At 59.1% G+C, this 115,343-nt stretch carries 99 protein-coding genes, 1 tRNA gene and 1 other RNA gene (1 of these 101 running past the window's edge); 70 read left to right on the top strand and 31 right to left on the bottom strand.

Annotated elements, in window-relative coordinates; all coding sequences use genetic code 11:
- Positions 1–295 precede the first annotated feature (295 nt).
- Complete coding sequence (locus ACTQV4_RS04065; protein WP_427728790.1) at positions 296–727, top strand: Hsp20 family protein; 432 nt, start codon at positions 296–298, stop codon at positions 725–727.
- Between the two features lie 101 nt (positions 728–828).
- On the opposite strand, the gene ACTQV4_RS04070 is transcribed toward ACTQV4_RS04065, so the two are convergent.
- Positions 829–1,638 carry an MBL fold metallo-hydrolase gene (locus tag ACTQV4_RS04070; protein ID WP_441546543.1) on the bottom strand — a complete coding sequence of 270 codons (810 nt, stop codon included), beginning with the start codon at positions 1,636–1,638 and terminating at the stop codon, positions 829–831.
- 48 nt (positions 1,639–1,686) lie between these two features.
- Here ACTQV4_RS04070 and tilS point away from each other — a divergent pair, with 48 nt between their 5' ends.
- The 5 genes from tilS (at position 1,687) to ACTQV4_RS04095 (ending at position 8,428) form a co-directional block, all read left to right on the top strand.
- Positions 1,687–3,225 carry a tRNA lysidine(34) synthetase TilS gene (tilS, locus tag ACTQV4_RS04075; RefSeq protein ID WP_441546544.1) on the top strand — a complete coding sequence of 513 codons (1,539 nt, stop codon included), beginning with the start codon at positions 1,687–1,689 and terminating at the stop codon, positions 3,223–3,225.
- 148 nt (positions 3,226–3,373) lie between these two features.
- On the top strand, positions 3,374–3,922 hold the full coding sequence (gene hpt / locus ACTQV4_RS04080; RefSeq protein WP_154517754.1) for a hypoxanthine phosphoribosyltransferase: 549 nt from the start codon (positions 3,374–3,376) through the stop codon (positions 3,920–3,922).
- Position 3,923: 1 nt separating this feature from the next.
- Positions 3,924–6,071 (top strand): ATP-dependent zinc metalloprotease FtsH, encoded by a 2,148-nt coding sequence (gene ftsH / locus ACTQV4_RS04085; RefSeq protein ID WP_441546545.1) that lies wholly within the window; start codon positions 3,924–3,926, stop codon positions 6,069–6,071.
- A gap of 185 nt (positions 6,072–6,256) precedes the next feature.
- Positions 6,257–7,441: a pyridoxal phosphate-dependent aminotransferase gene (locus ACTQV4_RS04090; RefSeq protein WP_441569376.1), complete on the top strand. Its 1,185-nt coding sequence runs from the start codon at positions 6,257–6,259 to the stop codon at positions 7,439–7,441.
- A gap of 165 nt (positions 7,442–7,606) precedes the next feature.
- Positions 7,607–8,428, top strand: coding sequence for a phosphatase (locus ACTQV4_RS04095; RefSeq protein WP_154517764.1), 822 nt, complete (start codon positions 7,607–7,609; stop codon positions 8,426–8,428).
- A 63-nt stretch (positions 8,429–8,491) separates the two neighbouring features.
- Here ACTQV4_RS04095 and rlmD read toward each other — a convergent pair whose 3' ends face one another.
- Positions 8,492–9,940, bottom strand: coding sequence for a 23S rRNA (uracil(1939)-C(5))-methyltransferase RlmD (gene rlmD, locus ACTQV4_RS04100; protein ID WP_441546547.1), 1,449 nt, complete (start codon positions 9,938–9,940; stop codon positions 8,492–8,494).
- A 338-nt stretch (positions 9,941–10,278) separates the two neighbouring features.
- On the opposite strand from rlmD, the gene ACTQV4_RS04105 reads away from it, so the two are divergent.
- From ACTQV4_RS04105 to ACTQV4_RS04120, 4 genes are all read left to right on the top strand, one after another.
- A complete protein-coding gene (locus tag ACTQV4_RS04105; RefSeq protein WP_441546548.1) occupies positions 10,279–11,139 on the top strand; it encodes a transporter substrate-binding domain-containing protein in 861 nt (286 codons plus the stop codon).
- 138 nt (positions 11,140–11,277) lie between these two features.
- Positions 11,278–11,931 (top strand): amino acid ABC transporter permease, encoded by a 654-nt coding sequence (locus ACTQV4_RS04110; protein WP_154517772.1) that lies wholly within the window; start codon positions 11,278–11,280, stop codon positions 11,929–11,931.
- Between the two features lie 52 nt (positions 11,932–11,983).
- Positions 11,984–12,733: an amino acid ABC transporter ATP-binding protein gene (locus tag ACTQV4_RS04115; RefSeq protein WP_195838601.1), complete on the top strand. Its 750-nt coding sequence runs from the start codon at positions 11,984–11,986 to the stop codon at positions 12,731–12,733.
- A gap of 297 nt (positions 12,734–13,030) precedes the next feature.
- On the top strand, positions 13,031–15,106 hold the full coding sequence (locus ACTQV4_RS04120) for an elongation factor G (protein WP_154517778.1): 2,076 nt from the start codon (positions 13,031–13,033) through the stop codon (positions 15,104–15,106).
- A gap of 128 nt (positions 15,107–15,234) precedes the next feature.
- On the opposite strand, the gene ACTQV4_RS04125 is transcribed toward ACTQV4_RS04120, so the two are convergent.
- Entirely contained in the window at positions 15,235–16,218 is a 984-nt protein-coding gene (locus ACTQV4_RS04125) for a DNA/RNA non-specific endonuclease (protein WP_295718219.1), read from the bottom strand.
- 119 nt (positions 16,219–16,337) lie between these two features.
- Complete coding sequence (locus ACTQV4_RS04130) at positions 16,338–17,348, bottom strand: LacI family DNA-binding transcriptional regulator (protein WP_441048885.1); 1,011 nt, start codon at positions 17,346–17,348, stop codon at positions 16,338–16,340.
- 411 nt (positions 17,349–17,759) lie between these two features.
- On the opposite strand from ACTQV4_RS04130, the gene ACTQV4_RS04135 reads away from it, so the two are divergent.
- The 7 genes from ACTQV4_RS04135 to ACTQV4_RS04165 all read left to right on the top strand — a co-directional run bounded on the left by ACTQV4_RS04135 (position 17,760) and on the right by ACTQV4_RS04165 (position 24,743).
- Positions 17,760–19,232, top strand: a complete 1,473-nt coding sequence (locus tag ACTQV4_RS04135; RefSeq protein WP_441016594.1) for a PTS fructose transporter subunit IIC — start codon at positions 17,760–17,762, stop codon at positions 19,230–19,232.
- A 144-nt stretch (positions 19,233–19,376) separates the two neighbouring features.
- On the top strand, positions 19,377–20,651 hold the full coding sequence (locus ACTQV4_RS04140; protein WP_427719788.1) for a class II D-tagatose-bisphosphate aldolase non-catalytic subunit: 1,275 nt from the start codon (positions 19,377–19,379) through the stop codon (positions 20,649–20,651).
- 218 nt (positions 20,652–20,869) lie between these two features.
- The gene (fsa, locus tag ACTQV4_RS04145; RefSeq protein WP_117757862.1) at positions 20,870–21,553 is read left to right on the top strand and encodes a fructose-6-phosphate aldolase; all 684 of its coding nucleotides are present in this window, start codon (positions 20,870–20,872) and stop codon (positions 21,551–21,553) included.
- 62 nt (positions 21,554–21,615) lie between these two features.
- Positions 21,616–22,446: a transketolase gene (locus tag ACTQV4_RS04150; protein ID WP_441563665.1), complete on the top strand. Its 831-nt coding sequence runs from the start codon at positions 21,616–21,618 to the stop codon at positions 22,444–22,446.
- On the top strand, positions 22,446–23,384 hold the full coding sequence (locus ACTQV4_RS04155) for a transketolase family protein (protein WP_427795278.1): 939 nt from the start codon (positions 22,446–22,448) through the stop codon (positions 23,382–23,384). The genes ACTQV4_RS04150 and ACTQV4_RS04155 overlap by 1 nt, the downstream gene beginning before the upstream one ends.
- Before the next feature lie 11 nt (positions 23,385–23,395).
- Positions 23,396–23,848 (top strand): PTS sugar transporter subunit IIA, encoded by a 453-nt coding sequence (locus ACTQV4_RS04160; protein WP_427795279.1) that lies wholly within the window; start codon positions 23,396–23,398, stop codon positions 23,846–23,848.
- Between the two features lie 244 nt (positions 23,849–24,092).
- Positions 24,093–24,743: an HAD family hydrolase gene (locus tag ACTQV4_RS04165; protein ID WP_427795280.1), complete on the top strand. Its 651-nt coding sequence runs from the start codon at positions 24,093–24,095 to the stop codon at positions 24,741–24,743.
- Here ACTQV4_RS04165 and ACTQV4_RS04170 read toward each other — a convergent pair.
- Positions 24,740–24,979, bottom strand: a complete 240-nt coding sequence (locus ACTQV4_RS04170) for a hypothetical protein (RefSeq protein ID WP_441054500.1) — start codon at positions 24,977–24,979, stop codon at positions 24,740–24,742. The genes ACTQV4_RS04165 and ACTQV4_RS04170 overlap by 4 nt on opposite strands.
- Positions 24,980–25,035: 56 nt before the next feature.
- Entirely contained in the window at positions 25,036–25,914 is an 879-nt protein-coding gene (locus ACTQV4_RS04175) for a hypothetical protein (protein WP_441540786.1), read from the bottom strand.
- Between the two features lie 167 nt (positions 25,915–26,081).
- Between ACTQV4_RS04175 and ACTQV4_RS04180 the strand changes: the two genes are divergently transcribed.
- A complete protein-coding gene (locus ACTQV4_RS04180) occupies positions 26,082–26,732 on the top strand; it encodes an HAD family hydrolase (protein ID WP_441555001.1) in 651 nt (216 codons plus the stop codon).
- A gap of 113 nt (positions 26,733–26,845) precedes the next feature.
- Here the strand turns inward: ACTQV4_RS04180 and ACTQV4_RS04185 are convergent, their stop codons facing one another.
- Positions 26,846–27,958: a LacI family DNA-binding transcriptional regulator gene (locus ACTQV4_RS04185; RefSeq protein WP_441560479.1), complete on the bottom strand. Its 1,113-nt coding sequence runs from the start codon at positions 27,956–27,958 to the stop codon at positions 26,846–26,848.
- A 329-nt stretch (positions 27,959–28,287) separates the two neighbouring features.
- On the opposite strand from ACTQV4_RS04185, the gene glmS reads away from it, so the two are divergent.
- The gene (gene glmS / locus ACTQV4_RS04190) at positions 28,288–30,135 is read left to right on the top strand and encodes a glutamine--fructose-6-phosphate transaminase (isomerizing) (RefSeq protein WP_427794357.1); all 1,848 of its coding nucleotides are present in this window, start codon (positions 28,288–28,290) and stop codon (positions 30,133–30,135) included.
- Between the two features lie 112 nt (positions 30,136–30,247).
- On the opposite strand, the gene ACTQV4_RS04195 is transcribed toward glmS, so the two are convergent.
- Positions 30,248–30,949, bottom strand: coding sequence for a GntR family transcriptional regulator (locus ACTQV4_RS04195; RefSeq protein ID WP_441016618.1), 702 nt, complete (start codon positions 30,947–30,949; stop codon positions 30,248–30,250).
- Positions 30,950–31,142: 193 nt separating this feature from the next.
- Between ACTQV4_RS04195 and ACTQV4_RS04200 the strand changes: the two genes are divergently transcribed.
- From ACTQV4_RS04200 to ACTQV4_RS04225, 6 genes are all read left to right on the top strand, one after another.
- Complete coding sequence (locus ACTQV4_RS04200; RefSeq protein ID WP_441560481.1) at positions 31,143–32,177, top strand: YeiH family protein; 1,035 nt, start codon at positions 31,143–31,145, stop codon at positions 32,175–32,177.
- Between the two features lie 266 nt (positions 32,178–32,443).
- Positions 32,444–33,661 (top strand): helix-turn-helix domain-containing protein, encoded by a 1,218-nt coding sequence (locus ACTQV4_RS04205; RefSeq protein ID WP_441560483.1) that lies wholly within the window; start codon positions 32,444–32,446, stop codon positions 33,659–33,661.
- A gap of 239 nt (positions 33,662–33,900) precedes the next feature.
- Positions 33,901–34,326, top strand: a complete 426-nt coding sequence (locus tag ACTQV4_RS04210) for a hypothetical protein (RefSeq protein ID WP_441569377.1) — start codon at positions 33,901–33,903, stop codon at positions 34,324–34,326.
- A 168-nt stretch (positions 34,327–34,494) separates the two neighbouring features.
- Positions 34,495–35,085 carry a hypothetical protein gene (locus tag ACTQV4_RS04215; protein ID WP_441560487.1) on the top strand — a complete coding sequence of 197 codons (591 nt, stop codon included), beginning with the start codon at positions 34,495–34,497 and terminating at the stop codon, positions 35,083–35,085.
- A gap of 86 nt (positions 35,086–35,171) precedes the next feature.
- Entirely contained in the window at positions 35,172–35,990 is an 819-nt protein-coding gene (locus ACTQV4_RS04220) for a class B sortase (protein WP_441560488.1), read from the top strand.
- 2 nt (positions 35,991–35,992) lie between these two features.
- Positions 35,993–37,273 carry an LCP family protein gene (locus ACTQV4_RS04225; protein WP_441560489.1) on the top strand — a complete coding sequence of 427 codons (1,281 nt, stop codon included), beginning with the start codon at positions 35,993–35,995 and terminating at the stop codon, positions 37,271–37,273.
- A 34-nt stretch (positions 37,274–37,307) separates the two neighbouring features.
- Here ACTQV4_RS04225 and ACTQV4_RS04230 read toward each other — a convergent pair whose 3' ends face one another.
- Complete coding sequence (locus ACTQV4_RS04230; RefSeq protein ID WP_427794362.1) at positions 37,308–37,829, bottom strand: nitroreductase family protein; 522 nt, start codon at positions 37,827–37,829, stop codon at positions 37,308–37,310.
- 293 nt (positions 37,830–38,122) lie between these two features.
- Between ACTQV4_RS04230 and ACTQV4_RS04235 the strand changes: the two genes are divergently transcribed.
- From ACTQV4_RS04235 to ACTQV4_RS04250, 4 genes are all read left to right on the top strand, one after another.
- Positions 38,123–38,413, top strand: a complete 291-nt coding sequence (locus ACTQV4_RS04235; protein ID WP_441560491.1) for a CDP-alcohol phosphatidyltransferase — start codon at positions 38,123–38,125, stop codon at positions 38,411–38,413.
- A 181-nt stretch (positions 38,414–38,594) separates the two neighbouring features.
- The gene (locus ACTQV4_RS04240; protein ID WP_441041392.1) at positions 38,595–39,083 is read left to right on the top strand and encodes a MarR family winged helix-turn-helix transcriptional regulator; all 489 of its coding nucleotides are present in this window, start codon (positions 38,595–38,597) and stop codon (positions 39,081–39,083) included.
- Entirely contained in the window at positions 39,083–40,807 is a 1,725-nt protein-coding gene (locus tag ACTQV4_RS04245; RefSeq protein ID WP_441560524.1) for an ABC transporter ATP-binding protein, read from the top strand. The genes ACTQV4_RS04240 and ACTQV4_RS04245 overlap by 1 nt, the downstream gene beginning before the upstream one ends.
- A gap of 1 nt (position 40,808) precedes the next feature.
- A complete protein-coding gene (locus tag ACTQV4_RS04250; protein ID WP_441560493.1) occupies positions 40,809–42,824 on the top strand; it encodes an ABC transporter ATP-binding protein in 2,016 nt (671 codons plus the stop codon).
- Between the two features lie 108 nt (positions 42,825–42,932).
- Here the strand turns inward: ACTQV4_RS04250 and cysE are convergent, their stop codons facing one another.
- A complete protein-coding gene (gene cysE / locus ACTQV4_RS04255) occupies positions 42,933–43,637 on the bottom strand; it encodes a serine O-acetyltransferase (protein ID WP_370450655.1) in 705 nt (234 codons plus the stop codon).
- 223 nt (positions 43,638–43,860) lie between these two features.
- On the opposite strand from cysE, the gene ACTQV4_RS04260 reads away from it, so the two are divergent.
- Positions 43,861–44,508, top strand: coding sequence for a VTT domain-containing protein (locus ACTQV4_RS04260; protein WP_154517831.1), 648 nt, complete (start codon positions 43,861–43,863; stop codon positions 44,506–44,508).
- 90 nt (positions 44,509–44,598) lie between these two features.
- On the opposite strand, the gene ACTQV4_RS04265 is transcribed toward ACTQV4_RS04260, so the two are convergent.
- Positions 44,599–45,411 carry a DUF6591 domain-containing protein gene (locus ACTQV4_RS04265; RefSeq protein WP_441560495.1) on the bottom strand — a complete coding sequence of 271 codons (813 nt, stop codon included), beginning with the start codon at positions 45,409–45,411 and terminating at the stop codon, positions 44,599–44,601.
- Between the two features lie 135 nt (positions 45,412–45,546).
- On the opposite strand from ACTQV4_RS04265, the gene ACTQV4_RS04270 reads away from it, so the two are divergent.
- Positions 45,547–46,002, top strand: a complete 456-nt coding sequence (locus ACTQV4_RS04270; RefSeq protein ID WP_441569378.1) for a hypothetical protein — start codon at positions 45,547–45,549, stop codon at positions 46,000–46,002.
- Between the two features lie 212 nt (positions 46,003–46,214).
- Positions 46,215–47,411: an SPFH domain-containing protein gene (locus ACTQV4_RS04275; RefSeq protein WP_441560498.1), complete on the top strand. Its 1,197-nt coding sequence runs from the start codon at positions 46,215–46,217 to the stop codon at positions 47,409–47,411.
- Between the two features lie 70 nt (positions 47,412–47,481).
- On the opposite strand, the gene ACTQV4_RS04280 is transcribed toward ACTQV4_RS04275, so the two are convergent.
- Both ACTQV4_RS04280 and ACTQV4_RS04285 read right to left on the bottom strand, forming a co-directional pair.
- Complete coding sequence (locus ACTQV4_RS04280) at positions 47,482–49,125, bottom strand: serine/threonine-protein kinase (protein WP_441560499.1); 1,644 nt, start codon at positions 49,123–49,125, stop codon at positions 47,482–47,484.
- Between the two features lie 131 nt (positions 49,126–49,256).
- Entirely contained in the window at positions 49,257–49,709 is a 453-nt protein-coding gene (locus tag ACTQV4_RS04285) for a helix-turn-helix domain-containing protein (RefSeq protein WP_138340479.1), read from the bottom strand.
- A 333-nt stretch (positions 49,710–50,042) separates the two neighbouring features.
- Between ACTQV4_RS04285 and ACTQV4_RS04290 the strand changes: the two genes are divergently transcribed.
- Positions 50,043–51,095, top strand: coding sequence for a branched-chain amino acid aminotransferase (locus ACTQV4_RS04290; RefSeq protein WP_427728837.1), 1,053 nt, complete (start codon positions 50,043–50,045; stop codon positions 51,093–51,095).
- Positions 51,096–51,653: 558 nt separating this feature from the next.
- Here ACTQV4_RS04290 and ACTQV4_RS04295 read toward each other — a convergent pair.
- On the bottom strand, positions 51,654–52,205 hold the full coding sequence (locus tag ACTQV4_RS04295) for a LemA family protein (RefSeq protein WP_441041402.1): 552 nt from the start codon (positions 52,203–52,205) through the stop codon (positions 51,654–51,656).
- 211 nt (positions 52,206–52,416) lie between these two features.
- Here ACTQV4_RS04295 and ACTQV4_RS04300 point away from each other — a divergent pair, with 211 nt between their 5' ends.
- The gene (locus ACTQV4_RS04300; RefSeq protein ID WP_441560501.1) at positions 52,417–53,001 is read left to right on the top strand and encodes a TetR/AcrR family transcriptional regulator; all 585 of its coding nucleotides are present in this window, start codon (positions 52,417–52,419) and stop codon (positions 52,999–53,001) included.
- A 2-nt stretch (positions 53,002–53,003) separates the two neighbouring features.
- On the opposite strand, the gene ACTQV4_RS04305 is transcribed toward ACTQV4_RS04300, so the two are convergent.
- Positions 53,004–53,093, bottom strand: a tRNA-Ser gene (locus ACTQV4_RS04305).
- Positions 53,094–53,144: 51 nt separating this feature from the next.
- On the opposite strand from ACTQV4_RS04305, the gene tadA reads away from it, so the two are divergent.
- From tadA to bilS, 6 genes are all read left to right on the top strand, one after another.
- Entirely contained in the window at positions 53,145–54,926 is a 1,782-nt protein-coding gene (gene tadA / locus ACTQV4_RS04310) for a tRNA adenosine(34) deaminase TadA (RefSeq protein ID WP_441560503.1), read from the top strand.
- Between the two features lie 148 nt (positions 54,927–55,074).
- Positions 55,075–56,808 (top strand): vWA domain-containing protein, encoded by a 1,734-nt coding sequence (locus ACTQV4_RS04315; protein WP_441569379.1) that lies wholly within the window; start codon positions 55,075–55,077, stop codon positions 56,806–56,808.
- 203 nt (positions 56,809–57,011) lie between these two features.
- Positions 57,012–57,107: signal recognition particle sRNA small type (gene ffs, locus ACTQV4_RS04320), an RNA gene on the top strand.
- 341 nt (positions 57,108–57,448) lie between these two features.
- On the top strand, positions 57,449–59,332 hold the full coding sequence (locus tag ACTQV4_RS04325; RefSeq protein WP_441569380.1) for an ABC transporter ATP-binding protein: 1,884 nt from the start codon (positions 57,449–57,451) through the stop codon (positions 59,330–59,332).
- Positions 59,333–61,192: an ABC transporter ATP-binding protein gene (locus tag ACTQV4_RS04330; RefSeq protein ID WP_441569381.1), complete on the top strand. Its 1,860-nt coding sequence runs from the start codon at positions 59,333–59,335 to the stop codon at positions 61,190–61,192. It abuts the gene before it with no gap.
- A 111-nt stretch (positions 61,193–61,303) separates the two neighbouring features.
- Entirely contained in the window at positions 61,304–61,855 is a 552-nt protein-coding gene (bilS, locus tag ACTQV4_RS04335; protein WP_441031952.1) for a flavodoxin family protein BilS, read from the top strand.
- A gap of 634 nt (positions 61,856–62,489) precedes the next feature.
- On the opposite strand, the gene ACTQV4_RS04340 is transcribed toward bilS, so the two are convergent.
- Positions 62,490–64,790, bottom strand: a complete 2,301-nt coding sequence (locus ACTQV4_RS04340) for an LTA synthase family protein (RefSeq protein ID WP_441569382.1) — start codon at positions 64,788–64,790, stop codon at positions 62,490–62,492.
- 213 nt (positions 64,791–65,003) lie between these two features.
- On the opposite strand from ACTQV4_RS04340, the gene ACTQV4_RS04345 reads away from it, so the two are divergent.
- From ACTQV4_RS04345 to ACTQV4_RS04360, 4 genes are all read left to right on the top strand, one after another.
- Complete coding sequence (locus tag ACTQV4_RS04345) at positions 65,004–65,873, top strand: nitroreductase family protein (RefSeq protein WP_441569383.1); 870 nt, start codon at positions 65,004–65,006, stop codon at positions 65,871–65,873.
- A 158-nt stretch (positions 65,874–66,031) separates the two neighbouring features.
- Positions 66,032–68,059, top strand: a complete 2,028-nt coding sequence (locus tag ACTQV4_RS04350; protein WP_427719648.1) for a KUP/HAK/KT family potassium transporter — start codon at positions 66,032–66,034, stop codon at positions 68,057–68,059.
- Between the two features lie 187 nt (positions 68,060–68,246).
- Positions 68,247–69,872, top strand: a complete 1,626-nt coding sequence (locus tag ACTQV4_RS04355) for a sensor histidine kinase (protein ID WP_441545528.1) — start codon at positions 68,247–68,249, stop codon at positions 69,870–69,872.
- A gap of 4 nt (positions 69,873–69,876) precedes the next feature.
- Positions 69,877–70,590, top strand: coding sequence for a response regulator (locus tag ACTQV4_RS04360; RefSeq protein ID WP_441031960.1), 714 nt, complete (start codon positions 69,877–69,879; stop codon positions 70,588–70,590).
- 95 nt (positions 70,591–70,685) lie between these two features.
- Here the strand turns inward: ACTQV4_RS04360 and rlmKL are convergent, their stop codons facing one another.
- Entirely contained in the window at positions 70,686–73,244 is a 2,559-nt protein-coding gene (gene rlmKL / locus ACTQV4_RS04365; RefSeq protein WP_441031962.1) for a bifunctional 23S rRNA (guanine(2069)-N(7))-methyltransferase RlmK/23S rRNA (guanine(2445)-N(2))-methyltransferase RlmL, read from the bottom strand.
- A 75-nt stretch (positions 73,245–73,319) separates the two neighbouring features.
- On the opposite strand from rlmKL, the gene ACTQV4_RS04370 reads away from it, so the two are divergent.
- On the top strand, positions 73,320–74,150 hold the full coding sequence (locus tag ACTQV4_RS04370) for an HAD-IIB family hydrolase (RefSeq protein ID WP_441031964.1): 831 nt from the start codon (positions 73,320–73,322) through the stop codon (positions 74,148–74,150).
- Between the two features lie 44 nt (positions 74,151–74,194).
- Here the strand turns inward: ACTQV4_RS04370 and ACTQV4_RS04375 are convergent, their stop codons facing one another.
- On the bottom strand, positions 74,195–74,986 hold the full coding sequence (locus tag ACTQV4_RS04375; protein ID WP_195838607.1) for a DeoR/GlpR family DNA-binding transcription regulator: 792 nt from the start codon (positions 74,984–74,986) through the stop codon (positions 74,195–74,197).
- Between the two features lie 348 nt (positions 74,987–75,334).
- On the opposite strand from ACTQV4_RS04375, the gene ACTQV4_RS04380 reads away from it, so the two are divergent.
- From ACTQV4_RS04380 to ACTQV4_RS04400, 5 genes are all read left to right on the top strand, one after another.
- Positions 75,335–76,045 (top strand): transaldolase, encoded by a 711-nt coding sequence (locus tag ACTQV4_RS04380; RefSeq protein ID WP_117564350.1) that lies wholly within the window; start codon positions 75,335–75,337, stop codon positions 76,043–76,045.
- A gap of 9 nt (positions 76,046–76,054) precedes the next feature.
- Positions 76,055–76,501, top strand: a complete 447-nt coding sequence (locus ACTQV4_RS04385) for a PTS sugar transporter subunit IIA (RefSeq protein WP_154517874.1) — start codon at positions 76,055–76,057, stop codon at positions 76,499–76,501.
- Positions 76,502–76,576: 75 nt separating this feature from the next.
- Positions 76,577–76,852: a PTS sugar transporter subunit IIB gene (locus ACTQV4_RS04390; RefSeq protein WP_022094539.1), complete on the top strand. Its 276-nt coding sequence runs from the start codon at positions 76,577–76,579 to the stop codon at positions 76,850–76,852.
- Between the two features lie 71 nt (positions 76,853–76,923).
- A complete protein-coding gene (locus ACTQV4_RS04395) occupies positions 76,924–78,315 on the top strand; it encodes a PTS ascorbate transporter subunit IIC (RefSeq protein WP_117635569.1) in 1,392 nt (463 codons plus the stop codon).
- Positions 78,316–78,639: 324 nt separating this feature from the next.
- A complete protein-coding gene (locus tag ACTQV4_RS04400) occupies positions 78,640–79,344 on the top strand; it encodes a transaldolase (RefSeq protein ID WP_441569384.1) in 705 nt (234 codons plus the stop codon).
- A 224-nt stretch (positions 79,345–79,568) separates the two neighbouring features.
- Here ACTQV4_RS04400 and ACTQV4_RS04405 read toward each other — a convergent pair whose 3' ends face one another.
- The 4 genes from ACTQV4_RS04405 to ACTQV4_RS04420 all read right to left on the bottom strand — a co-directional run bounded on the left by ACTQV4_RS04405 (position 79,569) and on the right by ACTQV4_RS04420 (position 86,286).
- A complete protein-coding gene (locus tag ACTQV4_RS04405) occupies positions 79,569–81,716 on the bottom strand; it encodes a Tex family protein (protein WP_441569385.1) in 2,148 nt (715 codons plus the stop codon).
- A gap of 344 nt (positions 81,717–82,060) precedes the next feature.
- Positions 82,061–83,980, bottom strand: a complete 1,920-nt coding sequence (locus ACTQV4_RS04410) for an ABC transporter ATP-binding protein (protein ID WP_441031972.1) — start codon at positions 83,978–83,980, stop codon at positions 82,061–82,063.
- Positions 83,973–85,787: an ABC transporter ATP-binding protein gene (locus tag ACTQV4_RS04415; RefSeq protein WP_441031974.1), complete on the bottom strand. Its 1,815-nt coding sequence runs from the start codon at positions 85,785–85,787 to the stop codon at positions 83,973–83,975. Before ACTQV4_RS04415 ends, ACTQV4_RS04410 begins: the two co-directional genes overlap by 8 nt.
- A complete protein-coding gene (locus ACTQV4_RS04420; protein WP_427727674.1) occupies positions 85,780–86,286 on the bottom strand; it encodes a MarR family winged helix-turn-helix transcriptional regulator in 507 nt (168 codons plus the stop codon). Before ACTQV4_RS04420 ends, ACTQV4_RS04415 begins: the two co-directional genes overlap by 8 nt.
- 486 nt (positions 86,287–86,772) lie before the next feature.
- On the opposite strand from ACTQV4_RS04420, the gene ACTQV4_RS04425 reads away from it, so the two are divergent.
- The gene (locus ACTQV4_RS04425) at positions 86,773–87,597 is read left to right on the top strand and encodes a PfkB family carbohydrate kinase (RefSeq protein WP_441031977.1); all 825 of its coding nucleotides are present in this window, start codon (positions 86,773–86,775) and stop codon (positions 87,595–87,597) included.
- Positions 87,590–87,919 carry a TIGR04076 family protein gene (locus ACTQV4_RS04430; protein ID WP_441017131.1) on the top strand — a complete coding sequence of 110 codons (330 nt, stop codon included), beginning with the start codon at positions 87,590–87,592 and terminating at the stop codon, positions 87,917–87,919. Before ACTQV4_RS04425 ends, ACTQV4_RS04430 begins: the two co-directional genes overlap by 8 nt.
- Positions 87,920–88,089: 170 nt before the next feature.
- On the opposite strand, the gene ACTQV4_RS04435 is transcribed toward ACTQV4_RS04430, so the two are convergent.
- From ACTQV4_RS04435 to ACTQV4_RS04475, 9 genes are all read right to left on the bottom strand, one after another.
- Positions 88,090–88,536 (bottom strand): low molecular weight protein-tyrosine-phosphatase, encoded by a 447-nt coding sequence (locus ACTQV4_RS04435; protein ID WP_117743459.1) that lies wholly within the window; start codon positions 88,534–88,536, stop codon positions 88,090–88,092.
- 161 nt (positions 88,537–88,697) lie between these two features.
- Positions 88,698–89,903 (bottom strand): site-specific integrase, encoded by a 1,206-nt coding sequence (locus ACTQV4_RS04440; protein ID WP_199407132.1) that lies wholly within the window; start codon positions 89,901–89,903, stop codon positions 88,698–88,700.
- 72 nt (positions 89,904–89,975) lie between these two features.
- Positions 89,976–90,581 (bottom strand): hypothetical protein, encoded by a 606-nt coding sequence (locus ACTQV4_RS04445; protein ID WP_117734894.1) that lies wholly within the window; start codon positions 90,579–90,581, stop codon positions 89,976–89,978.
- Between the two features lie 63 nt (positions 90,582–90,644).
- The gene (locus ACTQV4_RS04450; protein WP_117743461.1) at positions 90,645–91,166 is read right to left on the bottom strand and encodes a Rep family protein; all 522 of its coding nucleotides are present in this window, start codon (positions 91,164–91,166) and stop codon (positions 90,645–90,647) included.
- Positions 91,167–91,335: 169 nt separating this feature from the next.
- Positions 91,336–92,280 carry a hypothetical protein gene (locus ACTQV4_RS04455; RefSeq protein ID WP_441031981.1) on the bottom strand — a complete coding sequence of 315 codons (945 nt, stop codon included), beginning with the start codon at positions 92,278–92,280 and terminating at the stop codon, positions 91,336–91,338.
- Between the two features lie 447 nt (positions 92,281–92,727).
- A complete protein-coding gene (locus ACTQV4_RS04460) occupies positions 92,728–92,946 on the bottom strand; it encodes a hypothetical protein (protein ID WP_117734897.1) in 219 nt (72 codons plus the stop codon).
- 151 nt (positions 92,947–93,097) lie between these two features.
- The gene (locus ACTQV4_RS04465) at positions 93,098–93,421 is read right to left on the bottom strand and encodes a hypothetical protein (protein ID WP_117734898.1); all 324 of its coding nucleotides are present in this window, start codon (positions 93,419–93,421) and stop codon (positions 93,098–93,100) included.
- 361 nt (positions 93,422–93,782) lie between these two features.
- A complete protein-coding gene (locus ACTQV4_RS04470) occupies positions 93,783–95,321 on the bottom strand; it encodes an ATP-binding cassette domain-containing protein (protein WP_441016970.1) in 1,539 nt (512 codons plus the stop codon).
- A gap of 1,192 nt (positions 95,322–96,513) precedes the next feature.
- Positions 96,514–97,263, bottom strand: a complete 750-nt coding sequence (locus ACTQV4_RS04475; RefSeq protein ID WP_441569386.1) for a MurR/RpiR family transcriptional regulator — start codon at positions 97,261–97,263, stop codon at positions 96,514–96,516.
- Between the two features lie 298 nt (positions 97,264–97,561).
- Between ACTQV4_RS04475 and ACTQV4_RS04480 the strand changes: the two genes are divergently transcribed.
- The 18 genes from ACTQV4_RS04480 to atpA form a co-directional block, all read left to right on the top strand.
- Positions 97,562–98,887, top strand: a complete 1,326-nt coding sequence (locus tag ACTQV4_RS04480) for a 6-phospho-alpha-glucosidase (protein ID WP_089573127.1) — start codon at positions 97,562–97,564, stop codon at positions 98,885–98,887.
- Positions 98,888–98,969: 82 nt separating this feature from the next.
- On the top strand, positions 98,970–100,532 hold the full coding sequence (locus ACTQV4_RS04485; protein WP_427794056.1) for a PTS transporter subunit EIIC: 1,563 nt from the start codon (positions 98,970–98,972) through the stop codon (positions 100,530–100,532).
- 224 nt (positions 100,533–100,756) lie between these two features.
- The gene (locus ACTQV4_RS04490; protein ID WP_441031985.1) at positions 100,757–101,038 is read left to right on the top strand and encodes a hypothetical protein; all 282 of its coding nucleotides are present in this window, start codon (positions 100,757–100,759) and stop codon (positions 101,036–101,038) included.
- A 138-nt stretch (positions 101,039–101,176) separates the two neighbouring features.
- Positions 101,177–102,493, top strand: coding sequence for an ATP-binding protein (locus tag ACTQV4_RS04495; protein ID WP_441031987.1), 1,317 nt, complete (start codon positions 101,177–101,179; stop codon positions 102,491–102,493).
- A gap of 125 nt (positions 102,494–102,618) precedes the next feature.
- Positions 102,619–103,485 (top strand): hypothetical protein, encoded by an 867-nt coding sequence (locus tag ACTQV4_RS04500; RefSeq protein WP_441031989.1) that lies wholly within the window; start codon positions 102,619–102,621, stop codon positions 103,483–103,485.
- Between the two features lie 114 nt (positions 103,486–103,599).
- Positions 103,600–104,493 (top strand): aldose 1-epimerase family protein, encoded by an 894-nt coding sequence (locus tag ACTQV4_RS04505; RefSeq protein WP_427727722.1) that lies wholly within the window; start codon positions 103,600–103,602, stop codon positions 104,491–104,493.
- 21 nt (positions 104,494–104,514) lie between these two features.
- Positions 104,515–105,417: a peptidase dimerization domain-containing protein gene (locus ACTQV4_RS04510; RefSeq protein WP_441031991.1), complete on the top strand. Its 903-nt coding sequence runs from the start codon at positions 104,515–104,517 to the stop codon at positions 105,415–105,417.
- 299 nt (positions 105,418–105,716) lie between these two features.
- Complete coding sequence (gene prfA / locus ACTQV4_RS04515; RefSeq protein ID WP_154518366.1) at positions 105,717–106,784, top strand: peptide chain release factor 1; 1,068 nt, start codon at positions 105,717–105,719, stop codon at positions 106,782–106,784.
- 632 nt (positions 106,785–107,416) lie between these two features.
- Positions 107,417–108,667, top strand: coding sequence for a N5-glutamine methyltransferase family protein (locus ACTQV4_RS04520; RefSeq protein ID WP_441031993.1), 1,251 nt, complete (start codon positions 107,417–107,419; stop codon positions 108,665–108,667).
- Positions 108,668–108,876: 209 nt separating this feature from the next.
- Positions 108,877–109,680 (top strand): L-threonylcarbamoyladenylate synthase, encoded by an 804-nt coding sequence (locus tag ACTQV4_RS04525; RefSeq protein WP_427727732.1) that lies wholly within the window; start codon positions 108,877–108,879, stop codon positions 109,678–109,680.
- Positions 109,634–111,175, top strand: a complete 1,542-nt coding sequence (glpK, locus tag ACTQV4_RS04530; protein WP_441031995.1) for a glycerol kinase GlpK — start codon at positions 109,634–109,636, stop codon at positions 111,173–111,175. The genes ACTQV4_RS04525 and glpK overlap by 47 nt, the downstream gene beginning before the upstream one ends.
- Positions 111,176–111,298: 123 nt before the next feature.
- On the top strand, positions 111,299–111,946 hold the full coding sequence (gene upp, locus ACTQV4_RS04535) for a uracil phosphoribosyltransferase (protein WP_040359658.1): 648 nt from the start codon (positions 111,299–111,301) through the stop codon (positions 111,944–111,946).
- A gap of 468 nt (positions 111,947–112,414) precedes the next feature.
- Complete coding sequence (locus ACTQV4_RS04540; protein ID WP_441031998.1) at positions 112,415–112,708, top strand: hypothetical protein; 294 nt, start codon at positions 112,415–112,417, stop codon at positions 112,706–112,708.
- A gap of 45 nt (positions 112,709–112,753) precedes the next feature.
- Entirely contained in the window at positions 112,754–113,551 is a 798-nt protein-coding gene (gene atpB / locus ACTQV4_RS04545) for a F0F1 ATP synthase subunit A (protein ID WP_441032000.1), read from the top strand.
- Between the two features lie 98 nt (positions 113,552–113,649).
- The gene (locus ACTQV4_RS04550; protein WP_303941830.1) at positions 113,650–113,841 is read left to right on the top strand and encodes an ATP synthase F0 subunit C; all 192 of its coding nucleotides are present in this window, start codon (positions 113,650–113,652) and stop codon (positions 113,839–113,841) included.
- Positions 113,842–114,459: a F0F1 ATP synthase subunit B gene (atpF, locus tag ACTQV4_RS04555; protein ID WP_441569387.1), complete on the top strand. Its 618-nt coding sequence runs from the start codon at positions 113,842–113,844 to the stop codon at positions 114,457–114,459.
- Positions 114,452–114,928 carry a F0F1 ATP synthase subunit delta gene (locus tag ACTQV4_RS04560; RefSeq protein WP_427727743.1) on the top strand — a complete coding sequence of 159 codons (477 nt, stop codon included), beginning with the start codon at positions 114,452–114,454 and terminating at the stop codon, positions 114,926–114,928. The genes atpF and ACTQV4_RS04560 overlap by 8 nt, the downstream gene beginning before the upstream one ends.
- A 2-nt stretch (positions 114,929–114,930) precedes the next feature.
- Positions 114,931–115,343: the start of a F0F1 ATP synthase subunit alpha gene (gene atpA / locus ACTQV4_RS04565; RefSeq protein WP_427727745.1), read on the top strand. The gene runs 1,195 nt beyond the window's last position; the window shows 413 of its 1,608 coding nt (coding positions 1–413); its start codon is at positions 114,931–114,933; the stop codon falls past the right edge of the window.

A 115,343-nucleotide genomic window follows, 5' to 3' on the forward strand; every position in this document is an offset into this window, starting at 1 on the left:
TCAACTGGGAAAATGCCGCCCCCGGGTCCCGGATAGGACCTCGGGGGCGTTCGGTTGACTGCGGGAGCGTGCCATCAGCTCAATGTGTTCGGCTGAGATCGGAAATCAACCGTTCAAAGAAGCTTGACCTCATTAAACCTTAGTCACATAGACTTAGATATGCTTATAGATAGAGACTTAAAAAACTTTATATCAAAATGTATATATAAGAAATGGATGGGCATATATTAAAGCGTCAAAAGAAGTCCCTGCCACCTAGAAGATGGCTCGGCAGTCCCTTAAAGGAGTGGTAGTCATGGCAAGCATGGTTCCTTATCGTTCGGTTTTTGGTGTTCGTCCCTCTGCTAGCTCGTTGTTCGATCTGTTTGATGATATGACCGATCTGGCAAACAACTCGATCGCCTCCAAGGCGTTTCCCGTTGATGTTGAGGACAAGGGCGACGGTTACGAGGTCAAGGCTTATTTGACCGGCGTCGCGAAGGACGACATCGACGTTGAGCTCAATGAGGGTCGTCTTTCCATTAGCGTGAATGTTGAGGAGAGCGAAGAGAACAAGGACAAGAACTACCTGCAGAAGGAGTTTTGCTCTTACAGCGCGACGCGCGGTGTGTACCTGAAGGATGCTTCGAGCGAGGGACTTTCTGCAAAGTATGCTGACGGCATCCTTACCGTTACGGTTCCTAAGATTGTCGAAAAGAAGAACGTTACGAAGATTTTCATCGACTAACGTTATCGGCCATTAACATCGGTGCCTGAGCTAAGGGGGCTGGGAAGCGATTCCCGGCCCCCTTTTCTATTTGAGACAGCCTACTGAATATTTGAGAAGGCCTACTGAATGGTCATGGGCCGATATTGCCCAGCGGGACGTATTGTGAGTTTATGTGGCCCCTCAATGCGAGTGGCGGTGCTACCAAGCTCGTTGTCGAGTGTCGCCCCAAGTGAGCTTGCGTAGCTTTTGACGGTAAGGCTTGGGCGATTGTTGTCTTGGCTAATGTGCATCGCGATAAGCTGCTCGGTGCGATCGGTTACCAGCGCGCGTGCGGCATCGGCGGCCTGATCGTTGGAGAGATGCCCTTTTGCAGACAGGATGCGTTCCTGAAGAAAGCGAGGATAGTCTCCTTGACTCAGCATGGCTACATCGTGGTTGCTTTCGAGCGCAAGAATGCGACAGTCCCTGAGCGTATCGATGGCATGCTTAGACAACTCGCCGGTGTCGGTGGCAAAGCCAACCGAATCACCCTGGGTATCAAAACGGTAGCCGACAGGATTGACGACGTCGTGCGATGTCGAATACGTTTGAATGTGGACCCCGGCAATAGAGAGGGCGTCACCTGGGTCGAATTCCTCAACAGACAGATGTGCGAGGCTTTCCTTTGATGCGAGCGTGCCTCTGCTGGAAAAGACCGGTCCGTTCCAATGTTTACACCACACCTCAAGCCCCTTAATGTGGTCGCTGTGCTCATGGGTGACAACAAGGGCGGACACGTCGTCTGCCGAAAGGCCGAGCTCAGCCATGCGTTTGAGCGTTTCGCGGCGGGACAGTCCGTCATCGACCATAATGAGCCCCTGCGGGCCCTCGATGAGTGCGCAGTTGCCTTTAGAGCCGCTGCCGAGGATATGAAGGTGCAGGCGAGACATAAGATTCCAAAGGATACAATGAGTGCTGACGAATAGAGGAGGAAGCGAATGCCAACGGTATCACAGCATTACGGACACCATGCCGTACCCGGGGCAGTCGATGAGACCCGGACGAGGCAGCAGGCTGCTCCTGTGGTGCTCATGGTATCAGGCGGTGCGGACTCGACGGCACTGCTTCTTATGGCGTGCACATCAAAGCTGGATATCCAAGATGGACGCGGCGTTGCCCCCATTGCTCGCGAGCGCCTACATGTGCTTCATGTAAACCATCACCTGCGAGGCAAGGCGTCCGACGGCGACGAGGCCTTTGTGCGCGAGCTCTGCGCACAATATGGCTTGCCGCTGTGTGTGGAGCACGCCTATTTTGATGGGGAGTCGGGCAATATCGAGGCGGCTGCGCGCGAGGTGCGTTATGCCGCGGCGCGAAGGTATGTTCGCGAGCTTTGTGCCAAGATGGGGGCGCCGAGAACGGCGGCGCGCATCTGTACTGCCCATACCTCTTCAGACCGCGCGGAAACATTTTTGATGAACGCCATTAAGGGGTCGGGCCCTGCTGGGCTCTCGAGCATTCCCCGCCGAAGGAATATTGTGGTACGCCCCTTGCTCGACCTAACTCATGGCGAGCTTGTGGGCTATCTGCAGGTGCATGGTCAGCCGTGGCGCGAGGACGAGACCAACGAAGATATCTCGTATCTGCGAAACTACGTTCGCCACCGGGTAATGCCAGTGCTGGCGCAGCGTAATGCGAGCGTGTGCAAGACGATTGGTGCCGCCTGTGAGATCTTGGGTGATGAGGATGCGTTTCTATCCCAGTTGTCGGCACAGGCGTTTCGAAGCTGCCTGCGCAAAGAGGCAGCGGCCGCGCTGGTGCTCGATGCCAGACGCCTTGCTGCGGCCGAGGTGGTAATCGCGCGGCGCATCGTGCGACTGGCGATTAAACGCATCGATCCGGACGCTCGCCCAGAGATGCGCCATGTGGAGCGAGTCCTCTCCTGTGTTGCCGAGGGTGCGGGTTCGGTTACGCTTCCGGCGGGGATTGACGCACGTGTCGAGTTTGGCATGCTGGCGTTTAAGGCGCCGGCGGCTCGTGAGGGCTTGGTTGCGGACTGGATTACCATACCCGGCCGTATGTCGTTGGGCGGGGGACGTATGCTGGTCACAGAAGCGATAGCCGTTGAGCCGGGATGCGATATCGTGCGCCGCGCCCGTGAGTTTGCGGCTGCTGGGGAAGTGACAGCTTTGGTGGACGCGGCTGCCCTGGGTTTTGCCAACAGCGATAGCGAGCGGATCTTGGCTGGCTCGCGCGGCGAGGTTCCTGCCGAGGGGCGATTGGCGCGCCTGTGGGTGGACGGTCCCGCACCGGGAGACGTGATGTGCCCGTTAGGCATGAGTGGCCGAAGCAAGAAGGTATCCGACTTGTTGTGCGAGGCTCGTATTCCCGTTTCCGAGCGCACCGGCGTGCCCATGGTAAGGACGGCACCGGGGGGTGTCGTGGTGTGGGTCGCCGGAGTTCGCGCGGACGAACGCTTTAAGTGCACGGCGGCGACGCGTGTGGCCTATCTGCTTCGCGTGGTTGACGCGGATTAGCCCCTCGCACCAGTTTTTCTGTGCGGCGTTGACGGTATTCCCGCGCTGATGGTGCACGGGCTGGAAAATATACCCCGTGCGCTGCTAGAATGTGTAGTTCGCGTCCATACGGCGGTGTGTGGGCGATTAAGCACAAGAAAGGGTTGTCATGGCTTCTCAACATCCGGATATCGAGAAGGTTCTGTTTACGCAGGAGGATATCGACGGTATCGTCTCTCGCCTGGGCGAGGAGATTACGCGCGACTACGCGGGTAAGGATTTGGTGCTGATTGCGGTCTTGCGCGGCGCCGTGGTCTTTATGGGCGACCTGATGCGCAAGATCGAGCTGCCGACCAATATCGATTTCATGGCCGTTTCGAGCTATGGCGACGGTGTGAAGTCCTCGGGCATCGTGCGTATCATCAAAGACCTTGATATCGATATCCGCGGTCGTGACGTGCTGATCGTTGAAGACATTCTGGACTCGGGCCTGACGCTCAAGTATCTGATGAAGAACCTTGAGAGCCGCAAGCCCGCTTCTCTGGAGGTCGCCGCCTTCCTGTGGAAGGACGTTGAGGATCGCATCTCGGCCATTACGCCCAAGTATGTTGGAACCCATTGCCCCGATGCCTTTGTGGTGGGCTACGGCCTCGACTATGCCGAGCGCTATCGTAACCTTCCGTATCTGGGCATTTTGAAACCGGAGGTTTATTCGTAAGATGCCCGACGACCGTAACGACTACAATTCCCAGACACCCCGGGACCCTAAGATTCCGGGGATGCCCGGAGGCAAGAAACCCACACGTACGGGCTGGCTGTATTTTCTTTTGGCTTGCGCACTTCTGGGCTATGCCTTCTTTAATATGGGCTCCGGCTTTGCCAGCTCCAGCAATACCGTTAAGCTCGCGACGAGCGAGATGGTGAGCGCCATCAAGCAGGATCGCGTCGAAGATCTGACCTATACGGTTCAGGACGGAAGCGTGACGGGTCATTACTGGAAGGCGAAAAAGGACAAGGGCGACACGAGTGAGCTCAAGAGCTTTTCCTCGACCTATGTCGGCTCCGATTCGCTTGCCGAGCTCATGGCGGAGCATCCCGACACTAAGTACATCGTCAACACCAACGACCCCGATTTTTGGGGCGACTTGGCGATGAGCGTACTGCCGACGATTGCCCTGATCGCCATCATGTTCTACTTTATGCGCCAGATGATGGGCGCCAATAATAGGAACATGCAGTTTGGCAAGACCAACGCCAAGACCAACGAGGCTACACGTCCCAAGGTCAAGTTCGAAGACGTTGCCGGCGTGGACGAGGCTGTTGAGGAGCTCGAAGAGATTCGCGATTTCTTGAGCGATCCGGACCGTTATCGCAAGCTGGGTGCCAAGATCCCGCGCGGCGTTTTGCTGGTGGGCCCTCCGGGTACCGGTAAGACGTTACTGGCCAAGGCCGTTGCCGGAGAGGCCGGTGTCCCGTTCTTTAGCATCTCGGGCTCTGACTTTGTCGAGATGTTCGTGGGCGTCGGCGCCAGCCGCGTGCGCGACCTCTTTAAGGAGGCCAAGTCTCAGGCTCCGTCGATCATCTTCATTGACGAGATTGATGCCGTGGGACGTCAGCGCGGAGCCGGCCTGGGCGGCGGTCACGACGAGCGCGAGCAGACGCTCAACCAGCTGCTGGTCGAAATGGACGGTTTTGAGGAAAGCGAATCGGTCATCCTGATCGCCGCGACCAACCGCCCCGATATTCTGGATCCGGCATTGCTGCGCCCCGGTCGTTTTGACCGCCAGGTTACGGTCGACCGCCCGGATGTGAAGGGGCGCGAGCAGATCTTGCGCGTGCATGCCGAGAACAAGCCAATGGATGAGGACGTTAAGTTTGAGAAGCTCGCCCAGATGACCGTTGGCTTTACCGGTGCCGATCTGGCAAACCTGCTCAACGAGTCCGCACTGCTTGCCGCTCGCCGTCATCGCTCCGTGATCTCGATGGACGAGGTCGAAGAATCGATGGAGCGCGTGATTGCAGGACCGCAGCGCAAGGGGCGCGTGATGACCGAAGCCGAGCGCACCACGATTGCCTACCACGAGAGCGGTCATGCTCTGGTGGGTCACATCCTGGAGCACTCCGATCCGGTTCACAAGATTTCGATTGTCAGCCGCGGTCAGGCTCTGGGCTATACGCTGCAGCTTCCGCAGGAGGATCACTTCCTCAAGACCAAGAACGAGATGCTCGACGAGCTTGCCGTGTTCTTGGGCGGTCGCGTTGCCGAGGAGCTCATGTGCGATGACATTACATCGGGCGCGAGCAACGATCTGGAGCGCGCGACCAAGATGGCGCGCGAGATGGTTACGCGTTTGGGCATGAGCGAGGAGCTGGGCACGCAGGTGTTTGGCGAGGCACAGCATCAGGTGTTCCTTGGTCGCGATTATGCCGATCACCAGGATTACTCCGAGGAGACGGCGCGCCGCATCGATATCGAGGTTCAGCGCATCATGCGTGAGGCCCATCGCCGTGCTGTTGAGATTTTGGATGCCCGTCGCGATCAGCTCGATCTGATGGCGAAGGTGCTGCTTGAGCGCGAGACCGTCGAAGGCGACGCCGTGAACGCCCTGCTCGACAACGACTGGGATGCCTACCTTGAGCGCGAGGACGACATTCTGGCAGCCAAGGAGGAGCGCAATGCCAAGGCGGCCGGCGTGCCGACCAAAAAGCGCGCGCCTCGTATGAGCGAGGAGGAGCTGGCGGCTGATGCCGCAGCTTTTGCGCAGGCGGCCATGCAGGAGGATGCCGAAGTCGCATCCGATAGCGCTGACGATGTCGAGGCTGCTGACACAAAAAAGGCCGATGGCGACACCGAGGCTGACGAGTAATCTTTGTCGTGAGAGCCTCCGCGGGGAAACCTGCGGAGGCTTTTTTGAGCGATATGGGGCCATCTGTTGATTGGGGACAGACTTAAATGAGCGTTTTCACGCATTTAAGTCTGTCCCCAATTAACATTGCTGCGGTACTTTGCTTGACTAAAGCGTACAATACCGCCTATGCGAAAGGGGAACAGATGATCAACGAAACCATGTTTGCTCGCGGCGCGGAAAGCTCTATCATCCGCGAGATCTTTAGCTATGGACTTGAACGCAAGGCACAGATCGGTGCGGAGAACGTATTCGATTTTTCGCTGGGCAACCCGAGTGTTCCGGCGCCCGCTGCCGTGGCGGAGTCCATCAAAAAGGCCTTGGAGCTGCCGAGCGACCAACTGCACGGATACACGCCCGCACCAGGCCTGCCGCAATGTCGTGTCGCTGTGGCCGAGTCGCTCAACCGTCGTTTTGGCACGAGCTATGAGGGTAAAGATGTCTTTATGACCGTGGGTGCGGCGGCTTCGCTCACCTGCACGCTCAACGCTGTTACCAATCCCGGTGACGAGATCATTGTTATCGCCCCGTACTTTCCGGAGTATCGCGTGTGGATTGAGAAGGCCGGCTGTACGTGTGTCGAGGCACCCGCCGATGAAGGCACGTTCCAGCTGAGCGTGGGCAACGTGCTCAAGGCGATTACTGATAAGACGGCGGCCGTCATTATCGACTCGCCCAACAACCCGACCGGTGCCGTATATACGCGCGACACGCTGACGCGACTGGCCAATGTTCTGCGCGAGGTCAATGCCAAGCGTGATCCCGAGAATCCGATTATGCTCATCTCGGATGAGCCGTACCGCGAGATTGTGTACGGTGCCGAGGTGCCCTGGGTACCCTCAATCTACGAGAACACCGTCGTGTGCTATTCGTATTCCAAGTCGCTGTCGCTGCCGGGTGAGCGTGTGGGTTGGATTTTGGTTCCCAACACCAATCCTCAGGCTGCTCGCCTTATGCCGGCCGTCGCCGGTGCCGCCCGTACACTGGGTTTTGTGTGCGCACCGGCGCTCTTCCAGCGCGTGATTATCGATTGCATCGATGAGCCGAGTGATGTCGAAGCCTATGCTCGCAACCGAACGGCGCTCACCGACGCATTGGCGGAGTACGGCTACACCTACGTTGAACCGGACGGCGCTTTCTATCTGTGGGTGAAGGCGCTCGAGCCCGACGCAAACGCTTTTTGCGAGCGTGCAAAGAAGTACGAGTTGCTCGCGGTGCCTTCGGATAGCTTTGGCATGCCGGGTTGGTTCCGCTTGGGTTATTGCGTGAGTTACGAAACGATTATCAATTCGCTACCCGCTTGGAAACAGTTGGCGGACGAGTATCGTTAAAAGCAGAGCGCTCTGCCTACAATGTTTTACGTGAAACGGGGTTTGGTGTTAAACCGGACCCCGTTGTCATGGACGTTGTGTCTTTGGGATGGAGCGGTTTTACGACTATCGAAGGCTATGCGTACAATGAATATACGCGACGGCCATACCGGATAAGGAGACCTGATGCCCTACCTGCTTTCCTGTGACATTCATACCCATACGATGTTCTCTGCGCATGCATATTCGACCATTGAGGAGAATGTGTACTGGGCGGCAGAGCGTGGCCTGCAGGTGCTTGGATCTGCCGACCATCTGAGCTCTATGGTTACGGCTTGCCCCAATGACCTGCGCAGTTACCAGTTCTTTATCAACCAGGATATATGGCCGCGCATTTGGAGTGGCGTGTTGGTGCTGCGTGGCGCCGAGGCCGATATCGTTTCGCTGGACGGAAGTCTGTTTGGCGAGGACACTCCTGTCACGCTCGATATTGCCGGCGATTCGTACAGCCGTCAGCATTCGCTGTTCGATCGGGTTACGCGTAATTTGGATTATTTGGTTGCAAGCGTGCATAATCCGCAGTTCGCTGAAGGCGCGACGCTGGCCCAGACGACCGAGATGTATATCAATGCTCTGGAGCATCCCAAGGTGTTTATGCTGGGGCATACGGGTCGATCGGGCGTGCCGTTCGATATCGACGAGGTGTTGCTTGCTGCTAAGGCTAAGCACAAGATCATCGAGATCAACAATCACAGTCTTGAGCATGGCGCGGATGCCGAGCATTGGGACGTGTGCCGCAAGATTGCCGAGCGGTGCGCCGAGCTGGGCGTGGGAATTGGCGTCTCGACCGATGCGCACATTGGTATGGCAATTGGTAAGCTCGACCAAGCGCGCAAGATGCTCGACGAGATTCACTTTCCGCTGGATTTGATCGTGACGCGCGACCGCGAGACGCTACTGCGCGAGATGGCGGCAGCCGGCGTGTGTGACCTGCGCAAGAGGATGTAGCGGAGTGCATAAACCAAGTAAGGGGGCGGCCCAGACGGGTCGCCCCCTTCTTGTGCCGGTGGATTAGCGGCGCTCGAGGACCGCTACAGTTTCGGTGTGGTCGGTATGGGGGAACATGTCGACGGGCGTGATCTTGAGCAGGCGATAGCCACCGTCGAGGAGCTGGTGCAGGTCACGCTCTTGGGTCACGGGATTGCAGCTGATATAGGTGATGCGGCGAGGTCTAAGCGCGCAGGCGGCTTCGAGGAACTCGAGGGTAGAGCCGGCACGCGGCGGATCGATGGAAAGGACGTCGATGCGCTCGTTGTTGTCGGCGGCATCTAGGATGTAGTCGGTGGCATCGTCGGCCATAAACCAGGCGCTGCGGGTAAGACCGTTGAGCTCGGCGTTGCGGCGTGCGTCGGCAATGCCCGCCGGGTTGCGCTCTACGCCAAGTAACATGATGCCGATGCCCTTGTTCTGAGCTTCTTTAGCTGCGCAAAGACCGATGGTGCCGCTGCCGCAGTAGGCATCCATGAGAACATCGCCCTGGTGCAGATCCATACCGTCGATAGCGAGCTGGTAGAGCAGCTCGGTCTGCTGCGGGTTGGTCTGGTAGAACGCGGTGGGGGAGATATCAAACTCGCAGCCGAGTAGCTGGTCGCGCATGCATTCAGCGCCATACACGATGTGGGTTTCCTCACCCAGGATGGCGTTGCCAGGGCGTCCGTTGATGTTTTGGGCGACGGTGACGATACGCGGATCGAGTGCGGCGATGGCCTCAAAGAATTCCTGCGCATGCGGCAGGTCGCGCTGGGCGGTAACGAGGGTGATCATGATCTGGTCGGTGCGCCAGCCGCAGCGAACGACGGCATAGCGAAGCAGGCCCAGATGCTTGTCCTCGTTAAAGGCGGGAATGTGCAGGCGCTCGGCCTCACGCGCAATGCCGTTAAGAATCTGACGGGCTCCCGGTGCCTCGACGGGGCATTCGGGAACAGCGACGATTCTGTGCGTGCCGCGCTCAAAAAAGCCGCAGCGGACAGCGCCCCCTTTGCCGGGGGCAAAGGGAGTGGCGGCCTTATGGCGAAAACCACGCGGCGCAGGATATTTGCCCGGGTCGCCCAGGGTAACGTCCATACCGCGAATGGGGTCGACGGTTATGCCCTCACGCTCGCAAAGAGCAGCAAAAAGTTCATCCATAGCAGCCTGCTTGGTCGCCAGCTGCTTCTTATAAGGCCTGTTGAGCGCCGTGCATCCACCGCAAGCTTTCATGATGGAACAAGGCGACTTGGGATCAACGGCCTTATGAGCGGACCGGGACGACTCATTATGCGAGCGCTTGGAACGAGCTTGAGGTGCCTTACCCTCGCTCCGACGAGGGCTGGGACGCTTGGTCTTAGCCTTGCCCTTGGCCGACTTACCCTTCGTGTCCTGAGACGACTTGGATTTCTTAGAAGATTTTTTCTCTTCCGACCCCTCAGCCGCCTCGATCAAAGCACGACGAGCCTTACGCTCCGCACGAGATTCTGCCATCAATAACTCCACTAATTCATGAATTAAAGCTGCAAGTATTGTACCGTGCCAAGCAAGCAGACGATATGCAAGCGGTTTAATGGTGTCAGTGATAAGCCCAACGACGGTTGCCCGCCGCGTGAGGGGTGTGGGGGTTAAGTTTATCGCGAGTTCCGCACGAACAGGAGAGCACTTAATGTGCTCTCCGTCGTGAGCAGGACTGTAGAGCAGGAAACTTAACCCCCACACCCCTCACGCGGCGGGCAAACTCGCCTTGTGCTCTATCACGCTAAAGTGTATGATTCTGAACGTTACATGACTCACTTTACTTAGCTAAAGTGCCATCAAGGGGGAATACCATGAATACCGATATGTCTCGTCGTCAGTTTGTTGGTCTAGCCGGCTCGCTCGCCACGGTGCTTGGCCTTGGTCTTGTCGGCTGCGGCGGTGGTGCCGACAAGGGTTCCACTGCCGGCTCTGCCGCGGCAAAGGACGCCAAGGGCGCTGTGGAGTCTAAGAAGCTCGTGGTGGGCTTTGACAAGTCCTATCCTCCGTATGGCTTTGTGGGCGACGATGGCGAGTACACCGGCTTTGATCTCGATTTGGCCAAGGCAGTTGCCGATAAGCAGGGCTGGGAGGTCAAGTACGAGGCCATCGACTGGGACGCCAAGGATACGCTGCTCAACTCGGGCGCCATCAACTGCATCTGGAACGGCTTTACCATGGAGGGCCGCGAGGACGACTACACGTTCTCTGAGCCGTACATGCTCAATGAGCAGGTGCTGGTGGTCAAGAAGGATGCGGGCATCAAGAATTGGGACGACCTTGCCGGCAAGACCGTGATTACCCAGACCGATTCTGCCGCACAGGATGTGCTAGAGGGTGACCAGAAGGATCTGGCGGCGACGTTTGCCACGCTCGATACCATCGGCGAGTACAACACGGCTTTTATGCAGCTCGAGAGCGGCGCGGTCGATGCGGTGGCTTGCGACCTTTCGATCGCCCAGTATCAGCTTGCCGCCAAGCCCGATGCCTATACGCAACTTGACAAGCCGCTGTCCAGCGAGCACTACGCCGTTGGCTTTAAGAAGGGTGATACCAAGTCGGCCGACGCCGTGACCGAGTCGCTTAAGGCGCTCTATGAGGACGGTACAGTCAAGGACCTGTGCGACAAGTATGCGAGCTATGGTCTATCCTTCGACAACTGGGTTTTGAAATAGCCACAGCACCCAACCTTGCGGCTCCAACCCTCCTCGCGTACCAAAGTACGCTTCGTCGGGCTTGTCGCTCGCAATCTTGGGCACTGTGCCTATTTCAATTAACACCTGCTGTTCTGTTGCTGTGAAAGAGAGCTTGGGTTGTCTATTCAGGTCATGATGCAGATGCTTGGCCAGGGTTTCTTGGTCAGTTTGCAGTTGTTTGTGCTCACGCTGTTGGGCTCGATTCCCTTGGGAATTCCCGTGGCGTTTATGCGTATGAGCAGAATCGCGCCGCTGCGTTGGATTGCGCGCATCTACATTTCGGTCATGCGCGGTACGCCGCTCATGCTGCAGATGTTTGCCATCTACTTTGCTCCGTATTATGTCTTTGGTATTTCGCTCACGCCCGATTCCAAGTGGACAGCGTGCGTCGTGGCATTCATCATCAACTATGCCGGCTACTTTGCCGAGATCTATCGCTCGGGTTTGCAGTCTATCCCGCGTGGTCAATATGAGGCCGCCGAGGTGCTGGGCTATTCACGCCTGCAGACGTTTTTGTACATTGTGATGCCGCAGGTCGCCAAGCGCATTTTGCCGGCGATGGGCAACGAGATCATCACGCTGGTCAAGGACACGTCGCTGGCATTTGCCATTGGCGTGGGGGAGATGTTCTCGACGGCCAAGGCACTGGTTGCCTCTCAAGTGAGCATGGTGCCGTTTGCGATTGCGGCACTGATCTACTGGGTCTTTAACTTTGTGGTCGAGATGCTGCTGGGCGCCGCCGAAAAGCGACTTGACTACTACCACGACTAGCCTGTTCCGTCGTGCTTTTCAACACATGGAGGTTCCCGTGTCCGGAACGGTAATGAATATAACGAGCGCGCGCAAGGCGTTTGGTGGCAATGAGGTGCTCAAGGATATCTCGCTCGAGGTAAAGCGCGGCGAGGTCGTGGCGATTATCGGACCTTCGGGCGGCGGTAAGTCAACGCTGTTGCGCTGCGCCACGCTGCTCGAGACGCTTGACGGCGGCTCGCTTTCGTTTGGTGATCTAGCCGTTGCGACGGATGCGGGATCGGGCACGGTGTATGCGAAAGGCGATGTGCCCAAGCAGGCGCGCTCGCGCTTTGGCCTGGTGTTTCAGAACTACAATTTGTTCCCGCACTATACCGTGATGAAAAACATTACCGACGCTCCGATCCGCGTGCTCAAGCGCCCGCGCGAGCAGGTCGAAGCACGTGCGCGTGAGTTGATCGCGCAGATGGGGCTTACGGGCAACGAGAACAAGGTGCCATGCGAGCTTTCGGGCGGTCAGCAGCAACGTGTGAGTATTGCGCGCGCCTTGGCGCTCGATCCAGAGATCTTGTTCTTCGATGAGCCGACCTCGGCACTCGATCCCGAGCTAACGGCCGAGGTGCTGCGTGTCATTAAAGACCTTGCCGCGCAGAATATGACGATGGTGATCGTGACCCATGCGATGCAGTTTGCGCGCGATGTTGCCGATCGCGTGGTCTTTATGGACGGCGGTCGCATTGTAGAGGAGGGTCCTGCCGAGCAGGTTATCGGTCATCCGCGCGAACGGCGCACACGCGAGTTCCTGAGCCGTATCGAGGGATAGGCTCAAGCAGACATTGAGGCGAAACCGCTGCAGGTCTTATGGCCTGCGGCGGTTTTTATTTGCGCCGATGGGACTTAATAACCGCCTCAGGCGTTTGCCCCCTCCTCTCGCCGCCCGTATTTATACGTGCGCCGAAAGGTGTGCATGGACAGTCTCCCGCGAGGGTAGGGTGGTGGCATAGGACATTTGGAGGGTGAGCCGGATCGGCTGCCGACCATGCTGCTCCCGGGACGGCATCGACCGCGAACTCTCCCCGTTGGCGTCGCGCATTGCGCGCGGCCCTGCAAGGAGGTCATCATGGGTGCTCCCAAGACCGGTAACGTAAGGAACGTGGTGCTCGTAGGCCAAGGTGGGGTGGGCAAGACTTCACTCGCCGAGGCCATGCTCCACCTTTCCGGCAAGACCGCCCGCCTGGGCGGCCACGACGGCACCAAGCCCACGCTCGACTATGACCCAGAAGAGGTCAAGCGTGCGTTTTCCATCTCGACGACCATTGCGCCGATCGACTGGAAGGGTGCGCGCATCAATGTGCTCGATGCCCCGTGCTACCCCGATTTTATCGGCGACGCCTTTGCCGCGATGAGCGTCTGCGAGACGGCTCTGTTTGTGGTCGACGCCGAGGCCGGCCCGCAGCCTACGACGGTTAAGCTCTGGTATGCCGCCGAGGACCTGCGTCTGGCGCGTGCGGTGTTCGTAAACCGCCTGTCGCGCTCCGAGGCCAGCTTTGCGACCACGATGGACCTGCTGCAGGAGCGCTTTGGCACGCGCCTGGGCGCCGTGACCCTTCCCTGGGGCGAGGGCGAGGACTTTGACGGCATCATCGACCTGGTGCGCATGAAGGCGCGCCATTGCAACGGCGCCGAAGCCGTTGAGTCGGAGATTCCCGAGGAGTATCGTGCCCAGGCCGAGGAGGCCCATGACCATCTGTGCGAGCTGGTGTCCGAGGCTGACGACGAACTGATGATGAAGTACTTGGAAGGCGAGGAGACGCTGACGCAGGAGGAGCTTGAAGGCCTGCTGTCGAAGGCGATCGCCGAGCGCATCTTTGTGCCGGTCTTTGCGGGCGATTGCATCAAGGAGCAGGGCGTCAACTCGCTGATGGACGACATCGCCACGTACTTCCCGGCGCCGACGGACTACGGTGAGATGCCGCTCATCGACGGTGATTCGCTCAAGATTTCGAGCGATGATGACCGCCCGGTGGCGTTTGTGTTTAAGACCCTGGCCGATCCTCAGCAGGGTCGCATCAGCTTCATCAAGGTGCTGACGGGTACGCTTGAGCCGGGCCTTGAGCTGATCAACGCGCGCACCCGCAAGAGCGATCGTCTGGCTCACCTGTATGTGATGTGCGGCCGCGACATGACCGAGGTCGGTCACGCCTATGCCGGCGATATCATCGTGGCACCCAAGCTGGCGGCCGAGACGGGCGATACGCTCTCGATTACCGGCAAGGTCGAGGCTGCGGCGTTTAAGTTCCCCAACTCGCAGTACCGCATCGCCATCGAGGCCGAGAATCGCGGCGACGAAGAGAAGCTCTACACGTTTATCGAGAAGGCATGCAAGGCCGATCCGACCATGAGCATCGACCGCGACGAGGAGACCGGCCAGACCATCATTTCGGCGGTGGGCGAGGCGCAGGTTTCGGTCCTGCTCAATCGTCTTGAGGACCGTACCAAGGTCGCGGCCAAGAGCGTGCCGATTCGCATCCCGTATCGCGAGACCATTCGCCGCACGGCAACTGCCCAGGGCCGCCACAAGAAGCAGACCGGCGGCGCCGGCCAGTATGGTGACTGCTGGCTGCGCGTAGAGCCGCTCATTGGGCCCGACGGTACGAGCGACGGCTATGAGTTTGTGGACGAGGTCGTAGGCGGCCGCATTCCGCGCTCGCTGATCCCTGCCGTGGACAAGGGCGTTCAGGAGACCATGAAGGACGGCATCATTGCCGGCTACCCGCTTACGGGCATTCGCGTGGCTGTGTACGACGGCTCGTATCACAGCGTCGACTCCAACGAGATGGCGTTCCGCGCGGCGGCTCGCATCGGCCTGCGCAAGGCATGCGCCGACGCCGACCCGGTGGTGCTGGAGCCCATCGAGGAAATCACGGTGACTATTCCCGAGAGCTACGCCGGCGCCGTGATGGGCGACATCTCGGCCTCGCGCGGTCGCGTGACGGGTATGGAGACCGATGAGCGCGGAGACACCGTGGTCATCGCTCAGGCGCCTCTCGCCGAGCTGACGGATTACTCGACGCGTCTGCGCTCCATCACGCGCGGCACGGGCGACTTTACCATGAAGCCTGCGGGCTATGAGCAGGTGCCTTATGACGTTCAGGCCAAGCTGGTCGAGCGCTATGAGGAGGGCCGTGCCAAGTAGCGTTGGGCGTTGCCTGTAACATACATGCCGATGCAAGGGCCGCTCTGGGCAATCCAGGGCGGCCCTTTTTGATCCCTGGGGGATGGAGGAAAACGGTTCATTTAGGTTTTGGGGCAGCTTGGCCGGCCCTAGTCTCCCGAGGCCTGATTGCGGCCGGTAGCGTAGTCGATCTGCACATGCGGCTGCAGGTTGTAGCAGTACACGTGGAAGCACAGGGTCTTGCCGTGGTCCTCGACCGATTGCGCCTCAAGACGCACGCCACGGCAGACGAGTTCCTCTTCGTTGTACATGGGCGTGACACGGTAGAGCACATGGTTGCCCGTCTCGCGGATGTAGCCGAGAATCTGCTCCTCAAATGGCAGCATGCCCGTTTCGTTGAGATAACGCGTGCCGGTGAGGAGATTCTTGCGGTTGGCGTTTTCGCCGCAGAGCGACCAGGCGATGAGGTGACAGCGATTGTAGAGGCTCTGGCCCGGAATAAAGTCGTAGCGCTGCTGGCGCCATCCGGCGGGATGGATACGCGAGATATCGCCGCGCTCGCCTTGACCGAGCGATTCGGGGCCCACGCAAGCGAGCGCTTTGCGGGTGCGGCCCAGGCTGTCGAGCTTGGAGAACTTCTTAAAGCAGCCCTCTTCGGCGGCGTGCTCGTATTCATCGAGCGTGAATGATGGTGTGCCCAACGGGTGCGTGCTGTCGGCTCGCAGGGCAACATAGGGGTTGCCCGCGTAGTCAGGAATGCTGCTGAGGTATACGCCGCGGGCGCGGTCGAGATTGGGGTTTTCGACCTCGTCGATGGGGGTGGCGGCGCTGTCCGCGGAAGCGTCATCACCGGTGTCGGGTGCGGCGGAATGTGGCTTGTCGCCAGAGTTCGGGCTGTTTTGGGAGTTTGTGGAGTTTGCCGTTCCCGATTCGAGTCGGGCAACCAGGTCTGCCTCGTCGTCGGTGCGGCTGGGACTCTCGTCTTGCTTCTCGGCCAGAGCCGCCGCCTGTTCATCACTTTGCGGCGAGAGCAGTCTGGGCGCCCCGTCGAGCGATCCCGTAAACAGCGCAAACCCCAGCACCACAGCGGTGCCGATAGAAAGTGCTTGCTTGTAGGCGGACTTGCGCGACATGGTGACTCCTGGACGGACGGTTGGGAGTCTACCAGTCTAGCAGGAGCCGCCGAGGGCCGTTCTATCGAACAAATACTTAAGATTTGGGACAAACGCTACGGATTCATTTGTCCCGCGGTCTAGATCGAGGTAGAACCGAGCCAATTGAGTTTGCATTCGAGAATACGCTGCTCACCGGGCGTGCTGCTGCCATCGAGTAGCGCGAGGAGCATCTCGGCCGCCTCTCTGCCTTCCTGGTCGACGGGCTCGATGATGGTGGAGACGGTCGGCGTGGTGAGGTTGGTCCAGTCTTCGCAGTTGAGTCCCAAAAGGCCGATTTGCTGCGGAAGCAGATGGGCCATGGGCTGGAGGGCCTTGTAGACACGGGGAAGTGCCCACTGATTTTGCACGAAGATAAGGGTTCGCTTGGCGGGGTTGAGCTTGTATTTAAAGTACTCGGTAAGCTCACTGACCGACGGCTTGTTGTGGTCGATGGAAATCGCTTTGTAGAGCTGTCCGTTCGCTGCCAGCGCCTCGGCATACCCCTGAAAACGCTCCATGCGGGTGCGCATTTCGGTCATGTTGGCGGCAATGGAAAAGAAATCTTCGTAACCGGCGTCGAGGAGTACCTGCGTGGCGTTGTACACACCGTCGTAAAGGTTGGTCTTGATCCAGCTGGTACCTGGGCTATAGATGGCCGCATCGAAAAAGACGACCGGCTTGCCGGCGCGTCTAATGCGGTCGTGCACGGCTTTGAAGTTTGCCGTGGGCTGGATGATAAAGCCATCGACGCCCAGCGAGAGCATTTTGTCGACATACATGAGCTCGGTCTCGGGGTTAAAGTTGCTCGTGCAAACAACCGTCTGGTAGCCCGCGGGGAGCATGACCTGCTCCATGCCGTTGAGGACGAGGCCCGCCCATTTGTTGGTGTTATCCAAGATGATGATGGCGATGACGCGGGTCTGTTTGCCGGTGAGTGTTTGCGCCTGGGCGTTGGGGACGTATCCCAGCTCCTTTATAACGCGCGCGATCTTTGCCTGCGTTTTGTCGCTGAGCTTGTCTCGTTTGTCGTTGAGGTAATACGAGACGCTGGCTGTTGAAGTTCCCGCCTCGCGGGCGACGTCTGCGATCGTAACGCGCTGTTTGGTCACAGCGACTCCTTCCGACAAATTGCGTTGTTTGGCGCGGTGGTTCACGTTCGGGTTGCGGGCACACGATTCTGCCTGTCCTTTCGCCCTTTTATGAGTATGCAACAATACCGTATCCGTGGGGTCCGAAATTCGTGGCGGTTATGCAAGCCTGCCGTCTACCGAGAAATCTAAATACTTCTTGACTTTTAAAAAAGAGATCAAAAACGCAGGATTCATTTTTGGTTAAACGCATAACTAAATTGCATAACCAACGCTCTGACCTGCGCGTTTACCGAAATAAGCTGGTATTAAGAAAAATGAGCACCTATATTGGTCTTGTCGAAAAGACAGCAAGTCCAAACGGCAGGGGATGCTCCGGAGGCCTCCGCAAACGGTGTCTTGCGCACGCAACTCTATGAAAAGAGGGAAGCAATGAAGATCGTAGGCGTTGCCGCCTGTACCGTGGGTATCGCCCACACGTATATGGCCCAGAAGGCGATTCAGGATGAATGCGCCGCCCGTGGCATCGAGTGCAAGGTCGAGGCTCAGGGTGGCCTGGGTATCGAGAATGAGCTCACGCAGGAAGACGTGGACTCCGCCGACCTGGTCCTGGAGTCCGTCGACGTGGGTGTCGAGAACGAGGACCGTTTTGAGCAGAAGATGGCCGAGGGCAAGTTCCTCAAGGTCGGTACTTCCGATGTGATCGCCGATCCGGTCAAGATCATCGACCAGGCTGTTGAGATTATCAAGGCGACGGGTGGCGCCGTTGACGCGCCCAAGGCCGAGGCCAAGGCAGAGAAGAAGGCCGTCTCCGCTGCCCCGCAGGCCCCGACACCGGCGTCCAAGCAGTCTATCTTTGCCGATCCTGGCAAGACGCTGCTCAATGCATTCAATACCGGCGTTTCCTATTTTATCCCCATTGTCGTTATCGGTGGCGTGTTCCTCGCCTTCTCGTTGGCATCCGGTACCGCCGGTGCTAACGGCATGGAGGTCACCAACCCGTTGATGGTGAGCCTTAACACCATCGGTATGGCCGGCATCTCTATGATGATTCCGGTGCTTGCGGCATACATCGCTTACTCGATGGCCGGCAAGCCCGCGCTTGCCCCCGGTTTTGTCCTGGGCTACTTGGTCAACAACGCCGTCGTCACCCCGAGTGGCAACAGCGTTTCGACCGGCTTCTTGGGCGCCATGATTATGGCTGTCATCTGTGGTTACTTTGTCCGCTGGATGAAGACCTGGAAGGTCAACAACACCATCCAGACCATCATGCCGATCCTGATCATCCCGATTCTGACCTCGCTCGTCCTGGGCATGGCCTACATCTACATCCTGGCCACGCCGCTTGGCTTTGTGATGGATTGGCTCACCAGCGTGCTCGGTAGCCTGCAGGGCGGCTCCGCCGTCGTCCTGGGCCTGGTCATTGGCGTTATGACCGCCTTCGATATGGGTGGTCCCGTCAACAAGACCGCTTCGACCTTTACCATGGCCATCATGGCCTCCGGCATCTACGGCCCCAACGGTATGTTCCGCGTCGCTGTCGCCATTCCCCCGATTGCTTGCGGCCTCGCTGCGCTCATCGCCAAGAACAAGTTCGATGACGCTGACCGTCAGATGGGTATTTCCGCACTGTTTATGGGCTGCATCGGTATTACCGAGGGCGCTATCCCCTTCGCGGTCAAGGATCTCGGTCACACCCTTCCCGGCATCTGCATCGGTTCTGCCGTGGGTGCGGCGCTTGCCGCCTTCCAGGGTATCGACTGCTACGTCCCGCACGGTGGCTTTATCGTCGCCCTTGCCACCAACAACGTCGCGCTGTTCTGCCTGGACATCGTGATTGGCTCCGTGGTCGCCGCTGCAATCCTGATTGCCATGAAGCCCACGCTCGATAAGCAGGCCAAGTAACCCTTTAAGGACTCCGGTTGTGCGGAGGGATGGATTTGACTCCGCACAACCGCCCCTACACAACAAAATCCATCCGTACTGATAGGGCCCGCATCTGGGTCCCAGGGAACTTTTGTCAAAAATCCTCTGGAGAAGGAGAACAAAATGTCCAACCTCACCATCCGCCAGGCCGTTCAGGGCATGCTCAAGCTGCAGGATAGCGGCGATCACGCAACCATGGTCGGCATTGGCCCCATGAGCCCCAACCTGATTCAGGCCGTGTTCGAGCTTGCCAAGGACGAGGATTTCCCGCCCATGTTTATCGCCAGCCGCAACCAGGTCGATATGGACGAGATGGGCGCCGGCTACGTCAACGGTTGGGACCAGAAGCGCTTTGCCGCCGACATCAAGAAGGTTGCCGACGAGGTGGGTTACACCGGCCCGTACTACCTGTGCCGCGATCACGGCGGTCCGTGGCAGCGCGACGAGGAGCGTAACGCCCACCTGCCCGAGGACGAGGCCATGGAGCTCGCCCGCAAGTCCTTCGTCGCCGACATGGAGGCAGGCTTTGACCTGCTGATGGTCGACCCCACCAAGGACCCCTATCAGATCGGCAAGGTTATTCCGCTCGACGTGGTGCTTCGCCGCACGATCGATCTTATCGACTACCTTGAGCAGTACCGTCGCGAGCATAACCTGCCCGAGGTCGCCTATGAGGTCGGTACCGAGGAGACCAATGGCGGCTTGACCTCTACCGATAAGTACGAGGAGTTCATTTCTCAGCTGCAGCCCGAGCTCGAGAAGCGCGGCTGCCCCATGCCCACCTTTATCGTCGGCCAGACCGGTACGCTCACCCGTTGGACCGAGCAGGTTGGCCATTACAACTTTAAGAACGCCCGCGAGCTCGCCGACATGGCAAAGCGCTACGGCGTGGGCCTGAAGGAGCACAACGCCGACTACCTGGACGACGCGACGCTGCTCGAGCACATTCCGGCTCACGTGACGGCTTCCAATGTCGCCCCTCAGTACGGCACCGAGGAGACCCGCGCCTACCTCAAGCTCTGCGCTACCGAGCAGATTCTGGTCGACAACGGCCTGTGTGACGATCCCTCCGACCTGTATCACACGCTGCTGGTCAAGGCTATCAAGACCGAGCGCTGGCGCAAGTGGATGACCGGCGATGATGTCAACCTGCAGGTTGACGACATTCTGGCCGACGACGAGCTCAGCCTGAAGATTCTGGATGTCTCCGGCCACTACGCGTTCAACGATCCCGAGGTCAAGGAGCAGGTCGAGAAGCTCTATCGCAACCTCGCTGCCCAGGACATCGACGGCAAGCGCTTTGTGATCGAGCACATCAAGCGCCCGATTAAGCAGTACGTCGTCGGTCTTAACCTCAAGGGCGTCACGAGCCGCATCGAGAAGGCTCTCGAGGACTAAGTAGTTCCGGCGTTTTGACAAACGCCGGACCGGTCGACGCTGCGCGAGCATCTGCCGGGCAATCTGGCGCTCAAGCCGTCGCTCGCGTACCAAAGTACGCTTCGCTCCTCTTTCGCACCACCTTGCCACGGCAGCTGCCCGCTCGCTGACGTTGGGTCGACCAGTGATTGAGCCGTTGTCCTTAGATTGCTAGCTATTCATTCGAAGGAGTTTGTACCATGAAGTTCTTTATCGATACCGCCAACCTTGACGAGATCGCCGAGGCCAAGAGCTGGGGCTGCCTTGCCGGCGTCACCACCAATCCGTCCCTGTACGCCAAGACCGGCGGTAAGCTCGCCGACTTTGAGCCCCATATGCTCAAGATTGCCGAGCTCTGCGAGGGTCTGCCCGTGTCTGCCGAGTCCACCGCGACTACTGCCGAGGGCATGATCGAGGAGGGCAAGCGTCTTGCCGCCCTGGCTCCCAACATTGTGGTCAAGCTCCCCGTCTGCGAGGCCGGCCTCGCCGCCTGCCGCGCGCTGGCCGATGCGGGCGTGCGCGTCAACATGACGCTCGTCTTCTCGCCGACCCAGGCCTTGATGGCCGCCAACGCCGGCGCTCGCTACATCAGCCCGTTTGTGGGACGCTTCGATGACATCGCCGAGGACGGTATCTCGCAGCTCGACAACGTTGTGACCTGCATCAAGAACTATGACTGGACCGGTAAGAACGTCGACGACACCGTCGAGATCATCACTGCATCCGTCCGCACGCCCAATCACGTGACCCAGGCGGCGCTGCTCGGTGCCGATATTGCGACCGTCCCCATGGCCGCTCTTAAGAAATGCCTGCATCACCCGCTGACCGACCAGGGCCTTGCTTCGTTCGAGGCCGACTGGAAAAAGGTCGTCGAGGCACAGTAACGATGGTTCTGCCGGCCCAGCATTTGTTATGCCGGGCCGGCGTGCTCAAGAGAGGAAACTCCATGACCGATCAGGAACTGGCCAAGATTGCCAATGAGGTTCGCCGCGGTATTGTCGCGGGCGTCCATGCCGCCAAGTCGGGGCATCCGGGCGGGTCGCTTGGCGCCGCCGACATTATGACCTACCTCTACTTTGAGGAAATGGATGTCGACCCGGCAAATCCGAGCCGCGCCGACCGCGACCGCTTTGTGCTCTCCAAGGGCCATTGCGCTCCGGCACTCTATGCCGTGCTCGCCGAACGCGGGTTCTTTCCCAAGGAGGAGCTCGAGACGCTCCGTCATATCGGCAGCCGCCTGCAGGGCCATCCCAATATGAACGACACGCCGGGCGTCGACATGTCTACCGGATCGCTCGGTCAGGGTATCTCCGCCGCGGTTGGAATGGCGCTCGCCGCAAAGCACTGGGGTGACAGCTATCGCGTCTACACGCTGTTGGGCGACGGCGAGTGCGAGGAGGGGCAGGTATGGGAGGCGGCCATGTTCGCCGGCAACCACGACCTGGATAACCTCGTCGCTATCGTCGATCACAATGGCCTGCAAATTGACGGCAGTATCGACGAAGTTAACTCGGCTATGCCGCTTGCCGACAAGTTCCGTGCCTTTAAGTGGCATGTGATTGAGCTCGCCGACGGTAACGACATGGCGCAGATTGCCGCCGCCTTTGCCGAGGCCCGCAAAGTGAGCGACTCGCCTGTGGCCATTATCGCCGAGACGGTGAAGGGCAAGGGCGTTTCCTTTATGGAAAACCAGGTGGGCTGGCACGGCAAGGCACCCAACGATGAACAGTTTGAGCAGGCCATGGCCGAGCTCGCAGCAGCAGGGGAGGAGCTCTAATGGCAGACGTCAAGAAAGTCGCCACGCGCGTTAGCTATGGCGAGGCACTTGTCGAGCTGGGCAATGAGCACGATGACTTTGTGGTTCTCGATGCCGACCTGGCCGCCGCAACGCAGACCGGTAAGTTTAAGGCCGCGCACCCTGAGCGCTTCTACGACGCCGGCATTGCCGAGAGCAACTTGATGGGGCTTGCCGCCGGCATTGCAACCACGGGTCACGTCGCCTTTGCGAGCACCTTTGCCATGTTCGCCGCCGGCCGCGCGTACGAACAAGTGCGTAATTCCATCGGCTATCCGCACCTCAACGTCAAAATCGGCGCTACGCACGCGGGCATCTCGGTCGGTGAAGACGGCGCCACGCATCAGTGCTGCGAGGACATCGCGCTCATGCGCACGATCCCGGGTATGACGGTGATCGTTCCCGCCGATGACATCGAGGCTCGCGCTTGCGTGCGCGCCGCCTATGAGTTTGAGGGGCCGGTCTACATGCGTTTCGGCCGCCTGGCAACACCGGTCATCAACGACCGCGAGGACTATGAGTTCAAGATTGGTCGCGGCGTGGTCGTGCGCGAGGGGTCCGATGTGACCATCATCGCTTGTGGCCTCATGGTTGCCGAGGCGCTTGAAGCTGCCGAGGCCCTCGCTGTCGATGGTATCGATGCCGAGGTTATCAACATGCACACGATCAAGCCGCTTGATGAGCGCCTGGTAGTTGCCAGCGCCAAGAAGACTGGTCGCGTGGTCACTGCCGAGGAGCACTCGATTATCGGCGGTCTTGGCGAGGCCGTGGCCTCGGTGCTCGCGGAACAGCATCCGGTGCCGATGCGACGCGTCGGCGTGCGTGATGTGTACGGCGAGTCTGGCCCTGCGGTCGATTTGCTGCACGAGTTCGGTTTGGACGCCGACGGTATCGAAGCTGCGGTCAGGTCTGTGTTGTAAGGAAGGTTTCCATGGGATTTGTATCTGCCAACCAAGTGACGATCGGGTATACCGCCGCCTCGCGCGAGGACGCCCTGCATTATTTGTCCGAGCAGGCCATCGAGCTCGGTTTTGCCGATGACGCATCTGCCGTAGAGGCTGCCTTTATTGCTCGCGAGAACGAGGCCGAGACCGGCCTTGTCGCCGGTTTTGCCGTTCCGCATGCCAAAAGCGACGCGATTCACACGCCGGGCGTTGCCGTGCTTAAACTGGCCGAGCCCGTTGAATGGCCGAGCTTCGATGGGGTGCCCGTCGATGTTGCGCTCGCACTGTACGTGCCTGCCGGCGAGGCTGGAACCACGCACCTGCGCTTGCTCTCCAAGGCTGCCGTGATGCTGATGGACGCCGGCTTCCGTGACAAGGTGCGCGCGAGCAGCGATCCCATTGAGATTGCGGAGCTCATCAATAGCGGACTCGAAGACTAGAACGGTCATCCCGTTCAACCAATCGATCCTTCTCCAAGGAAAAGGGCCGCGACGCCATAGAGGTGTCGCGGCCCTGTTTGCGTTTCCCCAGATAAAACCTGCCAAAATAAACCTGTCCCTTTTTGGCAGGCTGCGTCATAAAGCTTCTGTCTATGTAATAAAAGTACAATATGATATATACGTTATATACAAGCTTATAACGCGCAGCAGATTTGCGGTAACGCAAGCCGATGAAGGGGTCGATATGATCAAGGCTGTTATTTTTGACATGGATGGAACGCTGATCGATACCGAGCGTTTGGACATGAGGGCATGGAAGGTGGGCGCGGCCGAGCTGGGGATCGCGATTGATGATGCGTTAATCCATCAGTTTATCGGCCGTTCGAATGCCGATGTTAAGGACATCCTTGAGGCGCATTACGGCAAGGGCGAAACCGCCGACGCGATTTTTGCCCGCAACATTGAGCTACACAGCGAGATGGCCAAGACCGACCTGGAGCTTAAGGCCGGCGCCGCCGAGTGCCTCGACGAGCTGCTGGCTGCGGGCTATCACGTGGGCCTTGCGACGTCGTCACGCCGCGTCGCGGCCGAGCGCAATCTTAAGACGGTCGGCCTTTTTGACAAGTTTGAGACGGTGACCTGCGGCGAGGACGTCGTGCACGGCAAGCCCGACCCCGAGATGTATCTGCTTGCCTGCGAGCGCGCGGGCTTTGCCCCCGAGGAATGCGCCGTGGTCGAGGATTCGCGCAACGGCTGCGTCTCTGGCATCACGGCCGGCTGCCATGTCTTTGCCGTCCCCGACATTGTGCCGCTGCCGCAGAATGTGGTGGATGGCTGCGAGGCCGTGCTCGATACGCTGTTCGACCTGACGGCGGCGGTCAAGGCCGTGCGCTAAAGGTATGCGCCGAGATCGATGACGGTGGCTTCGGAGTGGCCGCTTGCCTGGGTGCCGGCGCGCTCGGCGATCTGGGCGCCGATGCCGTGGCCGTCGGCTGCGGCATTCCGCTCTCCGGCGTCAATGATCTCAATTTTGATATCGGGATACAGGGCGAGGGCCTTGTGGATGCCAAGTATGCGCAGGGCGAGCTGCATGAATGCCTCCCTGTCCGTAACGGTGATTTGGCGTGGCACTCTTCGCGTTTCCCAAGATAAAACCTGCCAAAATAAACCTGTCCCTTTTTGGTAGGTTACTGGTTCATATTGCCGTGGATGTAGGGGGTGACTTCGGGGGAGATGTGGGCGCAGCCCAGCTCGCGCAGCGCGGACTCGATGGCGGCGGGCAATGGGGTCTTGCCCTCGGCATTGACGGTAGCACCGCCGAGGGCGGCAATTTTGGCGACATCTGCGTGAGCGGCCTCGATACGCATGCGGCCGCCGACCAAGCGCGCGCGTACCTGCGACAGACCAAGATCGTGCAGGTAGTCCTCGCAGGCGCGGATTAAATCGACCTTCTCGTGCGTAAGCTCCTCGCCTGTGGGGACGCGCGTGGCAAGACAGGCTCCCGCCGGCAGGTTCCAAACGGGATAGCCCCATGCGCGCAGCAGCTCGCGCTCTTCGTCCTTGGTAAAGCCGACCTCCATAAGAGGGGAGCGTACGCCGAGCTCTTTGGCAGCGCGCATGCCGGGACGGTAGTCACCGCGATCGCTTGCATTGCTGCCATCGATGACGGTGGGAAAGCCGAGCGACTTAGCGTGGTTGACGATGGCGGTAAAGCCGGCGTGCTTGCAGTGGTAGCAACGGTTGGCGTCGTTGCAGGCTACTTGGGGGAGCTGCAGCTGATCGACCGAAAGATTGAGCACGGGGAGCTTAAAATGCGGTCCCTCATTGGTTTGCCTGTCAACGGATCGCTCAAACGAGGTCTGTTCGGGCGTGCCGATGAGCGGCGTGGTGAGGTGAACGAGAAGCGTGCTGGCAGGCATGATGCGGGCGCAGACCGCGGCCAAAAAGCTGCTGTCGACGCCACCGGAAAAGCCGATGGCGACGCGTCCGTATGCCAAAAGCAGCTGTTCGAGCGCCGCGAGTTTGTCCTGAAGCTCCTTTGCAGGTGCGGTAGTGTCTGAAAGCATAAAACAATCCTTACCATTGAGTACTCGGTCGAAAACTATAATCCTATCGGACTGCTCGTCATATGACTTTTGCCTATGTAACGATAGTGCAATATGCTATATACGTTATATACAAGTTTGTAAAGTGCGCTAGAGTGGCCGTAATGCAATCCGGTTAGGGGACCGATATGATCAAGACTGTAATTTTTGACATGGACGGAACGCTGGTCGATACCGAGCGTTTGGGCATCAAGGCATGGAAGGCGGGCGCTGCCGAGCTGGGGGTCGCGATTGATGATGCGCTGATCCATCAGTTTATCGGCCGCACGCTGCCCGATGTCATGGACATCCTTGATAAGCATTACGGCAGCCATGAAACCACCGAGGCGATCTATGTTCGCCACAAGGAGATTCGCGACGAGATGGTCAAGACCGATTTGGAGCTTAAGGCCGGTGCCGCCGAGTGCATAGGCGAGCTGCTGGCTGCGGGCTATCACGTGGGTCTAGCGACGTCGTCGCGCCTCGCTACGGCCGAGCGCAACCTTAAGATGGTCGGCCTTTTTGACAAGTTTGAGACGGTGACCTGCGGCGAGGACGTCGTGCACGGCAAGCCCGACCCCGAGATGTATCTGCTTGCTTGCGAGCGCGCGGGCTTCGCCCCCGAGGAATGCGCCGTGGTCGAGGATTCACGCAACGGCTGCGTCTCGGGTATTACGGCCGGCTGCCATGTCTTTGCCGTCCCCGACATTGTGCCGCTGCCGCAGAATGTGGTGGATGGCTGCGAGGCCGTGCTCGATACGCTGTTCGACCTTGCGGCGGCGGTCAAGGCCGTGCGCTAGACAGCTGCGGCGTTGAAACGGGCAATTGCCCACATTTACGCTTAAGCATAAGGGGTCCGGCAATGGCCGGGCCTCTTTTGCTTAAGCTGCGTTTTGGCATACTGGTCGACGTGCTATAGATACGCGCCCAGGTTGATGGCGGTGGCTTCGGCTTGGCTGCCCGCCTGGGTACTGGCGCGCTCTAAGAGGAACGGCCGCACGAGTTCCTGACGGTTGATGTCCTCGGCGGCTGTGACCTCGGTGACGGTGCGTGCGGCGGAGCCGATACGGACGCGTTTGGTTTTTGTCGGCGCCGTGTTCTCGATCTGCTCCATGAGCAGCTGGACACCCTTGCGGCCAATCTCGTAGCCCGGGGGTGCTACGGTGGTGAGCGGTACTGCGCCGCTCCATGCAAGCGGGTTACCGTCGCAGCCGGCCACGCGAACTTGCTTGGGGACGGAGATGCCTTTGTCGATCAACGCTGAGATAACACCCGAGGCCAATACGTCGGTTAGGCCGATGACAAAATCCGGACGCTCGTCAGCAGAGCGCTCGGCAATCTGGGCGCCGATGCCGTAACCGTCGGCTGCGGTATTCCATTCTCCGGCGTCAATGACCTCAATTTTGATGTCGGGATGAAGGGCGAGGGCCTTGTGAATGCCAAGCACGCGCAGGGTGAGCTGCATAAATGCCGCTCTGCCCACAACGGTGATATGGCGTGCGCCGCGGGCAATGGCGAGCTCGGCGATAATGCGCCCCTGTGCCTCGTTATCGGCGGCCACGTAGTAACCGGGCTCGGAACAGTGGATGTCCAGATGGACAATCGGCACGGGCATCTTGGTCATGGCGGGGTGCCAATCGGGGGATGCCATGGGCTGAACCATGACGCCGGACATCTGCGTGCCCATAAAATAGCGCAGGTAGTGGTCTTCGAGGATGTCGTCGTTATCGGCGTTGGCGATAAGCAGGTCGTAACCGTGCTTGCGGGCCTCGTTATGGGCGCCGCTGGCAATTTGGAGCGAGAAGCCGTGGTCGAGACGGGGGAGGACCAGGCCAAAGGACTTGGTGGTGCCTCCTGCGAGCTGGCGGGCGCTTTGGTTGGGCAGGTAGCCAAGGCGATTGATGGTCTCGTTGATGAGTTTGAGGGTCTCGGGGCGCAGCTTTTCGGGATGGTTGAGCGCGTTGGATACCGTGCCCAGCGAGACCCCTGCCTCGCGCGCGACGTCGCTGATTTTTACCTTTGCCATAGCGGCCCCTTTGATGCGTTTCAAGTACAAGCCAGATTGTAGCATCGCCCGTCCCTAGGGTGTCAAAACCTGCCAATTAGGGACAGGTTTATTTTGACAGGTTTTATCTGGGGAAACGCTATTGCCAACGCGACTACCACGAAGGGGACAGGCACCTTTGTGGTGGTTTGGACCGGCTGAACGTGTGTGCATCGGGTGGTATCTAAGTTGAGATACCACTTCTGGTATATCAGCTTGCGCTTGCGTGAGTACAATACTCGAACGTTATACGTCTCAGCGCCCCTTGTGCGTGGACGTTTTGCAGTCACGCGAGCGAAGGGATTTATCCTATGTGCGGAATTGTCGGCTACACCGGCTCTGATATTGCAAAGAACATCCTTGTCACGGGCCTTAAGCGTATGGAATATCGCGGCTATGACTCCTCGGGCGTCGCGCTCGAGGTGGGCGAGGGCACGGCGGCTCACCTCGACGTCATTCGCCGCGTGGGCAAGGTCGCGGGCCTGGAGAGCGAACTTACCAATGTCGACAGCGACGCCACCTGCGGCATCGGCCACACCCGCTGGGCTACCCACGGCAAGCCCTCCGTTGTCAACGCCCATCCCCACACCAGCTGCGACGGTCGCATCGCCATCGTCCACAACGGCATCATCGAGAACTTTGCCGAGCTGCGTGAGGAGCTGGAGGGCCGCGGCCATCACTTTAAGAGCGAGACCGACACCGAGGTCTTTGCGCACTTGATCGAAGAGGCCTATGCCGAGACACACGACCTGATGGCTTCTGTGCGCGAGGCCTGCACCCACGTGGTGGGCGCCTATGGTTTGGCCGCCGTTTCTGCCGATGAGCCTGGCGTGATCGCCGTGGCCCGCAAGGACTCCCCGATTGTGGTCGGCGTCGGCGAAACCGGCTCCTACGTTGCCTCCGACGTGATCGCGCTTATCGATGCCACCCGCGATGTCGTGGTGCTCGAAGACGGTCAGTTTGCCAAGCTTACGCCCGCAGGCGTCGAGTATACCGACGAGGCTGGCAACGTGATTGAGCCCAAGCTTACCCATATCGACTGGGACCTGGATATGGCCGAAAAGGGCGGTTATCCCGACTTTATGCTTAAGGAGATCCATGAGCAGCCTCGCGTCGTGCGTGATACCCTGGTGGGCCGCATGACCCCCGCCGGTGAGCTCGATATCGACGAGCTGGGCCTTTCGCTCGAGGAGCTCAACGATATCGACCGCGTGTATGTGATTGCCTGCGGCACCAGCTACCATGCCGGACTTATCGCCAAGAACCTTATTGAGGGTTGGGCTCGTATTCCTACCGAGGTCGAGGCGGCAAGCGAGTTCCGCTATCGCAACCCCATCATCACGCCGACGACGCTTGTCGTGGCCGTGTCCCAGTCGGGCGAGACGGCCGACACCCTTGCCGCCATTCGCGATGCACGCATCAAGGGCGCCAAGGTCTTTGGCATCACCAACGTGCTGGGCAGCCCGGTGGCGCGCGAGAGCGACGGCGTTATCTACACCAAGGCCAACAAGGAGATTGCAGTTGCCTCGACCAAGAGCTTCATCGGTCAGGTCGTGAGCCTTACGCTTTTGGCCCTGCTGCTGGCGCAGGTTAAGTACCGTCTGACCACCAAGCAGGCGCGCATGCTGTTCCGCGAGCTTTCCGATACGGCCGAGCAGATCCAGTGGATCCTGGATACGCAGACCGAGGCCGTGCACGAGGCCGCGCTTGTCTGCAAGGACGCGCAGTCTGCACTGTTCGTGGGTCGCGGCATGGGCGCCGCCATTTCCTACGAGGGCGCGCTCAAGCTCAAGGAAGTCAGCTACCTGCATGCCGAGGCATATGCTGCCGGCGAGATGAAGCACGGCCCTATCGCGCTGATCGACCCGGGTTTCCCCGTTATCGCGGTTGCAACCAAAAGCGCAACATACGACAAGACGGTGTCGAACCTCATGGAGTGCAAGGCGCGCGGCGCCAAGGTCATCGTCGTTGCTACCGAGGGCGACGAGGAAATCAACAAGATCGCCGACTGCGTCATTCGCGTGCCGGCCGTCCGCGACGTATTCAGCCCCATCACGGCGAGCGTTCCGCTGCAGCTGCTCGCCCGCGAGGTTGCCATCCTGCGCGGTTGCGACGTTGACCAGCCCCGCAACCTGGCCAAGAGTGTCACGGTAGAGTAATCGAGTTCCTACGTCCTAACAACTAAGGCCCGGCTTCGTTGCAGCGGAGCTGGGCCTTGTTGCATTTGCCCAGATAAAACCTGCCAAAATAAACCTGTCCCTTTTTGGCAGGTTAGCGGAGCTTGCTGGTCTCGAAGTACTCGGGATATTGGTCCAGGACTTCGGTCTGGTTGCGGAACATCATATGCAGGTGCTTGCTGACCAAAAAGCTTGCCTCGATAGGATCGCGACCGGCGATGGCGCGGCGGATTTGCTTGTGCTCGTTAACAATCTCCTGATTGTCGAGCGCCTGCGTAGCGGCGCGCAGCCAGCGAAAGCGCTCCAGGTCGGCATTGGTCGCCTCGAGCCACGACCACACGGTGCTGCGGCACGCGATGCTAAAGATCATGCGGTGCATGAGGTTGTCGCTTAAAAAGAAGCCGATGCGGTCCTCTTCGGCCATGGCTTTTTCCTGCAGCGCGATGGCTCGGTCGAGCTGCTCGATGGCTACCGAGGTGGCACGGGCGCAGCACTCCACAATCACCTGCTTTTCCAGGTGTTCGCGAATGTAGCAGGCACTCTCGGCAAGGGTGAGGTTGATGGGCGAGACATAGGTGCCGCTTTGGGGCACGGTGCGCACTAAGCCCTCTTGCGCCAGACGCACCAGTGCCTCGCGCACAGGGGTGCGCCCCATATCTAGGTCGTCACAAAGCTGCTTGACGCCCAGCTTTTCGCCCGGCTTGTAGTCCAGGTAGACTATTTTGCGTCGAATGGTGTGGTAGGACTGGTCCTGTAGGCTCGTTTCCTGCTCGCCGACGTGCATCGATTCTTCCATAGTGCCTCGCAACTGTTCTATCACACTCATATGTCAGTTGTTAATTATGCCGCGAATCAGCTCTCCGCGCTGGGTAATTCGGTTGTTGCCCGAGAACTATTGCGGCATCTTAGTCTGTTTTTGCGTATGGCTGTGCTCGATGTTGCCGTATCATAAGCCGTCGCAAACGTGAAATAGAAAGAAGGAATCCCGTATGCAACTGGTAAATATCGTACGCGAGCGCTGGAAGGGTGTCTTGTTCTGCCTGATCATCGCCATCCCTGCGTCGTTGCTCGGCAAACAGATTGAGGTGGTCGGTGGGCCGGTATTTGCCATCCTCTTTGGCATGGTTCTGGCGCTCGTCTTTCCCAAGAATCGTCGCGAACAGCTCGCCGCCGGCGTCACCTATACGTCTAAAAAAGTCTTGCAGTACGCGGTTATCCTGCTTGGCTTTGGCATGAACCTCTCGCAGATTCTGTCCAAAGGCGCCCAGTCGTTGCCGATTATCGTGGCTACGATCTTGACCTCGCTCATCATCGCTTTTGTGCTCTGCCGCGTTATGAACGTGCCGGACAAGATCGCGACGCTTGTGGGTGTGGGTTCGTCGATTTGCGGCGGTTCCGCCATCGCCGCGACCGCGCCCGTCATCGATGCCGACGATCGCGAGATTGCCCAGGCTATTTCGGTCATCTTCCTGTTTAACGTTATCGCGGCGCTCGTGTTTCCAACGCTTGGAGGCATGCTTGGGCTGACCAACGAGGGCTTTGGCCTGTTTGCCGGTACCGCTATCAACGACACCTCGTCTGTAACGGCTGCGGCGAGCGCCTGGGACAGTATGCATCCCGGCGCCAATGTGCTCGAGAGCGCTACGGTAGTCAAGCTCACCAGGACGCTGGCCATTATTCCCATCACGTTGGTCCTCGCATGCTGGCAGATGCATCTGGCGCGCAAGGCCGGCGGCGACGCCAAAAACACGTTCTCCCTTAAGCGCGCGTTTCCCATGTTTGTGCTGTTCTTTGTGCTGGCGAGTGTGGTCACCACAGTGTTTCAGCTTCCCGCGTCCGTTACGGCGCCCATCAAGGAGCTGTCGAAGTTCTTTATCGTGATGGCCATGGCGGCTATTGGCTTTAATACCGATATCGTCGAGCTGGTCAAAAAAGGCGGCAAGCCCATCGCATTGGGCTTTTGCTGCTGGATTGGCATTGCGTGCATGGGTTTGGGAATGCAGCACGTGCTGGGAATCTGGTAGAGAAGTAGCCCATTTACGTGCTGGTTGCCGGTGGCCGCATCCTCGCGGTGGAGCGATAGGAGCTCTTGCGGGTATGGCTTGTCCGCAGGTTAATAGATCCCGAAGAGCTCTTATCGCCCCGCCAGGATGGCGATGCGGGGCAACACCTATACTCGCAGGACGACGCTTTCTGCCCTATAGTGTTTGGTGAGCAATATCGTTCAATTTTGAAACACTCGGTCGTGCGACCGTCGGCGGTTGTACGTCGCAGCGGACAGGGGCAAATCATGGATAGCGATGCCAAGCTGAAGATCTTGACCGATGCCCTAGCTGCTGCCGGGGCCTCGGCATTGGCAATCGATGCGCGTGGGGACGTCGCGATCTCGACCATGAATGACGCGGCGCTTGAGCGGGATGTGGCGGCTTTTGTCGCTGAGCGCCTCGACCGCATAGGAGACGGCGCGCGTCTGGTTATGGGGCGTGCGGGTACGCGCCTGAGCCTGACCGTTCGCCCCACCGACAAAGGGGGCGGGGGCCTTTGGGTCATCGTGGTCCGCGAGGTGCGCGCCGCCGCGGCGCATGCGGGCATCGAGTGGCTCAACGCCGACGAAGTTGAGGCCCGCTACGAATCGAGCGCATACGGCATCGTCGAAGACGCGGCAGCGGTCGCTGCCCCCGTACGGGAGAGCTATGCGCGCGGAGTGCCCCTTATGCTCGAGGGCGAGCTGGGCGCGGGACAGGATCAGATTGCAAAACGCCTGTACCTGGATGGACCCTATGCCGATCAGCCCTTTGTGTCCGTTGCGCTCGATGAGCTTACGGATCGCGGTTGGCGCCATCTGCTCAAAAGTTCCGAATCGCCGCTATTCCAAACGGGGCTGACACTTTGCATGGGCGGCTGGCATGCCGTTGGCCCCCAACGCCTGCGCGAGCTCGTGTCCGCAATGATCGACACGGCGCTCGCAACTCGTTGCCATGTGGTGTTGACGGCAAACGACATGCCAGGCGGCGGCGAAAGCGATCAGGCTGCTTTTGTAACCGAGCGTCTGGCCTGTGCAGTGAGTGTGGCGCCGGCGATTGCCGAGCAGGGCGGCGCGTCGGAAAAGGTTGCGCGCTATCTGGAGTATCTGGCAGATATGTTTGAGACGGCAACACCCGCCTTGTCGTCTGGGGCGGCAAAGACACTCGATGCCTATCGATGGCCCCGTAACTATCTACAGCTTCGTGAGGTTTCGGAACGACTTTATATATTAGTGAGGATGGGTACGGCCGAGCGGGCGGTGGCGGAGGAGGTGCTCGCTCAGGAGGACGTTATCAAGACCGCGACCTTTGGTGCCCCGACGCTCGATAGCGATCTGTATATCTTGCGCCCACTGGCCGATACCGAGCGCGATATCGCGCGGCTGGTCGTAGGTCACCTTCACGGCAACAGGACCCGAGCTGCCGAAGTGCTAGGCATAAGCCGTACGACCCTGTGGCGCCTGCTGAAGGACGACGACCGTTAAGCGAGGCGCCCGTGACCGCGCGCGGCGCGTGTGATACAGTCCAAAGCAGTATTGTTTCGACTGTGTTACGGCGTGCGGGGAGTATGGCGGAGACTTCAAAAACAAATCGGGTTCGAAAGCCCGCGGCGCCGGTCAACCGTCGCACGACTTCACGGACGTGGGGCAAAAGCGCCTCGGGGTTCGACGGCTCGTTCAAACGCACTAAATATGGTTATCCTTCGGCAAGCGCTCGCTTGGCCATGCAGGCCGAATCATCGCTGTGGGGCCGTAAGCGTGTGGTGGGGTCAAAGCTCAAGCACGATGGAACGCTCGGCTACATTAGCCGTGGCGCTGCTCGCCGTAGCGGCCTCAATCCCACAGGCTGGCATCGCTATGTTCCGATCGCGGTCGTTGTCGCGGTGATTGTCATCGCGCTCGCGGCGCTTGGTTACGCCGGCGGCGGGGCCAATCTGGACGCAATGTTTAAGTCGCCCGAGCTTGCGCATGCAGGCACAGAAGTTGTCGAGGGCGTTCAGACCCAGACGGGCGTCGCGCCCCAGCGCGGCCTGGTCGCAGCCGCTGCCACCATTGCCGATGCTCAAAAGGATGAAGGCGAACAAAAAGCAGAGGGAGCGGCACAGGCGAGTGATGGTGGGGCGAATTCAGCTCCAAATCAAACGGCATAGACCTGCCGGAACATAAAATAGTCACAGCTAGGTGCCGTTTTGAGCTATAGGCGAACAAAAATCTGCAAAATCGTTTCATGTAGAGCTCTTTAGTTACAATTTGAAGAAAAAAGCTATACTACTTATAAACTTGAAAATTCGTAAGCTGCAAGTTGAGGAGTACCCAACATGAAGAAGAGATTCATGGCAGCGCTGAGCGTGCTCGCTCTTGCCCTGGCTCTGCCCGTGGCCGCTTTCGCCGCCAACAGCCCCGAGAAGGTTAGCAGCCAGCCTGTCACGTCCAATGGCGTGACCGCAAATGCTACCGGCGTTGTCACCGGCAGCGATGCATGGCTTAATGTTGTCGGTACCGATACTGCCGCCAACAACGTTCCCTCTGGCTCCAATGTGGTTGCTTCTTTTGCGGTCACCCAATATAACACGAGCGGCCCGTACAACTTCACCTTTGCTCTTGGTTCTCAGTATGCAGGCGCCAAGGTGACCGTCTACATCCAGCATGACTCTGGTTCCCCCGATGTGAAGGAGCTTACCGCCGACGCCAACGGCAACGTTTCCTTCACGATGGACAAGCTCTGCATCATCTCTCTGGTTGCTCAGCCCACGAGTGGCGCCTCTGCTGCCGCTAGCACGACTGTGACTGCCGACAAGGGTGCTAAGTCCCCGGCCACCGGTGTGAACACCACCGCCGTTGCCGCCGTGGCTGCTGTTGCCGCCGCTGGCGCCGCTTGCGCTTTTGTTGCTCTTCGCAAGAACAACTAGTACGCATACGGTTTCAACCGTAAGATTTGAGGACCCGTACTTGTGCGGGTCCTTTTTTTAGCCGATTTACAGGGTAAGGGAACACCATGGCACAGCAGCCAGAGGGCAAGTATATGGACGTTCAGCATATGGACGACTCGGACAAAAAGCGTCGCGCCACGATACTCAAGGGCGTTTTCGTGGTGTTGTTACTGATCGCAGTCGGCTGCGGCGGCTACGTACTCTATATGAACCATCTGGAGCAGCAGCGCGCGCAGGAGATGAGTGCAACGGGCAAGCCTGCTACCAAGGTCGAATCGAAGGACAGGGAGCTGGCAGACAATCCCATCGACTTTGCCTCGCTTATCAAAGAAAACGCTGACATTTACGCTTGGCTCTATATTCCGGGAGCCGACATCAACACACCTCTACTGCAGAGTGCGACCGACGACCTGTTCTATTTGGATCACGACAAGGACGGTAAGTACGACGCGTATGGCACCGCGTTTAGCCAGATGGCCAATGCGCGTGACTTTAGCGATCCCGTGACGGTGATCTACGGCCACGTGAACGGCGGCGTGTTCCATAACTTGCATTATTTTGAGGATGCGGACTTCTTTAACGAGAATACCGAGTTCTTCATCTACACGCCCGGCCATATTCTGACGTACCAGATCGTTTCGGCCTACCAGTACGACGATCGCCACATCCTCAACTCATTTAACTTTGCCGATCCCGCTGTGCGCCAGGAGTATTTCAATACCGTCTGCAATCCCGACGCGCTCCTCAAAAACGTACGGGAAGGTATTGCGCTTGACGCGGATAGCAAGGTTGTGCAACTGAGCACCTGCATGCTCGATAGCTCGCAGGGCAACTCGCGCTATATTGTGAGTGGTGTGTTAACAAACGACCAGGAGACAAAATAGACATGAACCCCCGTGGCAAGCACTTTATCGATGCGGTGGATCCCGACGAAAATAGCCAGGAGAACACTTCCCAGCAACAGGTTTCCGATGTGGCGGAGCCTGCCAGCGCGCAGCAGGGTGCCGATGTCGATTCGGCATCTGACACACAAAATGGGGCGTCGAGCAAAACCGTGGGCCAGGCCGAGACTTCGGCGCAGGTTGCGGATGATGCACCGCAGCCTGCTGATGAGACCGAATGGCCTTCGCTCGATGAGGCGCCACCGCAGCGCCGTCGCCGTTCCCAGGAGTCGATTAAGCGCATCAAACGTCGTCGCCGCATCCGCACACTCGTGATTGTGTTGCTCATGATCGGCGCGATTGCTGCTGCCGGCTGGGGCTTTGTGAACCACAGCGTGAACCAAGGCAAAAAGAAGATCGAGGAAAAGGCCGAAAAGGTCATTAAGGCCAAAGGTGACACCATCACCTATAACGGCAAGAAGTATGCACTCAACAAGCATATGGCTACGGTGGCGTTTATCGGCTTCGATAATCGCGCGTCTGATGATGGCGCCAAAGAAGGCCAGTCGGATACCGTTATGGTTGTAGCCCTTAATACCGATACAGGCGAGGCCCGCGGCATCGTTATTCCGCGCGACAGCATGGTTGCCGTCGATACGTATGCGGGTGGTTCGTTTTCGGGTCAGGTGACCGAGCAGCTCTGCCTGCAGTTTGCCTACGGTACCGACGGTGATAATTCCTCGCAGCTGACGGCGGCAGCCGCTTCACGCGTACTCGACAATATCCCAGTCGACTATTACTACACGCTCAACATTGAGGGCGTGGCGCCTATCAATGATTCTATTGGCGGCGTGACGCTTGTGCCGACACAGACCGTGCCGGGTACGGCAGCGGTTGAGGGGCAGGAGACGACACTGTTTGGAATCTCGGCCGAAAAGTATGTGCAGTGGCGCGATACCACGGAGTTGACCTCGTCGCTCGATCGTACGGCACGTCAGGTGAGCTATGTGCAGGCGTTTGCGGCCAAGGTGCTCAACAGCGCCAAGAGTAATCCGGCTGTGCTGATTAACTTGTACCAGACGATGGGCGACTATACGTGGACCAATCTGGGCCTCGATGAGTTTAGCTATCTGGCGACCACGATGCTCGAGCACGGCCTGACCTCGTTTGATGTTGTGACGCTGCAGGGAACCATGCAGCAGGGCGACACCTTTGCCGAGTTCTACTTAGACCAAGACAACGTAAAACAGACGGTCGTCGACACCTTCTACCACCCGGTCGACTAATTTGTTCCGCCGTTCGGTAGAACGGCGGAACAAATTACCTAACATACACCACGTTGTCGCGGCGCGGCTTTGCCTCGGGTAGCGTGTCCTCGGCATAGCCCAGAATGCAGTTACCGACACCACGCAGGCTGCCGTCGGCGGGCAGGCCCCAGCTGGCCAGCAGCTCCAGGCCCTCGGGCGAGTCAAAGACCTCATGCGCGCGGTGAATCCAGCACGAATCGACACCCAGTGCATAGGCGGCGTTGAGCAAGTTGCCCATGGCGAGCGAGCCGTCTTCCAGATGTGTTGGCACGCTGCGGTCAACCAGCACCACCACAACGGTCTTGGCGCCATAGAAGGGGTCGCTGTTGCTGCCCATGACCTGGGCGTTGAGCTGTGAGAGACGCTCGACGGTCGCGGGGTCGGTGACGGCGACAAACGTCACCGGCTGGCGGCCCATGCCGCTCGGTGCATATTGGCCGGCTTCGATAATACGTGCAAGCTTTTTGGCCTCGACGGGACGATCGCTGTATTTGCGGCAGCTGCGGCGGTGAATGAGTGCTTCGATAGTCTCCATGGTGTCTCCTTGCGGTGGCGTTGCAGATGCCCCGTTCATACCCGTCGGGCTCAAACGATAGACGGTCATGTGCCCGGCAAAAGGATAGATTCCAATTGGGTAAGTAGGTTTGCATAAAAGTACCTTCAAAATGTGACAAGCCAATGGGATGGTTAAACGTTTTATCCCGTCTGCCCTGCGGTTTTTACCACTTGCCTAAATGACGAACGCATAACCTCTGATAAAGGTTTTACTAAAGGAGTACCAACGTTTATCAACGCGCCGTGGTGGCGCCGGGCCAGGAGGTAACTATCATGTTCCAGGCTGGAGATGTCGTCGAGACCGATTTCGAAGGATTTCTGAAGCTGCTGCGTTCCAAGACACGCGCTTTTGTGACGATTGACGATCACGAGTACTACATCACGCACACCGATGGCTATTGGCGTGTTCAGGATTGCGAGGCCCTCAACGATAAGGGCCACTTTACTGACTGCTCCGAGCTGGTCAAAACGCTCTGCGAGGTCGTCGAGCTGCCTTGGATCTGCGGCAAAAGCCTGCACGATAGCTTCTCGAGCGCTACGGTCTACGAGGCTGTCGCCGCTTAACAGGCAATGAAACCCGATTTTCACGTGACCGCTGGCGCCGCCCCCGCGCCGGCGGTCTTTTTCTGCCGATAGGCCATAAAAGCGTAGGCATTTGCGGAGAACCTGTTGACGATAGTCAAAGCTCGGACTAATCTAGAGACACGAAATTGGTCAAAAATCGGACAATCGAATGGTGGGATAGATGAATAGCGCGGTTACGCCGGTCGACTTCGACCGGTTGCTCAATAGACTCGACCATATCTATTCGGAGTTCTCGCGCGCCTGCGGCCTTTCGGACTGCGCTTACTGGATGCTCGTCGATACCAGCACGGCAGGCGGCAGTATTGCCGTAAGCCGTCTGACAAGCGAATGGTTCTACAGCAAGCAGACCATCAACTCGGCAATTAAAACCTTGACGGCGCGGGGCTTCGCAACGTTGGAGTTTGCCGAAGGCAGCCGTAAGAACAAGGTTGTGCGTTTGACCGAAGCGGGCATGCGGTTTGCCGAGCAATATGCGCTGCCGGCGCAAGAAGCCGAGCAACAGGCTTTCGAAGTGCTCGAGCCCTGGGAACAGCGCGAAATCATGCGCCTCATCGAAAAATTTTCCCATGCGCTCGGCGATGAGTGCGATGTCTTTAAGCAGCATATCGCTGCCGAGAATCAAGGTGAGGGTGAGTCGTGCGACTGTTAATGAGGTTTTTGAAGCCCTATCGAGGGCTTGTCGCAGTGACGCTGCTGGCGCTGCTGGTGGATAACGTCGGTACGCTGTTGGTTCCCACGATGCTGGCGAACATGGTCAACACCGGTATTACCACGGGCGATGTCGACTACATCTTATGCAACGGCCTATACATGTTTATCGCGACGAGCATGGCGAGCGGCGGCACGGTGCTGGGCTGCTATCTTTCGGCGCGTCTGGCGGCTAACGTGGCCTGCGACATCCGCAATGCCGTCTACGACAAATCACTCGAGCTGTCTGCCAGCGATTTTGAGCGCTTTGGCACCGGATCGATGATCACGCGCTCACTCAACGACATCAACGTGATTCAACAGGCTGTCCTTCAGACGATTCAGCTGGTGCTGCCCGTGCCGTTCTTGGCTGTGGCGGGCATCATCTTCGCCTGGTTTATCGATCCGGCTATGGGCGTGCTTCTGGGCGTCGTGGTTGCGATCGTGCTGGTTGCGGCGGTCTTTACGGTTGCCAATGCGGCACCGATTTTTATGCGCCTACAGGGCTTTATCGACCGCATGAACGTGGTGCTGCGCGAGAATATTGTGGGCGTGCGCGTTATTCGTGCTTTTAATAAAGAGCATCACGAGGAGCGGCGCCTGGACGAGGTGTTTAGCGACTACGCCGCCAACGCCATAAAGGTCAACCACCTGTTTGTGGGCCTTGACAGCTCCAGCTTCTTTTTGATGAACATCGCCGAGGTGGCGGTGCTGTGGGTGGGCGGTAACCGGGTGGGCGCCCATGCCATGCAGATCGCGAGTATCTCGGCGGTGCTGGAGTATGCAATTCTGATCCTGTTCTTTGTGATGATGGCCCAGATGGTGGTGCTGACGCTTCCGCGTGCTGCCGCGTGCCTGAACCGTGCGCAGCAGGTGTTGGAGATTGAGCCGAGCATCGTGGACGGCGAGCGTACACTGGGTGACGGGACGCCTGCCTCCGAGGACGATACGGATGCTGTTGCCGTGTTCGACCACATGTCGTTTCGCTTTGACGATGCCGACGAGGACACCCTGTGCGACCTGAGCTTTGCCTGTCGTCGCGGTCAGACGACCGCGATTGTGGGCTCGACGGGCTCGGGCAAGTCGACGGTGGCAAAGCTTCTGCTGCGCTTCCACGATGCCACCAAGGGCGCCATTCGCCTGGACGGCATCGACCTGCGCGAGCTTTCGCAAGATGAGATTCGCGGGCGCATCGCCTATGTGCCGCAGAAGGCGTGGCTGTTCTCGGGCACCGTGGCAAGCAATCTGCGCTTTGGCAACGAGGATGCGACCGAGGCGGACATGCTTCATGCGCTGCAGGTTGCCCAGAGCACCTTTGTGCTCGATCAGCCGCAGGGGCTCGATACTCCGGTTGCCCAGGGCGGTACGAACTTTTCGGGCGGCCAGCGCCAGCGTCTGGCAATTGCCCGTGCGCTCATGAAGCATGCCGATCTGTATATCTTCGATGACAGTTTTTCGGCCCTGGACTTTAAGACCGATGCGGCCTTGCGCCATGCGCTGCAGGACGAGACGCGCGACGCCGCGGTGCTCATCATCGCGCAGCGCATCTCGACGATTTTGCATGCCGACCAGATTGTCGTGCTCAAGGATGGCGAGGTCGTGGGCCTGGGCGCGCACGAGGAACTTATGGAAACCTGCGAGGTGTACCGCGCCATCGCGGAATCGCAGATGAAGGGAGGTGAGTAGCATGACCGAGGAGCTCAAGAAGCGCAGCGACGCTATCGATGCCGTCGTTGTGGACGCGGCCGAGGAAGCGGTCGAGCAGTCTGCCGCGTCGACCGAGCTGGATGCCGCCGCCAGGGCCGCGGCCGAGCGCGAGGCTCGTCGCCAGGCGCTGTACGAGGAAAACGAGCGTGCCGAGGACGAGCGCGCCCGTGCCGAGGCAGAGCGTATGCGCGACGTGGACGACGAAGAAGAGGACGAGACGCCCCGGGACACCTGGGCGACGGTGCGTCGCTTGTGGAGCGAGGCCGCCGGCGACCATTGGCGCTTCTATATTGTATTCGCGAGCATTGTGTTCTACGTCATCTTTAACACCGCCGCGCCGGCATATAGCGCTCATGTTATCGACGAGCTGTGGGGCCATATACAGGTGGCGTTTGCCAGCGGAACGACCTTCAGCATCACCTGGGATCAGTGCGGTAAGACCATCTTTGTCTACTTTTTGATCTGGACGGCCGCCGGATCGTTCTATGCGCTGCAGAGTTTTTTGATGTCGAGCGTCGCCGAGCGACTCAACCTGCGTCTGCGCAACCGCATCGCGCAGAAGCTCAGCCGCCTGCCGCTCGCCTACTTTGACGCGCATCGACCCGGCGAAGTGGTCAGCCGCGCGACCAACGACTTGGACAAGATGTCCGAGAGTATGCAGCGCGGATTGCTGCAGCTGCTGGTATCGATCGGTACCGTGACGGGTGCCATCATCATGATGTTCGTCTATAGCGTCAAGCTCACGTTGGTCTTTTTGGGCTTTACGGCGGTATCGTTGCTGGTGACCAAGGTGGTTTCGCGCCGAACGCATGATGTGACGGGCGAGCGTCAGGAGTGGGTGTCCAAAATCACGAGCGCGGTCGAGGAAGGCTATTCAGGCCGTTTGGTGATTCGCGCATTCAACCGCGAGCATCAGAGCTCTGCTGAGGTGCACGAGGCCTCGAGGGAGCTAGCGCGCGTGAGTACCAAGGCCGACTTTATGATCAATGCCGTCGGCCCTGCGGTTCGCTTTATCGGCCGTTTGGCGCAGATCGTGATCGCGCTGGTGGGCTGCAGCATGCTGGTCGCCGGCCACATGACCGTCGGCGTGTTCCAGGCGTTCTTCCAGTTTATCTACGGGGCGTCCGAACCCATGACGCAGCTGTCGTTCACTTTCAACTCGCTGCAGAGCGCGCTGGCGAGTGCGGAGCGCGTGTTCGACCTGCTCGATGAGCCCGAGATGGAAGCCGATCCACTGCCGGGTGAGGCTGCCAGGCTGCCGGGTCGCATTGAGGGCCGCGTCTCCTTTGAGCACGTGCGTTTTGGTTATTTGCCCGACAAGCCGCTTATGCGTGACGTGTCGTTTACCGCCGAGCCGGGCCAGAAGATCGCCGTGGTGGGAACCACGGGCGCGGGCAAGACCACGCTCATCAACCTGCTCATGCGTTTTTACGAGATCGATGGCGGGCGCATTACGCTCGACGGCGTGGACACGAGCGGTATGGACCGCGGCGAGCTGCGCCAGCAATTTGGCATGGTGCTGCAGGACGCCTGGCTATTCGATGGCACGATTGCCGAAAACATCGCCTACGGCTGTCCCGAGGCGACGCGCGACGAGATCGTGGCGGCTGCGCGCGCCGCGCAGGTCGACTTCTTTGTGCGTACCATGCCGCAGGGTTATGACACGCGGGTGGCAAACGATGCCGAGAGCATTAGCCAAGGGCAGCGTCAACTGCTGACCATCGCACGCGTGCTGCTCAACAACCCGGCGATTCTCATCCTGGACGAGGCGACGTCGAGCGTGGATACGCGCACCGAGCTCGCCATCGGCCGTGCTATGGATGCGCTTATGCGCGGGCGCACGAGTTTTGTGATCGCGCATCGCCTGTCGACGATCGTGGACGCCGACCTGATCTTGGTCATGGATCACGGCAACATTATCGAGCAGGGCACGCATAAGGAGTTGCTGGCTGCCGAGGGCGCCTACGCCGACCTCTATCTGAGCCAGTTCGCATAATGCGACATGGGGACGGCCCCCTTGTCGCATCGGAAATAAGGCGCGCCGGGGATAGATTCCCTGGCGCGCCTTTGCGCTGGCGTGAATGTTGTCATTGGCCGTCCGCGTCTAGCGTTCGTCCACAAGTTTGGCAACGAGGGCTTTGAGCTCGGCTACCTCTTGCTCGAGTTCTTTGACGCGGCGGGCGTTCTCGGTGATGCCCTGACGGTTGAGGGCGGACTGCTCGGCGGCATCGTCAGGCATGTACTCGCGGTGCTGCTTGGCGTCGAAGCTCTCCTCGAACACGCGGCAGCCGTTGCGCTTGATGATGCGTCCCGGCACGCCCACGACGGTGCAGTTGTCGGGCACGTCCTTGACGACAACCGAGTTGCCGCCGATTTTGACGTTGTTGCCGATGCGAATGTTGCCGAGCACCTTGGCGCCCGTGCCCACGGTGACGTTGTTGCCCAGGGTGGGGTGGCGCTTGCCGGTTTCGTTGCCGGTGCCGCCAAGCGTGACGCCCTGGTAGAGCACGCAGTTGTCGCCCACGATGGTGGTTTCGCCGATGACGACGCCCATGGCGTGGTCGATAAAGAAATGCTTGCCGATCTGTGCAGCGGGATGAATCTCGACCCCGGTGATGTGGCGGGTGATTTGCGAGAGCACACGGGCGAGCGAGCGATGACCGTGCTCCCACAGCCAGTGCTCGGGCACGTGGTTCCACTTGGCGTGCAGGCCAGGATAGGAAAGGAAGATGACCAAACCGTTTTGCGCGGCGGGGTCCTGCGTCTGGACGGTCTTGATGTCCTCGCGAATGGTATTGATAAAGCTCACCGGCCGCCCTCCCTTAGCGCCATGGCAATGCGATTCAATAAAGTATAGCGATTCGCTAGGGATTAGGAAGAATAATCTTGGCGGCTTTGCATGACAGGTGTCAGTTATGCAAACTTGCTGGTAATGGAGTCATGCTTTTGTGGGGTTGCGCACGAGGGGGCACCGCAACCGTATACTGGTCAACTTGGACGTATCCGCGCCCACAACTGAGAGGTTTTACTTCATGGGTTTCATCAATTTTATCGCCGAGCTACTCAAAGACCCGCGCACCGCGATTGCCAGCTGGATCGCCGCCGGCCCGCTTATGGCCTACGGCTGCGTGTTCCTCATTATCTTCGTTGAGACAGGCGTGGTGTTCTTCCCGTTCCTTCCCGGCGATTCACTGCTGTTTGCTTCGGGCTTCTTTGCCCATAACGGTGGCTTTAACATCGTGGCCCTGCTGGCCGTAGCATGGGCCGCTGCCATCCTGGGAGACCAGTGCAACTTTATGATCGGTCACTTCTTTGGCAAAAAGATCATCGCATCGGGCAAGGTCAAGGCCATGACGCCCGAGCGTATCAAAAAGTCCGAGGACTTCTTGGACAAGTGGGGTCACCTGGCCATCTTCCTCGGCCGCTTCTTCCCGTTTATCCGCACCTTTGTGCCCTTCATTGCCGGCATGGGCGGCATGCACTGGCGCAACTTTGTCATCTACAACGTGCTGGGCGGCATTACCTGGTCGACGGTCTTTACACTGCTGGGCTACTTCTTTGGTGGCATCCCCTTTGTGCAGGAGCACTTTGAGTTGCTGATCATTGGCATCGTAGCCGTGTCGATCATCCCGACTGTAGTCGGCCTGGTTAAGGCTAAGCTGGGCAAACAGAACGCGTAGGCGTCTAAAACCGATTGGTGCAAAAAGACCCGCCACTTGGATGACGGGTCTTTTTTGTTGTGGGAACGATATGTGGCGTTAAGTGCGAGGCTATTGGACCTCGCTCAGCTTCTGCAGAACGCGCCCCTGGACCTCGAGATAGTAAGCCTGATCCTCGGCGGACAGCGAGCTTTCATCGACGCTGTCAAATTTCTGCGACCAATCGCTGTACTGCTGCATCATCGATCCGTAGTCGGCAAGCATCGAAGCGGTGTCGTCGGACGATTCGTACTTCTTCATGAACTCGACGTAGCTGTTCATAAACTGTTCGTAGCCGTCCATCATGGCACGGAAGTCAGAAGAGGATGCGGCCGGTGCGGTTTCGGTCTGCGAATCAGCGGCTGCCGCAGCGGTATCGTTGGCTGCGCCTGTCTGCTCGCTGCTGTCCTGCGGCTTCTCGAGCTCGATGTCGAGGGACTTTGAGCTGCTGTAGTAGGACAAGGTCAGTTTTGCTCCGCTGGGTGCCGTTGCCTCAAAATCATCAGTGCCTTCGCCCGAGAAATCGGTATAGCCGGCTTCTTTGCAAGCTTCGACGTAGCTATCGTAGTCGGCTTGTGAGACTTCTTTCAGCGTTGCCGAGAAAGATTCGGAGCTGTTCTCGTATATCTCGCCCTTGTTTGTCTTGGGCTTGGGCAGTTCGGTCGCGAGACCGCTGCTGGGCCAGGTGAATGTTTCGACGGTTTTTGAGGGGCCCGAAGAACTGCAGCCGCCCACACAGGAGCTGATGCGTGCCGCGATAATCAGGATAACGAGCACTGCCAGAACGATCGGCCATTTTTTCTTACCTTTGGGCGGCTTGCCGTCAGGCGTCGACACCGTTTGGGGGACGCCATTATCCCTGCTGCCCGAAGCTTCCCAATCCATAGTTGTTCCTTCCCTCGATATGGATGACACTGCTTCGAATTGTGGCTGTGGGCTGCGGGGATTTCATCAGCTGCCAACTGAATCTGGTGAGAAATTCAGTTGGCAGCTGATGAAATTATTTGCCCGGTGTTTAGGATGGGAGGAAAACGTTGGACGGGGGATGGCGGCGTGGACGAGTACAATCTGGCACCCGGCGAACTCATCATCATGCAGACCTCGAATGTGCGCTTGGGCGTTGGCTCTGGTAGCGAGGCTCTCGATGAGATCGTTCTTACAAATATGAATCTAATCTTGGTCGCAACGGTCTCCGAGGGGCTGTTTAAAACTCGACGCTATCTCAAGCGCTGCCCGCTCGATTCGATTCTGTGCTCGACGGATGTCCCCCAGGCTATCGCCGCACGCGTGAATAGTACGCCGGTGCTGCGAGTCGCATTTTCGGAGGAGACCATTACCGTGAGCTTTACCGAAGGCGCAAGCGCCTTGCCGACCGTTGGGCCGAAAGCGTGCGCCGCGCGGCGGCGGGCAACATCGATGCCATCGATACTTCAGAGCTTCCCTCGGGTACGGCGGCAGAGATTGCAGATTTTGTAGACGGTGCCGTGGGCGTTGTCGGGGCAGTTGGCGACTCCATTGGCAGTGCCTTGGGTGCTTCTCTGAAGGCGCAAAAGCCTCATGCCGAGAAGATGGCCGCAAAGGTGACAGCAAAGTGTCCCGGATGCCATGCGCCCGTCGCGGGGCGCAAAGGCCAAGGCGTTGTTTGTTCGTACTGCGATACCAAGTTTGTGCTGTAGGGTGAGGTAATCGTGGGTATTGTAAATGTTGCGATTGACTCGCTTGGCGGCGTCCTTGCCGATCAATGGAAAGATATTGTCACTGCCAGTCATTTTGACGAGCACGTTGTTGTCGCCCCGGGGGTGCGTAAGGTTGGGCAAAACGGGCGTGGCGGAAACTACGGATCGAGTGACGTTCTGTCCAACGGCTCGCTCATTTTTGTTCCCGAGAACACCGCGGCGTTTATTTTTAGTCAGGCGGGCATCGAGCAAGTTATAACGGAGCCGGGCGGTTTTGAGTATCGCGACGGCGAGGCTTCGGTTTTTGATGACCACGACCGTGAGGAGCAAGGCGTCCTCAAAATGGTCCTCGGACAGGCGGCGCGTCGCGTCGGCTATGCGGGTATGTCACCGTCGCAGAAGCGTGTGGCGTTTGTCAATCTGCGCGAAATCCGCGGCATCAGGTTTGGCACGCGTGGACCGCTTGCGTATAACGACTTGTTTTACGGCGCGGATCTTGAGGTCTTCGCGTATGGTCAGCTGTCGCTGCAGGTGGTGGATGCCGAGCGTTTTATCAGGAATTTTCTTCCTGCGAACGTCTATAGCTATTCGTTTGACGACCCGCGCGCACGGAGCATGCTGATTGCAGAGTTTCTGGCTTCGCTCATCGTGGCCACGAATGCCATGTCGTCCGAGGTCCGAATTTCGCAGCTGCCGTCACACGTCAACGAAATTCGCCATATGATCCTGGACGAGGGCGATAACGCGGGGTCATGGCAAGATCGCTTTGGCATCAAGCTTGTGCAAGTCGCCATCGAAAACATTGAATTCTCCGATGAATCGCGCGAGCTTATCAAGAGCTATGCGAAAAAGAAGCTGGATGTTAGCGCTTACGAGGGGGTTTCTAAGCAGGCAGCCGATGTGGCGGCTCAGCAGATGATTGCCGAGGGCGTACGCGAGAACGGGTTTGGCGCCGCGGGAGGCATGGTGCTCGGCATGGGGCTGGCGGGAATGCTCAACCCCCGTAACGCTTCTGTAGAAGGCGGCGCGGGTGCGGTCTGTACGCCGGATACGACGGAGCCCAAGGAGGCGCCAGGGGGTGGTGCCGAGTCCGCTCGGACGCTTGAGGATCAAATAGAGGCCGTTAAGAAATTCAAAGAGCTTCTCGATGCCGGGATTTTGACGCAAGAGGAGTTTGATGCCAAGAAGCGTGAGATTCTAGGGCTGTAGAAGTATGGAAGGGCCGGCGCGATGCCGGTCCTTCTTTGTGCTGCGGAATTATTCGCGGTGCCCTCCGGTTCTACCACTGGGCGGCGTAGATATCGCAGCTTGCGTGCGGGGGCGGATTGTGGACATCGACCGAAACGGGGGTCGTGGAACCGACGGCGGGGCAGTCGGAAAAGTTGTTATAGCCAGCAACGATGTTGCCCTGCTTGTCGCGCAGGATGGCCGATAGGAACACCTGGGTCTTATCAAAGCCGCTCGGGGCGCTTTGGAGTTTGAGCTTTGCCAAGAATGACTGCATGCCGTCTGTCCCAGCGGATTCGGTACTATCGAAAAATTCGTACACCGGCGCTTCGGTGGCGGTGGCAAGTGCAACGCCGCTGGGTGTGACTGCCTCGAACTCAACGCGCGCGGGAGCGGTGCCATTTCCCGTCTGATCGCCAAAGTAGACGGTCTGGCCGGGCTCGATGGCGCTGTAGGTTTTCTCATCCGTAAAGATCAGGTTATCGTCCGCATCGTATCCGGAGACCTTAATGGTGGGAAATGCGATAGCGGCAGGGCCGACGGAGTTTTTAAGGCCGATGCCAAAATGGACGTACCCGTGCCCATCAACCGACCAGCCTGATTCCGCAATCGAGAGCTCGGCGGATAAACGGTTGGTATTGCTTGCCGAATTTGCTTTTTTGGATGTCGAAACGCCATCAGACTGGCCGGCTTGCGATGAGGACGTGGGCCCGTTGTTGCTTTCTCGGTCGGCGTGGAATGTCGAGATGGCAATCGCGCCGACTGCCATCAGCCCGGCAAGCATCGCGGTGACGAGTGCCAGTTTTAGCAACAAGCCGCCAAAGGTCCGCGTCCTGCTTTTGTCTGGATTGCGCTTAGGCGCATGCGTACCCGCTGCCATTTGGGCATGGTCGGCATGCCCATCTGTGCCAGAAGATGCCCTGTCGTTTCCCGGTCGAGACAAGCCGGCGAGCGCCCCTGCCATCTCTGCTGCAGACTGAAATCGCGCGCTTGGCTCAAACGAGCAGGCGCACGTGATGGCATGGGCGAGCGTCGCGGGTGCATTATCAAGATTCTTCTTAAGAATCTGCTCGTAAGCCTCGTCATCGGGCCGGACACCCGTAAGCGCAAAGCCAAGAACGCGTCCGATGGAGTAGACATCACTTCGCGCATCGGTCTGGGCAAAGCCGTATTGTTCGGGCGAGGCGAACCCCCAAGTTCCGAGGGAAGTCGTGTCCTTGCTTGCCCCTTCGACGCGCATGCGGGCAATACCGAGGTCGATGAGGTGCGCGCCGTTCGCGGCAACCACGATATTGTTGGGGGAAATGTCACGGTGGACGATACCGTGTCTGTGGAGCTCCTCGGCCGCCTCGCAAAGCTCGATGCCAAGCGATGTCGTCTCTTCCGGCGTCAACGGCCCATCGGTTTCGATAACTTTGGAAAGCGGCCGACCCGGCACAAAGTCGTAGACGACAACAAAGTGCTCGGGTAGTTCGTAGGTCGCCTCGACGCGGGGAAGGCGGGGCGAGCTGCATTCTGTGAGTGCCGACCATACATTGCGGCGGGCAAGCTCCTGTCGAATCTTCTTTCGCACGAAGGGACCGGCTCCGTCAATCGTGACGAGTTCGGTAATGCCGTCTTCGCCGCGTGCGAGCACCTGCTCGACGCGATAGGTGTCGTCAAGGCTCATGGCATGCATGAGTTGGTTGTCGTTCAAGCCGTCCTCCCTTCATGGTAGCTGGGCAAATGCCCCAAAAATAATATGCCAACGATTGTTCTGTTTGTTCAGTTGGCAACTGAATCGCGTATGGAGACGATAGAGCCGCGGGGCTCGCGCGGACGTGGCGTTTATTTGAGTGGGTTGGTTCCCAGAAGCGTTTTTTCACCCAGGCGGTAGAGCTCGTCGTCGGTGCACGCTCGGCTCATGCCGCGTTCGATGCACCAGATGACGATGGCGTCGCGGCGATCCTTGCACCAAAGCTCGGCGACGCTATCGAGTCTCAGAAGGCGCTGCGTCTCTCGAAGCGTGCAGCCGATACCGAGTGCCAACATGATGGCGTGGTCGCGGCCAGGGCGGCTTTTGCCGGCAAAGATGTCGTACACAACGGTCGGGTTAAGGCCCGAGTTGCGTGCGACGTCCGAGCGCTTGATGCGGCGCTCGTCGATGAGGCAGCGCAAGTACGAGGGAAGCGTTTGGTCGACGGTTTCGCCTTCGTCCAGATAGGCGTCGATGCTCGAACTGGCCAACAGCCGCTTGAGCAGGTCTTCCGTCAAGTGTTCGCGTTTGTTCTGAGTTGCCAAGGGGGCTCCAATCATCGTCTCGACTTAGAGTATATCGATAGGGCGGTCGCGGGGCGCATGGGGCGAGTGGACGCCGCGGCTTGGAGGACGCCTATTGACCCTGGTGAATTCCGAAGCAAATGAAAATACTTTACTTAGTTAAAGAAAAACGTTTTATCCGACGCGCGCGGGGAGTACAATCTCGTCCATGCGAATCGACGTGCCATCGGCTTCGATGTTGCCCGCGTGTCCCGTCCGGCTCTACGCTCCGGGCGTGCGACGTTGCGACACGGTCGGCCTCGGTCCTTGCGTGCGGGTTCGCGAGTATGCAACTGTGTATGTAAGGAGCGACATATGACTGTCGAGAAGAAGGATATCGATTGGGGTAGCCTCGGCTTTGGCTACATGAAGACCGATTACAGCTACGAGGCTCATTGGAAGGATGGCGAGTGGGACGAGGGCGGCCTGACCACCGATCACACCATGCATGTCTCCGAGTGCGGCGGCATCTTCCATTACTGCCAGGAGGTCTTTGAGGGCCTGAAGGCCTACACCGCCGAGGATGGCAGCATCGTCTGCTTCCGTCCCGACATGAACGCTGAGCGCATGTATAACTCTGCCCAGCGCCTCGAGATGCCCCCGTTCCCCAAGGACAAGTTCGTTGAGGCCGTCAAGCAGGTCGTTTCTGCCAACGCCGCCTGGGTTCCGCCTTTCGGCTCCGGTGCGACCCTGTACGTGCGTCCGTTTATGATTGGCTCTGGTGACGTGATTGGCGTGGCTCCTGCTCCTGAGTACACGTTCCGCATTCTCGTGACTCCGGTCGGTCCGTACTTTAAGGGCGGCCTTAAGCCCGTTAAGCTGCGCGTTTCCGAGTATGACCGTGCAGCCCCGCATGGCACCGGCAACATCAAGGCCGGCCTGAACTACGCCATGTCTCTCAAGCCCACGATGGAGGCCCATCGCGAGGGCTATGCCGAGAACCTGTATCTTGACTCCGAGTCTCGCACCTATGTCGAGGAGACCGGTGGCGCCAACGTCCTGTTCGTGAAAGAGGACGGCACCCTCGTCGTTCCGCAGTCGCACACCGACTCGATCCTGCCCTCCATCACCCGTCGCTCGCTCGTTCAGGTCGCTCAGGACCTGGGCATGACCGTTGATCAGCGTCCCGTCGAGTGGGCCGAGGTCAAGGCCGGCACCTTTGTCGAGTGCGGTCTGTGCGGCACCGCTGCTGTTATCTCCCCGGTCGGCGAGATTGACAACAAGGTATATGGTGCCGACGAGACCGTGACCTTCCCGGCTGGCTGCACCGAGATCGGCCCTGTTATGAAGAAACTTCGCGAGACCCTGACTGGTATTCAGTCTGGTGCTGTCGAGGATAAGCACAACTGGGTTTACACCGTCGCGTAAGCTGTCTTGTACGTTCGGCCCGAGGGCGACCTTCCTTTCCGGCGCGTCCTCGGACATGAAAGAACCCCCGCTGCGCACTACGTGCGGCGGGGGTTCTTTCATCCTGCGGAGTGCGCCTGGGTGTGGGCTCCATAAGGAGCTTGGCCCTAGTGACCCCGCGCAGTTCTGTAGGAAAACCGCGCACCAGGAAGAGGTGCGTGCGCGGTTTTCCGGTTGCCGCTCGCCTGGGGTGGGACGGGGCGTACATTTTTGGGAGTTTTCAGCAGCCGGGTGCGCATGCATACGGGATTTTGGGCGAAAGTCAGGCGCCGTGAGCCGCATCCTGTAGAAAATGAGTGATCCCTGAGGTGCTGAGGGCTCAGAATCAGGGTTTTCAACGCGGTTTTGTGGGCCCATTCCTGTTCCTTTGGGCTCCAGGATGCTGAAAACTCCAAAATTTGCACGCCGCCCTCTGGGGTACCTGTGGGCAAAAAGCAACCGTCCCGCCGAAGTATGCATTCGACGGGACGGTTTATGCGGTTTATGTATATAGCCGATTCAGGATGCGTTGCCAACTTGTTAGAACTTGACGGTCGGGGCCTGGCGGGCGGCTTCAACTGCCTCGAAGCCCTGGCGCTCCTTAAACTGGAAGATGCCGGCAAAGATAACGGCCGGGAACGTCTGGATGGCGTTGTTGTAGCTGAGCACGCAGTCGTTGTAGCTCTGGCGCGCGTAGCTCACCTTGTTCTCGGTGTCCTCGAGCGTAGCCTGGAGCTGCATAAAGTTGGTGTTCGCCTTAAGGTCGGGGTAGGCCTCGGCCACGGCAAAGAGCTGGCGCAGTGCACCGGTCAGCACGTTGTCGGCTTCCATTTTGGCCTCGGGGGTGGTGGCGCTTACGGCGGTGTTGCGCGCGTTGATCACGGCGGCGAGCGTGTCCTGCTCGTGCTTGGCGTAGCCCTTGACGGTCTCGACCAGGTTGGGGATCAGGTCGTTGCGGCGCTGCAGCTGCGTGTCGATGTTCTGCCAGGCGTTATCGATACGATTGCGCTTGGTAACCATGTTGTTGTAGATGCCAGCGATGGCGCAGACGATCACAACGACAACAACGATACCGATGATGACGGGAAGCATGATGTCTCCGTTTCGAATGGCAGCGGCGTTTTGCGCCGGCCGTTGTTGGTATAACGTATCTAGTATACCCGCAACCTTTGGCGGTGCCGAACTTTCCGGTAAGCGTTTTGTTTCAACCAGGGAGGGGGCGCCAATATCGAACGGGTGGTACAGGTGTAAGATATGCGACAAATTACGGAATGCTGTCTACGCCTTGAGGATGGCGATACGGATGGACCTTCGCATCAAGAAAACCTATCGTGCCCTGTTCGACGCCTTTACCGAGCTTTTGGAAGAGCATCGGTTTGAGGATTTGACGGTTGCCATGCTTTGCGACCGGGCCCTGATTCGCCGCACGACGTTCTATAAGCATTTTCGCGATAAAAACGATTACTTTGCCTTCTATATCGATGAGCTTATGACGGGCTTGCCGCAAAACCAGACCGACGCAGTGGACGCGGAGCCGCTTGTGGATGTACAGGCGCTTCGCCATGAGGTCTTTGACGATGCCATGAATATGGTACTGGCGCATGAGAAGCTCATGGATAACCTTTTGGCGAGCAGCATGTCGGGCATGCTGACCGGCATGATTTGCGACCGCATCGCGCATTCCATCCGTGAGCGCGTGATGAGCTCGCTTGCCGAAGACGCCCTGGCGCCCGTTTCGCTCGAGACGACATCGGAATTTATCGCCGGTGGCATTATTCGAGTGTTCACAAATTGGTGGGAATCGGGCCACGATCTTGAGCGTCGACCCGAGATGGCCGACGTGGTCGATGCGCTGTTTGAGCGCACCATGACGCCGGTGAATCACTAAGGTGGCGGAGAGAGGGGGATTCGAACCCCCGGAACGCTCTCGCGCTCAACGGTTTTCAAGACCGCCGCATTCAACCGCTCTGCCATCTCTCCGTGAGTCGTAATGATAGCATCGTTTTGAATTTGCAACAGGGAAGGCGAACGATGACGATCACCGAAATCGACGAGAAGTTCATGCGCGAGGCGCTGGCGGAGGCGCGCGCCGCTGCGACAGTGGGCGAGGTGCCGATTGGTGCTGTGGTGGTGCGTGCGGGCGAGATTGTCGCGAGGGCGCATAATCGCCGTGAGCTCGACCAGGACCCTTCGGCACATGCCGAGTTTTTGGCCCTGTGCGCCGCCGCTCAGACGCTTGGGCGTTGGCGCCTTTCCGATTGTACGGTCTACGTGACGCTCGAACCCTGCTGCATGTGCGCGGGGCTTATGGTTAACGCGCGCGTGGGGCGTTGCGTGTATGGTGCGGCCGATGCCAAGGCGGGCGCGGTGGGCTCGCTGTATGACCTCAATGCCGATTCGCGCCTGAACCATCGGTTTAATGTGACCGCCGGCGTGCTGGCAGACGAGTGTCGCAGGGTACTGAGCAGCTATTTTGCCGGTTTGCGCGGTGTGGGTGGCGCCGCGTGCGGCTGCGGTCTAAGCCTTGAGGCGCATGCCGTCCATGCCGAGGCACTTGCGGGTGTTGGGGATCTCGCCGACGAGACACTCCACTTTGGTCCTGTGCAGCGCCGGCCCCGCCGTGTGCTGCTGGCGATCGACTCCTTTAAGGGCAGCGTTTCGAGCGCGCAGGCGGAGGCGGCCGTTGCCGAAGGCGTGTGCCAGGTGTGGCCCGATGCCGAGCTGAGCGCTTTGCCGCTGGCAGATGGTGGCGAGGGAACGCTCGATGCCGTCGCCGCGCGCGGCGGCGAGCTTGTGACCTGCGAGGTTGCAGGCCCCTTGGGCGACCGCGTGTCTGCCCGGATGCTGGTGGACGGCGAGCACGAGTCGGCTTTAGTTGAGATGGCCGAGGCGGCGGGTATTGGGTATTCGCCCTGCACGGAATCGGCGGCGCTTGCGGCTTCGACCTATGGCGTGGGCGAGCTCATGCTTCGCGCGGTCCGTGCTGGGGCAAAGACTATCTATATTGGCTTGGGCGGCAGCGCTACCAACGATGGCGGCGCCGGTATGCTGCAGGCGCTGGGCGCGCGTGTGGTCGATGATCAGGGCTGCGATGTCGCCCCCGGTCTTGCGGGCCTTGAGCAGGTAGCGAGCGTTGATTTGGCGTCGGCGCTTGAGGTACTGGGCGGCGTGCGTGTCGTGGTGCTCTCCGATGTCGAGAACCCACTCGTGGGGCGTCGCGGCGCGCTTGCGGTGTTCGGTGGACAGAAGGGTCTGCCGACGGGTGACGTCGAGGCGCTGCGCGGGTACGACGGCTGGATGGTCGGCTACGGTCGTCTGCTCGATGCGGCGATTTTCGAGATGCGAGCCCAGAAGCTTCTGCGCGCGCCCGAGGGTGCACGGTCATTTGGCTCGGTGCTTGGTGTGCCCGGTGCCGGTGCCGCCGGCGGCTTGGGTGCCGCGCTGCTGGCGCTCGGTGCGGAGCTGCGCTCGGGCGTGGAGACGGTGCTCGATTTGATTGGGTTTGACGAGTGCGTTCGCGATGCCGACCTGGTCATAACGGGCGAGGGTAATATGGACGAGCAATCCGCCGCCGGTAAGGCGCCGGTGGGCGTGGCCCGTCGTGCGAAGCGATATGGCAAGTCGGTAGCCGCCGTCGTGGGCGGTCGTGCGGACAACTTGGATGTAGTGTATGAGCAGGGTATCGACCTAGTACTGCCGATATGCCGCAAGCCCATGAGCCTTGAGGAGGCGCTTGGCATGCAGGAGGCTGTAGCCAATTTGGCGTGCGCAGGCGAGGAGGCTGCCCGAGCATACGATCTTGGTCGCATATAGATATAAATATCAAATCTGATTTGCCTGTCCAGCTCGTTATTTGTAAATATATGTTAATTGCGTTGGCATTTTACGGTCTATACTATTGCTGTATCACTGGTGTCGTATGCGCCTGTCCGCAAACGGAAATTACATGAAAGGGGCTAGGATGCACAGATTGGGAAATACGCTTAAGCGCGCGGTTACGGTTGGCGCGGTGTTGGCGCTGACGTTAGGCATGGCCACTCCGGCGACCATGTCATTCGCAGACGATGCCGCGGGGGGGGGCGCCGGTCAATCGTCCACGTTAGAGCAGAACCAGAAGACGGCGACCGAGCTTGACGAGAATCTGGAGACGAAGGTTACGCTTTCGTTCCCGGGCAAGCGCGAGGCCGAGCCGTCCGACGTTGTGTTTGTGCTCGATAAGTCGGGCGCTTCCGCGCAGACGGACATTTACAAACAAGCCAAAGAATTCTTGGAGCAAATTAGCCAGAAAGCCAAGGCTGATGGTCTGGACATCAAGGTGGGCGTAGTCCTCTTCAACAGGGTCGGTAACATCCAGCAGCCGCTGACCGACGTCGTCACGGGGTATAATGACATCCTGAACGCAATGAACTCCAGCCTGCATTCGGGCACTAACATGGACGCTGGCCTTCTTGCCGCAAAGAGCATCCTCGACGCGGATACTGCCGTTAAGGCCGAGAACAAGCACGTGATCCTTATTAGTGACGGTGCAACCTACCTTTACTGCAAGAACGGCGATTATACCAAACCGTATACGAGGTCGTTTGGCGATCCAACCAAGCAGACGAATCCAGAGACCCACGCTGCATACCCCTATGGATCGAACAAAATGGGCGGTATCTGGGAGTGGCAGTCTCGCGAGTACAATCTCAAGAACGACTGGAAGAAGTTCTCCGACGGCTCTAACTTCATTTTCTCGCAGGCCATGAAGAGCCCCGAGAAGCTCGGCGAGTATCTTAAGTACTATCGCGACCAGTACGAGAACTCTGACAAGAACTGGGCTCAGTACGACTACGAGTACACCGACGACGCCCGCAATAACGGCACCACGAACCCCATCCCCGTCGATGTGAACGCGCCGTGCAACATTGACGTCGCGTTCTGGAGCACGGACGACACGTTCCAATCGATGGTCAACGCTGGCTACGACATGAACGTCTACTACAAGAACGCCGCCGACTTTGATGGCCAGGTATTCCTGCAGTACCTCACCAGGAATTCCAACAGTAGCCAGCTCGACACCGACTTTGCCGATATCAAGGCTAAGCTTGTTGACAAGATTGCCGCCGGCTCGACGGTCGAGGACTTTATTGGCGCTGATTTTGACTTCATCAACGACCCTGCCAAGATCAGCCTGACCGCCAACGGCGAGAAGCTTGCCCCCGTAAAGATCGGCGACGGGTCCTATGGCTTCGGCAAGCGTGAGGACGGCTCCTATAGGTTCACCTTGGACTACGTGAATGGCGACCAGGAGATGCTCAAGCTTACGCTGAACGAGGCTGCATCTCCGAGCAAGCCCGTCGTGCTCGAGTACAGCGAGCGCCTGGTCAATGTGCCCACCGAGCCCGGTACCCATACCCTTAACGTCAACGAGAGTGCAATCCTGCAGCCTATTGACGGCAACGGCATGCGCGGTGATGCGTATAAGTTCCCGGTTCCGACGGTTACCTACACGGTTGCTGCTCCCGAGCCTAAGCCCGAGCCCGAGGTTAAACCCACTAAGCCGAACGATAAGAAGCCCGTCAAGACGACGAAGAGCGAGAAGGGCACCATGCCGATGACGGGTGATACCTTCTCAATTCTGCCTGTCATTGGGCTGGTCGTAGCCGGTGCAGCCGTTTGCGTTGCCGGCATTATCCTCAAGCGCCGTAATCACTAACGGCGTTGACGTCGAACGATGTTTCGCTTCCCAGCGCTTACGCAACGCTTGAATGCTCTCTGCGAAGCAACTGATGAGGCGCGGTCGCATACTTGCGACCGCGCCTTTTTGTTGCCGTGCACTCATGTGGTTTTCCCTTTGACCGCGGGGCATCTTGCTCTGCTGGACGGGAGCGGGTAATATATACCGAGCGCCAAGCGCGCTCGATGGGTTCGGATGACGACATGTTCCGAATCTGGTCAGGTCCGGAAGGAAGCAGCCATAAGGAGCCTCTGTCGGGCATCCGAATCCATCGAGCGCACGGGCGCTTTTTGGTGCCGCGATGCGGTCCCGGTGCCGGCGGGCTGTTTGGTGTCTCGCTGGTCCTCGGCTTTGCCTGCGGGATCGCTCGACTACCAAACAGCCCGCCGGCACCGGGACCACTTCGTCCAAAAATCACCCGTAGAGGGCGCATTTATCTGAAGAATTGAATCCCGTGTCTTGCGGCGCTCGCTGGCGTTGCCAAAGCATCGGCTGCTACATGTCTTGGGCGCTAGTGACCGTCGCCCTTACATCTGTAACGAGTTGCTTACGCATCTCCAGGGCTCGCCGTACTATCATGAATCAGATTGAAGAGAGATGATGATAGGGAGCGCCTTCTATGATTGAGCTGCTCAGGCGTTTTGGTGGTAAGTTTCGCCGGTATATGGTGATTGGCCCTGCGTGTAAGTTGATCGAAGTGATTTTTGACCTGCTTACGCCGCTGGTGATTGCCCAGATGATCGATAAGGGTATTGGCGCGCGCGATGTCAACGCCGTCGTCCACTACGGTATGGTGCTCGCCGCCATGGCTGTGATCGGCATCTCGTTTACGCTCGTCTGCCAAAAGATGGCGGCGCTCACCTCGCAGGGCATGGGCACCGACATCCGCGGCGCACTCTACCAGCACATCAATAAGCTGAGCTATGCCGAACTCGACCGCTTTGGCACGCCGTCGCTCATCACGCGCATCACCAACGACGTCAACCAGGTGCAGCTTGCCGTGGCGCTGGGCGTGCGCATGCTCATCCGCTGGCCCTTCCTGGCGGTGGGCTCCATGTGCGCGGCCCTTGCCATCGACCTTAAGCTCGGCGTGATCTTTTTGATTTGCACGCCCGCCATCGGCTTGGTGTTTTGGTTTGTCATGGCGCGCTGCATTCCGTACTACAAGCAGCTGCAGGCAAAGCTCGACCGCATCGCGCTTGTCTGCCGCGAGGGGCTTTCGGGCGCCCGTGTGGTCCGCGCCTTTGTGCGCGAGGATCACGAGCGCGAGCGCTTTGCCCTAGCCGCCGATGAGCAGGCGCATGTTGCCATCGCGGTGGGCAAGCTCTCATCAATCCTTAACCCCGTCACGTTTTTGGTGATGAACCTAGGCGTGTGCGCCATCCTGTGGGTGGGCGGCATCCAGGTCAACGTGGGCGAGCTTACGCAGGGCCAGGTTATGGCGTTCGTCAACTACATGACGCAGACGCTCACCTCCATCGTGTACGTTGCCAACCTGGTCGTGGTCTTTACCAAGGCGAGCGCCAGCGCGTCGCGCATCAACGAGGTGTTCAATTGCGAGCCGAGCATCACCGACGAGGGCAATCAGCCGGTCGCGCTGCCCAAGCCGAGCGAACTGGCGGGTGGCGTTGTTCCGGTTCCCGCACTGAGCTTTGACCATGCGAACTTTTCGTTTGGCGCCGGCGCGGCAAATGCCGTCAACGATGTGACCCTGGAACTGCCGCTGGGCAAAACGCTCGGCATTATCGGTGGCACGGGTAGCGGAAAGTCCACACTCGTCTCGCTTATCCCACGCCTGTACGATGCGAGCACCGGCAGCGTGAGCGTGATGGGCGCCGACGTGCGCACCTGGCCGCTCGACCAGCTGCGCCATGTGGTTGCGACCGTTCCGCAACGTGCATCGCTGGTGAGCGGCACTATCCGCAGCAACCTGACCTGGCGCGACGAGGCGGCAATCGACGAGGAGCTGTGGACGGCGCTCGATATGGCTCAGGCCAGCGAGTTTGTGCGCAACAAGCCGCAGGGCCTCGATGCCCCGGTCGAGGCGGGCGGCAAGAACTTTAGCGGTGGCCAGCGCCAGCGCCTGACCATCGCACGTGCCCTGGTGGGCTCTCCGCAGATCCTGATCATGGATGACTCCGCCTCGGCGCTCGACTTTAAGACCGACGCAGCGCTTCGCCGTGCCATTCGTGAACGAAGCGTGTGCGGTGCCGCCGAGGGCGGGCTGCCGCTGACGACCATCATCGTGAGCCAGCGCGTCTCGACCGTGCGCGATGCCGACGTGATTTGCGTACTCGACCACGGCTCGGTCGCGGGCTTGGGCACGCACGATGAGCTGTATGCAAGCTGCCAGCTCTACCGCGAGATTTGCCAGTCGCAGCTTCGCCGCGAGGAGCTCGAGGGTCAGCAGGGGAGTACGGCGCCCACGCCCGCTCCAAGCCCCGCGTCCGCCTCAGGCGCCCCGACCGCCCCCGCATCCGTCTGCGCAAGGGAGGGCTGCTAAATGAATCCCTACACTTCCTCCGGTTCGGTCGCCACGATGACGGCCAACGTGTCCGGCAACGATAACCTCAACGACCTGGGCGACGGTCCGCGCCAGCCCGGCGATCCCGAGCGCTATCCCGTGGGTGCGGTGACCCGCCGCCTGCTGGGCTACGTCCGTCCGCACCGCATTTCGTTTGTAGCGTCGTTTGTGAGTGCCGCCGCTTCGGTGATCTTGCAGCTCTACACGCCCATCCTCGTCGGCGAGGGCATCGACCTGATTGTCGCCGCCGGGCAGGTGGACTTCGATGCGCTGCTGCCGCTCGTTACCAGACTCGCGCTCGTCGTGGTGGGGGCCGCGGCCTTTCAGTGGCTGCAGGGCTACTGCGTAAACCGCCTGTCCTACGAGACGGTGCGCGACATGCGCGTGGAGGCGAGCGACAAGCTCAGCCGCATGCCGCTCAGCTTTATCGACAGCCACGCCCACGGCGACCTTATGGGCCGCGTGGTTAACGATGTCGATCAGGTGGGCGATGGCCTGCTGCAGGGCTTTACCCAGCTTTTCACCGGCGTTATCACCATCGTGGGTACGCTCGCGTTTATGCTTTCCATCAACCTGACCATGACGCTCGTGGTGGTGCTCGTCACGCCGCTTTCCATTTTTGCAGCCGGTGCTATTGCCAAGCTCTCCAACAAAAGCTTTACGGCACAGCAGCACATCCAAGGCCAGCTCGGTGGTCATATCGAGGAGTACGTGGGGGAGCAGAAGCTTGTCGACGCCTTTGCCTATGGCTCCAACGCGCAAGCGAGCTTCGATGCCCTCAATGCCGAGCTCTACACCGCGGGCGAGCGCGCGCAGTTTATGGGTTCGCTCTCCAACCCCGGCACGCGCTTTATCAATAACATCATCTATGCCGTGGTCGCTGTGATCGGCTGCGCGGGCGTGATCACGGGCGTGCCGGCGGCGCTTACGGTGGGCGGCGTGCAGATCTTTCTGTCCTATGCTAACCAGTACACCAAGCCGTTCAACGAGGTCACCAACGTCATTACGCAGATCCAGGCGGCGTATGCCTCGGCGCGCCGCATGTTTGCGCTGCTCGATGCGCGCGAGCAGGAGCCCGACGCGTCGGACGCTATAGAGCTTGCCGCACCGCAGGGCGAGGTCGCCTTTGAGCATGTGGACTTTAGCTACGTGTCCGACCGCAAGCTGCTGCAGGATATCTGCATCGAGGCCAAGCCTGGCATGCGCTTTGCCCTGGTCGGCCCTACGGGCTGTGGCAAGACAACGCTCATCAATTTGCTGCTGCGTTTTTATGATATCGATGCCGGCCGCATTGCGGTCGATGGCCGTTCCTCGCGTGACTACACGCGCGCAAGCCTGCGCCGCGCTTTTGGCATGGTGTTGCAGGATACGTGGCTGTTCGAGGGCACGGTGGCAGATAACATCGCCTACGGCTGTCCCGATGCCACGCGCGAGCAGGTTATCGAAGCTGCCAAGCGCGCGCATGCGCACAAGTTTATCGTGCAGCTGCCGCAGGGCTACAACACGGTGATTGGCGAGGACGGCGGCACGTTTAGCCAGGGTCAAAAACAGCTGCTGTGCATCGCTCGCGTCATGCTCACCGACCCGGCGATTTTGCTGCTGGACGAGGCGACCTCGAGCATCGATACTCGCACCGAGCTGCAGGTGCAGGCGGCATTCGACGAGCTCATGGCCGGTCGCACAAGCTTTGTGGTGGCGCACCGCCTGAGCACCATTCGCAACGCCGACTGCATTTTGGTGATGCGCGACGGCGAGATTATCGAGCGCGGCACACACGACGAGCTGCTGGCGGCAGACGGCTTCTATGCCGATCTTTACCGCAGCCAGTTTGCCCAGTAGGGGCCACCGATTAGCGGCAGGTGGTTTACATCTGTCATGTTGGTACTAAGATATTCATCTAATAAATTGCATTAGTGGCTTTAGTTTTGGGGGAAACGAGGCAACGTGACTATGACGTGCTCTTTGGTGGTTAACAGCAAGAGCGGTAATACCAGGATGGTTTCGGGCGCGATCAAGCGCGCTCTGCAGGCTGCGGGTGTTGAGTTTGTCCATGCCGCGGCGTTGAGCGACGATGCGGATGCAGATCAGGTTGCGCTCGAGGCGCAGGGCGCCTGCGCGGCCGACACGGTGCTCGTCGGTTTTTGGTGTGACAAGGGCGCGTGCACGCCTTCGGTCGCGGCGTTGCTCTCCACCTTGCACGGCAAGCGCGTCTTCTTGTTTGGCACCTGCGGTTTTGGCGCCGACCAGAGCTATTATCAGCAGATTATCGATCGCGTGACCTTCAATTTGGCAAATGATGCCGAGCTTGTAGGCTGGGCGATGTGCCAGGGCAAGATGGGCCCTGCGGTCAAGCGGCGCTACGAGGCCATGCTCGAGCAAGATCCCGACAACGCCCGCGCTAAGTTGCTGCTCGACAACTGGGTTGCCGCGAAGGACCATCCGACCAAGGAAGATCTGGACAACATGGCGGCAGCCGCCAAGAAGGCCGTGCTGGGCGAGTAGGTCTATCGCCGTCGTGCGTGTGAAATAATACAGAAGCGTAAGCCCCGAAATTCTCGAGGCTTTTTTCTTGACACTCGCGGGTGCAACCGTGGCAAGCGTTTGGGGTGACATTTTCCATCACCCCGATGACGAGCCCGTCCTGGACGACACGCTCTCCTGCATCCGCTGGATGTATTGAGCGTGGGACGGGCTTTCCAGATGGGCAGGGTTTCGGAAAGTGCGTCCCGGAATTTGCCATTGGAATGGGATGTGGTTTCCGGTTGAGGGGCTCGGCGGAAACGATGACCCACAATTTGAGCCCGGAGTGGGATGCAGTTTCCCAACGGGGCCGCAAGCGGAAAGTGCATCCCACTCCGGACGTGAATTCTGGGACACGGTTTCCGGATGCAAAAAAGGCCACATGACGTGGCCTTCAACTTATTATATGTTCAGCAGATGCCCCCATGACAAGCCGCGCTTCAACACCGAGGCGTCTGCCCGGCGACGCAGAACGTAAGGTTCATCGCGAGTTCCGCACGAGCCGGAGAGCACTCAATGTGCTCTCCGTGCGAGCAGGACTGTCCGAGCAGGACTGTCCGAGCAGGGAACCTTACGTTCCGTGCCGCCGGGCAGACGAACCAGGTAAGACGCGCCGCTACTTGATCTTGGTCGTACCCGGCGCCAGGTTGGGGTCGGTCTCGTTGGCCTCGGTCTGGAGGTGCTCGGTGTACACGTTCTTGCCGTCGCGGAACATCTCGTAGTACTGCATCTTGGCGTAATCCTCGCGCGCCTTGGTGGCCGCCGCGGCGACGGCGTCTTCGCCGGTGACGTTGGAGGAGAGCGCCCAGCGCAGGCTAGCGTCCTCGTAGCCCACCGAGTTGATGGCGGGCAGCGACTCGCGCAGCGTCATGTGCGCTTTCTGGTAGTCGGTCAGTGGTGCGCCGATCAGCTGCATCAGCTGGGTGGACAGGTAGTTGGTGGACAGGTCGTCGACCTCGCTCGTCTGGTCGCAGCCGGCAACGTCGTAGTTGGCCCAGATGATGTAGTCGGTCTGCCACAGGCGCTCCTGATGCGTAGCGTCGTCCTCGCCGGTAAACCACTTATCGTTGAACTTGGACGGGAAGAACGGCTGATGGTCGCCCCAGAACACCACGACCACCTTGCGGTCGAGATTGCGCAGGGCATTGAGGAAGTAGCGCAGTGCCTGGTCGGACTGCTCGATGCACGAGACGTACTCGTCGACATCGGAGAGTGTGCCGTCCTCGATGGTCTTGGCGTCCAGATCGGTCGTGTCGATGTTCAGGTGCATCTGCTTATCTGCCGGCAGCAGGCCCGTATCGTAGCCCGAGTGGTTCTGCATGGTCACGTCAAAGATGAACTGCGGGTCGGCGTTCTGGTTGAGCAGCTCAAGGATTTTGTCGTAGGTTGCCTGGTCGGTCACCATGCCGCGCAAGGTGTCGGCTCCCTGGAAGTCGTTGATAGACAGGAACTGGTCAAAGCCAAAGTCCTTGTAGACGTTCTCACGGTTCCAGTTGGTTGCGTGGTTGGGGTGCATGGCCGTCGTGGAATATCCGAGCGACTTGAACTGCTCTGCCAGGTTTCCGGTCGTTTCCATGTTGTAGATGGTGTAGGGGTACACGCCCGAGCCCAGGTTGGCCATGGAGTTGCCGGTCATAAACTCAAACTCGGTATTGGCGGTGCCGCCGCCGTAGGCGCTCACGTAGAGCTTGCCGCGGCTGAGGCAGTCGGACAGGTTCTTAAAGTACTGCGGGCCCTCGTAGCCGGCGTGCATCTCCTGATAGATCGAAAGATCCGAGAAGGTCTCGTTCATAATGGCGATGACCGTGGGCTTCTCGCTATCGAACTGCTCTTGGGCGGCGGTACGGGCGTCGCTTGTGGCGGCATCGGACTTGTCATAGGCCTTGGCATACTTTTTGAGCGTTGCCTTGGCGTCGTCGGCGGAGTAGTTGGCGGGTTTGGGCGGCTTGATGGACTGTGCCGCACTAATAAAGGCAGGCAGATAGCCCTCGCGCCAGTAGCTCTCGAGCGGGCGCCAGGTGTAGACGGTGATGCCGAGGGTGTTGTAGTAGTCGATAAGCGTGACATGCGCGGTCACGCCGCCCAGGCACAGCACCGCCACGAGCAGGTTGGTGAGCAGCATGCGCTTGGCGTTGGCGGCGCCCTTCTGACGGTGCGGTGCTACCAGGCCGGCGTACTCGCATAGCAGCATGGCGATGGCGGTAAAGCCCATGGACAGCACGCAGAACAGCGAGATCGAGTAGGTGTAGCCGTTGCCGGCGACCGCGGCGGCGGTGGAGATGGCCGAAAGGTCGCCCGGCTGGATGGGCATGGATTTAAACGTGATGACGAAGAACTCGGCAATGCCCAGGATAAAGAGGGCGAAGGTCAGGACGGCGGGAGCTGCGCCGCGGCGCTGGAACAGGAAGAACAGGCCGACCATGAGCGTGGTGATGATGGCCCACTCGAGCAGTATGCACAGGGGGTAGACCCAGGTAAAGTCGTGGTTGGACGAGACCTCCATGCCCAGCAGCGCAAAGACGCCGGCGAGCAGCAGGCACAGCACGGCGGCGACGAGCGGTTTGCCCACAAAGGCGCCGCGCAGACGGGCGAGTTTGCCGGTGGGCGCGGGGGCATCGGCGGAGGCAAACGCAAATACGCGCGGGGCGATGTGGTCGCGAGCGATGCTGGCCCAGGCGCATCCGGTGAGAATGGCGTTGGTCAGAACGAGCATTGCAAAGGCGAGCGGCTCGTTTTGGGCGACGAGGCCCATGGCGCCCCAAATGGTCAAAAAGACCTGGAACAGACCGAAGGCGACGCTCCAGGCAAGAGCGCCCTTGGCAACGGTGCCCGACTGCGCGCGAATGGCTTTGGCCTCGCGCAAGACAAGAAAGACGGTCGCCGCAAGACCGACGAGCGAGATGGCGGCTGCGAACATGCTGAGACTCCTCACAAACTTAAAACTACGAAAGCGGGGGTTTACCCGATTGTTATCAAGATATGCGCTGCGATTGGTGGCTGCGCACAACAACCAGCCATATTAGCGCGCATGTGTGGCGGTGTGACGCAATGTAGTGGCGACCTGCGCGATAATGGACGGGAATTACACGGAAACGTAAAGGCTTCTTAAAGAAATGGCGAGGATGAGGCGATGAACGAGCAGGTTTGTATGACGAGTGCGGGCGACGTGGGCGCTGGCATGGGCGCGGGCGGCTATCCGGTCGAGACCACGGGCAACGCGGTACTGGACACGTTGGAGCACCGTTCGTCCACGCGCGCTTTTGCGCGCGATGACAACGATCGTCCCGTAGCGGTGACCGACGAGCAGCGGGCGGCGATTCTGCATGCGGCGAGCCGCGCGCCGTCGGCAGGCGCCATGATGATGTATTCCATCGTGAGTATCCGCGAGCAGACAACGCTCGATCGCCTGGCCGACCTGTGCGACCACCAGCCCATGATCGCCAAGGCGCCCTGGGCACTTATATTTGTGGTCGACTATGCCAAGTGGATCGATCTGTTTGAGCACGTGGGTTGCTTTGAGCCCGAGTTTGTCGAGCGCACGGGCAAGGCGCCCCGCCGCGCGCCGGGTTTAGGCGACTTTGCCATCGCGGCGCAGGATGCCGTGATCGCTGCCCAAAACGCCGTGGTCGCCACCGAGGCCCTGGGGCTGGGGAGCTGCTATATCGGCGATGTCGTCGAGAACGCCGAGGAAGTTGCTGCGCTGCTGGACTTGCCGCCCTATACCATGCCGCTGTCGATGCTCATCATCGGCACGCCCCGCAAGGAGCGCCCGGCGATTGCGCATCCCGTGGTGAATCTGGTGCACGAGGAGCGCTATCGCCGCGCCGATGCCGCGACCATGGATGCGCAGGTGGCCGAGATGGACGCGATGTTCCGTCCGCATGCCCGCGAGGTGGGGGAGCGCGTCGTGGATATCTACACCCGCAAGCACACGAGCCCCTTTATGGCCGAGATGAGCCGATCCATGGAGTGGTGGTTCAAAAACTGGCTCGGAAAATGACGAATGTGACAAAGGGACAGTCCCTTTGTCACATTCCATATCGCCGCGGTGGCCTAAAGGCCGTATAAATGTTTATCTAGCTGGGAAAACAGTGCATTAAAACATGGGACGATTATCTATAATCCCCTCGAACGTTAAAGTTGGGAGGAAACCGGCTTATGGAACAAAAGGCCAAGGAGGCAGCCTCGCACGCTGCGATTCCTGTGAGCATCTCGGCGATGCTCGTCACGCTGGGCGTGGTGTATGGCGATATCGGCACCAGCCCCATGTATGTAACCAAGGCGCTCGTTGCCGGCAACGGCGGCATCGGAAGCGTCACGGAGGAGTTCGTGCTCGGCGCACTCTCCCTTGTCGTGTGGACGGTCACGCTGCTGACGACCGTCAAGTACGTGCTCATCTCGCTGCGCGCCGACAACCATGGCGAGGGTGGCATCTTTGCTCTGTACAGCTTGGTTAAGCGCTGCGGCAAATGGCTCATCATCCCCGCCATGCTGGGCGGCGCGGCACTGCTCGCCGATGGCATCCTCACGCCTGCCGTTACCGTGACTACGGCTATCGAAGGCCTGCGCACCATTCCGGCAGTCCATGCCGTGCTGGGCGACGATCAGGCCCGCGTCGTGGCCATCACGCTTGCCATCATCATTGCGCTCTTCTTGGTGCAGCGCATCGGCACGGCCAAGATCGGCCACGCCTTTGGCCCCATCATGACGCTGTGGTTCCTGTTCCTGGGCGGCACGGGTCTGTTCTTTGTCTTCCAGCACCCCGCCGTGCTGCTGTGCCTCAACCCGGTGCGCGGCATCGCCTTTTTGTTGAGCCCCAACAACCATGCGGGCATCATGATTCTGGGCAGCTGCTTCCTCGCCACCACCGGTGCCGAGGCGCTTTATTCCGACATGGGCCACGTGGGCCGCGGCAACATCTACGCAACATGGCCGTTCGTTAAGTGTTGCTTGCTGCTGTCCTACATGGGCCAGGGCGCGTGGCTTATCAACAACGCCGGCAACCCGGAGCTCATGGGTATCGCCGACCTCAACCCCTTCTACCAGATGCTTACCCCGGGCCTGCGTCCCTTTGCCGTCGGCCTTTCCACCGTCGCGGCCATCATTGCCTCGCAGGCGCTCATCACCGGCGCTTTCTCGTTGGTGTCCGAGGCCAGCCGCCTGGACCTCATGCCGCACATGCAGGTCTTCTACCCTGCCGAGACCAAGGGCCAGCTCTATATTCCCATGGTCAACAACGTCATGCTTGTGGGCTGCGTCATCGTGGTGCTGCTGTTCCAGAGCTCGGCGCACATGGAGGCCGCCTACGGCTTGGCGATTACCCTGACCATGATGTGCACGACGCTGCTGCTCTTCTTCTACTTGCATGTTGATCGCGGCCTTAAGGTCGTCCCGTATATCTTCGTTGTGTTCTTCCTTATGCTCGAGGGCTTCTTCTTTGTGAGTTCGCTCACCAAATTTTTCCACGGTGGCTATTTCACTATTCTTATGGCTATGCTCATCATGGGCGTTATGCTGTGCTGGTACAACGGCACGGCGGTCGAGCGGCGTCAGTTTACGCTGCTGCCGCTGCGCAGCTATCTGCCGCAGCTCAAGCGCCTGCGCGACGACGATCGCTATGAGCTTATGAGCGACAACATCGTGTACCTGACCAAGGACACCAATACCGACTACATCGACCGCGATATCGTCTACTCGATTCTGGACAAGCATCCCAAGCGCGCCCGCGCCTGGTGGTTCGTGAACGTCGAGACCATGGACGAACCGCATACCTTTGCCTATTCGGTCGAGACGTTTGGCACCGACTATGTTTTCCGCGTGCATCTGTACCTGGGCTACAAGGTTAACCAGCGCGTGAACGCCTACCTGCGCCAGGTTGTTCAGGATCTGGCCGCCACTGGCGAGCTGCCGCCGCAGATGCATGACTACTCGGTCTACAAGGATCCGGGCAACATCGGCACGTTTAAGTTCGTCATGATCCGCAAGCTCCTGGCGCCCGAGAGTGACGTGGAGCCGAGCGAGCGCACGGCCATCACGCTCAAGTACATCATCCGCCGCTTTGCCGGTACGCCGGCGCGCTGGTACGGCCTGGAGAACTCCAACGTGAGCTTTGAGTATGTGCCGCTGTTCACCAAGTTCAAGGCTGTGAACAAGATGCAGCGCTTGGCCCCCAACGAGCGCCCGTAGTCGCCGACAGGTTGCATGGAGTTGGCCTTCGATGGACAGGAGTGTGCGTCCTGCTCGCGCACGTGCTGTTTGTCTAACGACCGCAGACTGCAAAGGCTATACACTTGGAACCACCACAAGGGAAACCACCACAAAGGTGCTGTCCCTCTGTGGTGGTTTTTGTTTTTAAGAGAGGGGCGGGGTGCCGATGGACGTCCGTGCGGACGGCGATATTGCCGATAGCTTTTGGTGGCGGCGCACAACGCTGACACGTCGCAGCCCTCTGTATGACGCCTGCGTATCGGCGGGGCTGCTGGTCGCGGCGACGATTGTGGGTGCGCTGCTCGACCATCCTGGTCTCGCGCCGAGCATCATGATCGTCTATGTGTTCGCCGTGCAGCTGTGCGCATTCTTTACCTGGAGCCGCCTGTATTGCTTGCTGAGCTCGGCTGCCGCCGTAGCGCTCTATAACTTCTTGTTTGTCGACCCGCGCTGCTCGCTATCGTTTATCGACCGCGTCTATCCCGGCATGTTCTTCATCATGTTTGTGGTCTCGCTTGTGTCGAGCTCGATTGCGTTGGCCCTGCGCCGCGCCTTGGCACAGGCTGCCGCCAGCGACCGTCGCACGCATATGGTGCTCGAGACCAACCGCATGCTGCAGCGGTGTCCCGATCAGCAGCAGATTGTGCATGCCATGGCAACGCAGCTGGCGCGTCTTTCGGGCTGTCCGGTCGTGTGGTACAGCGCCGACGCCGACGATGATGACTTGCTGCCGCGTGCGACGTACACGGCCGTGGGTGACGCCGCGCCGGTGCACCAGCTGACGCCCCAGATGCCGCCGCGGCTCTCGGCGTCCGCCTATGTGGGAACGCCGCTCGATGCCACCTATGGCGGCTCGGCGTTTTATGGCATCTACCTGACGGTTTGCACGGGCGACGGCCTCGTGCGCTCGGGCGACCCCGCCTCGGTGGTGGGCGTGCTGGCTATCGTTGCCGAGCCCGACGTGCTGACGCACGAGGAACGGACACTTGCCGACGCCATCGTGAGCGAAGGCGAGCTGGCACTCGATCGCGCCCGCGCCATGGAGGCCCGCGAGGAGGCGGCGGTGCTCGCCAAAAACGAACAGCTGCGCGCCAATCTGCTGCGCTCCATCTCGCACGATCTGCGCACGCCGCTTACCAGCATTTCGGGCAATGCCGACGTGCTACTCGACCAGGGTTCGACCGGCACGGCTGTGCTCGATAGCCAGACGCGCCGCGGCATGCTCCTTTCCATTCGTTCGGATGCGCAATGGCTCAACGCCACCGTCGAGAATTTGCTCGCCATCACAAAGCTCGAGGGCGGCGGCATGCATCTGTCGACCACGCTCGAGCTCATGGACGATATCGTCGAGGAGGCGCTGCGCCACGTGAATCCGGCCGTACGCGAGCACGATCTTAAGGTGGTGCCGTGCGACGAGCCGGCGCTCGTCAACGTCGATGCGCGCCTGATGGTGCAGCTGGTGGTGAACCTGGTGAACAACGCTATTGCCTATACGCCGTCGGGCTCGCATATCGTGATCTCGATTATGGCGAACGATGGAAAGGTGGCATGTTCCGTCGCCGATGACGGTCCCGGTATTGCGCCCGAGGAGCAGGGCCGGATCTTTGAATCGTTCTACACTGTCAACCATGGGTTGGCTGATAGCCATCGCAGCGTGGGCTTGGGACTTTCGCTCTGTCGATCCATTATGTTGGCGCATGGCGGTAGCATAGAGGTTGCCGCGGCGGACCCGCACGGCTCGGTCTTTACGATTGGGCTTCCCGCCGCCGACGTTTCGTTTGATAAGGAGTAACGCTGTGCCGAACTCTGCCATGAAACCGCTCATCTTGGTCGTTGAGGACGACCCCGCCGTCCGCAACCTTATCGTTGCCGCGCTCGAGGCGCACGGCTTGCGCCATATGGCCGTGGAGACCGCCCATGCCGCCATCGCCGCCGCCTCATCGCAGGCACCGAGTATTGTGCTGCTCGATCTGGGCCTGCCCGATATGGACGGCGTCAAGGTGGTGGAGTCGGTGCGCGCATGGTCGGGCATGCCGATCATTGTGGTCTCGGCGCGCAGCGAGGATGCGGACAAGATTCGCGCACTCGATGCCGGTGCCGACGACTACCTGACCAAGCCGTTTTCGGTCGAGGAGCTGCTCGCGCGCATTCGCACGACGCTCAGGCGCCTTTCGTATACGCAAACGGGCGGCGTTGCCTCCGAGGGCTCGTTCGATACCGGTGAGCTGCATATCGATTTTGATGCCGGCATCGCCACGATGGATGGCGAGGAGCTGCATCTGACGCCGATCGAGTACAAGCTCTTGTGCCTGCTGGCGCACAACGCCGACAAGGTGCTGACGCACCAGTTTATCCTGCACGAGATTTGGGGCACGGCAACTAAGAGCGACCTGGCGAGCCTTCGTGTCTTTATGGGCACGTTGCGTAAGAAGATCGAGTCCGATCCGGCGCATCCGCGCTATATCCAGACGCACGTGGGTATCGGCTATCGCCTGGTCACCCAAGGCTAGATCGCCAACCACCATCCCAATATGAGTTGCGGTGAAATACGGTCTAAATTTGCCTAATTCCAGGCAAAACAGTCCGTATTCCACCGCAACTTGGTTTATCTGCCCTTGGGCTTGCTGGCGTAGAACTTCTTCTTTTTGGGCTTGCCGGCGCAGGCAGGCTTGCCGTCGCCGCGCGACCCTCGGTCTCCGGCTTGCGCGTGCGCGGGCGCCGTTGCGCGGGGCTTGCGGGCCTCGGGGTTGCGCAGCTCTTCGGTTCGCTCTGCAATCTCCTCGGCGCTAAAGCCGACTTCGGCCATGGCGTCCTCGATGGGCAGGCGGCGCACGATATAGCAATGGTGCACCTTCTGGTTGCGCGCAAAGTCCTCCGGGATGGTCTGCGCCGTAATGTCCTCTAGCACGACGCCCGCGCGCGCGAGCTTGCGCGTCTCGGGGCGGAAGCCGCGCAGGTTGCAGCTAAAGATGGCGTGGCCGCCCTGTGCGAGCAGGCGCGATACGCCGGCCAAAAGCTCAACATGGTCGCGCTGGACGTCCCAGGTGCGGCGGCCCATCTTTGATGAGTTCGAAAACGTGGGCGGATCGACAAAAATCAGGTCCCAGCGGTTGCGCGTCTGGCGCTGGACGCGAATCCAGGCAAGCACGTCGTCGCGCACAAAATGATGCTGCGGACCAACAAAGCCGTTCTGGCGCATATTGCGCTCGGCCCAGTCCAGGTAGGTGTTGGAGAGGTCGACCGTCACAGTTTCCTCGACGCCGCCGTCTGCCGCATAGCAGGTAGCGGTGCCGGTATAGGCGAACAGGTTGAGAAAGCGCCGCGCCTGCTTGGCGTGCTCGCGCACCAGGTTGCGGGTGACGCGGTGATCCAAGAAGATGCCGACGTCCAGGTAGTCGTCAAAGTTGACGGCAAAGGTAAGGCCGCCCTCCTCGATGAGCGGCAGACGACGGCGTGCGATATTGGCGCGCTCGCCCGAGCCGCCCTTGCCGGCGCCCTGCTTGCCGTACTGCGAGCCGCCGCGCGAACGCATGCGGGCCTTGGCGTGCACGTGCTCGGCGGGAACATCTAGGATGCGCGGCGCGATGGCCAGAATGTCGAGCATGCGGGCCTGGGCAAGCGCGGGATCGATGGTCTTGGGCGCGGCGTATTCGGCGATGACGAGCCAGCGGCCCGGCGTCTGCGGGCAGCCCTCGTATAGATCGATGGCGGCGGAGTAATCGGGTAGGTCGGCATCGTAGACGCGGTAGCAGCTCACGCCCTCGCGCTTTGCCCACTTGCGGCGCAGACGGGCGTTCTTGCGCAAGCGGTTGGCGAACTGCTCGGACTCGGGGATGAGCACGGGCAGCGGCTTGCCGTCGCCCAGGTCGAGCGTGGCGGCAGGTTCGGGCATGGGGGTGCTGGCGGCTTCGTCCACGGCGTCCGCGGTCTGTTTCTCGGCGTTTGCGCTGGTTGCAGCCTCGAATGCCGCGGCGGCGTGGTCGAGCGACGGCCAGACTTCGACGGTCGCCTCCTCGTTGTTGGGCATGACGGCGATCGAGCGCTCGGGCTCGGCGTGGAGCGAGCGGGCCAGCAATCCATCGCGGGTGAGCGCGGCGACCGGCGCCGCGGCAAGCTCGGGCGCGCGGCGCAGCTCGCCGACCAGCGTCATGGCGTCGTGCATGAGCGAAAGCGGTGTCTCGGTCGTATCCGCGACCACGGCGGCGCCGGCGACAGCGCCTGCATGGTCCAACACGGTGGCTGGCTTGGCAGCGCAAAAGTCGACAAAACGCTTGTAGCCGGCGCACTTGACCATGCGCTCGGCAGTCTTGCGGGCAGCGGGGTCAATGTCCACGGCGACGATGCGCGCCTGGCGCTCGCGTGCTGCTGCCTCGCGCTCGCGTGCCTCGGCGAGCAGCTGCTCCCATAGGGCGGCGTCGTGCGGCTGCCAGCCCTCAAAGCCCCAGCGCTCGCGTGCAGCGCCCGGGGCGCGGTCGGTCAGAATGTTCACGGCTTCCAGCAGCAGGCCGCCGCCGGCGCACGAGGCGTCGATCAGCGTGGGCAGGGCTTCGTTCTCGTAGTCATCGGCTGTGAGCTCGCGCTCGCACAGCGCGGTCCAGCCGACCTGCGCCAGCACCAGGGCGGCGTAGTCGGGACGCAGCACGTGCGCGCCCTCGCCGGCGCGGGTCGCTGCGGGCGGCAGGCGCTTGAACAGCGGGTCGCCCGAAAGGTCCAGGCTTATGCTCGCGCGGCGCTGACGCAGCGAAAGCAGCAGGTGAACATCGGGATCGGCGGCATCGACATCGGCGCGACGGCCCGTGGTTTCGGCCAGGCGGTCGCACAATGCGTCCTTGGCGCGCAAGGCAGAGAAGCGTGTGTTGCGCAGCTGCTCGGTCACGCCGCGGGCGGTGATGGCGATGGTTGCGCCGGGGCGGATGATGTTCTCCCAGGCGATGTCGTAAACGCTATCGTACAGTTCGTCGGCATCCTGCGCCTCAAAGCGCCCAAGAACCACGAACACGCGGCTCGCCAGGCGCGACCACAGACAGGCGCGGTAGCCTTCTTCGAGCTCGCCCTCAAACGTAGCGCGGCCCTTCAGCCGGCGGACATGCGAAAGCCCGAGGCGTTTAAGCTCATCGGCGAGTGCGGACTCAAAGCCCTCGGGGCAGCTTGCGTAAAATTCCATGGGTGACCTCTCTGGTTGCGTCGCTCCATTATATGATGGATGCTTCGTTTGCCCTCATCCCCGAAAGGAACCCATATGATTGATGCGTGCCCCGATTCCGCCGTGCTCTTTTTTGACGTGGACGGCACGCTGACGTCGTTCGATCCCGACGATATGACCGATAAGGACTTTTCGGCGGTTCACCCCTCGCAGACGGTGGTTGAGGCGTTCCGTGCACTGCGCGATGCAGGGCACAAGGCATTTATCTGCACGGGTCGCCCCCTGTGGCTTATCGCCGATAGCCTGCGTGCGCTCGACCCCGCGGGCGTCGTGGCCATGGCAGGCGCCACGCTCGAAGTCGAGGGACGCGTGGTACACGAGGACTGCTTTGACGAGGACGTTATCGAGGAGCTTGCGCGCCGTATGGCCGCGGCAGGGATTGAGGCCTTTTTCGAGACCAACGTGGCTACTTTTGCCCTGGAGCCTGTGGGCGTTGAGCAGTCGTCTCTGATCGGCACTTCTGTGGTGCACAGCACCGAGGAAATGCGCGTCGACGGCAGTCTGCGCGTGGGCAAGGTATGCCTCAGTGTGCCCAGTTTGGCTCGCGTAGCCAATGATGACGGCTTTATCGATTGCGAGTTTGAGCTGTGCAACACCGGTGGCCAGAATCGCGAGCTGAGCCCCAAGGGCATCAACAAGGGCGTGGGCGTGGCGCGAGCGCTGACGTATCTGGGCCGCGAGGGAAATGCGCGCACCTTTGGCTTTGGCGATTCGGGCAACGACCTGGGCATGCTCGCTTCGGTCGAGACGGCTGTCGCCATGGGCAACGCCATGCCCGAGGTCAAGGCGGTCGCCGACTACGTGACCGACGATGTCGCACACGACGGCACCGTCACAGCGATGCGGCATTTTGGGTTGATTGAATAAATGGCCGGGTCGCCCGCAGGGGGGGGGCGACCCGGCCATTTGAGCTATTTTGCAATATAGAGCTTGGGATGGCTGCGACTGCTCTCGATCGCCGCCGTCATGATACCCTCGTCGTCTCCATCAACGATGATGCCATCGAGGTCATCGATCTGCGCGGACTGATAAAAACTGGTCTTGTTGAACTTTCCCTGGTCAACCATCATGTAACTCTGGTTTGAGTTGGTCAGGTACATATGCTTGATCATGGCTGAGAAGTCGTGCTCGACGGTAAAACCGTGGTCGGGGTGGAATCCGTCGGCACTGACAAACGCCTTGTCGGCATGGAGTTTGCTCATGCAGTCGAGCGTTAGTGCGCCCGCGAGATAGAGGTGGCCCTTGCGCACGGAGCCGCCCAGCAGCACTACCGAAGCATTGGGGAGATTAAAGCTGGCATAGTTCGCGATTGCAAGATCGCCGGTGATAATGGTGATCTCACGCTTGTCCATGAGGGCCTTAGCGAAGTAAAAGCCTGTGGTGCCGATATCAATTACCAGAACATCGCCATCATCAACAAGAGTTGCCGCGGTTGCGGCGATGGCCTCTTTGGCCTCGACTTGGACATTGATACGCTCCTCGGGATACGAGATTGCGTTGGAGCGAGAAAGCGATACCGCTCCGCCGCGTACGCGACGCAGCTTGCCTTCGGATTCCAGCGAGACGAGGTCGTGTCGTGCGGTGACTTCCGAAACCGAAAAACGGCGAACGATGTCGGATACCGAGATATTTGGCTTTTCGGCCAGCCAGTTCATAATAAATCGCTGACGCTCGGCCGGTGAAAGGTCTGAAGTAGATGCCATATGCCGCTCCTTTTGAACGAAAGGCAAAAGATACGCCTTTCGTAATCGAAATATAACGTATCGATATGAAAAGGACAAGGCAAAATCGAATGAATCAAATGAACGGAATGGCATGTCCCAAATGCATGCGTAGCAGATAGTTTACACTTAAATAGCGTGTAGAGGGTCTTGTTCTGAAGGTGCCGCCCAAAAGAAGTACGTTCACACCCGATATTCGACCGTTCACGGAAAGATGACAATTGAGCTTTCGATAGCTTTTGAAATGGTTTATAAAAGAAAACCGAAAAGCTTTTGAAACAAAGAAGAAGGCTTTCGATAGCAATAGTGCTAGATGAGAAAGGACCGAACATGGCGATCAAGGTGTTTGCCGACGGCGCTAACCTCGAAGGCATGCTTGACATGCATGACAATGGTAACGTTCAGGGCTTCACGACCAATCCTTCCCTTATGAAGGCCGGTGGCGTGACTGACTACCGCGCTTTTGCCAAGACGGTTCTTGAGCACATCACCGATGTGTCGGTCTCTTTTGAGGTATTTGCCGACGACGAGGCGGGTATGGAAGCCGAGGCCCGCGAGATTGCAACCTGGGCAGACAACGTCTACGTTAAGATCCCGGCACTCAACACCAAGGGCGAGTCCACTGCCGCGCTGGTCAAGCGCCTTTCTGCCGACGGCATCAAGGTGAATGTCACCACTATCTTCACGCCTGAGCAGGTCGACGAGTTTGTCGATGCCGTCTCTGCCGAGACCCCCTCTATTCTGTCCATCTTTGCCGGTCGCATTGCCGATACCGGCGTCGATCCGCTGCCCCTCATGGCGGAGTCCGTAAAGAAGGCTGCCGTCAAGCCTGCTGCCGAGGTTCTTTGGGCGTCTACGCGCGAGGTCCTCAATATCTTCCAGGCGGAGTCCGTTGGCTGCCAGATCATTACGGTTCCCAATGCCCTTCTTGCCAAGCGCAAGAATTTCGGAAAAGATTTACTCGAGTACTCGCTTGATACGGTCAAGGGCTTCGCCCGCGACATTCAGGCACTTGGTTTCCATATCCTGCCCGAGGAGTAGGGGGCGAGCATGCTGACCGATCTTCTTAAGCCCGAGCTTGTTGCCTGCCACGTCGAGGCCTCCGATTGGGAGGAAGCGATCAAGGCATGCGGTAAGCTGCTAGTTGACGCCGGCAAATGCGACCAGAGCTATGTTGACGCCATGATTTCGTCGGTTCACAAATTCGGCCCCTATATGGTCTTGGAAGAGGGCATTGCCATGCCTCACGCTCAGGCCGATGGCAATGTGAGCGAGGCCGGCATCTGCATTGTCACGCTTGACCCTGCCGTTGCATTTGGACATGAGGATTTCGATCCGGTTCACGTGCTCGTGGGTATTTGCGCACCCGACCCCAAGGCTCATCTTGGCTGCTTGGCGGAGCTTTCGCAGATGTTCGAGGACGAGGACTGCGTTGCCAAGCTCAGCGCATGCGATACGCCCGAGCAGGTTTTGGAGACCATGCGTTCATTCTTTTAGGCCTTAATGGCACGGCGATGCGTCGCCGCTTTTGGATAGACGGAAAACCGTCACGTGTAGGAGAGGAAGGTTGCCATGCATATCATCACCGTATGCGGAAACGGCATCGGGTCTAGCCTGATGCTCGCTGGCAAAGTCGAGGAGCTTTGCGAGGAGGAGGGCATCAAGGCCGACGTTGAGTCTATGGACCTGAACGGTGCTTCTTCCGCAAATCCGGATCTGTTCATCACCGTTAAGGAGCTCGCCCCCGAGCTCCACGGCAACGTTGTGATCGTTCGCAGCTATGTGAACAAGAAGAAGATCCGCGAAGACGCCCTTGAGGCAATCAAGGCGGCCGCTGCTAACGCCTAAAGCGGCATAAAAAAGGGCGGTTCCCTGTGGAAGAGGGAAACGCGCCCACGTTAGAGAGAAAGGAAGCGCAGATGCAAGCCATCCTTCCCATACTTGAGTTTATCCAATCGATTCTGACCAAGCCAGCGTGGATCATGGGTCTGTTTGCCTTTGTGGGCCTTGTTGCGCTCAAGCGCCCTGCCCACAAGGTGATGACGGGAACCCTGAAGCCCATTCTTGGTTACATCATGCTGTCTGCTGGCGCCGCTGTTGTTCAGGAGAACCTTGCTCCGCTGGGGACCTTCATCGAGACCGGTTTCCACATCACCGGCGTCGTGCCTAACAACGAGGTCGTCGTTTCGATGGCTCAGAGCGTCCTTGGCGTTCAGACCATGATGATCCTGATTCTCGGCTACGTCGTAAACATTATCATTGCCCGCTTTACCAAGTTTAAGTACATCTTCCTGACGGGCCATCACAGCATGTTTATGGCTTGCCTGCTGTCTGCCGTTCTGCAGGCATCTGGCTTCCAGGATGTCCAGCTTGTCATCGTGGGCGGCATGTTCCTGGGCCTCGTGAGCGCTATGCTTCCCGCCGTTGGTCAGCGTTTCACCGAGAAGGTTACCGATGGCGATGAAATCGCCATGGGCCACTTCGGTTCACTCGCCTATTACATCTCCGCTGCAGTCGGTACGCTTTTTGCTAAGGACGCCGAGGAGAACAGCACCGAGAAGATCGAGGTTCCCGAGAAGTTTGCCTTCCTGCGCGACACCACCATCTCCACGGCTCTTACCATGGCCTTCTTCTACCTGGTTACCGCTTTTGCCGCTTACATCGCAGACCCTGCGGTCGTTACCAAGACCGCTGGCGGCGACAATGTGATCGTCTATGCCCTGACTTGTGCCCTGTCCTTCGCCGTCGGTGTCACTATCGTCTACAACGGCGTCCGTATGATTCTCGCCGACCTGGTCCCGGCTTTCCAGGGCATCTCCAACAAGCTGATCCCCGGTGCCATCCCCGCCGTCGACTGCGCCGTCTTCTTCCCTTATGCTCCCACCGCCGTCATCCTCGGCTTTGTCGCTTCCTTTATCGGTGGCGTTGTCGGTATGTTCATCGTGGGCGCTACCCTGGGCATCTTCATCATCCCGGGCATGGTTCCCCACTTCTTCTGCGGTGCTACCGCCGGTATCTACGGCAATGCCACGGGCGGTCGCAAGGGTGCAGCTCTTGGCGCTTTCGTCAACGGCCTGCTCATCACCTTTGCCCCTGCTCTGCTCCTGCCCGTTCTTGACGTCTTTGGCTTCAAGAACACTACGTTCGGCGACTTCGACTTCTCCGTCATTGGTATTACGCTCGGCCGCGCTGCCGAGGCCTTCGGTACCACCGGTGTCTACGCGATTCTCGCCGTCCTTCTGATCGTCGCCTTCGTCCCCAACTTCATCCACACCAAGGGTGCTGTGATCAACCACGTTGAGGAAGAGTAATCCAGGCATACGTTAAGCCCTAATCGGGCGGAGCTCCGATAACCGGCTCCTACACGGAAGCGGTGACGTCTCAAATGAGGCGTCGCCGCTTTTTGTTTTGGAGCGGTTGTGAAAACGCGCCGGTGAAGCGCTGTTTCAGCGCCGCGAACGGAAGCAACCGCGATGATTAGCAAAAACGTTTTGCCGCTGGGGCGTCGATATAAAAATGGTAAAACCGCAAAACCGTTCGCCGAGAAGATAAAAAACCGCAGTTCACGCCTTGATAAACGTAGGTAAAGTGTTTAACAGTTTATCGGCCGTATGCAAACGAAAGGAATCAGTCAGATGGCAATCAAGGTGTTCGCTGACGGTGCAAACCTCGAGGGCATGCTCGACATGTACGAGAACGGCAACGTTCAGGGTTTCACGACCAACCCGTCCCTTATGAAGAAGGGTGGCGTGACGGATTACCGCGCGTTTGCCAAGGAGGTTCTGGCCCACATCACCGATGTGTCCGTCTCGTTTGAGGTCTTTGCCGACGACGTCGAGACCATGGAGGTCGAGGCGCGCGAGATTGCTACCTGGGCAGATAACGTCTACGTCAAGATTCCGTGCGTGACCACCAAGGGCGAGTCCACCGCCGAGCTGGTGCGCAAGCTTTCGGCCGACGGCATCAAGGTCAACGTTACCACCATCTTTACGCCTAAGCAGGTCGATGAGATGATCGATGCCGTTGACGCCGAGACGCCGTCCATCATCTCGCTTTTTGCCGGCCGTATCGCCGACACCGGCGTCGATCCCATTCCGTTTATGACGGAGTCGGTCAAGAAGGCCGCTGCCAAGCCCAACTGTGAGGTCCTGTGGGCGTCCACGCGCGAGCTTATCAACATTTACCAGGCCGAGGCCTGCGGTTGCCAGATCATCACGGTGCCAAATAGCATCCTGGCCAAGCGCAGGAACATCGGCCGTGACCCGTACGAGGTCTCGCTCGATACCGTGCGCGGTTTTGCCAAGGATATCGCCGCTTTGGGTTTCCATATTCTGCCCTAAGCAAGGGTACCCCCTGCAGCGACGTGCAAAATCGCGAGTTTTCAGCATGGTAAAGACTTTTACCAGCTGGTTGAAGCGCGGAACGGCCCCCGTTTTGGCTCTAAAACGCCAAAACGGGGGCCGTTTTTGCTTTTATGGCCCTCTGAAGCGCCGCGGGGCTATCGGGAGATGCTGAATACTCGCAATTTTGCACGCCGCGAAGAGGGGGACGTCCGCTTTGGCGGCTATTTGCCCTGAACCATGGTGAGCGAGATCTTCTTGCGGTTGCGATCGACCTTTTCGACCCACACCTTGACCGTGTCGCCGACGCGCACCACGTCGCTGGGGTGCTTGACAAAGCGGTTAGCCAGCTTGGAGATATGCACGAGGCCGTCCTGGTGCACACCCACGTCGACGAAGGCGCCAAAGTCCACAACGTTGCGCACCGTGCCCTTGAGTTCCATGCCGGGTTCCAAGTCGTCGATGGAAAGTGCTGAGCGGCTAAAGACCACCTCGGGCGCGTCGTCGCGCGGGTCCCGGCCAGGCTTCTTGAGCTCGTTGACGATGTCGATGAGCGTGAGGATGCCGCAGTTCAGGTCGCTTGCCAGCGCCGAGATGCTGCCGATGCGTCGCTCGATGTCGGGCACGCCGCCGCGGCTGAGCTCGCTTGCCGCCACACCCGCACGCTCCAGGACGGCCGTGGCCACCTCGTAGCTTTCGGGGTGGACGCTCGTCGCATCGAGCGGGTTCTTACCGCCGCTGATGCGCAGGAAGCCCGCGGCGTTGAGATATGCCTTGGGCCCCAGCTTGGGGACCTTCTTGAGCTGGCGGCGATCGGTAAAGGCGCCGTTCTCCTCGCGGTAGGCCACGATGTTTTTGGCTACGCTCGGCGTGATGCCCGATACGTATCCCAGCAGGCTCGCACTTGCGGTGTTTACGTCGACGCCCACGCGGTTGACGACGTCCTCCACCACATATCCCAGGGTGCGCGAAAGCTCGGTCTGGTCAAGGTCGTGCTGGTACTGGCCAACGCCGATGGACTGGGGCGGAATCTTGACGAGCTCTGCCAGCGGGTCTTGCAGGCGGCGGCCCAGGCTCATGGCGCCACGCACGGTGACGTCCAGGTCGGGATATTCCTGACTGGCGAGCTCGGAGGCGGAGTACACCGATGCGCCGGCCTCGTTGACGATGGTGTATCGCAGTCCAGGCGCCTGCTCGGCGATGAACTCCGAGACGACTTCTTCGGTCTCGCGGCTGGCGGTGCCGTTGCCGATGACAATGGTGTTGACGCCGTCCTTCTTGACGAGGCGGGCGAGCTCACGCTTGGTGCCGGCGACGTCGTGGCGCGGCTTGGTGGGGTAGACCACGCCGTGGTCGAGTAGCTTGCCGGTCTCGTCCATGACGGCGACCTTGCAGCCGGTACGGTAGCCCGGATCGAGTGCGAGCACACGGGCACCGCGCACGGGGCGTGCCGAGAGCAGGCCCTCGAGATTCTTGGCAAAGACGTTGATGGCCTCGGTCTGCGCTCGGACGGTGAGTTTGGCGCGGGCCTCGCGCTCCAACGAGGGGGCCATGAGGCGCTTGTAACCGTCGGCGATGGCGGCTTCAAAGACGGGCGCAAACACGCCCTGGCGTCGGGGCCAACGACTGCCGAGACGCGCCGTGGCGGCAGTGCCGTCGACGTTCACGCGCACGCGGAGCTTGCCCTCGCGCTCACCGCGGTCGATAGCCAGCACGCGGTGGTTGGGAATACGGCGCAGCGGCTCGTCATAGCTGTAGTACGGCTCGTAGGGAGTCTTCTCGGTGGGGTCGGTGGCCTCGACGACGATGTCGGCGGTGTTCTGCGTAAAGGCGCGCAGGTCGGCGACGTTCTCGGGGTCCTCGGCCACCGTCTCGGCCACGATGTCCGCCGCGCCGGCAAGCGCCTTTTCGGGCGTGTCGAAGCCGGCCTCCTCGTTGACGTATGCCGCGGCGGCGTCGAGTGCGCTGCCCTTGGCCGAGGCCTGCATGATGATCATGTTGGCGAGCGGCTCAAGGCCTGCCTCGCGGGCCTTCTGCGCGCGAGTCATGCGCTTTTTGCGGTAGGGCTTGTAGAGGTCCTCGACACGCTGGAGCTGCGTGGCCTCGCGAATCTGCTGCTCGAGTTCGGGCGTGAGTTTGCCCTGGGCGTCGACGAGCAGGATGACGTCCTCTTTACGCTGCTCAAGATTGCGCAGGTAGGACAGGCGCTCGTCGAGTGCGCGCAGGGCGACGTCGTCCATGCCGCCCGTGGCTTCCTTGCGGTAGCGCGAAATAAAGGGAATGGTGTTGCCCTCGTCGATGAGCTTGACGGCTGACTCGATGTTGGCGGCCTTAAGGTTGAGCTCGCGGGCGAGCTGGGCGATAAGATCCATGGGACTCCTTGCGTTTAAGGTGCGTTTGCAGCACAGGGCTACCAAGGATACCACCCGACGTTCTGCCAAAGCAGTCTTTTTGGGACGGGGCTTTTTTAGCTACGGGACTGCGAACGGGAGACGGTGGAGTCCCTCCTTACAAAACGAGGCCCTGGCCAAACGGCCAGGGCCTCACCACTTCTTTTCAGGCTGCGAGAAAAGACCGTGTACGCAGGCGCTCCCCGAGGGAGACGGGGGTGTTTGCTCCGCGCGCAGTTTCGCAGCGAAGCGAGAATGTTTGAGCACGGAGTAAACACCCCGTCTCCCTCGGGGAGCTCCGTTGGGAGCGTAGGGGATGTTTTGAGCTACTCCAGCTCAAACGCTCCGGTATAGAGCTGGTAGTAATATCCGCGCTTGGCGATCAGCTCGTCGTGGTTGCCACGCTCGATGATGCGGCCGTGATCCAGGCAGATGATTGCGTCGGCGTTGCGCACGGTGGACAGGCGGTGCGCGATGACAAACGTCGTGCGGCCCTCCATGAGCTTATCCATGCCCGCTTGCACGATGGCCTCGGTGCGGGTGTCGATGCTCGACGTGGCCTCGTCCAGAATCATTGCCGGCGGATCGGCGACGGCAGCGCGTGCGATCGAAATCAGCTGGCGCTGGCCCTGCGACAGCTGGGCGCCGTTGCCGGTGAGCATGGTGTCGTAGCCGTCGGGCAGGCGGGTGATAAAGTCGTCGGCACCCGCGAGCTTGGCCGCCGCGATGCACTCCTCGTCGGTGGCGTCCAGGTTGCCGTAGCGGATGTTGTCCATCACGGTGCCGGTGAACAGGTTCACGTCCTGCAGCACAACGCCCAGCGAGCGGCGCAGATCGGCCTTGCGGATCTTGTTGACGTTGATGCCGTCGTAGCGGATCTTGCCGTCGGCGATGTCATAGAAGCGGTTGATGAGGTTGGTGATGGTCGTCTTGCCCGCGCCGGTGGCACCGACAAACGCGACCTTCTGGCCCGGCTTGGCAAACACGGACACGCCGTGCAGCACCTCGTGGTCGGGCGTGTAGCCAAAGTCGACGTTGTCCATGACCAGGTCGCCGCGCAGCGGTACGTACTCGATCTCGCCGGTTGCACGGTGCGGGTGTTTCCATGCCCACATGCCGGTGTGGTGGTCGGCCTCCTCGAGCTGCCAGGTATCGGGGTTGACCTGCGCGTTGACGAGCGTCACATAGCCTTCGTCGCCCTCGGGCTTCTCGTCGATGAGCTCAAAGATGCGGTCGGCGCCGGCGAGACCCATGACCACGGCGTTGATCTGCTGCGAGATCTGACCGATCTGTCCGCAGAACTGCTTGGTCATGTTGAGGAACGGCACTACGACGGCGATGGAGAGCGCCATGCCCGAGAGGCTCAGGTTGGGCACGCCCAGCGCCAGGAAGATGCCGCCTGCCAGTGCGACCAGCACGTAGAGCAAGTCGCCCAGGTTCCCGAGGATCGGCATGAGGATGTTGGCGTACATGTTGGCCTTCTGCGAGACCTCGAAGAGCTTCTCGTTGCGCTCGTCAAAATCGGCCTCGGCAGCGGACTCGTGACAGAACGCCTTGACGACTTTCTGGCCGTTCATGACTTCCTCGATATGGCCCTCGACCACGCCGAGCTCGGTCTGCTGCGCGATAAAGAAGCGCGCGGAGTTGGAGCCGAGCAGCTTGGTCATAAAGGTCATAAAGGCGACGCCGGCAATGATGACCAGGCACATCCACACGCTGTAATACAGCATGATGAAGAACACGGTGACGATGACGATGATCGTCATGAGCAGGTTGGGCAGCGATTGGCTGATCATCTGACGCAGCGTGTCGATGTCGTTGGTGTAGTGGCTCATGATGTCGCCGCGCTGGTGCGTGTCGAAGTAGCGAATCGGCAGGTCCTGCATGCGGTTGAACATCTTTTCGCGCAGCTTCTCGAGCGAGCCCTGCGTGATGACGGCCATGGCGCGGTTCCAGAAGAGCGAGGAGGCGACGCCCACGGCGTAGATGCAGCCGAGGGTGGTCACGAGCTTCAGAATCTTGGGCTGCGCGGCCGTCCAGTCGCCCGACTGCCACGATTCGCTAATGACCTGCAGCGCGCTCTGGAGAAACGTCGCGCCGATGGAGTTGATGATGGCGCAGAGCACAACGCCGGCGACGACGAGGGGCAAAAGCACCGGGTAGAAGCCAAAGAGCATCTTGATCAGGCGCGACATGGTGCCGCTCTTGCGGTTGAGCGCGCGCTCGGCGGTGGTTGCCTTACTCATGTGCCTCGCCTCCTTCCTGGTTCTGGGCTTGCGTTGCGGATGCCTCGGTGTCGGCCTCGACGGCCCCTTCGCCCTCGGCAGACATCTTGTTTTGCGAGGTAAAGGTCTCGCGGTAGATCTCGCTCGTCTTGAGCAGCTCATCGTGGTTGCCGATGTCCTTGATGCGGCCGCCCTCCATGACGATGATGCGGTCGGCGTCCTGAACGGAGCTGATGCGCTGGGCGATGATGAGCTTGGTCGTGTTGGGCAGGTAGCTCGCCAGGCCCTCGCGGATCTTGGCGTCGGTCTTGGTGTCGACGGCGCTCGTGGAGTCGTCCAGGATCAAGATCTTGGGGCGACGCAGCAGGGCACGCGCGATGCACAGGCGCTGCTTCTGGCCGCCGGAAACGTTGGAGCCGCCCTGCTCGATCCAGGTGTCGTAGCCCTTGGGGAAGCCGTCGACAAACTCGTCGGCGCAGGCCAGATGTGCGGCCTCGCGGACTTCCTCGTCGGTGGCGTTCGGGTCGCCCCAGCGCAGGTTCTCGGCGATGGTGCCGCTAAACAGCACGTTTTTCTGCAGGACCATGGCTACCTGGTGGCGCAGCGCGTCCAGGTCGTAGTCGCGCACGTCCACGCCGCCGACGCGCACGGTGCCCTCCGTGACATCGTACAGACGGGCGATCAGGTTCACGAGCGTCGACTTGGCCGAGCCGGTGCCACCGATAATGCCGATGGTCTCGCCGCTCTTAATATGCAGGTCGATATCGTCGAGCGCCTGGCGGCGGGCATGCTCGGAATACTTAAAGCTCACGTGATCGAAGTCGATGGAGCCGTCGGCAACCTCGTGCACGGGCTCGGTCGGGTTAGCGATCGTGGGCTCGGCGGCCAGCACCTCGGTAATTCGGTGCGCCGACTCATCTGCCATGGTCACCATGACAAAGATCATCGACAGCTGCATTAGGCTCATCAGAATCTGGAAGCCGTAGGTAAAGATGGAGGAGAGCTGGCCCACATCGAACAGGGTGCCCTGGCTCGTGATGATGAGCTTGGAGCCCAGGTAGATGATGACGACGAACGCGCCGTTGACGCAGATGTTCATCATGGGGTTGTTGAAGGCGAGCAACTTCTCGGCGCGGGTGAAGTCCATCTGGACGTCGCGCGCGGCGGTGGCGAACTTCTCCTTCTCAAAGTCTTCGCGCACGTAGCTCTTGACCACGCGCATGCCGGTGACGTTTTCCTCGACGGACTCGTTAAGGGCGTCATACTTGTGGAACACACGCGAGAAGATGGGGCGCACCTTATAGATGATAAAGAACAGGCCAAAGCCCAGCAGCGGAATGATGACCAGGTAGACCATGGCGACGCTGCCGCCCATGGCGTATGCCATGGTAAAGGCAAAGACCAGCACCAGCGGCGAGCGCACGGCGATGCGGATGAGCATCATAAAGGCCTGCTGCACGTTGTTGATGTCGGTGGTGAGGCGCGTGACGAGCGAGGAGGTCGAGAACTCGTCGATGTTGGCGAAGCTGAACGTCTGGATCTTGTAGAACAGGTCGCGACGCAGGTTCTTGGCAAAGCCGCAGCTGGCATGGCTGCAGGTGATGCCCGCGGCGGCGCCAAAGGCGAGTGACGTCAGTGCGATGAGTACGAGAAGGCCGGCGGTGGGCAGCATCTCGGTAACGGCGGTGCCGTCCTTGATGGCGTCGATCATGTCGGCGGTGATAAACGGGATCATCATCTGGCAGATTACCTCGCCAAGCACGAGCAACGGCGTGGCAACGGTGACTTTCATATAGTCGCGGATGCTGCCCATGAGGGTTTTAATCATCCAGTTCCTCCCAGGTTTTGCGGATTTTATCGAGCATTTCGGCGAGCTGCTCGCGCTCGTCGTGGGTGAGCGCGCTAAAGGCCCGTTCTCTAAAGCGGATGCGGGCCGCCTGGTCGATTCGGGCGTTTTCCCGGCCGGTTTCGGTCAGGCGAATGGTGAGTTGCCGTCGATCCTTGGGGTTACGGCTGCGCTCAATGAGGCCGTTGAGCTCGAGCTTGGACAGGATCTCGGAAAGCGACCCCGGCTTGAGGCCGAAGTGCATGCCGAGTTCCTGCTGCGACATCTCGCCGCCGGGCTGCTTGGCCAGTAGGCAGATGATGGGCGCCTTGCCGGACACGCCTCCGCCATGAAAATGCATGTAATGGCCGCAAAAGCCCAGGTTATTGAGGATGCGCTTGGCAAGCTTGTCTTCCGAGCTAGCCGCTTCGGATACATCCGCCGGCTGTGACGGGTCGCCGCCGGGCTCGTGCGAACAAAGGCTAAGAGGTTCATCGCACATGAATTAGTGCTGCTCCTTTCTTTAGTTAGGTAGTGGAATTGTTTTGTGCCTAACCAATTTAGGAGCGTGAGAAATCAAAGTCAAGGTACCAAACTAGTGGTTACGCGGTTTTACCAAACCGCGTAACGGCTCGACGCTGCGCGGGCCGCACCTGTACAATCTGACGTTCAACTTCAAGGGCGCGACCAAAAGGTCAGCGCCCTTTCGTTTCACGTCACCTTGTCTCAAATGCGGCCCGCTCGCTGTCGTTGCCAAAACATCGACGTTGCCCTTTTTGGCACTTGGGACGTTCTTCTTGTGCCGGCAGCTGGGGACACTCCTTGTCAAGGGATTGGTACAAAGGGGGACAGGCTGCCCTCTCATTTCCGAAACCTTTCCGCAACAATGTGGCCTCCACGGCGCCGGCGCCCGCCTGCCGTGCTCCCTGCGCTACACTTAGTCGCACTGTGGCGCCGTTGCGCCGCGCCCGACCCAAGGGGGACACTCATGAAGAACACTCAGCTGTTGCTGATCAACGATATGTGCGGCTACGGCAAGGTCGCGCTTTCCGCCATGCTGCCGGTGCTGTCGCACATGGGTTACCGTATCCACAATCTGCCGACGGCACTTGTGTCCGATACGCTCAACTATCCCAAGTTCTACATCCACGACACCACGGAGTACGTGCGTCAGAGTCTTGCCATCTGGGAAGAACTCGGCTTTGAGTTCGACGCCATCTCGACCGGCTTTATCGTGACCGAAGAAGAGACGCGCATCATCTCAGACTTTTGCCACCGCCGCGCGCAAAAGGGCACCAAGGTATTCGTCGACCCCATCATGGGCGACAACGGCAAGCTCTATGCGGGCGTGCCCGAGTCCACGATTGGCCTTATGCGGCACCTGCTGGAGTGCGCAGACTACGCGGTGCCCAACTATACCGAGGCGTGCCTGCTTGCCGATAGGCCTATTGCCGAGCAAATTACGCCCGAAGAGGCCCACGCCCTTGTGGACGCCATGCGCGCGCTGGGCGCCAAGTCGGTGGTCATTACGAGCGCTGTGGTCGACGGCACGAACGCCGTCATCGGTTACGACCACGTGGCGGGGGAGTACTTCACGATTCCCTTCGACCTGATCCCGGTCTATTTCCCGGGCACCGGTGACACGTTCTCGGCGGTGCTCGTCGGTCGCGTTATGGCTGGCTGGAGCCTGCAGCACGCAACGGCCGATGCCATGCGTGTGGTGGCCGAGCTTATCGAGCGCAACGCTGACCAGGAGGACAAGTCTGCCGGCCTGCCCATCGAGGCCTGCCTGGATGTGATCGACCATGAGTAGCGCCAGCGAAAGCGGCCCCGAGCCCGCGAGCGAGGGCAAGTTGCTCGGCGCGCCACGCGGCAAGCGCCCACGTATCCGCATTAGCTGCGTGGACCAGCTGGGCACGTGCCGCTGCCACCATGGCCACACGCCCGGCGACGTCTTCGACTTCGACCGCGATCGCGGCAAGATGTGCTCCATGGCCTGCCATGTGGGCTTTCCCTATATCGACATCCTGCGCTACGGCGGAACCGTGCCCGGCAACGAGCCCGGTACGGCAAAGTTCTGCTGCCCCGAGGTCGATACGTTGAACGTCTGGCTCGCCGAGATCGTCGACGAGTAATCGAGCGTGGATTTTCTCCCACCAAGATAATGAGCGTGGATAATCTCCCGTTTAGAGCGCCGTTTTGCGTTCAAAGTGGGAGATTATCCACGCTCAATTTGTATGCGGGAGATTATCCACGCTCATTTTATGCCGATGGCGTGGCTCACGCATCCGCGCCGCCCGGGCGCCTACAGTTGCTCGAGCATGGCCGTGCAGCCGGCGAGCACATCGCGGTAGGTGGCATCGAAGTTGCCGGTGTACCAGGGATCGGCGACGTCGCCGGGGCGATCGGTCCAATCCAGCAGCCGCGAAATCTTGCCGTCGGCATCGTCGCCGAAGATGCGACGCAGGCCGCGCGCGTTCTCGGCATCCATATAGACGATGTGGTCCCAGTCACCATACTCCGCGCGACGAACCTGGCGCGCGCGGTGCGCAACGACGGGAATCCCGACCTCGCGCAGCTTGGCGACGGTGCCATGATGCGGAGGGTTGCCAATCTCCTCGGTCGAGGTCGCGGCAGAATCAATGACGAACTCCGCCTCGCGCCCAGCACGGCGCACCAGCTCGGCAAACACCGACTCAGCCATCGTCGAGCGACAGATGTTCCCATGACAGACAAATAGGATTTTGCGCATTGGCTAAAACCTCTCGAATATCAGAGTTTTCGCAGATAATCGCACTGCTTTTTGATCCCTCGTCAAGGACAGAATATCAAATTGATTCATAAATGAGCGGATTATTCTTCTTTCCAGCGTCGTAAGAATTGTCGTAAAGAACGAGGGTTTACGACTTGTTGTCACAATGTTGACCGTCCTTTGCATCCAATTTTCAGCATATCCTCTCTGACGTCGTCGAAATCAAGATGGGTGTATGTGTTAAAAGTCACGTTGATGTCGGAGTGGCCCATGATGCATTTTAGCTTCGCAGGGTTCATTCCCCTGCGTGCCATCTTCGAGCAGAAGGTATGTCGGCAGACATGTGGTGTGATTTTGGGAAGCTCATCCTTGTAGATGCGATTATGTTTCTCTATCGCGTGGTGGAAGTACTTCTCCCAGTGCAGGGCAACACGCGGCATCTCGTTTTTATCAAGAAACAGAAAACCGCTAACACCGTCAACGACCGGCTCACTCGAAGGCTTTAGACGTTGCGCAAGGATACTCCTGAAACACTCTGTCACGGCTTGAGTCATGGGAACATAGCGGATCCCGCTCTCCGTCTTGGGACGTTCGATGTAGTATCGCATGTTGCTGGTCCGCTGAAGTTGCTTGTTTACCCGAATGCTTCCGTTTTTGAAATCAAGGTCTTCGACGGTAAGACCGCAGAATTCAGAAATGCGCAGGCCCGTATTTAGAAGGATGTAGATGGCGTCACGATAGCGGTGAAAGTGTTCATCGCCCTCCACGAAAGCAAGAAATCTGCGTTCTTGGTTAGTGGCCAAGGCCTTGCGTGTAACCATGTCGTTTGTCAGTATCGTTGCGAGCTCGAAATAGAAGGGATTTCGGCGAATCAGGCTGTTCTCCTCTGCCAGTTGAAACGCCGGTCTCAGAACACCACGGATGCTATGGATTGTGCTATAGCGCTTGCCGTGGATTTTTTGCAGGTTGATGAGCCATTCCTTGGCATCAAGGGAGGTGACACCGCATATTCGTCGCGAGCCGAATTCATCTGTAGCAAGAAAATTGAGGATTGTCTTGTAGGCGGCTCGAGTGGATTGTTTCACGGCAGTCTTTGTTTCAGTGTAACGAGATGCGAGTTCGTAGACTGTCATATTGTTCGGCGCGACCTTATCAAGCAGATCGCGCTGGATCTCATGCTCCAACGCGCGCAAGCACGGACTGGCTTTCTTCCCCTTCGGAGTTAGATCATGAGTTGTCAAGGTCCACGAGTAGACGCTCCGCGTTTTACCTCTTGCATCCACATACTTGAAGCAGTAACGGCCGTTTTTTCTCTGGCTTTCCCCGCGTCTGAGGATTCGCCCTTTGCTGTCTTTTCTCACAGTCACTAGCAGGCTCCTTCCTGTTCAGAAAAGAGCCCCGATGCGATATTTCAAGATTATCGCACGGGGCCCGATTGGTTAAGCTGTCAAGTGCGAAACGGTGTCGAGAAGCTCTTTATAAAGAGCGTTGGCGCAGGACGAGGGGGCGAGTCCTCGCGCATAACTCGAATATGGGTTTGTACGAGAGGAACCTTCGACCGGCCAGTATCCGTCGAGATCGTGCCTAAACTCAGAGAGACAGATCTCCCTCGTCTGCATCTCCGCAACGACGGAGAGGCGCCTCTCAAGTTGACCAAATCCGTCGACATCGTTTTGCGGACGATAAGTCGCGGATCGGCGCATCTGTTCTCCATAGAATTCCAAGGGGCTGTAGGGCGTCGTGACGATTACGAGATCGGCGGCTATCGCTTTGTCGGAATATCGGGACGGTGCCATCACCTCATGCTCCATCGCATAGGGATCCGTGATGCGAAGCAGGTCGGCGTAGGGGATGGATGAGGGACGAAGTTCGTCAAGAATCACCGTGTGCTTGCCCTCATACCCCTGAAAGATGTCTCTCGTAGATCCAGAGACGAAGAACGGTTCGCCCTTCCGCTTCGCATAGAGCTTTGCGAGGGTGGACTTCCCCGTTCCAGCAGGCCCGAAGATCCAAACTGATTCCACCCTTCTTTCGCCCTTGAGCATCAACCCCCGCCATTCCCGGGCCTGAACCTGAAGGCGGCGTGCATAAACGTCTTCGATCTGACGCTATGTCCGGGCATATTCGGATCCGGAGAGCTGAGAGATCAAGGACTCCTTGTCGATACGACCTTCGAGAAGGTCATCGAGAAGGACTTTGATGCTGCTATGGGACCTCGTTCGAGCAACGCGCGACTCAATAGAAGCAAGTAGCGCTGGGTAATCGAAATTGGAGCGCACGATTTTGGGGTCGTACTGATGCTTGGATCGTGCGCCATCCGTTCTGTGGCACAGGTAGGAAAAACCGTTTTCCACACCTGCCTTCCAAGCCTCGATGCGCTCAGGTTTATCTCCAAGGAGCTTCGCGATGCTATTGAGCGAGCGCGGATTCTGGAACTCCATCATCACGTGAAGATGCGCGGCTGCCGGACGTCCCGCGTCCGTCGTGTCGCTGTCGTGCACGATGCCCGCATAGCGCTTCGGGGCGAGTGTTTCGATTCTTCGGTACATTTCGTCCACAAGACGGGGCAGGTGATCGAGCTGCTGCTCGTACATCATCGCGCGGGTCTTCATGGGCAGAGAATTGGTCATGGTTCCGAGTCCTTTCTCGTAAATGAGCTATTTCGGGACGATTTTGGAACGCGCCCGAGGGTGCGCCTTGGGATAACAAGCTCCCCAAGGCGCATAAATGAGCAGAATTTCAAGTAATGGAACAATCGACGGGGTCCGCTTTTGCTGCGCGAAGCGGACCCCGCGGTGGTTATTCTCTGAAGTACAGGTCAAGGAGCCGCCCAAGCTCGCGGTACACGGGGAAGTCCATGATCGGAAAATGCACAAAGCCGATGCGGTCGTGCGCCCCGTCCGTACTGCTGAACCAAGCGTCGCCCGGGGAGAAGGTGCGAGGTGCACCGAGGTCGAGCAGGCGTTCCGCGCCCCATATGAGCCGCGCCTCGGGAAGCGTCGGCTTGAAGAGGACGCGGGTGCTGCACGCCGAGCGCAGCATCGACGGCAAGCCCCCCTCCTCAACAGACGCCTCGGCGATCGAGATGATGGCGTAGCAGCCCGCGCTCGCCCCCATCGTTACGATGCGCTTCACCAGCCCATCAAACGTCGCGAGGCAGTAATCGGGGTCCTCCTTGCTCGCGCGCTTGGGAAACAGCGTGCGGAGTGCCACGTACTCATCCATGAAGAGAAGCGAAACGTGAAGCCTCGCATCCCACCAGTGCACGGCGTCTCCCGTCTCTGTCGACCTGTCGTTGAGGAAGCTCTGTCGCTCTTTGATGCTGTCGGCGAACCGTGATAACGCAGACAGGATTGCGCGAGCGTCCCTGTCAGCATTCAGTGAAACCACGCGAGGAAGTCGGGAGGGCTCGGCCTGCTTGGGGTCTATGATGAGGACTTGCGATCCGTGTCCGTCAGGACCAGCCAACAGGGCTTGGAGCAAGAGGGCGATCACGCCCGTGGTCTTTCCAGCGATGAGCATGGAACCGGAGGTGCGGAGGTCGATGCTCGTGCCGTTTTGAACGCGGAATTCGTAGGCGTTCGCCGGGCACAAATCCTCGACACGCGATGCCTTGATCTCTCGATGCAACGTCACATCTTCAAGGAAGAAGGTCACTTGATTGCATGCGACGTCTGCTTCGGCAAGTACGACGGCGTAGCGGGAGAACCTTCCGCGAAGTCGGGAGCTAATGCTAGGTCCCATCTTCGATATTTCTTCTGCCGTTGAGGATGAGGTTGAGATGGCGAGCTCGAACTGTCCAGGAGCCGTCTCTTTGCAAGAGATGTCGGGAAGAAGCTCGCCTTCTCGCAGGTGTAGAGGATTCCCGTAACGTGGATCAAAGAGCCCCTTCCTAATGCGTGCATGCAACCGTGTTGATTCAGATAGCATGACGTAATGTGTGATCCCTCCCGCAAACAACATGGTCCCAGCGAGGCTAAGAGTGGCCGCTGCGGAGGTAAGGTTGCCGCCAAACGCCATCACCGTACTGGGCTCTATGGCGATGGGCGCAAGAATGGTGTTCACGAATAGCCCGATGCAATAAACGCACGCGGCGACCGCAAATAAAGCGACCCCCAGCACACAAAGCTTTGCGCTGGGGGTCGAATACACGATCGCCGGTGCGCCACTGGAGTAACGCACCACAATCACCTAGCCCTTCGCGGGGATGACGGTAATGCCGTCCGCCGTGATGGACAACTGGTTGCGATAATCACCGTAAACCTTTGCGACCACGCCGGTGGGAATGACGTGCTGATTGACGGGAATCTCGATATCGTTCGAAACCTTGATGGAAAGCTTCTCGAAACGATTGCTGACCACCTCGCCTTCGTTTTGGTGATACTGCGTGTTATCGGTTGTGATCACCACGTCGATCTTGGTGCCGCGATGCTCTTTGGTGTTTTAATCAACCCATTTACCACCTCCGACACAAAGGAAACGCTTGCCTTTCGCAAAAGCTTCCCAATCGAACTTCATAAACTGATTCAATTTCCTCATACTCGAACTCCTCTCAATCCAATTATTTGCTGACTCCGCGTTGCGGCTCGCCGTGGACATCGAGATAGAGGCGCAGGACGTTGCGCAAGATCTCCTCGACATTTCTTGTTGCGGCATGAAGATCATCGTCCCCAAACATTGCCCCATGGAGCTTCGTGTGGGCACAAAGAATCTGGCGATACATGACGCGAGAGAACATCTCTTCGGCCTTCAGGGCATGTCGAACAGCTCGTTCAGAACAAGTCGGCATGCTCGCCGAAGACTCCTTTATAGACGACATTGCCGTACTGGTTGTTGAGATGGAGCCGCATTCAAACGGTCCGCGCATGATCTTCGGTCGGGTCATACACACCTCTTTCCTAAAATTGGATATTACCGACGATTCGTCAACCGTCATCGAGCACTCGGTGAGCACATCATGCCATAAGCTTCTGAGCTGGGATTATTTCGCAAGGACCTGTCGTTCTCGACGTCCTCTGATGAGAAGAAGTGGGGCGTAATGATGACAAAGTATTCAATCACGGAACAAACACAATTTAATAATCACCCAGATGGGGCAAATATGGACATCCAGATATTGAATCGTCGGTATCGTTGGTGTCGCTGAGCCTTCAGGCTGAGGGGGATGGGCCATTTGCGCTGAGTTGCTTGCAAAACGGGGGAGGGGATATCAGAAGAAGGCGGCTTGCAGAAGACATGCCTGAGCGCTAGAGGAGGGGCTGACCAATAGTGTGCTCCTCTTCTGGGGCCAAATCCAAGCGGAGGGGGCATGAGGCCGAGAGGAACTGCTCGTCATGGCTCACCAAAACAAGCGCGCCGGGAAAGGCGGAAAGCGCTCGCTCGAGTGCCTCCACCGAGTGCAGGTCCAGGTGATTCGTGGGTTCGTCCATGACGATGATTTCGGGGGCATCTAGTATACCGCGGGCGAGCATGAGCTTCCGCAGCTCCCCCGGGCTGATGTTCTCGCCGGACAATATTCGTTCGGGATCCGAATTGAGTTGCGCAACGATCGAAAGCAGGGCTCCACGTTCGGCTTGGGGCAGGTCCTTGATTTCCGAGAGGAATTCAATTGAGGATGAATCGTCGACTTCCTGAGGGATATACAGCGTGCGAATGTCCAATCCCGTGGCCTTGCGGCCTTCCAATATCTCCAGGATATGCTTGACCAGTGTTGTTTTCCCCGCTCCGTTGGGGCCGCTTATGCCCAGATGATCGGTATTTCCCAGATAAATCTCGGGAACCCGCAAAGATTGCCTCGGGCCGCACGGTATGCGATCTGAGCTGACGTGAATCAGTGTTTTGCGCGGGCTGGGTTGCGCTTCCATCCACAAGGTGCTTTCGTAGCGCTTTTCGACATGGTGGGCGTCGACGGCGGCTTGCGCGCGCTGGATTCGGGAGTCCATGCGCGAAGCGAGCTTGCCCGCAACGCCGTCTCTGCCAGTGAGAATGGCGAGTTTGATTCGTGCTTTCGCGTCGTGATCCTTCGGATCGACATGACGGGCGCTTCTCTTGGATGCGGACCGTGAGGCGTTTTCAACGCGCCTGATATACTCAGCCTTCATGCGCTTTTCTTCGGATCGCGCAATCGATTTGGCCCGCGCCGCGCTTTCGCGCTCCAGATTCGCCTGCGAGCGAGCTTGGGAGTAGTTGCCGGGGCGCATGGTGACGTGCCCCGACTCAAAGCACAGGCAGTCATTTGCCAAGGAGTCGAGCAACGCACGGTCGTGCGAGACGAGGAGGCCAATACCCTTGTACTCGGCGAGTGCTTTGCAAATCTGCCTTCTGCATTCTGCGTCCACATGGTTAGTCGGTTCATCCATTGCCAGAAGATCGGGATTCTGCCAAAGCGCGACGGCTATTTGAATTTTCTTCTGCTCGCCACCGGAGAGCTCGGAAAAACGCCAGAGCATATCATCGGTGATGCGGAGCATCCTTCTGAGGTGCGTGGTCGCCGGGGCGAAGTCGCACGCAAAATCGAAGAGCATGGGCGGTTCGACTCCGGCTTCTTGCGCGCAATATGCGGAGACGAGACGCGGTGAAACGACGCCGCGATCTGGAATCAGAAGTCCGCACGCAATGCGGACGAAAGTTGATTTCCCGCACCCGTTGTCTCCGACGATGCCGTGCCAGCCGGGGGCAAATGTCGCCGACACGTTGTCGAGTGCGGGCATTGCGCTGCCAGGATATGCATAAGTAATATGGGAAAGAACGAGGGTGGTGGAGCTGTTCAAATTGGTTCTTGACATTGTGCCTCCTCGGCATGGGAGGCCGCGTTTTGCCGCATATGCTCTGATTGGCTCGTTCCGACCAACGTGAACGCCCGTCGACTCGAGTCAAGCTGAAAGAAAATGAGTCGACGGCAATGCTCGCAAAGGTAGTGTTTAGGATATACGAGGATCAGTGAAAAGACGATACGACAAATGTGCAGCCAGATTTATTCTTGGATAGATGGCAATTTGCAAATTGGCGTCGATATGTATCGTCTACAGCTTCACGAATCCTTTTCCTTTCCGGGGCGCTGGCTTGGCATATGGGCCTGCGCTGAATTCTTCCGTAGAGTCTAACAAAGCAATAATGCGGACGCAAGGAGGCGTTGCGTCTGAAAGCACGCCATTGCGTTGGACGCTTGAAGGGGTTTGCAAGTCGATTGAAAGAATACTAGTGCATCCGCTTCTTGTAACTAGCATGCGATGGTGGGCGTCGTTGTTAGCGCCGGGCGATTTTAGCCGCTAATAGTCAACCGATTTTGACCAATCCCGGTCACCGAATAATGGCCACCGTGCCTCCCCGCCGCCACTACGCTGGTGGCGCCAACACGCCGCCCTCGACAGGCTGCTCGACAAGGCGTCGGTGTTCGTGATGCGGGGCCCGAGCTACCGCGGCAGGGGGCTCGACACGTACTCGGTGGAGGCCGTCCCCCAGGCGGTGAAGGTGAGGGGGATCCAGCCCGAGGGGATGTAGGAATGCGATAGGAAAGTCATAGATGCGGGCGTGTTGGCCAAAATGGGTCGGCCGGGATTGGTCAATCTCGGCCGACTATATTTGGCTAAATTTTTCCGACACTAACATCGTGAATGTTGAGCGAGGTCATCGACTTGATTTTTCTGGTGTTTGAGATATTAGCTTTCGCGATTTACCCTCCAAATTGCAGGGGTTTGAGACGACCGGAAAGGAATGCTTATGCTCGATTCTCCGTTCTTCAGCTACTGGGGAAAGGCGAAAGGAGTTGCTTTTCTCCATCACGGCAATATCGCATCGGGGCTCAAAGTCGTAAAAACGTCGTAAGGTACGCGATATGGTTCGCCGGGATCCTAACTAGCTAGGCATTTTTCTGAATCTGCAGATGTTCCCATGGCAGATAAACAGTACGCGTTGCATAGGGCGATACCTTTCATATAGAAGGCTGCTAAAGAGTCGAAGCCGGGCGCATGCCAAGTTTTATTTCTTGGCCAGTTTGAAGTAGCGCTCAAATATCAATTCGAAAACGTAATAGAACATCAATCGACTGTCGAGGTCCATGCTGCCCAAGCGGATTTCTTTTTGCACGGTGTAGATAGGGTAGTCGGCTAGTTTCGAGAGGGAATTTCGAGAAAAGCCGGTGAGCGTGACGACCTTGCACCCGCGCGTTTTGGCTATCGATGTGGCGTCAATAGACACCTGCGTCTCGCCGCTTACGGAAACGCTGAAGACCAGGTCGTTTTTGCCGAGGAGTTCTGCGTAATGCCTCATGACGTGGCGTTCACTGAGCGTGTCGGTATTCTTGCCCATAATTTTGAGCTTTTCAGCCATCTCGAGGCACGGGTATTTCGAAAAGCCCGAGCAGAAGAAGACGATATGCGAGGCGTCCTGGATAAGACTCACAACCGAATCGATGGCCCGGTCGTTAAGCAGATCTTTGGTCTGTACGAGCTGGGTATCAAGAGGAAGTGCCTCGATAGTGAATCGATTGCGATCGAGCGAGGCGGAATACGATTGTTTGAGCTCCGTAAACCCCGAGAAGCCAAGTTTATGGGCAAGCCTGACAATTGTATTGGGAGCGACGAAGAACCGTTCGGCAACGCTCTTAAGCGTGACATCGTCAATATCATCACGCAGCTCGATGATGTAGCGCATGATCTCGCTTTCGAGATCGTTGAGCTTGCTCTCGCCAGCTCGCACATGATCATAAAAAGATTCTTGATCTTTCATAAGATGTTTCAGCCCCTCGCACCTCGCCGTACATATGGTACCGCTTTGTGTAGCCAGGTGAGAAATCGGTAATCGGTCAAGATTGCCTATTGCCCATGAACTGGGCAAACGCGCGTGTCTGCCTACACATATCTGTGTCGTGAGCGAAATCATGTGTCCCCGTTTCGCATTGGCCCACACGGGGACTTGCAAATGACCTTATGTCGCAAAATACCAATCGAAACGAAGCAAGCCGAGGACAGCCGCGGAGCCCAAGGTCTTCGAGAACACCGATCAGCCAACCCTGGAGGGACGGAACATGAAGGATAAGCTCAATATTGTGATCGTTGGCGGCGGCTCCACGTGGTGCCCTGGCATTCTTAAAGCCCTGACCAAGCACATGGACATTCTGCCGCTGAACCGCGTGATGCTCTATGACATCGATGCCGAGCGCCAGCGTCCGATCGGCGAGTTTGGCAAGATCCTCTTCGCCGAGGAGGAGCCCGGTGTGGAGTTTGGTTACACCACCGATAAGGACGAGGCTTACACCGACGTCGACTTTGTGCTCTGCCAGATTCGTACCGGCGGCTACGAGATGCGTAGCAAGGACGAGAAGATTCCGCTGCATATGGGAATCATCGGCCAGGAAACGGTGGGCCCTGGCGGCATGGCTTACGGTATGCGCTCCATGCATGACATGGTTGAGATCGTCAACGACGTTCGCGCCCATAGCCCGGAGGCGTGGATTATCAATTACACCAATCCGGCTGCTATTGTGGCATATGGTCTCGAGCGTGTCCTGCCCGATGAGCATCGCGTTCTCAACATCTGCGACCAGCCTGTCAACCTCATGCGCTCTTACGGTCGCCTGCTCGGTCGCGATATGAGCAAGACGGAGCCTGTGTACTTTGGCCTCAATCACTTCGGTTGGTTCAAGCACATCTACGATGAAGAGGGCCATGACCTCGTCCCGCAGATTAAGGAGTACACGGAGAAGAACGGCTTCCTTCCTGCCGATGCCGAGCAGCGTGACCAGTCCTGGCTTGATACCTACGCCATGGTCAAGGACATGCTCGAGGACTTCCCCGACTATCTGCCCAACACTTATCTGCAGTACTATCTGTATCCCGAGTACAAGGTCGCTCACCTCGACCCCGACTACACTCGCTCCGACGAGGTTATCAACGGTCGTGAGAAGCGCGTGTTCGCCGAGTGCGAGCGTGTTGCCAAAGTCGGCACCGCAAAGAACTCCTCGGTTGTGCAGAACGATGCTCATGGCGATATGATCGTGGAAATCACCTCGGCCATTTATCGCAACACCAATAAGACCTTCATTGTCATCGTGCCCAACAACGGCATTATCGAGGGTATGCCCGATGACGCCATGGTCGAGGTCGCGGCAAGCGTGGGCGCCAATGGCCCGCAGCCCTATGCGGTTGGCAAGATTGGCACCTTCTATCGCGGTCTTATGGAGAACCAGTACGCCTATGAGCGCCTGACTGTTGAGGCTTGGATGGAGGGTTCCTACGAGAAGGCCCTGCAGGCACTCACGCTTAATCGTCTGGTCGGTGACGCAAAGAAGGCGCGTAAGGTGCTCGATAAGCTCATCGAGGCCAATAAGGATTACTGGCCGGAGCTTAAGTAGCTAGTTCCATAGCGTTTGATAACTGTTATGGGGCGTGTGGGTTGTAGAACTGCACGCCCCGTTTCTTTAAGAGGGGTATCCCATGAACAAAGATGAGCTGCTGGCAAAGTTCCAGCGCCTGGGCAAAGTCCTCATGACGCCTGTCCTGATCCTGCCAATCGCCGGCATCCTTCAGGGCTTTGGCAATGCCTTTACCAGCCCCACCCTTACGGCAGCTGTTCCCTGGCTTGCTGCTCCGGGCTTTGCGATTTTCTTTTCGATTCTTAAGGCCGCAGCCGGCATCGTTATGAGCAACATCCCGGTTATCTTCTCGATTTGTCTCGCCTATGGCTTCGCCAAGTCCGAGAAGGCTACCGCGGCGCTTTGTGGCTTTTTGGGCTACATGTGCATGAACTCCGTGATGGGCACGTTCCTTACGGCGACTGGCGTTATCGATCCCGCCAATCTTACGACGGGCCAGAGCACGATCCTCGGTATCACCACGCTCGACACGGGCGTTATCGGCGGTCTTCTGGTGGGTGCAATCGTCGCATGGCTGCATAACCGTTACTACAAGATTGAGCTGCCTGCCGTGTTCTCCATCTTCAACGGCACACGCTTTATCCCGGCGGTAACGCTGCTCTCATGCAGTGTCCTCGCATTGGTCATGTCCTTTGTTTTCCCGTTTATCCAGAACGCTCTCGGTGCGCTGTCCGAGTTCATCAAGACTACGGGTGCCTTTGGTGCATTTGTCTACGGCGCTGGCGAGCGCATGCTCCTGCCTTTTGGTCTGCATCACTTTGTCTATTTACCGTTCTTCTTCACGTCGCTCGGTGGCGTCGAGACCATCGACGGCCAGACCGTTCAGGGCGCTATCAATATCTACAACGCGATCCTGGGCTCTCCTAGCACGCCGTTTAACATCGAGGTCAGCCGTTTTGTCATGAACGGTAAGGTTATCTTCGCCATGTTCGGCCTGCCCGGTGCTGCACTCGCCTTCTACAAGACGGCGCTTCCCAAGAACAAGAAGAAGACCGCAGCGCTCATGATTGCCATCGTGGTGCCTTGCATCCTCTCCGGCATTACCGAGCCGCTCGAGTACTCCTTCCTGTTTATCGCGCCCATCCTCTACGTGTTCCACGCTCTCATGGCTGGTCTTGCCTATGCGCTGACCTATATCCTGCAGTTCAACGTGGCCGGCTCCGCATCCTTTGGCGGCCCGCTCTTGTCGTTGATCTTTAACGGCATTATGGGTGCAGCCAAGGGCTCCAACTGGCAGGTTATCCTGTTCCTCGGCCCCATCTACTTCGTGGTGTACTACTTCGTCTTCAAGTTCATCATTCTTAAGAAGGATCTAAAGACCCCTGGCCGTGAGGAAGAGTCTGGCGATGAGGCCGAAAAGGCTCCCAAGACCGTGATCAGCGACCTCATTCCCGCCATCGTTGAGGCAGTGGGCGGCGACAACAACATTAAGTCTGTCGAGGCCTGCTTCACCCGTCTGCGCATCCAGCTCAATGACTGTGACAAGGTGGTTGATGACGCCGAGTTTACCGAAAAGCTCGAAGCGCGTGGCATCGTGCATGTTAACGGCGGCGTGCAGATTGTCTACGGCAACATGGCATCTAACTACGCAACCCAGATGCGCGAGCTGCTGGGTATGGAGTAAACGCCCCACATATCTATAAAATCCAGTATAAAAGGCGGCGGCAGACAATGTGTCTGCCGCCGCCTTTGAGTTGCCCCACGCGCATTTCGTGTATTTGAAATACACGAAATCGCACTGTCGGAGCTTGCAGGCGGATAGACACTACTCGTATGGGACGGTTTTCACCGGTTGCTCGCCACCTTGGGCTATGTTCGCCCCTATGCCTGCATCCGGGGCTGTGTTGATTGACGACGGCGTTTCCAGCGGGCGAGCTTAATCGTCACCAGCGTGAGCGCCCAGGCCACAAGCGAGAACGCGGCGCCCACTGCGCCTACGTACGCAATGCCAACGCTGCCTACCACGGTGCCGCCCACTGCGGTGCCAAACGTGATGCCGACGTTAAACCCATGGGCTCAACCGAGCTTGCGAGTACTATCGACTTGGGATGGCGGCGGTGTGCCACGCCCATGAAGTGCGTGATGCATGACACCGAGAAAAGGTACATGAGCAGCGCAAAGCTAATGTGACAAAGGGGCAGTCCGTTTGTCACATTCCATACCTTAGAAACTTGCAAATTCTGCAAGTTTCTAAGGTAACATCTTATAAACTTGCAAAAAATGCAAGTTTATAAGATTTCATGTCTGGTCGGGCGCTAGGGAGTCTCTATGGATATCGTTCGCCGAAGCCGTTATCTTGATCGACTCATTGCTTTTCAGGATACCGACCTCATCAAAATCGTGACGGGCATACGCCGTTGTGGCAAATCAACGTTATTGGACATGATGAGGGACTATCTGGCGCAACAGGGGGTGCCAGCCGAGCGTTTGCTGACCTTTAAGATGGAATCTCTAGAGTACGCGGGAATTACGGATTATCTGACGTTTTATCGTATGGTTCGGGAGCGCATCGACGGCATCGATCATCCCTACCTGTTCTTTGACGAGCTCCAGAATGTCGAAGGTTGGGAAAAGGCGGTCAACTCGCTCCGAGTGGATTTGCCGTGCGATATCTATGTCACGGGCTCCAATGCCTTTTTGCTATCGAGCGAGCTCGCAACGCTTATCTCGGGCCGATATGTCGAGGTCAAGATGCAGCCTCTCACGTTTGGCGAATATCTTGATTTTCACTCGATTGATGCGGTCGCCGCTGAAGGGCTTGGTGAGAGGGTCGAACTTGTTTCCAAGACGGGCGATCGCCTTAATTCAAATACCGTGCTTGAGCAGTACATAACCTATGGCGGCATGCCGTTTCTGGCCCATGATGAGCCGAGACGTGAGCTGTGTCGCGACTATATCCGTAGCCTCTACCAGACGATCGTCGCGCGCGATATCCTGTCGCGTGTGACGCGTAGGGGTCGCGGAGCTATCACCAAGCGCGATGTTCTCGAGCGGCTCTGTGCGTATCTGGCAGACAACATCTCCAACCAAACCTCGGTCAACAAAATCGTAGGGACGCTCAACGAATCAGCGGGCGGTAAGACCAACGCATCGACGGTGTCGGCATATATTGACGCTCTGGAAGAGACGTACCTGTTTACCAAAGTAAAAAGGTATGACATCAAGGGGCGGGAGCTTCTTAAGACAGGCGGTAAATATTACATAGCTGATACGGGAATTCGCAGCTATCTTGACGGATATAGAGGTAGCGATAGCGGAAGGATGCTCGAGAACGTTATCTACAACCAGCTTGTCTTTGAAGGATACGAAGTGTTTTGCGGCCATCTACGCGCGGGGGAAATCGACTTTGTCGCAATCGGCGAGGGATCAGACCGCAAATATATCCAGGTTACCGAACGGATCGATGCCGAGGCGACGAGGGAACGCGAGCTGCGACCGCTCAAGCTAAGCACGCTAGGAAAAATTCCTGATTCGTATGAGAAGATCCTGATTGTCAGGGATGGCGACCATCCAACGGACATCGATGGCATCAGAATCGTGGGGGCAGTCGACTTCTTGTTGAGAAATAAGATTACCCGCGGCTAAACGTAAACAGATCCGTTTCGATGCGACAAAGGAGCAGTCCTTTTCGCATTCCGTGCGCGCCCTCGTGCCGTCTGGGGGTATAAGGCTAGCAAGTGTTTATTTGCGAGGCCTAAGGGGCGCCCCGTATGGATATCGATAACTTTGAATGGTGGTATAGCGAGGGCGAGGTTCCGGACGAGGAGTGGGACGAGCCCGCGCCGCATGACGTGTCGAGCGACGAGGACGAGAGCGGCAACGACACCGTCAAGACGGACGCCGCTTCCGACTCGGCCGAACCCCTAACCTTTGAACAGGCCTGGGCCCAGGCTGAGGCCGACGAGGCAAAGGCCGACGCCACGGCCACACTGGGTGAGCCGGCCGACATGTCCATCTCGCCGGCAAGGACCCCACAGCCGCGTCACACTATCGACCCCGACAGCACGGCATCCTTTAGCATTCTCGACGTGCCCGCGCAGGGCGCCCAGGCGCCTGCGCCCACGCATCGCCCCGATCTGGCTCGCGAGGAAGGCGCGGGCCGGCGCTCTCCGCTCGGCCCCATCCTCATCGCCTTCATGGCCGGCGTTATCGCCTGCTCGGCAATCGGCAGCGTTTGGAGCCATGTTGAGCAGCAGCGCCAAGACGCCGCCAAGGTCGAGATCTCCGTCGAACAATCGCTCAGCCGTACGCGCTCGGTGCATGTGTCGGTCGAGGTCAAGGACGGCGCGACGTGGGATACCGCGCGCGGCGACAGCCAGATGCTCATCCATATCGTGGGCCGTACGCTCAAGGGACAAGCGATCGACGAGCACCAATACGTCAATTCCGAAGGTGACGGTATCGAGCTCAAGCCCGGCGACTACGAACTTACGGTCGATGAGCCACCTGTCGCCACCGACGGCACGCGTTTTCGTGCCTCGAAAAGAATGGTTCCCGCGAGCTTTAACTCGCGGGCGCCCGATACGGTCGACACCACCTCGCAGGGCGGGTTTGACCTTTACGTGGATACCCAGTAGGCGCTCGCCGCCCATTTCCGCTATGGCTACTCAATAATCGCCTGCCGTCCCGTCCCGCCGCCAAGAGTGGGACAATAGTTCTCGACACTATTGTTTACTTTTGGAGGAAGTAGCATGTCTACCGTCACTACCATCAGGCGCGGCGGCCTCACCGCGGCCATCGATTCCATGGGCGCCCAGCTCACGAGCCTTGCCCTCAACGGCAACGAGTATCTGTGGCAGGGCGATCCCGCTTTTTGGGGCAAGCATGCGCCCATCCTGTTCCCCATTGTGGGCTCGCTGCGCAACAACACGGCGACGTCTGCGGCCGGCAGCTGCGAGATGGCGCGCCATGGCATCGCGCGTATCGTGGAGCACAAGCTGGTCGAGGTGTCGGAGGACGGTTCGTCCGTCACCTACGAGATCACCGATACGCCCGAGTCGCTCAAGGCCTTCCCGTTCCACTTTAAGCTCAACATGACCTATGCCCTGACTGGCGACGCCACTCTTACGCAGACCTTTGCCGTCACCAACACCGGCGACGTGGACCTGCCGTTTTCGGTGGGCGGCCACCCCGCATTTAACGTGCCCGTTCCCGGTGCCGAGGACGAGGCGTTCGAGGATTACGAGCTGGCGTTTACCGAGGCTTGGACTAACGAGGCCCCCATCATCACGCCCGATGGCCTTATGACGTTCGAGGGAAGCTACAAGGCTCCCGATAACTCGGACGTGCTGCCCATCACACACCGTAGCTTCGACAACGACGCCATCATGTTCACCGATACCCCGGGCTCCACGCTCACGCTGCGCGGTCGCAAGTCGGGCCACGGCGTCAAGATTGACTTTGAGGGCTTTAAGTACATTGGCGTGTGGTCTGCCGCCAACGACGCCCCGTTCGTGGCGCTCGAGCCTTGGACCGGACATACCACCATGGACACCGAGGACGACGTCTTCGAGCACAAGGTCAACACCATCACCTTGGCTCCCGGCGCCACCGACAAGCGCGCCTTCGAGGTTACGCTGCTCTAGAGAGCGGGGGCCATCGGCCGCGTGCTCGAGGAGCGCGGCGTTGAACTTGAATACCTGATTGACGAGGGTGACTACCGTATTGTTTCGGCTGCCGAGTACGGCGCGGGCGAGGGCTGGCTTATGCATGCCGACCTTGCCGAGAAGGGCTATGCCGATATCGTGCTCAAGACGAAGAGCGAAGGCGGACATTCGTCCAACCCCTACGGCGGCACATCGCTCGAGGTATTGAGCCGCGCTATCGCCGCAATCTGCGATATCGAGTGGCCGACGCGCGTGACCGATCTGCTTGCCGCGCAGCTTGTCGAGTTGGGGCTCTACACGGCGGATGAGATTGCCGCCAACGGAGGCGTCATTGTTCGCGACTGCCTCGCCAGCAACAAGCTCTATCCGCTCGTGACCACTACCTGTGCGCCCACGCAGATTGAGGGCGGCAGCACTGGCGCCAACGTGATGCCGCAGGATATGTGGGCCAATATTAACTTCCGCATGCTCGAGGGCACGGGCGTGGCTGATGTTGTTGACCGTTGCCGCGAGGCCGTTGCCGCTGCGGGCCTTACCGGGCGCGTGGAGGTCGAACTTGGCCCCGGCAGCTCAGAACCTTCGCCGTCCCCACGTGTTGGCGGACCGGGGCTCGAGGCCGTTCGCGCTATTGCCGCCCGCTACTTTCGTGATCAAAAGGGGGCGGAGGAAAACGTACCGAATGCGGCGGGCGGGGCTGCTGTCGGCATTGTGCCCTCAACTGTGATCGGTGCCACCGATGCGGCTAACTATCAGCGTATTTGCTCTGAATGCATTCGCTTTTCGGCGTTTGTGGTCGACGATGACGAGTGCGATCGCGGTGTCCACGGCACCAACGAGCGCATTACCCGCCGTGCCTACCTCCAGGGTGTCCACTTTTTCATCGCTCTGCTTCAAACGCTCTAGAATGTGACAAAGCGACAGTCCCTTTGTTAGCCGTTGTAGTCGTTGGGGACGTTCTTAAACGACTCGTCGTTAAGGAACGTCCCCAACGACTACGTCCACTCATTCCGTGCGGGTTATATGCAGGTTTGCCTGCGCACGCTATCATATATGGGTTAGACCGCAACTATGTACCCTATACGCGAAGGGATGCGCATGTATCTGAAAATCGACATGTTCTAGCTGGGCTTACCCCGCAACGGCGCCATGCGCCCCATCAATTCCGCCGATTTTCACCTTCACGCATATAAAGGAGTTCCGCCATGCGCGACAAGCTCGAAAAGATCATCAAGGCCTACGAGGAGCTCGAGAAGAAGCTTTCCGACCCGGCCGTCGCCTCCGACATCAAGGAGTTCACGCGTCTCAACAAGGAGTACGCGCACCAGTCCGACCTCATTGCCGCTGCGCGCGAGTACATCGGCGCGCTCGACGACATCGAGGCTGCCAAAGAAATGCTCCGTGACACTACCGATGCCGACGAGAAGGAGATGCTCCAGATGGACATCTCCGAGAACGAGGACAAGCTTCCCCAGCTCGAGGAAGACATCAAGTACATGCTCATCCCGAGTGACCCCAATGACGACAAGAACACCATCGTCGAGATCCGCTCCGCCGCAGGTGGCGACGAGGCGGCCATTTTCGCCGGTGACCTGTACAAGATGTACCAACGCTTCTGCGAGTCGCGTGGCTGGAAGACCACCGTGCTCGACTCCAGCCCCAGCGAGGCCGGCGGTTTTAAGTCCATCGAGTTCAAGGTCGAGGGCGACCGTGTCTACTCCGTCATGAAGTTCGAATCCGGCGTGCACCGTGTCCAGCGCGTTCCCAAGACCGAGTCCCAGGGCCGCATCCAGACCTCCACGGCAACTGTCGCCGTGCTTCCCGAGGCCGAGGAGATCGACGTTCAGATCAACCAGTCCGACCTGCGCATCGATACCTACTGTGCCTCCGGTCCTGGCGGTCAGTGCGTTAACACCACCTACTCCGCCGTGCGCATTACCCACCTGCCCACCAATACCGTGGTGCAGTCGCAGGAGCAGCGTTCCCAGATTCAAAACCGCGAGGTCTGCATGCAGATGCTGCGTGCCCGTCTGTACGAGATGGAACTCGAGAAGCAGCAGGCCGAGCTCGGCGCCGAGCGCCAGAGCCAGATTGGCCACGGAAACCGTTCCGAGAAGATCCGTACTTACAACCAGCCCCAGGACCGCGTGACCGACCACCGTATCGGTTTCAACTCCACCTACAACGGCGTCCTTCTGGGCGACCAACTCGGTGCCGTCATCGAGGCGCTTGCCGCCGCCGAGCGTGCCGAGAAGCTGGCACAGGCCGTGTAGTAGGTTCCGCCGTTCTACCGAACGGCGGACCGGCCGACGCTGCGCGCCGCCCAGGGCGACAATTTGTCATTCAAAAGGCAAGGCATGACCAGAAGGTCTATGCCTTGCCTTTTTCATGCCAACTTATTCGCCCTGGACGGCGCTCGCTGTCCGTCCTCTACCTGCGGCGGGTAGTCATTGGGGACTTATGCTCAACCTGCGGCGCCTCAGAGGTAGTCATTGGGGACGTTCTTAAATGACTAGGTTGGGTAAATTACTTTTCGAGTTTATTTAATCTACTTTGTTGGAAATTAAGCTGTCTACCTGCTCAAAGTAATTAACAGCCTTCATCTGCAATTGAAAATATTGATCGAAATATCGTCCAAGAAGTCGCGGGGCCCTTTTTGGTGCGTCGCACGTCAAGTGATTTGGCAAGTTCTTGGTTAGATATTGGTCAGTTTTGGGGCAACCTTGCCAAAAGCTTGACGAATGCAAATCTAGACGTCGGCGAATGAACACTTTGAGCGAGCCCGGTGCAAAATTCTGGGCTGATTCTCGATAATCGCTTCCAATCGTCTCTCGCCGCGTGCCGCCCTCGCGTACAATCTGCTCCGACATTCGCGCGCCGCCCGGCGCTTAAGAGGGGAGGACCCATGGCAAACGAGATCTGGACCATCAGGCGTTGTCTCGAGTGGACCAAGGAGTACCTAGCCGAGCGCGGCGAAGAGCACCCCCGTCTTTCTGCCGAGTGGCTGTTGTGCGCAGCCACGGGCCTAGCGCGCATCGACTTATATATGCGTATGGACGACACACTCGATGCAGCGCAGCTCGAGACCATGCACGCGGCGGTTGTCCGTCGCGCCAAGGGCGAGCCGCTGCAGTACATCACCGGCAGCACGCAGTTCCGCATGATCGACGTCGCGTGCGCCCCCGGCGTGCTCATTCCACGTCCCGAGACCGAGATGCTCGTCGAGGAAGTCCTCAATTATCTGGATGCCGAGGTTCTGAGCCCCGAGGCTGCCACCCGCCAGCGCGTAGAGTTGCCATGGAACGACGAGGTCGAGCAGGCGCGTAAAGCCGAAGTCGCATTGGCTGACGAACGCGCGACTGCCGAGCGCCGTGCCGCCAACCTCACGGCTGCCGATGAGGCGGCGTTGGGCGGAGACGTGCTGGGCAGCCGAGCTTATGCCGAGGAGCTGGCCGATCGTGAGGCCGAGGAAGCCGCCGCGCAGGCAGCTGAGGCCGAGACCGCGGAAGTCGCTGAGCCCGAGCTCGACGAATACGGCATTGCCATCGAAGGCGTCGAACAAGAGACGGCCCTAGTGCAGGATGCCGCCGCGTCTGTGCCTGCCGACCCCCGCATTGCCCGCGTTCTCGAGGTCGGCTGCGGCACAGGCTGCATTTCGCTCTCCCTTGCTTGGGAGCGTCGTGGCCATGTCGCCTGCACCGCTACCGATATCGAGCCGCGCGCCATCGACCTGGCCACCAAAAACCGCGATGCACTCGGGCTGACGTCCGATGAGGTCGCCTTCAGCCTCACGAACCTGGTGAGCTCTATCCCCCGCGAGGAGTGGGGCACCTTCGACGTGCTCGTTTCCAACCCGCCTTATATCCCGACTGACGTCATGCGCTCGCTGCCGCACGAGGTCAAGGACTTTGAGCCCGATTTGGCGCTCGAGGGCGGAGCCGATGGCCTTGATATCTTCCGCCGCCTGCTCAATGCGGCGCCCTATATGCTGCGCGCCGGCGGCCTGTTTGCCTGCGAGCTCTATGAGGGCGCCCTCGACGCCGCGGCCGAGCTCTGCCGCCAGGCGGGTCTTTCGGACGTACGCATCGTCCGTGACCTCACCGATCGTCCCCGCATCGTTCGAGCTATCGTCACCGAGCCCAAACAACGTCAGTAAAGTACGAAGCGCATTGGCGGCGCGGCGGCGGGAGCGCTGCGCCGGAAATGTAAAGAGGCTTGTCACGGCTCAATTACCCCTCACTTTCACCGACTGCTATAGCCGCTCACCAAACCAACATGCGCTGTGGACAAATAGGTTAAACGTTTCGTGCGAGAATGCCCCTCAGTAAACAAACTTTCACCAGAGCGTAAGGGGCTGGCATACACATGCAGACGGTCTATCGGGTATTCGAGGGAGCGCGCGAGCCGCATCGGCTCGCCGTCGAGCGTACGGCCGAGGTGCTCGGCCGTGGCGGCCTGGCCCTGATCCCGACCGAGACCGTCTATGGCGTCGCTGTGGCAGTCAACGCCTTCTCGGACGCCGTGCCCCAAGATACAAGCGAATCTCTGCCGTGGCCGCGCGATCCGCAGGCTGCCGTCAACGGCGCCGCGGTGCCCGCGCTCGGTACCGGCTACCGTCGCATCTTTACCCTCAAGCAGCGTGAGCTCACCCAAACGGTCGCCTGGCTGGTCGATGATGCCGAGGCCCTCGACCGCTACGGCGTGGATATCCCAGAAGAGGCACGCATACTTGCCCGACGATGCTGGCCGGGCGCCCTGACTATTGTGGTCAAGGCGGCTCCCTGCGTGCCGACCTTTATGCGTGCCGCCGACGACACGGTGGCTCTTCGCGCGTCGGCATCGCCCGTGGTACAGGCGCTCATTCGCACCTGTGGCAGCCCACTTGCCTGTACGAGCGCCAATACACACGGCGCGCCCGCGCCGGCAAGCTTTGCCGACGTTGAAGACCGCATTCTAGAAGGGGTCGACGTGGCCGTCGACGCGGGCGAGACGCCGTGCCGCGACGCTTCGACCATCGTGTCGTTCCAGCACGGCGGGCTTCAGATCCTGCGCCAAGGCGCACTTCCCGCATCAGAGATTGAGCGGGTCCTGTCCGACCCGATGCAACAGAAAGGTGTAAGCGATGTCGTTGAATCTGGGCAGCCTGGGCATGGAAGATGCCTCGTTTGACTTTGGCGGTTCCTACATCATGGCGCTCGACTGCGGCACCACCTCGGTACTTGCGACCATCGTCGACGAGTACGGCTGCATCGTCGCCCAAGCGCGCCGCAGCGTCAAAACCAGCTTCCCGCGTCCCGGCTGGGTGGAGCAAGACCCCATGGCGGTCCTTGCCAGCCAGATTGCGGTCATGATGGAGGTTCAGTTTAAGAGCGGGATTCATTCCGATCGCATCGCCGCCATCGGTATCTCCAATCAGCGTGAGACCACGGTGGTATGGGACCGCGTGAGCGGCCAGCCCATCTATAACGCCATCGTATGGCAGTGCCGTCGCACCGCGTCTCTGATCGATAATTTGGTTGAGCAGGGCGCAGAAGAGCTGGTGCGCTCCCGCACGGGGCTTACGCTCGACCCGTATTTCTCGGCCTCCAAGGTGCAGTGGATTCTCGACAACGTTGACGGCGCACGCGAGAGCGCGGCGGTGGGCGACCTCATGTTTGGCACCATCGACACCTGGCTCATCTACAACCTCACCGGCGGTCAGGTTTTTGCCACCGACTACACCAATGCCAGCCGCACGGCACTCTTTAATATCCATACGCTCGATTGGGACGACGACCTGCTGGCGCTCTTTGACGTTCCGCGTTCCATGATGCCCGAGGTTCGTTGGAGTTCGGGCGACTACGGCCGCGTCGCGAGCGACATCATGACCAACATGCCACCCATCATGGGCGTGGCGGGCGACCAGCAGGCGTCGCTGTTCGGCCACTGCTGTTTCCATCCCGGCCAGACCAAAAACACCTATGGTACTGGTTGCTTTATGCTCATGAACACCGGCGACGAGGTCGTCGAATCCAAGAACGGTCTGGTCTCCACCATCGGTATCGCCGCGGACGGGAAGATCAGCTATGCACTCGAGGGTTCTATCTTTGCCGCCGGCTCAACCATGAACTGGCTGCGCAACAACATGGGCATCATCTCGAGCGTGAGCGAGTCTGCACAACTCGCCGCTTCGATTAACGACAACGAGGGCTGCTACTTCGTTCCCGCCTTTGCGGGTTTGGGCGCCCCCTGGTGGGACCCGCGTGCCCGCGGTATCGTGTGCGGTCTGACCGGCGCCTCGAGCCGTGCGACCATCGTACGTGCCGCCTGCGAATCCATGGCATATCAGAGCTACGACGTGCTGCGCGCCATGGAGCAGGACGTGGGGCTTTCGATCGAACGCCTGTCTGTCGATGGCGGCGCGTCGCGCAACGAGTTCATCATGCAATTCCAGGCCGACCTGCTGGATATCCCCGTGCTGCAATGCGAGACGGTGGAGACCACGGCAATCGGTGCCGCGTACTTGGCGGGCCTTGCCGTCGGCTATTGGGAAGACCTGGAAGAGCTGGAGCAAAATGCCCAGATTGTTAGGACCTTCCTTCCCCACATGTCCGCCGAGCGCCGCGAGCAAAACCTTGCGGGCTGGCGCGATGCGGTCAAGCGCTCGCTCAGTACCGCACAGTAGGGCTGCGACGGGCCACTCGATACAGCAAACCGCTAAACATGTGTATGGCGCGCGGCGGCAACATCGCTGCGCGCCATGCCAGCAAGGTCGTTTTACGGCCGCAACGAAAGGGGCAATCAACTCATGACCGTTACCTACGATGCGTCCCGTGTGACGCTTGTCGATCATCCGCTCGTTCAGCACAAGCTGTCGATCCTGCGCGACAAAAACACCGGCACCAATCAGTTCCGCCAGCTCGTGCGCGAACTCGCGCTTTTTGACGGCTACGAGGCCATGCGCGACCTGCCTATGGAAGACGTCGAGGTCGAGACCCCCATCACTACCGCCACGTTCAAACAGCTCGCCGGCAAGAAACTCGCCATCGTGCCCATCCTGCGTGCGGGCCTTGGCATGGTCGACGGCATCCTCGACCTGGTGCCCTCCGCTCGCGTGGGCCACATCGGTATGGAGCGCGACGAGGTTACCCACGAACCGCATGAGTATTACTGCAAGATGCCCAAGGATATCGACCAGCGCATCTGCCTGGTTGTCGACCCCATGCTCGCCACGGGCGGTTCGGCCGAGATGGCCATCAGCTACCTGCGCGAGCGCGGTGTCAAGGACATCCGCATGCTGTGCATCGTCGCGGCCCCCGAGGGCCTCAAGTCGCTGACCGAGAAGGACCCAGATGTGCATATCTATACCTGTGCCATCGACGACCATCTCAACGAGGCTGCCTACATCGTTCCCGGCCTCGGCGACGCCGGCGACCGCATCTACGGCACGCTCTAGTCGCTGGGCATGGGCAGCTGCACGTGCTCATTCGTGCATGATTGGTGCGTGCGGGTGTACGAGTGACGCCTGCACGCATATTTATGAGTGTCGTCGCAGTCACAGAGGGCCCAAAACGCGCTATACCGTAGGTACGGTATAAAGAGTGTCTTAAGAAAATGTACAGTTGTGTATTAACTTACGTTTTTCCACTTGTCATCGCGTGTTCGGTTCGTACAATAGTCAACAACGCTGTCGCGCTGCGCTTACGCGGGTGCGGCGGCGTTTGTCAAGTACGCTCGTCGGCCATCGCGACCCATTCGTCCTCAGTGCTCGGCCTTTTGTCCGTTTGACACCCCAAGGGGCTAAAGACGCGATTAAGGTTGGGTAACAGTGCATTGATTTTGCAATCATGCGCCCTAAAATACTAGGACGATGTGAGCGGGGTATGGCTCCATGTGGGCTATATGTCGCGAGAAGGGAACGCACATGCCGGTTGAGCTGGCAGGCCACGTGCCGTTCATCGCAACGGGATTCGTCGTCGGTCTTGTTGCATTTTTGCCGTTGTACCTTGCGCTTGCTTCGGTGCTGGCGCATCGACGCGATGCCAACATGACGGTAGGCATGTTGGGTATCATGGTGTCGTTTGCGGTGCTCTTTATGGGCGTCGTAATTGTGCACCTGGTAGCCCCCGTGGCGCTCATCGCCTTTTTGTGCGGCGAGCTCGCCGGGTTTTTGATTTGTTGGATCGTGATCGCCTGCATGGTGATTATGAAGGATTAAAGGCGTTGCCCCACCTTGGTGCGGGCAAACAGGGAAGGTGGAATCTTGGACGCATTTGCCAAGTTACCCAGCGCGATCGCCGAGCTCGTCGCTGAGTTCTCCTCGGCTCCGGTCGTGGGTGACCTTAACGCGGGCCTGACGCAGTACTCGTTCTGGCTGCTTATCGCCGCTGTCGTCATGTTCGTGGTCTTTTTCGCGTTTACTAAGAAGCAGAAGGTTGTCCCCGAGGGCTTCTTCGTTAACGGCGTCGAGTGGGTCATCGAGTACGTGCAGGACGATATCGCCAAGGGTGTCGTTGGCGACAACTGGAAGAAGCACTTCCCGTTTTTGGCCTCGCTGTTCTTCTTTATCCTGATCAACAACTTTATCGGCCTCATCCCCGGCATGAAGCCCGGCACCGGTGCCATCGGCTGTACCGCCGCCCTCGCACTCGTATCGTTTGTGTACTTCATCTATTTCGGTATCAAGAAGCACGGCTTCTTTGGGTACTTCAAGAGCCTCGCCCCTGCGGGCGTCGCCTTCCCCATGAACGTCTTCGTGTGGGTCATCGAGCTCTTCTCGCTGTGCCTGCGCCTGGTCACGCTCGCCGTCCGTCTGTTCTGCAACATGTTCGCCGGCCACATCGTCATGGGCTCGTTCGCCATCATGGCCACGCTCTTTGCCCAGCCGATGCTGGAGCACTTTACGGCCATGAACGCCGTGGGCGCCCTGCCCAGCGTGGCGTGGGTTTTGATTCTTTTGGTAATCTACGCCGTCGAGCTGATCGTTGCCTTTGTTCAGGCATACGTTTTTACGGTCCTCGAGGCCGTGTACATTCAGATCGCAGAGGCTGACGCCCACTAGCGGTCGCATTTATTTGGTGTTCGGAGGCGCGGCACCCGCGTGCGCCTCTACAACATAGGTATTTATCCTGCGCACACGCGCACGACAAAGGAGGAATCGTGGGAGTTATCGGATATGGTCTCGGCGTTATCGGTGCCGGTCTCGCAATTGGTCTTGCAGCATTCGGTGCTACGGGCGCTATGGCTCGTCAGCCTGAGGTCCAGGGCCGTGCCTTCACCGTCTTCATTCTTGCATCTGCATTCACCGAGGCTCTGGGCCTGATCGGCTTCGTCGTTACGCTGATTTCGTAATTGAGCACGAAGGTAGTCGCCATGAAGCATTTCAACCACGCGAAAGTCGCTGCTGCGCTGACGGGCGCCATGCTCGCCATGCCGGTGTCGGCATTCGCCGAGGAGTCTGAGAACAAGGCCGAGATCCTCGTCCCCAAGATGGCGGAATTCGTCCCTGCACTCATTGCCTTCCTCATCATCTTCATCGTTTTGGCCAAGTTCGCCTGGCCGCAGATTCTGCAGACGATGGAGGAGCGCGGCAAGCGCATCAAGGACAGCCTCGATGAGGCTGAGACCACCAAGCGCAAGGCCATCGAGGCCCGCAAGGAGTCCGACGCCCTCCTCACCGACGCCCGTCGTCAGGCTGCCGACATCGTGACCGCCGCCCGTCAGGACGCCGAGTCCGAGCGCGCCCGCATTATCGCCAAGGCTCACGAGGAGGCCGAGGACATCATTGCCAAGGCCCACGCCAACGCCGAGGACGAGCGCAACTCCATCTATGCCGCCGCTGCCGGCTCCATCGCCGATCTTTCCGTCTCCGTTGCGACCAAGATTGTCGGCGAGGCCCTCGAGAACGACGACGAGCAGCGTCGTCTGATCGAGCGCTACATAAAGGAAGCAGGTAGCCTGAATGCCTAACAGCCGCATGGAGAACAGGGTTCTCGAGACCTATGCACGCACCCTCCTGGAGGCCGCTAAGGCCGAGGGCCGTGTGTTCCGCGATCTTCACGAGCTTGAGGTCATCGCGAACGCCAGCCCCGAGGTGCTTGCTGTCCTCGGTACCGTGTTCGAGCGCGGCCAGCTCGATCTTCTGCCGCAGATTGCATCGGCTTATCGGATGGTAACCGCGACCGACGAGGACGTCGTAGGCGTCACCGTCACCACGGCTGTCCCGCTCGATGACGAGCTGCGCCGCACGATTACCGAGAAATGCGAGGCCGATCTAAAACGCAAGGTGTTCCTGATCGAGAAGGTCGATCCGTCCATCATCGGCGGTCTGATTCTCGAGGCCCGCGGCCAGCGTCGCGACGTTACCGTCAAGACCCAGCTGCGCGCAGCGCGTGAGGCCCTCGGTTCCACGATTTTGAATAACGGAGGTGAAGCCTAGTTATGTCCGATACCCTCAATGCCGAAAGCATCGCCCGCGCCCTGCAGGCGAAGCTCGATGGCCTGGCGGCTACCGTCGACACGCAAGAGGTTTCCCATGTTGACGAGGTTGGCGACGGCATCGCGCGCGTCTCGGGACTGCGCAACGCCATGGCCGGCGAGCTCTTGGAGTTCAAGAGCTCCGAGACCGGCGAGACCGTCTACGGCCTTGCCCAGAACCTCGACCGCGATGAGGTCGGTGCTGTTCTGTTCGGTGCCGTCAACGTCATCAAGGAAGGCGACGAGTGCCGTACCACCGGTCGCGTCATGGATATTCCCGTGAGCCGCGCCATGCTCGGTCGCGTCGTCAACCCGCTGGGTCAGCCCATCGACGGCCTGGGCGATATCGTCGCCACGCACCGTCGCCCCATCGAGTT

The sequence above is a fragment of the Collinsella sp. LCP19S3_B11 genome (genome assembly GCF_052121915.1).
Classification (GTDB): domain Bacteria; phylum Actinomycetota; class Coriobacteriia; order Coriobacteriales; family Coriobacteriaceae; genus Collinsella.

Coding starts and splice junctions, on each gene's coding strand:
- ACTQV4_RS04120 (WP_154517778.1), top strand. CDS start 13,031: ATGGGTGCTCCCAAGACCGGTAACGTAAGGAACGTGGTGCTCGTAGGC.
- ACTQV4_RS04095 (WP_154517764.1), top strand. CDS start 7,607: ATGCCCTACCTGCTTTCCTGTGACATTCATACCCATACGATGTTCTCT.
- ACTQV4_RS04390 (WP_022094539.1), top strand. CDS start 76,577: ATGCATATCATCACCGTATGCGGAAACGGCATCGGGTCTAGCCTGATG.
- ACTQV4_RS04345 (WP_441569383.1), top strand. CDS start 65,004: ATGAACGAGCAGGTTTGTATGACGAGTGCGGGCGACGTGGGCGCTGGC.
- ACTQV4_RS04300 (WP_441560501.1), top strand. CDS start 52,417: ATGGACCTTCGCATCAAGAAAACCTATCGTGCCCTGTTCGACGCCTTT.
- ACTQV4_RS04155 (WP_427795278.1), top strand. CDS start 22,446: ATGGCAGACGTCAAGAAAGTCGCCACGCGCGTTAGCTATGGCGAGGCA.
- hpt (WP_154517754.1), top strand. CDS start 3,374: ATGGCTTCTCAACATCCGGATATCGAGAAGGTTCTGTTTACGCAGGAG.
- ACTQV4_RS04375 (WP_195838607.1), bottom strand. CDS start 74,986: ATGGCATCTACTTCAGACCTTTCACCGGCCGAGCGTCAGCGATTTATT.
- rlmKL (WP_441031962.1), bottom strand. CDS start 73,244: ATGGAATTTTACGCAAGCTGCCCCGAGGGCTTTGAGTCCGCACTCGCC.
- ACTQV4_RS04355 (WP_441545528.1), top strand. CDS start 68,247: ATGGACGTCCGTGCGGACGGCGATATTGCCGATAGCTTTTGGTGGCGG.
- ACTQV4_RS04245 (WP_441560524.1), top strand. CDS start 39,083: ATGAGGTTTTTGAAGCCCTATCGAGGGCTTGTCGCAGTGACGCTGCTG.
- tilS (WP_441546544.1), top strand. CDS start 1,687: ATGCCAACGGTATCACAGCATTACGGACACCATGCCGTACCCGGGGCA.
- ACTQV4_RS04250 (WP_441560493.1), top strand. CDS start 40,809: ATGACCGAGGAGCTCAAGAAGCGCAGCGACGCTATCGATGCCGTCGTT.
- ACTQV4_RS04265 (WP_441560495.1), bottom strand. CDS start 45,411: ATGGATTGGGAAGCTTCGGGCAGCAGGGATAATGGCGTCCCCCAAACG.
- glmS (WP_427794357.1), top strand. CDS start 28,288: ATGTGCGGAATTGTCGGCTACACCGGCTCTGATATTGCAAAGAACATC.
- ACTQV4_RS04135 (WP_441016594.1), top strand. CDS start 17,760: ATGAAGATCGTAGGCGTTGCCGCCTGTACCGTGGGTATCGCCCACACG.
- ACTQV4_RS04370 (WP_441031964.1), top strand. CDS start 73,320: ATGATTGATGCGTGCCCCGATTCCGCCGTGCTCTTTTTTGACGTGGAC.
- ACTQV4_RS04395 (WP_117635569.1), top strand. CDS start 76,924: ATGCAAGCCATCCTTCCCATACTTGAGTTTATCCAATCGATTCTGACC.
- ACTQV4_RS04090 (WP_441569376.1), top strand. CDS start 6,257: ATGATCAACGAAACCATGTTTGCTCGCGGCGCGGAAAGCTCTATCATC.
- ACTQV4_RS04380 (WP_117564350.1), top strand. CDS start 75,335: ATGGCGATCAAGGTGTTTGCCGACGGCGCTAACCTCGAAGGCATGCTT.
- ACTQV4_RS04200 (WP_441560481.1), top strand. CDS start 31,143: ATGCAACTGGTAAATATCGTACGCGAGCGCTGGAAGGGTGTCTTGTTC.
- ACTQV4_RS04140 (WP_427719788.1), top strand. CDS start 19,377: ATGTCCAACCTCACCATCCGCCAGGCCGTTCAGGGCATGCTCAAGCTG.
- rlmD (WP_441546547.1), bottom strand. CDS start 9,940: ATGGCAGAATCTCGTGCGGAGCGTAAGGCTCGTCGTGCTTTGATCGAG.
- upp (WP_040359658.1), top strand. CDS start 111,299: ATGACCGTTACCTACGATGCGTCCCGTGTGACGCTTGTCGATCATCCG.
- ACTQV4_RS04270 (WP_441569378.1), top strand. CDS start 45,547: ATGGGAGGAAAACGTTGGACGGGGGATGGCGGCGTGGACGAGTACAAT.
- bilS (WP_441031952.1), top strand. CDS start 61,304: ATGACGTGCTCTTTGGTGGTTAACAGCAAGAGCGGTAATACCAGGATG.
- ACTQV4_RS04500 (WP_441031989.1), top strand. CDS start 102,619: ATGGATATCGATAACTTTGAATGGTGGTATAGCGAGGGCGAGGTTCCG.
- ACTQV4_RS04525 (WP_427727732.1), top strand. CDS start 108,877: ATGCAGACGGTCTATCGGGTATTCGAGGGAGCGCGCGAGCCGCATCGG.
- ACTQV4_RS04175 (WP_441540786.1), bottom strand. CDS start 25,914: ATGCTTTCAGACACTACCGCACCTGCAAAGGAGCTTCAGGACAAACTC.
- ACTQV4_RS04480 (WP_089573127.1), top strand. CDS start 97,562: ATGAAGGATAAGCTCAATATTGTGATCGTTGGCGGCGGCTCCACGTGG.
- ACTQV4_RS04215 (WP_441560487.1), top strand. CDS start 34,495: ATGAAGAAGAGATTCATGGCAGCGCTGAGCGTGCTCGCTCTTGCCCTG.
- ACTQV4_RS04455 (WP_441031981.1), bottom strand. CDS start 92,280: ATGGGACCTAGCATTAGCTCCCGACTTCGCGGAAGGTTCTCCCGCTAC.
- ACTQV4_RS04225 (WP_441560489.1), top strand. CDS start 35,993: ATGAACCCCCGTGGCAAGCACTTTATCGATGCGGTGGATCCCGACGAA.
- ACTQV4_RS04195 (WP_441016618.1), bottom strand. CDS start 30,949: ATGGAAGAATCGATGCACGTCGGCGAGCAGGAAACGAGCCTACAGGAC.
- glpK (WP_441031995.1), top strand. CDS start 109,634: ATGTCGTTGAATCTGGGCAGCCTGGGCATGGAAGATGCCTCGTTTGAC.
- ACTQV4_RS04495 (WP_441031987.1), top strand. CDS start 101,177: ATGGATATCGTTCGCCGAAGCCGTTATCTTGATCGACTCATTGCTTTT.
- ACTQV4_RS04180 (WP_441555001.1), top strand. CDS start 26,082: ATGATCAAGACTGTAATTTTTGACATGGACGGAACGCTGGTCGATACC.
- ACTQV4_RS04540 (WP_441031998.1), top strand. CDS start 112,415: ATGCCGGTTGAGCTGGCAGGCCACGTGCCGTTCATCGCAACGGGATTC.
- ACTQV4_RS04350 (WP_427719648.1), top strand. CDS start 66,032: ATGGAACAAAAGGCCAAGGAGGCAGCCTCGCACGCTGCGATTCCTGTG.
- ACTQV4_RS04210 (WP_441569377.1), top strand. CDS start 33,901: ATGCAGGCCGAATCATCGCTGTGGGGCCGTAAGCGTGTGGTGGGGTCA.
- ACTQV4_RS04240 (WP_441041392.1), top strand. CDS start 38,595: ATGAATAGCGCGGTTACGCCGGTCGACTTCGACCGGTTGCTCAATAGA.
- fsa (WP_117757862.1), top strand. CDS start 20,870: ATGAAGTTCTTTATCGATACCGCCAACCTTGACGAGATCGCCGAGGCC.
- ACTQV4_RS04340 (WP_441569382.1), bottom strand. CDS start 64,790: ATGTTCGCAGCCGCCATCTCGCTCGTCGGTCTTGCGGCGACCGTCTTT.
- prfA (WP_154518366.1), top strand. CDS start 105,717: ATGCGCGACAAGCTCGAAAAGATCATCAAGGCCTACGAGGAGCTCGAG.
- ACTQV4_RS04485 (WP_427794056.1), top strand. CDS start 98,970: ATGAACAAAGATGAGCTGCTGGCAAAGTTCCAGCGCCTGGGCAAAGTC.
- ACTQV4_RS04260 (WP_154517831.1), top strand. CDS start 43,861: ATGGGTTTCATCAATTTTATCGCCGAGCTACTCAAAGACCCGCGCACC.
- ACTQV4_RS04160 (WP_427795279.1), top strand. CDS start 23,396: ATGGGATTTGTATCTGCCAACCAAGTGACGATCGGGTATACCGCCGCC.
- ACTQV4_RS04560 (WP_427727743.1), top strand. CDS start 114,452: ATGCCTAACAGCCGCATGGAGAACAGGGTTCTCGAGACCTATGCACGC.
- ACTQV4_RS04420 (WP_427727674.1), bottom strand. CDS start 86,286: ATGTGCGATGAACCTCTTAGCCTTTGTTCGCACGAGCCCGGCGGCGAC.
- ACTQV4_RS04230 (WP_427794362.1), bottom strand. CDS start 37,829: ATGGAGACTATCGAAGCACTCATTCACCGCCGCAGCTGCCGCAAATAC.
- ACTQV4_RS04115 (WP_195838601.1), top strand. CDS start 11,984: ATGAATATAACGAGCGCGCGCAAGGCGTTTGGTGGCAATGAGGTGCTC.
- ACTQV4_RS04430 (WP_441017131.1), top strand. CDS start 87,590: ATGAGTAGCGCCAGCGAAAGCGGCCCCGAGCCCGCGAGCGAGGGCAAG.
- ACTQV4_RS04385 (WP_154517874.1), top strand. CDS start 76,055: ATGCTGACCGATCTTCTTAAGCCCGAGCTTGTTGCCTGCCACGTCGAG.
- ACTQV4_RS04475 (WP_441569386.1), bottom strand. CDS start 97,263: ATGAAAGATCAAGAATCTTTTTATGATCATGTGCGAGCTGGCGAGAGC.
- ACTQV4_RS04400 (WP_441569384.1), top strand. CDS start 78,640: ATGGCAATCAAGGTGTTCGCTGACGGTGCAAACCTCGAGGGCATGCTC.
- ACTQV4_RS04105 (WP_441546548.1), top strand. CDS start 10,279: ATGAATACCGATATGTCTCGTCGTCAGTTTGTTGGTCTAGCCGGCTCG.
- ACTQV4_RS04435 (WP_117743459.1), bottom strand. CDS start 88,536: ATGCGCAAAATCCTATTTGTCTGTCATGGGAACATCTGTCGCTCGACG.
- ACTQV4_RS04445 (WP_117734894.1), bottom strand. CDS start 90,581: ATGCTCAAGGGCGAAAGAAGGGTGGAATCAGTTTGGATCTTCGGGCCT.
- ACTQV4_RS04065 (WP_427728790.1), top strand. CDS start 296: ATGGCAAGCATGGTTCCTTATCGTTCGGTTTTTGGTGTTCGTCCCTCT.
- ACTQV4_RS04410 (WP_441031972.1), bottom strand. CDS start 83,980: ATGAGTAAGGCAACCACCGCCGAGCGCGCGCTCAACCGCAAGAGCGGC.
- ACTQV4_RS04465 (WP_117734898.1), bottom strand. CDS start 93,421: ATGACCCGACCGAAGATCATGCGCGGACCGTTTGAATGCGGCTCCATC.
- ACTQV4_RS04470 (WP_441016970.1), bottom strand. CDS start 95,321: ATGTCAAGAACCAATTTGAACAGCTCCACCACCCTCGTTCTTTCCCAT.
- ACTQV4_RS04070 (WP_441546543.1), bottom strand. CDS start 1,638: ATGTCTCGCCTGCACCTTCATATCCTCGGCAGCGGCTCTAAAGGCAAC.
- ACTQV4_RS04405 (WP_441569385.1), bottom strand. CDS start 81,716: ATGGATCTTATCGCCCAGCTCGCCCGCGAGCTCAACCTTAAGGCCGCC.
- ACTQV4_RS04290 (WP_427728837.1), top strand. CDS start 50,043: ATGACTGTCGAGAAGAAGGATATCGATTGGGGTAGCCTCGGCTTTGGC.
- ACTQV4_RS04205 (WP_441560483.1), top strand. CDS start 32,444: ATGGATAGCGATGCCAAGCTGAAGATCTTGACCGATGCCCTAGCTGCT.
- ACTQV4_RS04150 (WP_441563665.1), top strand. CDS start 21,616: ATGACCGATCAGGAACTGGCCAAGATTGCCAATGAGGTTCGCCGCGGT.
- tadA (WP_441560503.1), top strand. CDS start 53,145: ATGACGATCACCGAAATCGACGAGAAGTTCATGCGCGAGGCGCTGGCG.
- ftsH (WP_441546545.1), top strand. CDS start 3,924: ATGCCCGACGACCGTAACGACTACAATTCCCAGACACCCCGGGACCCT.
- ACTQV4_RS04185 (WP_441560479.1), bottom strand. CDS start 27,958: ATGGCAAAGGTAAAAATCAGCGACGTCGCGCGCGAGGCAGGGGTCTCG.
- ACTQV4_RS04235 (WP_441560491.1), top strand. CDS start 38,123: ATGTTCCAGGCTGGAGATGTCGTCGAGACCGATTTCGAAGGATTTCTG.
- ACTQV4_RS04520 (WP_441031993.1), top strand. CDS start 107,417: ATGGCAAACGAGATCTGGACCATCAGGCGTTGTCTCGAGTGGACCAAG.
- ACTQV4_RS04415 (WP_441031974.1), bottom strand. CDS start 85,787: ATGATTAAAACCCTCATGGGCAGCATCCGCGACTATATGAAAGTCACC.
- ACTQV4_RS04330 (WP_441569381.1), top strand. CDS start 59,333: ATGAATCCCTACACTTCCTCCGGTTCGGTCGCCACGATGACGGCCAAC.
- ACTQV4_RS04295 (WP_441041402.1), bottom strand. CDS start 52,205: ATGCTTCCCGTCATCATCGGTATCGTTGTTGTCGTTGTGATCGTCTGC.
- ACTQV4_RS04450 (WP_117743461.1), bottom strand. CDS start 91,166: ATGACCAATTCTCTGCCCATGAAGACCCGCGCGATGATGTACGAGCAG.
- ACTQV4_RS04505 (WP_427727722.1), top strand. CDS start 103,600: ATGTCTACCGTCACTACCATCAGGCGCGGCGGCCTCACCGCGGCCATC.
- ACTQV4_RS04325 (WP_441569380.1), top strand. CDS start 57,449: ATGATTGAGCTGCTCAGGCGTTTTGGTGGTAAGTTTCGCCGGTATATG.
- ACTQV4_RS04220 (WP_441560488.1), top strand. CDS start 35,172: ATGGCACAGCAGCCAGAGGGCAAGTATATGGACGTTCAGCATATGGAC.
- ACTQV4_RS04425 (WP_441031977.1), top strand. CDS start 86,773: ATGAAGAACACTCAGCTGTTGCTGATCAACGATATGTGCGGCTACGGC.
- ACTQV4_RS04125 (WP_295718219.1), bottom strand. CDS start 16,218: ATGTCGCGCAAGTCCGCCTACAAGCAAGCACTTTCTATCGGCACCGCT.
- ACTQV4_RS04165 (WP_427795280.1), top strand. CDS start 24,093: ATGATCAAGGCTGTTATTTTTGACATGGATGGAACGCTGATCGATACC.
- ACTQV4_RS04315 (WP_441569379.1), top strand. CDS start 55,075: ATGCACAGATTGGGAAATACGCTTAAGCGCGCGGTTACGGTTGGCGCG.